The sequence below is a fragment of the Conexibacter stalactiti genome (assembly GCF_033542075.1).
In the GTDB taxonomy this organism is placed as follows: Bacteria; Actinomycetota; Thermoleophilia; order Solirubrobacterales; family Solirubrobacteraceae; genus Conexibacter; species Conexibacter stalactiti.
In genome coordinates, this window is sequence record NZ_JAWSTH010000012.1 from 1 (window position 1) to 89877 (window position 89877).

At 72.9% G+C, this 89877-nt stretch carries 76 protein-coding genes and 3 pseudogenes; 23 read left to right on the plus strand and 56 right to left on the minus strand.

Features of this window, described 5'->3' with window-relative positions; genetic code table 11:
- Both R7226_RS06945 and R7226_RS06950 read left to right on the plus strand, forming a co-directional pair.
- Positions 1-568: hypothetical protein (locus R7226_RS06945; protein WP_318596320.1), on the plus strand; the 568-nt coding region annotated here is incomplete at its 5' end.
- Complete coding sequence (locus R7226_RS06950) at positions 565-4080, plus strand: Ig-like domain repeat protein (RefSeq protein WP_318596321.1); 3516 nt, start codon at positions 565-567, stop codon at positions 4078-4080. The genes R7226_RS06945 and R7226_RS06950, both read left to right, overlap by 4 nt.
- Before the next feature lie 15 nt (positions 4081-4095).
- On the opposite strand, the gene R7226_RS06955 is transcribed toward R7226_RS06950, so the two are convergent.
- The 10 genes from R7226_RS06955 to R7226_RS07000 are packed head-to-tail and all read right to left on the minus strand — an operon-like array spanning position 4096 to position 15088.
- A complete protein-coding gene (locus R7226_RS06955; protein ID WP_318596322.1) occupies positions 4096-5238 on the minus strand; it encodes an aminomethyltransferase family protein in 1143 nt (380 codons plus the stop codon).
- A gap of 6 nt (positions 5239-5244) precedes the next feature.
- On the minus strand, positions 5245-6168 hold the full coding sequence (gene folD / locus R7226_RS06960) for a bifunctional methylenetetrahydrofolate dehydrogenase/methenyltetrahydrofolate cyclohydrolase FolD (protein WP_318596323.1): 924 nt from the start codon (positions 6166-6168) through the stop codon (positions 5245-5247).
- A gap of 2 nt (positions 6169-6170) precedes the next feature.
- Positions 6171-7070: a formyltetrahydrofolate deformylase gene (purU, locus tag R7226_RS06965; RefSeq protein ID WP_318596324.1), complete on the minus strand. Its 900-nt coding sequence runs from the start codon at positions 7068-7070 to the stop codon at positions 6171-6173.
- 31 nt (positions 7071-7101) lie between these two features.
- Entirely contained in the window at positions 7102-8286 is a 1185-nt protein-coding gene (locus R7226_RS06970) for an FAD-dependent oxidoreductase (protein WP_318596325.1), read from the minus strand.
- 19 nt (positions 8287-8305) lie between these two features.
- The gene (locus tag R7226_RS06975) at positions 8306-8992 is read right to left on the minus strand and encodes a hypothetical protein (protein ID WP_318596326.1); all 687 of its coding nucleotides are present in this window, start codon (positions 8990-8992) and stop codon (positions 8306-8308) included.
- Positions 8989-11868: an FAD-dependent oxidoreductase gene (locus R7226_RS06980; protein ID WP_318596327.1), complete on the minus strand. Its 2880-nt coding sequence runs from the start codon at positions 11866-11868 to the stop codon at positions 8989-8991. Before R7226_RS06980 ends, R7226_RS06975 begins: the two co-directional genes overlap by 4 nt.
- The gene (locus R7226_RS06985; RefSeq protein WP_318596328.1) at positions 11865-12155 is read right to left on the minus strand and encodes a sarcosine oxidase subunit delta; all 291 of its coding nucleotides are present in this window, start codon (positions 12153-12155) and stop codon (positions 11865-11867) included. The genes R7226_RS06980 and R7226_RS06985 overlap by 4 nt, the downstream gene beginning before the upstream one ends.
- Positions 12156-12180: 25 nt before the next feature.
- Complete coding sequence (locus R7226_RS06990; protein WP_318596329.1) at positions 12181-13488, minus strand: FMN-binding glutamate synthase family protein; 1308 nt, start codon at positions 13486-13488, stop codon at positions 12181-12183.
- Positions 13485-14180 (minus strand): GltB/FmdC/FwdC-like GXGXG domain-containing protein, encoded by a 696-nt coding sequence (locus R7226_RS06995; RefSeq protein WP_318596330.1) that lies wholly within the window; start codon positions 14178-14180, stop codon positions 13485-13487. The genes R7226_RS06990 and R7226_RS06995 overlap by 4 nt, the downstream gene beginning before the upstream one ends.
- On the minus strand, positions 14177-15088 hold the full coding sequence (locus tag R7226_RS07000) for a class II glutamine amidotransferase (RefSeq protein WP_318596331.1): 912 nt from the start codon (positions 15086-15088) through the stop codon (positions 14177-14179). Before R7226_RS07000 ends, R7226_RS06995 begins: the two co-directional genes overlap by 4 nt.
- A gap of 146 nt (positions 15089-15234) precedes the next feature.
- On the opposite strand from R7226_RS07000, the gene glnT reads away from it, so the two are divergent.
- From glnT to R7226_RS07020, 4 genes are read left to right on the plus strand one after another with little or no spacing between them, the layout of a single operon-like run.
- Positions 15235-16653 (plus strand): type III glutamate--ammonia ligase, encoded by a 1419-nt coding sequence (glnT, locus tag R7226_RS07005; protein ID WP_318596332.1) that lies wholly within the window; start codon positions 15235-15237, stop codon positions 16651-16653.
- Between the two features lie 12 nt (positions 16654-16665).
- Positions 16666-17178 (plus strand): dimethylamine monooxygenase subunit DmmA family protein, encoded by a 513-nt coding sequence (locus R7226_RS07010; RefSeq protein ID WP_318596333.1) that lies wholly within the window; start codon positions 16666-16668, stop codon positions 17176-17178.
- Complete coding sequence (locus R7226_RS07015) at positions 17175-18128, plus strand: PDR/VanB family oxidoreductase (protein WP_318596334.1); 954 nt, start codon at positions 17175-17177, stop codon at positions 18126-18128. The genes R7226_RS07010 and R7226_RS07015 overlap by 4 nt, the downstream gene beginning before the upstream one ends.
- A complete protein-coding gene (locus tag R7226_RS07020; RefSeq protein ID WP_318596335.1) occupies positions 18125-19108 on the plus strand; it encodes a heme-dependent oxidative N-demethylase family protein in 984 nt (327 codons plus the stop codon). The genes R7226_RS07015 and R7226_RS07020 overlap by 4 nt, the downstream gene beginning before the upstream one ends.
- Here the strand turns inward: R7226_RS07020 and R7226_RS07025 are convergent.
- The 18 genes from R7226_RS07025 to R7226_RS07110 all read right to left on the minus strand — a co-directional run bounded on the left by R7226_RS07025 (position 19068) and on the right by R7226_RS07110 (position 40926).
- Positions 19068-20762 (minus strand): GAF domain-containing protein, encoded by a 1695-nt coding sequence (locus R7226_RS07025; protein WP_318596336.1) that lies wholly within the window; start codon positions 20760-20762, stop codon positions 19068-19070. The two genes, R7226_RS07020 and R7226_RS07025, sit on opposite strands and share 41 nt — an antisense overlap.
- A 60-nt stretch (positions 20763-20822) precedes the next feature.
- Positions 20823-21980: an ABC transporter ATP-binding protein gene (locus tag R7226_RS07030; RefSeq protein WP_318596337.1), complete on the minus strand. Its 1158-nt coding sequence runs from the start codon at positions 21978-21980 to the stop codon at positions 20823-20825.
- A 12-nt stretch (positions 21981-21992) separates the two neighbouring features.
- Positions 21993-22904: a carbohydrate ABC transporter permease gene (locus R7226_RS07035; RefSeq protein WP_318596338.1), complete on the minus strand. Its 912-nt coding sequence runs from the start codon at positions 22902-22904 to the stop codon at positions 21993-21995.
- Positions 22905-23747 (minus strand): carbohydrate ABC transporter permease, encoded by an 843-nt coding sequence (locus R7226_RS07040; RefSeq protein WP_318596339.1) that lies wholly within the window; start codon positions 23745-23747, stop codon positions 22905-22907.
- Positions 23748-23860: 113 nt separating this feature from the next.
- Positions 23861-25213 (minus strand): ABC transporter substrate-binding protein, encoded by a 1353-nt coding sequence (locus tag R7226_RS07045; protein WP_318596340.1) that lies wholly within the window; start codon positions 25211-25213, stop codon positions 23861-23863.
- Positions 25214-25241: 28 nt separating this feature from the next.
- Positions 25242-27329 (minus strand): alpha-amylase family protein, encoded by a 2088-nt coding sequence (locus R7226_RS07050; RefSeq protein WP_318596341.1) that lies wholly within the window; start codon positions 27327-27329, stop codon positions 25242-25244.
- Between the two features lie 24 nt (positions 27330-27353).
- Positions 27354-28265, minus strand: a complete 912-nt coding sequence (locus tag R7226_RS07055) for an amidohydrolase family protein (RefSeq protein ID WP_318596342.1) — start codon at positions 28263-28265, stop codon at positions 27354-27356.
- A 13-nt stretch (positions 28266-28278) separates the two neighbouring features.
- Positions 28279-29427 (minus strand): SDR family oxidoreductase, encoded by a 1149-nt coding sequence (locus R7226_RS07060; protein WP_318596343.1) that lies wholly within the window; start codon positions 29425-29427, stop codon positions 28279-28281.
- Positions 29428-29475: 48 nt separating this feature from the next.
- Entirely contained in the window at positions 29476-30828 is a 1353-nt protein-coding gene (locus R7226_RS07065) for an ABC transporter substrate-binding protein (protein ID WP_318596344.1), read from the minus strand.
- A 26-nt stretch (positions 30829-30854) separates the two neighbouring features.
- Positions 30855-31586 carry an SDR family NAD(P)-dependent oxidoreductase gene (locus R7226_RS07070; RefSeq protein ID WP_318596345.1) on the minus strand — a complete coding sequence of 244 codons (732 nt, stop codon included), beginning with the start codon at positions 31584-31586 and terminating at the stop codon, positions 30855-30857.
- A 13-nt stretch (positions 31587-31599) separates the two neighbouring features.
- Positions 31600-32382: an SDR family NAD(P)-dependent oxidoreductase gene (locus R7226_RS07075; protein ID WP_318596346.1), complete on the minus strand. Its 783-nt coding sequence runs from the start codon at positions 32380-32382 to the stop codon at positions 31600-31602.
- On the minus strand, positions 32379-33350 hold the full coding sequence (locus tag R7226_RS07080; protein WP_318596347.1) for an alpha-ketoacid dehydrogenase subunit beta: 972 nt from the start codon (positions 33348-33350) through the stop codon (positions 32379-32381). Before R7226_RS07080 ends, R7226_RS07075 begins: the two co-directional genes overlap by 4 nt.
- A complete protein-coding gene (locus R7226_RS07085) occupies positions 33347-34369 on the minus strand; it encodes a thiamine pyrophosphate-dependent dehydrogenase E1 component subunit alpha (protein WP_318596348.1) in 1023 nt (340 codons plus the stop codon). Before R7226_RS07085 ends, R7226_RS07080 begins: the two co-directional genes overlap by 4 nt.
- A gap of 11 nt (positions 34370-34380) precedes the next feature.
- The gene (locus tag R7226_RS07090) at positions 34381-36303 is read right to left on the minus strand and encodes a right-handed parallel beta-helix repeat-containing protein (protein ID WP_318596349.1); all 1923 of its coding nucleotides are present in this window, start codon (positions 36301-36303) and stop codon (positions 34381-34383) included.
- 133 nt (positions 36304-36436) lie between these two features.
- The gene (locus R7226_RS07095) at positions 36437-36883 is read right to left on the minus strand and encodes a nitroreductase family deazaflavin-dependent oxidoreductase (protein ID WP_318596350.1); all 447 of its coding nucleotides are present in this window, start codon (positions 36881-36883) and stop codon (positions 36437-36439) included.
- Between the two features lie 37 nt (positions 36884-36920).
- A complete protein-coding gene (locus R7226_RS07100; RefSeq protein WP_318596351.1) occupies positions 36921-37775 on the minus strand; it encodes a sugar phosphate isomerase/epimerase family protein in 855 nt (284 codons plus the stop codon).
- Positions 37776-37798: 23 nt separating this feature from the next.
- On the minus strand, positions 37799-39166 hold the full coding sequence (locus R7226_RS07105) for an ABC transporter substrate-binding protein (RefSeq protein WP_318596352.1): 1368 nt from the start codon (positions 39164-39166) through the stop codon (positions 37799-37801).
- Positions 39167-39174: 8 nt separating this feature from the next.
- Positions 39175-40926, minus strand: coding sequence for an alpha-amylase family protein (locus R7226_RS07110; protein WP_318596353.1), 1752 nt, complete (start codon positions 40924-40926; stop codon positions 39175-39177).
- 56 nt (positions 40927-40982) lie between these two features.
- Between R7226_RS07110 and R7226_RS07115 the strand changes: the two genes are divergently transcribed.
- Complete coding sequence (locus tag R7226_RS07115; RefSeq protein ID WP_318596354.1) at positions 40983-41471, plus strand: VOC family protein; 489 nt, start codon at positions 40983-40985, stop codon at positions 41469-41471.
- A 4-nt stretch (positions 41472-41475) separates the two neighbouring features.
- Here R7226_RS07115 and R7226_RS07120 read toward each other — a convergent pair whose 3' ends face one another.
- On the minus strand, positions 41476-43587 hold the full coding sequence (locus R7226_RS07120; protein WP_318596355.1) for an alpha-amylase family protein: 2112 nt from the start codon (positions 43585-43587) through the stop codon (positions 41476-41478).
- Positions 43588-43723: 136 nt separating this feature from the next.
- On the opposite strand from R7226_RS07120, the gene R7226_RS07125 reads away from it, so the two are divergent.
- The 4 genes from R7226_RS07125 (at position 43724) to R7226_RS07140 (ending at position 47724) form a co-directional block, all read left to right on the plus strand.
- Positions 43724-45715 (plus strand): alpha-ketoacid dehydrogenase subunit alpha/beta, encoded by a 1992-nt coding sequence (locus tag R7226_RS07125; protein ID WP_318596356.1) that lies wholly within the window; start codon positions 43724-43726, stop codon positions 45713-45715.
- A gap of 79 nt (positions 45716-45794) precedes the next feature.
- Positions 45795-46586, plus strand: a complete 792-nt coding sequence (locus R7226_RS07130; RefSeq protein ID WP_318596357.1) for an IclR family transcriptional regulator — start codon at positions 45795-45797, stop codon at positions 46584-46586.
- Between the two features lie 13 nt (positions 46587-46599).
- A complete protein-coding gene (locus tag R7226_RS07135; RefSeq protein ID WP_318596358.1) occupies positions 46600-46878 on the plus strand; it encodes a muconolactone Delta-isomerase in 279 nt (92 codons plus the stop codon).
- Positions 46879-46974: 96 nt separating this feature from the next.
- Positions 46975-47724 (plus strand): IclR family transcriptional regulator, encoded by a 750-nt coding sequence (locus R7226_RS07140; protein WP_318596395.1) that lies wholly within the window; start codon positions 46975-46977, stop codon positions 47722-47724.
- Here the strand turns inward: R7226_RS07140 and R7226_RS07145 are convergent.
- From R7226_RS07145 to R7226_RS07180, 8 genes are read right to left on the minus strand one after another with little or no spacing between them, the layout of a single operon-like run.
- Positions 47719-48195 carry a VOC family protein gene (locus tag R7226_RS07145; protein ID WP_318596359.1) on the minus strand — a complete coding sequence of 159 codons (477 nt, stop codon included), beginning with the start codon at positions 48193-48195 and terminating at the stop codon, positions 47719-47721. The two genes, R7226_RS07140 and R7226_RS07145, sit on opposite strands and share 6 nt — an antisense overlap.
- Positions 48192-48506 (minus strand): L-rhamnose mutarotase, encoded by a 315-nt coding sequence (locus tag R7226_RS07150; protein ID WP_318596360.1) that lies wholly within the window; start codon positions 48504-48506, stop codon positions 48192-48194. The genes R7226_RS07145 and R7226_RS07150 overlap by 4 nt, the downstream gene beginning before the upstream one ends.
- The gene (locus tag R7226_RS07155) at positions 48507-49565 is read right to left on the minus strand and encodes a Gfo/Idh/MocA family protein (protein WP_318596361.1); all 1059 of its coding nucleotides are present in this window, start codon (positions 49563-49565) and stop codon (positions 48507-48509) included.
- On the minus strand, positions 49562-50464 hold the full coding sequence (locus R7226_RS07160) for an amidohydrolase family protein (RefSeq protein ID WP_318596362.1): 903 nt from the start codon (positions 50462-50464) through the stop codon (positions 49562-49564). The genes R7226_RS07155 and R7226_RS07160 overlap by 4 nt, the downstream gene beginning before the upstream one ends.
- Entirely contained in the window at positions 50464-51255 is a 792-nt protein-coding gene (locus R7226_RS07165) for an SDR family NAD(P)-dependent oxidoreductase (protein ID WP_318596363.1), read from the minus strand. Before R7226_RS07165 ends, R7226_RS07160 begins: the two co-directional genes overlap by 1 nt.
- Complete coding sequence (locus R7226_RS07170) at positions 51256-52278, minus strand: ABC transporter permease (protein WP_318596364.1); 1023 nt, start codon at positions 52276-52278, stop codon at positions 51256-51258.
- Complete coding sequence (locus R7226_RS07175) at positions 52275-53042, minus strand: ATP-binding cassette domain-containing protein (RefSeq protein ID WP_318596365.1); 768 nt, start codon at positions 53040-53042, stop codon at positions 52275-52277. Before R7226_RS07175 ends, R7226_RS07170 begins: the two co-directional genes overlap by 4 nt.
- A complete protein-coding gene (locus tag R7226_RS07180; RefSeq protein WP_318596366.1) occupies positions 53039-54178 on the minus strand; it encodes a sugar ABC transporter substrate-binding protein in 1140 nt (379 codons plus the stop codon). Before R7226_RS07180 ends, R7226_RS07175 begins: the two co-directional genes overlap by 4 nt.
- 133 nt (positions 54179-54311) lie before the next feature.
- On the opposite strand from R7226_RS07180, the gene R7226_RS07185 reads away from it, so the two are divergent.
- The gene (locus tag R7226_RS07185) at positions 54312-55475 is read left to right on the plus strand and encodes a dihydrolipoamide acetyltransferase family protein (protein WP_318596367.1); all 1164 of its coding nucleotides are present in this window, start codon (positions 54312-54314) and stop codon (positions 55473-55475) included.
- Between the two features lie 35 nt (positions 55476-55510).
- Here the strand turns inward: R7226_RS07185 and R7226_RS07190 are convergent, their stop codons facing one another.
- Entirely contained in the window at positions 55511-56005 is a 495-nt protein-coding gene (locus tag R7226_RS07190) for a MarR family winged helix-turn-helix transcriptional regulator (protein ID WP_318596368.1), read from the minus strand.
- A 95-nt stretch (positions 56006-56100) separates the two neighbouring features.
- Here R7226_RS07190 and R7226_RS07195 point away from each other — a divergent pair, with 95 nt between their 5' ends.
- Positions 56101-56586 (plus strand): SRPBCC family protein, encoded by a 486-nt coding sequence (locus R7226_RS07195; protein WP_318596369.1) that lies wholly within the window; start codon positions 56101-56103, stop codon positions 56584-56586.
- A gap of 7 nt (positions 56587-56593) precedes the next feature.
- On the opposite strand, the gene R7226_RS07200 is transcribed toward R7226_RS07195, so the two are convergent.
- The 3 genes from R7226_RS07200 to R7226_RS07210 all read right to left on the minus strand — a co-directional run bounded on the left by R7226_RS07200 (position 56594) and on the right by R7226_RS07210 (position 61648).
- Positions 56594-59680: a hypothetical protein gene (locus R7226_RS07200; protein ID WP_318596370.1), complete on the minus strand. Its 3087-nt coding sequence runs from the start codon at positions 59678-59680 to the stop codon at positions 56594-56596.
- Positions 59681-59842: 162 nt separating this feature from the next.
- On the minus strand, positions 59843-60976 hold the full coding sequence (locus tag R7226_RS07205) for a hypothetical protein (protein ID WP_318596371.1): 1134 nt from the start codon (positions 60974-60976) through the stop codon (positions 59843-59845).
- A 135-nt stretch (positions 60977-61111) separates the two neighbouring features.
- Positions 61112-61648, minus strand: a complete 537-nt coding sequence (locus R7226_RS07210) for a TetR/AcrR family transcriptional regulator (protein WP_318596372.1) — start codon at positions 61646-61648, stop codon at positions 61112-61114.
- 81 nt (positions 61649-61729) lie between these two features.
- On the opposite strand from R7226_RS07210, the gene R7226_RS07215 reads away from it, so the two are divergent.
- Positions 61730-62956 (plus strand): MFS transporter, encoded by a 1227-nt coding sequence (locus R7226_RS07215; protein ID WP_318596373.1) that lies wholly within the window; start codon positions 61730-61732, stop codon positions 62954-62956.
- 109 nt (positions 62957-63065) lie between these two features.
- Positions 63066-64913, plus strand: coding sequence for an alkaline phosphatase (locus R7226_RS07220; protein WP_318596374.1), 1848 nt, complete (start codon positions 63066-63068; stop codon positions 64911-64913).
- Positions 64914-64975: 62 nt separating this feature from the next.
- Here R7226_RS07220 and R7226_RS07225 read toward each other — a convergent pair whose 3' ends face one another.
- The gene (locus tag R7226_RS07225; protein ID WP_318596375.1) at positions 64976-67174 is read right to left on the minus strand and encodes an HYR domain-containing protein; all 2199 of its coding nucleotides are present in this window, start codon (positions 67172-67174) and stop codon (positions 64976-64978) included.
- A 295-nt stretch (positions 67175-67469) separates the two neighbouring features.
- On the opposite strand from R7226_RS07225, the pseudogene R7226_RS07230 reads away from it, so the two are divergent.
- From R7226_RS07230 to R7226_RS07235, 3 genes and pseudogenes are all read left to right on the plus strand, one after another.
- Positions 67470-67751 (plus strand): annotated as a pseudogene (locus tag R7226_RS07230) (Rieske 2Fe-2S domain-containing protein); the annotation flags it as partial.
- A pseudogene (locus R7226_RS31700) lies at positions 67733-67819 on the plus strand (hypothetical protein); the annotation flags it as partial. The pseudogenes R7226_RS07230 and R7226_RS31700, both read left to right, overlap by 19 nt.
- Before the next feature lie 69 nt (positions 67820-67888).
- The gene (locus tag R7226_RS07235; protein ID WP_318596377.1) at positions 67889-68638 is read left to right on the plus strand and encodes an SRPBCC family protein; all 750 of its coding nucleotides are present in this window, start codon (positions 67889-67891) and stop codon (positions 68636-68638) included.
- Here R7226_RS07235 and R7226_RS07240 read toward each other — a convergent pair.
- The 3 genes from R7226_RS07240 to R7226_RS07250 all read right to left on the minus strand — a co-directional run bounded on the left by R7226_RS07240 (position 68635) and on the right by R7226_RS07250 (position 72647).
- Positions 68635-69339 carry a FadR/GntR family transcriptional regulator gene (locus R7226_RS07240; protein ID WP_318596378.1) on the minus strand — a complete coding sequence of 235 codons (705 nt, stop codon included), beginning with the start codon at positions 69337-69339 and terminating at the stop codon, positions 68635-68637. The two genes, R7226_RS07235 and R7226_RS07240, sit on opposite strands and share 4 nt — an antisense overlap.
- Before the next feature lie 90 nt (positions 69340-69429).
- Positions 69430-71499 (minus strand): FG-GAP-like repeat-containing protein, encoded by a 2070-nt coding sequence (locus R7226_RS07245; RefSeq protein WP_318596379.1) that lies wholly within the window; start codon positions 71497-71499, stop codon positions 69430-69432.
- 5 nt (positions 71500-71504) lie between these two features.
- Positions 71505-72647 carry a hypothetical protein gene (locus R7226_RS07250; protein WP_318596380.1) on the minus strand — a complete coding sequence of 381 codons (1143 nt, stop codon included), beginning with the start codon at positions 72645-72647 and terminating at the stop codon, positions 71505-71507.
- A 428-nt stretch (positions 72648-73075) separates the two neighbouring features.
- Between R7226_RS07250 and R7226_RS07255 the strand changes: the two genes are divergently transcribed.
- The gene (locus tag R7226_RS07255; RefSeq protein ID WP_318596381.1) at positions 73076-74767 is read left to right on the plus strand and encodes an ATP-binding protein; all 1692 of its coding nucleotides are present in this window, start codon (positions 73076-73078) and stop codon (positions 74765-74767) included.
- Entirely contained in the window at positions 74755-75402 is a 648-nt protein-coding gene (locus tag R7226_RS07260) for a response regulator transcription factor (protein WP_318596382.1), read from the plus strand. The genes R7226_RS07255 and R7226_RS07260 overlap by 13 nt, the downstream gene beginning before the upstream one ends.
- Here the strand turns inward: R7226_RS07260 and R7226_RS07265 are convergent.
- The 3 genes and pseudogenes from R7226_RS07265 to R7226_RS07275 all read right to left on the minus strand — a co-directional run bounded on the left by R7226_RS07265 (position 75387) and on the right by R7226_RS07275 (position 77743).
- The gene (locus tag R7226_RS07265; RefSeq protein WP_327019412.1) at positions 75387-76319 is read right to left on the minus strand and encodes an NAD(P)/FAD-dependent oxidoreductase; all 933 of its coding nucleotides are present in this window, start codon (positions 76317-76319) and stop codon (positions 75387-75389) included. The genes R7226_RS07260 and R7226_RS07265 overlap by 16 nt on opposite strands.
- A pseudogene (locus R7226_RS07270) lies at positions 76297-77067 on the minus strand (FAD-dependent oxidoreductase); the annotation flags it as partial. The gene R7226_RS07265 and the pseudogene R7226_RS07270, both read right to left, overlap by 23 nt.
- 70 nt (positions 77068-77137) lie before the next feature.
- Positions 77138-77743: a TetR/AcrR family transcriptional regulator gene (locus R7226_RS07275; protein WP_318596384.1), complete on the minus strand. Its 606-nt coding sequence runs from the start codon at positions 77741-77743 to the stop codon at positions 77138-77140.
- Between the two features lie 100 nt (positions 77744-77843).
- Between R7226_RS07275 and R7226_RS07280 the strand changes: the two genes are divergently transcribed.
- Together R7226_RS07280 and R7226_RS07285 are read left to right on the plus strand one after the other, a co-directional pair.
- Positions 77844-78656 (plus strand): MBL fold metallo-hydrolase, encoded by an 813-nt coding sequence (locus R7226_RS07280; protein ID WP_318596385.1) that lies wholly within the window; start codon positions 77844-77846, stop codon positions 78654-78656.
- A 62-nt stretch (positions 78657-78718) separates the two neighbouring features.
- Positions 78719-79852, plus strand: a complete 1134-nt coding sequence (locus R7226_RS07285; protein WP_318596386.1) for an NAD(P)/FAD-dependent oxidoreductase — start codon at positions 78719-78721, stop codon at positions 79850-79852.
- A gap of 37 nt (positions 79853-79889) precedes the next feature.
- Here R7226_RS07285 and R7226_RS07290 read toward each other — a convergent pair whose 3' ends face one another.
- Complete coding sequence (locus R7226_RS07290; RefSeq protein WP_318596387.1) at positions 79890-80447, minus strand: pentapeptide repeat-containing protein; 558 nt, start codon at positions 80445-80447, stop codon at positions 79890-79892.
- Between the two features lie 121 nt (positions 80448-80568).
- Between R7226_RS07290 and R7226_RS07295 the strand changes: the two genes are divergently transcribed.
- Positions 80569-81504, plus strand: a complete 936-nt coding sequence (locus R7226_RS07295; RefSeq protein ID WP_318596388.1) for a DNA polymerase domain-containing protein — start codon at positions 80569-80571, stop codon at positions 81502-81504.
- On the opposite strand, the gene R7226_RS07300 is transcribed toward R7226_RS07295, so the two are convergent.
- The 7 genes from R7226_RS07300 to R7226_RS31705 form a co-directional block, all read right to left on the minus strand.
- Complete coding sequence (locus R7226_RS07300) at positions 81501-81884, minus strand: hypothetical protein (RefSeq protein ID WP_318596389.1); 384 nt, start codon at positions 81882-81884, stop codon at positions 81501-81503. The two genes, R7226_RS07295 and R7226_RS07300, sit on opposite strands and share 4 nt — an antisense overlap.
- 125 nt (positions 81885-82009) lie before the next feature.
- A complete protein-coding gene (locus tag R7226_RS07305; protein ID WP_318596390.1) occupies positions 82010-85231 on the minus strand; it encodes a lamin tail domain-containing protein in 3222 nt (1073 codons plus the stop codon).
- 163 nt (positions 85232-85394) lie between these two features.
- On the minus strand, positions 85395-85724 hold the full coding sequence (locus R7226_RS07310; protein WP_318596391.1) for a hypothetical protein: 330 nt from the start codon (positions 85722-85724) through the stop codon (positions 85395-85397).
- Positions 85725-85925: 201 nt separating this feature from the next.
- Positions 85926-86135, minus strand: coding sequence for a hypothetical protein (locus tag R7226_RS07315; RefSeq protein ID WP_318596392.1), 210 nt, complete (start codon positions 86133-86135; stop codon positions 85926-85928).
- A gap of 11 nt (positions 86136-86146) precedes the next feature.
- A complete protein-coding gene (locus tag R7226_RS07320; protein WP_318596393.1) occupies positions 86147-87166 on the minus strand; it encodes a hypothetical protein in 1020 nt (339 codons plus the stop codon).
- A 73-nt stretch (positions 87167-87239) separates the two neighbouring features.
- On the minus strand, positions 87240-89642 hold the full coding sequence (locus R7226_RS07325) for an alpha-amylase family glycosyl hydrolase (RefSeq protein WP_318596394.1): 2403 nt from the start codon (positions 89640-89642) through the stop codon (positions 87240-87242).
- Positions 89643-89714: 72 nt separating this feature from the next.
- Positions 89715-89877 (minus strand): PfkB family carbohydrate kinase (locus R7226_RS31705; protein WP_404827790.1); only part of this gene is annotated, 163 nt, incomplete at its 5' end.

Below are 89877 nucleotides of genomic sequence, written 5' to 3' on the forward strand. Positions count from 1 at the left end.
CGCCCGGCTGCTCGGCGCCCCGGGCGCGCGCGGCTGGCGCGCTGCCGGCGTCGTGCTCGGGGCCGAGCGCTACACCGTCGCCGCCGGCGAGCAGCGCGCGGTGCGCGTCCAGCTCACGCGCGCGGCCGAGCGCGTGCTGGCCGCTCAGGGCAGCCTCCGGCTGACGGCGACGGCGGTCCCCGCGAACGCCGCCGAGGCGACCGTCGCGCGGCCGCTGCGGCTGCTGGCGCGCCGCGCGCCCGCGCTGTCGCTCAGCGGCGCCGCGATCACCGCGGGCCGCGACGGCTCGCTCGCGGTCCAGGTCCGCTGCCCGGCCTGGGCGCGCTGCGCGGGCCGACTGACGCTGGGAAGCGCCGGCGCCCGCCCGGTCGCCTCAGCGCCCATCTCCGTCAGCGGCGGCGCCGCTCGCGCGGTTCGCCTCCGACTCGGCGCCACGGCCCGGCGCGCGCTGGCGAGAGCCGGGCGGCAGCGGCTGCGCCTGCAGGCGACGGTCGAGATCCCGGCCGGACGGCCGACGACCACGCGGCGAACCGTCACGGTCGTCGCCCCCGCGAGGAGCACCCGATGAGCACCCTGCGCCGCTCGCGCTCCCGCGCGCTCCCCGTGACCGGCGCGCTCAGCGCGCTCGCCGCGCTCGCCGCCGCGCTGCCCGGCACCGCCGCGGCCGCGGGCATCTGCCCGGATCCGCCGCCCGCGAGCCAGACCTCGCAGATCTTCGGCTACACCGGCTTCACGCAGCAGTTCGCGATCCCCGCGTTCGTCGACAGAGTGCGCTTCACCGTGCGCGGCGGCCATGGCGGCAGCTCGACCGGCAAGACCGGCGCCGGCGGCCGTCCCGGCATCGCCACCGGCGTCGTGCCGGTCGCGGGCGGCAGCTGTCTCAGCGTCGTCGTCGGCGGCTACGACGGCGGCCTCGGCTACGGATCCGGCGGCGCCCAGGGCAAGGGCGGCCCGTTCGCGTTCGACGGCAACCGCGGCGGCGGCGGCAGCGCCTTCGGGCCCGACGGCGGCGCGCCGCTCGTCGTGGCCGGCGGTGGCGGCGGCGCGGGCGGCAACGGCCTGCGCTGGGAGAACCAGAGCGACGGGCTGCCGGGCGGCGCGGGCGGTGACGGCGCCGGCGGGCGCGGGGCCGGCTCGCCGCAGGGCAGCGCCGGGTCGCAGCCGCCGGCCGCACAGTCCAGAAAGTCGGAAGGCAACGTGTTCGGGCTGCCCCAGCGCGGCAGCGGCACCAACGGCGGCGACTCCGACCGCTACGGCCCGTTCGACTGCGGCCTCAACTCCGGTGGCGGCGGCGGCGGTGGCGGCGGCATGCTCGGCGGCGGCGCCGGCAGCCGCTTCGACCCGACCGAGGACAGAATCGACCCCAGCTGGCAGAACCCCGACTTCCCCGTCACACCCGACTTCGCGCGCCGCGCGGGCGCTGTCCGCGCCCGCGCGGGCGGGATCGTGCTGGCCGCCGTGCCCGGCTGCGCCGACCTCACCTACGGCTTCGGCGGCGGCGGCGGGGCCGGCGGCGACTCGTTCGCCGACCCGGCCGTCGTCGACCCGGCCTTCACCGTCGACCAGGGGACCTGCCCGGCCGACGGCGGCCAGTTCCCCGCCTGCCAGGGCGCGGTCGAGCTGGACTGGTCGATCGACGTCAAGGCGGTCTCCGCGGCCGGCGGCAGCGTCCAGGAGACGACGATCGGCTCCCGCTACCCGGGCCTGCTGCAGGCGCGCGTGATCGCGGCCAACGACGCGCCGATCCCCGGCCTGGCCGTCACCTTCACGCTGCCGGCCAGTGGCGCGAGCGCGACCTTCGACGACGGCGGCACGAACCCGCGCACCGTCACGGTGACGACCGACGCCGCCGGCGTCGCGACCGCGCCGCCGCTGATCGCGGGAACGATCGCGGGAGCGTTCTCCGCGATCGCGACGGTCGACGGCGTCGCCCAGCCGGCACGCTACGCGCTCACCAACGATCCGGCCGTCACGGCGACCTCGCTCTCGACCGTCCCGGGCAACCCGTCGGTGACGGGCGAGCAAATCCGCTTCCTCGCGCAGGTCGCGCAATCGCCGTCGACCGCGCCGACACCCGCCGGGACCATCGTCTTCGAGATCGACGGGCAGAGCGTCGGGCAATCGGTGCCGCTCGACGCCGACGGCGCCGCGCTGTCCACGCCGGTCCGGCTCGCCGAAGGCGTGACCGTCACCGCGCGCTACCTCTCCAACGGCCAGTTCGTCGGCAGCAGCGGGACGACGACGCAGCGCGTCATCCGCGCCGGAACCGCGATCGACGTCAGCTCCTCGGCGAACCCGTCGGAGGACGACGACCCGGTCACCTTCACCGCCGACGTGAATGCGCTCGCCCCGGGCGCCGGGACGCCGACAGGTTCGGTCACCTTCGCCGTAAACGGGACGCCGCTCGGCGGGCCGGTCGAGCTGACCGACGGGTCGGCGAGATCGAACGCGATCGCGCTGCCCTCCGGCACCCACGACGTCACCGCCACCTACGACGGCTCGCCGCGCTACGCGCCGGCCACCGCGGACGCGGTGCAGTCGGTCGGCGCGACCGCGACGGCGACGGAGCTGACGGCCGACCCGCGCAGCCCCGTGGTCGGGCAGGCCTCGCTGATCACCGTGACCGTGAAGCCGCCGTCGGCGAGCCCGGCCGCCGTCCCGACCGGAGGAGTGGACGTCCTCGTCGACGGCATCGTCGCGTGCGACGGCGTCACGCTCGTCGCCGCCCAGGCCACGTGCGCGGTGACGGCGCCCGAGCTGCCCGGCGCCCATCAGATCACCGCCCGCTACGAACCGGGCAGCCTCGACTTCTCGGCCTCGCGCGGGGCGCTCGCCCAGCTCGTCGGCCAGGGCCGCACCACCGTGACGCTCGAGGCGACGCCCGATCCCTCCGTCTTCGGCGAGCCGGTGCGGCTGCACGCGCAGGTCGCCGCGGCCGGCGCCGCGACCGGGAATCCGACCGGCGCCGTCACGTTCACGGTCGACGGCGCCCCGGTCGGCCAGCCGGTGCCGCTGCGCGACGGCCGTGCCGACTCGGTCGCGATCCCCGCGCTCGCCGCCGGACCCCACGTGCTGCTCGCCAGCTACGGCGGCGACGCCAGCTTCTTCGCGAACGCGGCCGGCGCGACGCAGGGCGTCGACCCGGCGGCGACGCTCGGCACGATCCGCAGCTCGGATCCCGGGGCCGCGCTCGGCAGAGCGCCGCGCTTCACGATGCAGCTCGGGATCGCGCCGCCCGCGCTCGGCACGCCGGGCGGGAACGTCCAGTTCAGCGTCAACGGCCGCCCGTACGGGCCGCCCGTCGCCGTCGCCGCGGGCGCGACCGCCGTCTCCGCACCGGTGACCGGGCTGCGCGCCGGCGCCCACCTGGTGCGCGCCTCGTACCTCGGCATCCCCGGCTTCACGCGCGTCGACGCCCAGCTGACCCAGTGGATCGCGGCCCCGGGCTCGCCGTCCGCGCCCGCGAGGGGGTCCGCGACCCCGCTCCCGCCCGTCCTGACGCCGCGGCAGGTCGCGGCCGCCGAGCGCTCGCCGCTGCTGTGCACGCGGTCGCTGGCGATCACCGCCGTCTCGGTCAGCGGCAAGCGGGTGCGCCTGCGCGGCGTCGCCGCCGCCGACCTCGCCGGCACGCGCATCGCGATCGTGCGCGCAGGGCGCGAGGTCGCCCGCCCGACCGTGAACGCGACGGGCGGCTGGTCGGTCGTCGTCGCCCGCCCGCGGGGCCTGAAGGCCACCGACGTCGCCTACGTCGCGACCGCCGGCAGCACCCGCTCGGAGCCGGTCTCGCTGTCCCAGCCGCTGCGGATCGTCCGGGTTCGCGACCGCGGCCGCGGCAAGGTCCGCATCGAGGCGACGGTGAGCGGGGCGAAGAGCGTGAGGACGGCGACCGTCGAGCGTCGCATCGCCTGCGGCCTGATGCGGCAGGTCGCCCGTCCGCGCGTCGGCGCCGCCGCGCGCGCCGGCGGCCCGCGCCGCATCGCGGTGACCGTCACGCGCCCCCGCAAGGGCGCGGGCACCGCCATGCTGCGCATCCGCGTCGGCGCCGAGCTCGTCTCGCTGCCGGTCCTGCTCGCCCCCTGACCGCCCGCCCGGCGATCACCCTCTCGCCGTGCGCTTCTGCTTCTCCGGGTCGTCGAACGGGAGCGCATGGGTGACGGCGGCGGCTGTCAGGCTGCCGCGGACCTCGACGGCTCTGCCGGGCACGGCGAAGGGAACGTCGACGCGGGCGAGCGCCATCGAGCGACCCGTCAGCCGCGAGTGCATCGCGCAGGTGACGATGCCGACCTGGCGGTCGTCCGCCCACAGCGTGTCACCCTCGGCCGCGGCGAACGCGCGATCGCCGTCGCCGTCGAGCAGGACCCCGTAGATCTTGAAGCGCTCCCGCCCGCGCAGCCGCTCGTGCTCGCCCTGGCCGCGGAAGCCCTGCTTCCCGGGCGAGACGGTGAAGTCGAGGCCCAGCTCCCACAGCGTGTCGCCGGCCGCGTCCGCGGCGAACGGATACATCTGCGAGTTGTCGTAGGGATAGAACAACAGGTAGCTCTCCACCCGCAGCCAATCGAGCGTCGTGAACGCACACGGCACGATCCCGAGGTCGGCGCCCTGTTCCAGGATCGTGTCCCAGATCGCCGGCGCGTCCCGCGCCTTGCAGAAGATCTCGTAGCCGCGCTCGCCCGTGTAACCGGTGCGCGAGATCATCACCGGCCGTCCGAACAATCTGGTCTGCATGTGGTGGAAGTACGGCAGCTCGCGGATCCCGTCGACGTGGCGCGCGAGGAAGTCGACAGCCGACGGCCCCTGCAGCGAGAGGTCGTGGAGGTCGTCGTCGAACAGCACGGCGACGCTGCGCCCGACCGCCGAGCGCGTCAGCAGCTCGTGGCCGGCGCCGGCGCCATGGACGACGAAGAAGGCGTTGGGGCCGGTGCGGTAGACGATGCAGTCGTCGGCGAACGTGCCGCGCTCGTCGAGCATCGTCGCGTAGACGCACTTGCCCGGGTGCAGCTTCGAGACGTCGCGCGTGACCGCCTCCTGCAGCAGGCTCTCCGCGTGCGGGCCGACGTAGTGGACCTTCTTCAGGCCCGAGACGTCCATCAGCCCCGCTCGCGTGCGGATCGCCTCGTGCGCGTCGGCCAAGCTGGAGCCGTAGGTCCAAGCCGTCCCCATCCCGTTCCAGTCCTCCAGCGCGGACCCGAGCGCGACATGTCGCGAGGCCAGCGCCGAGATGCGCCACGAATTGGTCACGTGAGCTCACCGATCCTTGTCTGTCGTAGAGGGAAGCGCTGCGACGGTGTTGGCCAGCAGCAGCGCGATCGTCATCGGGCCGACCCCGCCGGGCACCGGCGTGATCGCGGCGGCGACGGTGGCGACGGCGTCGAAGTCGACGTCGCCGACGAGGCCGTCGTCGGTGCGTGTGATCCCGACGTCGACGACGACCGCGCCCGGTCTGACGTGCTCGACACCGATCAGCCGCGGGATCCCGCACGCGGCGACGAGGATGTCGGCGCCGCGGCAGACCGCCGGCAGGTCGGCGGTGTGCCGATGGCAGATCGTGACGGTCGCGTCACGCCGCAGCAGCAGGCCGGCGAGCGGTCGTCCGACGAGGTCCGAGCGGCCGACGACGACCGCGTGGCGGCCGGCGATCGGCACGCCGCACCGATCCAGCAGCTCGATGATGCCCGCCGGGGTGCACGGCCGCAGTCCGTCCCGCTGGCGCCACAGCTGGCCGGCATTCGCGGTCGTGAGGCCGTCGACGTCCTTGCCCACGTCGATCAGGTCGATGAACTCCGACGCCTCGAGCTGGGACGGGAGCGGCAGCTGCAGCAGGATCCCGCTGACGGCGTCGTCGGCGTTGAGCGAGCCGATCAGCTCGGCCAGCCGCTCGCCTTCGACGTCGCCCGGGAGGCGGTGGTCGAGCGAGCGGATCCCGACCGCCTCGCAGGCGCGGTGCTTGGCGGCGACGTAGACGTGCGAGGCGGGGTCCTCACCGACGAGGATCGTCGCAAGCGCCGGTGCCTCCCGCCCCCGTGCGCGCAGCGCGGCGACCGCGGCGGCGGTCTCTTCGCGCAGCGTGGCCGCGACCGCTCTGCCGTCGAGCAGGACCGCCCGCGCGCGCGGCGACTCGGCGCCGGCGCCGCTCCTCCCCGGTACGCCGTAGACGTTCGTGAAGCCCATGCTCAGAATACGACCGTCGTGTTGCCGTGCACGAGCACGCGGTCCTCGCAATGCCACTGGACGGCGCGCGCGAAGACCGCCCGCTCGACGTCGGCGCCGAGTCGCGTCAGCGCCGGCGCATCGTCGCGGTGGCTGACGCGCACGACGTCCTGCTCGATGATCGGACCGGCGTCGAGCTGCTCGGTCACGTAGTGGGCGGTCGCGCCGACGAGCTTGACGCCGCGCTCCTTCGCGCGCTCGTACGGGCCGGCGCCCTCGAAGGCCGGCAGGAACGAATGGTGGATGTTGATCACCGGCGTCCCGAGCCGTTGCAGGAAGTCGCCCGAGAGGATCTGCATGTAGCGCGCCAGCACGACGAGGTCCGCCCTGTCGGCGAGCAGCTCCAGCAGCGCCGCCTCCGCCGCGGGCTTCTCCCCTCTTCTGACGGGCACGTGGTGAAACGGCAGCCCGAAGCTCTCGACGTCGGCGCGCAGGTCGGCGTGGTTGGACGCGACCAGCACGAGGTCGGCGTCGAGCGTGCCGCGGCGCCAGCGCCACAGCAGCTCCATCAACGCGTGGTCGTGTCTGGAGACGAGCACCGCGACGCGCTTTCTGCGCTCGGCGTCCCACATCCGCCAGCGCATCTCGAAGCGGTCAGCGACGGCGAGGCCGAAGCGCTCGGCGAGCTGGTCGCGGGCGCTGAGCGCGAGCGTGAACTCGATCCGCACGAAGAACGTGCCGTCGCGCGGGTCGGTCGAGTACTGCGAGGAGCTGACGATGTTCGCGCCGGCATCGGCGAGGAAGCGCGAGACGGCGGCGACGATGCCCGGCCTGTCGGGGCACGAGCAGACGAGGCGGGTGAGCTGCACTGCCGGGGCCTCCTCGGCGCGGTCCGGCGCGGTCTGGAGCGTGGGAGAGGTCATCATCCTGAGGTCGGTCGGGAGGTGGTCGGCGTCAGTGGCTGACGGCTGCGGCGGCGAGCTCGGAGACCAATCTGTCCTCGTAGAAGCGCTCGAGCGTGAACGGGGCGATCAGCTCCGGGGTCCTGCCGGTCGCGACCAGCTCCGCCAAGGTCTTGCCGACGATCGGCGCGGCCTTGAAGCCGTAGGTGCCCCAGCCCGCGGAGACGTGGAAGTTCTCGACCGCGGTCGTGCCGAGGATCGGGCTGTAGTCGGGCGAGAGGTCGCAGAGCCCGGCCCAGGCACGCAGCAGCCGCGCCCGTTCCAGCTGCGGGAACAGCTCCAGCGTGTGCCGCGAGAGGTCCTGCAGGAAGTTGAGCGTGCCGTTCATCCGATACGTCGTCCACGGCTCGATCTCCGAGCCCATCACGAACTCGCCGCGATCGGACTGCGAGATGTAGACGTGCATCTGCGAGGAGACGACGACGACATCGAGGAACGGCTTGACCGGCTCAGTCACGCACGCCTGCAGGATGTGCGTGGTGATCGGCAGCGGCACCCCGGCCATGTCGTTGACGATCGACGACCAGCCGGCCGTGCAATTGAGCACCACGCCGGCCTTCACGCGGCCTCTGCTCGTCCGCACCGCCGAGATGCGGCCGCCCTCCATCTCGAAGCCCGTCACCTCCGTGCCGGGGTGGATCTCCGCCCCGCCCTCGTCGGCGCCGCGCGCGTAGCCCCACACGACCGCGTCATGACGGATGATCCCGCCCGGCGGGTGGTACAGCGCGCCCATGATCGGATAGGTCGTCTCCGGCCCGACGTACATCGCCGGCGCCAGCTCCTGCACCTCCTCCGGCGTGATCAATCGCGAGTCGATCCCCTGCAGCCGATTGACCTCGGCGCGGTTGGCCATCACGAACATCGCGCGATCGGAATGCGCGAGCGTCATGTGCCCGATCTGCGAGAACAGCAGGTTGAAATTCAGATCCTGAGCGAGCCCCTCGTACAACTTCACGCTCGCGTCATAGAAGCGCGCGCCCTCCGGCGTCTTGTAGTTCGAGCGCAAGATCGTCGTGTTGCGCCCCGCCGCCCCGCCACCGATATAGCCCTTGTCGAGCACCGCGACGTTCGTGATGCCGTGCTGCTTGAGGTAGTAGGCGGTCGCCAGCCCATGCGCGCCCGCGCCGACGATCACGACGTCGTAGCTGTCTCTGAGCCGCGACGGCGGACGCCACATACGACGCTTGCGAAACAGATCACGCATGCGAACCGACCTCCTTCGGAGCGTTGATCGGAGGCAGTGCGTCCTCGCTCACGGCAGCACCGCCGAGCCGCGCGCCGGCGTCTGCGACGACCTCCCACGCGTAGCTCGCGTAGGCCGCGCCGAACAGCAGCAGGTAGCGCTCCTCGGCCTCGCGGACGACGATCCCCGGCATTCGCGCGACCGATCCCGGCCGCAGCGCCGCGACCGGCGCGTGCGCGGGCCGCAGGTCGAGCGCGCAGAAGCGCGCGATCGTCTCACGCGCGAGCGGGCCGGCGAGCGTGATGGCGGCGAACTGCGCCGTGACGTCGAGCACGCGAGCGGCGCTCTGGCCAGCAGTCCCGTCGGCGCCATCCACCAGCGCGGCCAGCGCGCCGGTCGCGCCCGCCGCGCCCAACAGCAGCGCACGCGTCGGCGTCAGCGGGCACCACCAGCCGGCGTCGCCGCGCGCGGCGACGCCGGCGGCCGCTTGCTCGAAGCCGAGCGCGGCCCGCAGACCGGCCAGCTCGTCGGCCGGCGCTTGCAGTTCGAGCTTGCCGAGCAGTGAGCTGTCGGCCCAGCCGACGGTGTCGCGGCAGGCGGCAGGCGAGCTGCCCGCCGCGGCCGTCTCCGCCGCCAGCGGGCTGCGCGGCAGAGGTGCGGTGGCGCCGTGGTCGGCGCGCAGGAAGGCAAGGGTGCTCATGAGCGCAGGACCGCTCCTTCGGGGTCGTAGAACGGCTTCGTCGTGACCACGGCGTCGAACGACGTGCCGGCGTCGGAGATCGTCAGACGCGCGCCGTCGTGCGCGAGCTCGTGCGGAACCCACGCCATGCCGATCGTCTGTTCCAGCTTGGGCGAGCGGCGCGCGCTCGTCACCTGGCCCGCGGGCATGCCGCCGACGGTCACGACCGCGCCCTCGTGCGGGATGCGCCCGCCCGGGACGCTGAAGCCGACGAGCGCGTGCGCGGGATCGCGCTCGGCCGCGTGCTCCAGTGCCCAGCGACCGATGAAGTCCTGCGGCTTGTCGAGCTTGACCGTCCAGTCCATCCCGGCGCCGTACGGCGTCGACTCGGAGTCGGTGTCCTGCCCGATCAGCACGTGCAGCTTCTGCAGCCGCAGGATCCGCTGCGGCTCCAGCCCGAACGGCCGCAGGCCGTGCGCGGCGCCGGCCTCGAACAGCGCGTCCCAGACGCGCTGCGCTTGCGGAGCGGCGCAGTGGATCTCGTAGCCGACCTCGCCGACGAAACCGATCCGCAGCAGCAGGCACGGCACGCCCGCGACCTCCGCGTGCTTCGCCTCGAGGTATTCGAACGCGGCGTTGGAGCAGTCCAGCGGGGTCACCGCCGCCAGCACGTCGCGCGCCTTCGGCCCGGCGAGGTTGATCGCGGCGGTTCCCTGCGTCACATCGGTCAGCCGTGCGTCGAGGCCCCAGTCGGTCAGCCACCACGAGAACCAGCGCTCGACCGCTGCCGCACCGGCCGAGGTCGTCGTGACGTAGAAGGTCTCGTCGTCGAGCCGGCAGACGGTCCCGTCGTCGGTGATCCGCCCCATCTCCGACAGCAGCACGCCGTAGCGGATGCGACCGGGTCTGAGCGTGCTCATGCGGTTGGGGTAGAGCCGGTCCAGCAGCTCGCCGGCGTCGGGGCCGCGCAGCAGCAGCTTGCCGAGCGTCGAGACGTCGATCGCGCCGGCGGTCTCCTGCACCGCGAGCGCCTCCGCCTCCGGATCGCCGTAGTCGTAGGCGCGGCGCCAGTCCCCGGCCCAGCGCACTGTCGCGCCCAGCTCGCGGTGCCGGGCGTGCAGAGCGGAGCGCTTCGCCGCTTCGATCGGCCGCCCCGCAAGCGCGCCGAGCGGAACGGTCGACCACGGCGGGCGGGCCGTCGTGAGGCCGACGTCGGCGAGCGATCTGCCGGTGTGGTCGGCCAGCACACGGACCGACGGCAGCTGCGAGTAGCGCCCCTGCGTCGGCCCCATCGTGACGGTCGTGTAGCGCTTCGCCAACTCGATCACGTCGAAGCCCTCGTCCGCCGCCCGGCGCACGTCCTTGACGGTCACGTCCTCGTCGAGGTCGACGAACGCCTTGCCACCTCCACGGCCATCGTGAGCGCAGGCGGGGACCGGTGCCTGCGGGGCGGCCGGCTCGCAGGCGTCCAGCAGCGCGCGCGCCTCCTGCAGCTCGCGTCGCGCCTTCTGGCCGCCGAGGCCGAGCGCGACGGCGGCGCTCGCGCCGGCCGCCGTGCCGGCCAGCTCCGCCGCGCCGGCGGGGTGTCCCGCGACGGCGCCGGCGGCATGCACGCCCGGCGGCAGCGCGCCGGGCAGGAAACGTCCGGTGGCGGCATCGTGATGCGAGCGCGCGCCGGCCTGCAGCAGCAGCGAGCTGGCGGGCACCAGGCCGCCGCTGACCGCCAGCAGGTCGCAGTGCAGCTCGCGCGCGCTTCCGGGCAGCGCGCGCCCGGCGCCGTCGATCCGCGCCAGCACGACGCGCTCGACGGCGCTGTTGCCTCGCGCTCGCACGACGGTCGTCGCCGGCAGCAGCTCGACGCCCGCCGCGACGAGACGCTCGGCGGCGGGTCGAGCGGCCGCGTCGGGACGCAGGTCCGCGACGGCCGCGATCCGGATGCCGGCGGCGTGCAGGCCGAGCGCGGCCTCCAGTCCCTCGTCGCCGACCGTCGCGACGACCGCCGTCGTCCCCGGCGCGACGCCGTAGAGCGCGGCCATCCGGCGCGCGCCGCCGGCGAGCATGATCCCCGGCAGGTCGTTGTCGAGGAAGACGAGCGGCTGCTCCAGCGCGCCGGTCGCGCTGACGAACTGCCGCGCGCGCACCTGGTGCAGCGTGTCGCCCTGCCAGATCGGCACGAGCCCGTCGAAGTAGCCGAGCGCGGGAGCGCCCGCGAGGATCTCGACACCGGCGGCGCGCGCCTCGTCCGCACGGGCGCGGACGTGCTCGTGCCGACCCTCTGCCAGCAGCGCGCCACCGGGCTCGACGTCCTCGTCGCACAGCACGACGTCGGCGCCCATCCGCGCCGCGCGCAGCGCGGCGGACAGCCCGGCGAGGCCGCCGCCGATCACGAGCACGTCGCAGTGGCGGCGGCGATACTCGGTCTCCCACAGCCGCTCGTGCTGTCTGGCGGGCAGGCGGCCGAGGCCCGCTGCCTTGCGCAGCACGCGCTCGTACACGGGCCACATCCGCCGCGGGCGGATGAAGGTCTTGTAGTAGAAGCCGACCGGCGTGAACGGGCCGCCGAACTTGTCGGTCGCGCGCATCACGTCGAAGTCGAGCGACGGCCACGCATTCTGGTGCTCGACCCGCAGACCGGGCACGACCAGACGCGCCGCAGCGCGCACACCGGGCTCGTCGCCGACCTGCACGAGCGCGGTTCCGCTGCCGGCCGCGCCGCCCAGCTCGCCGCGCGGGCGGTGGTACTTGAAGCTGCGCGCCATCACCTTGCGCCCGGAAGCGAGCAGCGCGGAGGCGATCGTGTCGCCCTCGAACGCGTCGACCTGCTTGCCGTCGAAGCTGAACGAGATCGGCTTGGAGCGGTCGATCCGCTCGGCGGGCTGCGGTCTCAGACGGGTCATGCGCGCACCGGCTCTCTGGTCGCGGCGGGCGCCTCGTCGGGCCGCGCGGTCCACTTCACGTCGTTGGTGCGTGTGTCGCGTTCGGCGAGGAACCACTGTCCGCAGCCGGAGCGGTGGACCCACCACTCGCGCTGCACGCCGGCGACGTTGCGGCGGAAGTACGCGGACGCAGCCAATGCACGCAGCGACTCGGGGCGCGACGCCGGGCGCGGCGAGACCTCGCCGCCGAAGCCGAAGTCGGCCACCTCGCGCACGCCGCAGTTCGGGCAGGTCAACAGGAAAGACATCAGCTCGCTCGTCAGATCGGGGGTGTCAGCGGCCGTCGCGGCCGGGGATCCAGCTCGTGCCGGCAAGCGGCACGCGCGCCATCGCGGAGGCCTCGATCGTCAGCGCGACGAGGTCCTCCGGTTCGAGGTTGTGGACGTGCGACTTGCCGCACGCGCGCGCCAGCGTCTGCGTCTCCAGCACCAGCGTGCGCAGGTAGTTCGCCAGCCGCCGGCCGCCCAGCTCGGGGTCCAGACGGGCCGCCAGCGCCGGGTCCTGCGTCAGGATCCCGGCCGGGTCCAGCCCCTCGTGCCAGTCGTCGTAGTAACCGGCGGCAGAGCCGAGCTGGGCGTACTCCGCATCCAGCTCCGGCGCGTTGTCGCCGAGCGCGACCAGCGCGGCGGTCCCGACCGCGACGGCGTCGGCGCCGAGCGCCAGCGCCTTCGCGACATCGGCGCCCGAACGGATCCCGCCGGAGACGACGAGCTGGACCTCGCGGTGCATCCCCAGCTCCTGCAACGCCTCGACGGCCTGCGGGATCGCGGCCAGGAGCGGGATCCCGACATGCTCGATGAAGACGTCCTGCGTCGCCGCCGTGCCGCCCTGCATCCCGTCGAGCACGACCACGTCAGCGCCGGCCTTGACCGCCAACGCGACGTCGTAATACGTGCGCGACGCGCCGACCTTGACGAAGATCGGCTTCTCCCAACCGGTGATCTCGCGCAGCTCCTCGATCTTGATCTCGAGATCGTCAGGACCCGTCCAATCGGGATGACGGCAGGCGCTGCGCTGATCGATCCCGCGCGGCAGGTCACGCATCTGCGCGACGCGATCGGAGATCTTCTGCCCCATCAACATCCCGCCACCGCCCGGCTTGGCGCCCTGCCCGATCACGACCTCGATCGCGTCCGCACGGCGCAGGTCATCGGGGTTCATCCCGTAGCGCGACGGCAACAGCTGATAGACGAGCAAGTCGGAATGGCCCCGCTCCTCCGCCGTCATGCCGCCATCACCGGTCGTCGTGCTCGTCCCCATCGCCGAGGCGCCGCGGCCAAGCGACTCCTTCGCCTGCGCCGAGAGCGCACCGAAGCTCATCCCCGCGATCGTGACCGGGATCTTCAGCTCCAGCGGCCGCTTCGCGAAGCGCGTGCCGAGCGTCACGTCGGTCGCGCAGCGCTCGCGGTAGCCCTCCAGCGGATAGCGCGAGACGCTGGCGCCGAGCAGCAGCAGGTCGTCGAAGTGCGGGACCCTGCGCTTGGCGCCGCCGCCGCGGATGTCGTAGATCCCCGTCCGCGCGGCACGCTGGATCTCAGCGATCGCAGCACGGTCGAACGTCGCCGATTCGCGCAGGCTCATCGGTAGCTCCCCGCGTCGTCGGGCTTGAACGTGTACAGCTCGCGCGCCGTCCCATAGCGACGGAACTCCTCCGCGTCGGCGTCGTCGACCTCGGCCGCCGCGAGCAGCTCGCGCAGCTCCGCGAGGTGCTCCTCGCGCAGCTCCTTCTCGACGCAGTCGGCGCCAAGCGAGGCGACCGAGCCGCGCACATACAACCTCGCCTCATACAACGAGTCACCAAGCGCATCGCCGGCATCACCACAGACCACCAACCGGCCCCGCTGCGCCATGAACGCGCCCATGTGACCGACCGACCCCCGCACCACCACATCGGCGCCCTTCAGCGAGATCGCGCAGCGCGCCGACGCATTTCCGCGCACGACGAGCAGGCCGCCGTGGGCGCTCGCCGCCGCCGACTGGCTCACGTCGCCGTCGACCAGCACGCGGCCGGACATCATGTTCTCGGCGACGCCGGTGCCGGCGCTGCCGCGCACGCGCACGGTCGCGCGCTGGTTCATGCCGGCGCAGTAGTAGCCGACGTGACCGTCGAGCTCGACCTCCAGCTCGGCGTCGAGCCCGACGGCGACGTTGTGGCGCCCGCCGGGATTGAGGACCCGCCACTGCGACGGCCCGTCCTGCGCCTGCAAGCGCTCGTTGAGCGCGCGCAGAGGCTCGGCGGCGAGGTCGAACGTCGTGAGCGCCATCGTGCTCATGCGACCAGCTCCTTGCCCCACGAGTAGACGCGGCCCGGCTCGGGCTCCCACACGGTCGCGTCCTCGGCGCCCGGCAGCAGCGCCAGCGCGCGGTACTCGGATGCCATCGCGACCCAGTCGTCGGTCTCGGCCATCACCGCCGGCTTGCAGGCGATCGGGTCGCGCAGCACCGCGAAGCCGTCGACCGTACCGACCGCGAACGTGTAGAAGCCGTCGAGGTCGTCGAGGCAGCCCTCCAGCGCCTGCTCCAGCGTCGCGCCCTCGCGCATCCGCCAGCTGAGGTAGCCCGCGGCGACCTCCGAGTCGTTCTCGGTCTGGAACGCGATCCCCTCGCGCCGCAGCACGCGGCGCAGGCGGTTGTGGTTGGAGAGCGAGCCGTTGTGCACGAGACAGAGGTCGGCGCCGGTCGAGAACGGGTGTGAGCCCTCGGTCGTGACGCGGCTCTCGGTCGCCATCCGCGTGTGGCCGAGCGCGTGGCTGCCGCGCAGCTCGTCGAGCGCGAAGCGGCGCGCGAACTCGGCCGGCGCGACCGCCTCCTTGATGATCTCGATCGCGCTGCCCGCGCTCATCGTGCGCAGCGACGGGAAGGCCGCGGCGGCCCAGCGCTGCAGCTCTCCGGCCTCCGCCGAGACCGTGACGCAGGCGTGCCGCGGGCCGGCGAGTCGCGTCCGCGCGCTGCCGAACCGGGCCGCGAGCGTTGCCTCGACGCCGTCCCAGTCGACCGTCTCCTCGCCCGGTGCGTGCAGCGAGAGCTTCGCGAAGCCGGCGTCGACCGGGTCACGGTAGATCGCGACGCCCGCGCTGTCGGGGCCGCGACTGCCCATCTCGACGAGCATCCGCGAGAGGTGGGCGCCGAGCTGTTCGCCGACGCCGGGGGCCTTGCTGTAGAGACCGACGATTCCACACATGTCGAGGGTCAATCTAGGTTTGCCCCGGCCCCGCTCCCATGGCCGAGGCGGCCAGAGTTCGACCGCCCGATGTGGCTGATCTGCACCTTCCCCGGCAGCGAGGCGTCGCGTTTGATGGACGCACCATCCCAAGGAGCCGAACGACTGTGCCGACCACCAACGCGTTGCCCTCGCCGACGACGAACGGCCACCTCCCGGCCGGGCCGTTGCCGCGCACCCGCGAGGAGGTGACCGCCTACGTGCGCGAGCGCGGCGTCGAGTTCGTCTTCGCGCAGTTCGTCGACATGCACGGCAAGCCGAACGCCAAGCTCGTGCCCGCCCACCATCTCGACGGCCTGTTCGACGACGGCGCCGGATTCGCCGGCGCGGCGGCCGGCGACATCGGGCAGACGCCCAACGATCCGGATCTCGAGGCGATGCCCGACGCGTCGAGCTTCACGCCGCTGCCGTGGCGCCCGGAGATCGCGCGGATGGCGTGCGACGTGCACGTGCTCGGCGAGCCGTGGGGCTACTGCCCGCGCACGATCCTCAGACGGCAGCTGGCGCGCGCGGCCGCGCTCGGCTACGAGTTCAAGATCGGCGCGGAGCTGGAGTACTTCCTCGTGCGCCGCAGAGCCGACGGCGGGATCGAGCCGGCCGACGCGCTCGACACGTTGGAGCAGCCCTGTTACGACATGCGCGCGCTGACGCGCAACCTCGACTTCGTCGGCGACGTCGCGCGCCACATCGACGCGCTCGGCTGGGACAACTACGCGACCGACCACGAGGACGCCAACGGCCAGTTCGAGCAGAACTTCGGCTTCGCCGACGCGCTCACGACCTGCGACCGCGCGATCTTCTTCCGCTACATGGTCGAGTCGATCGCGCAGGAGCGCGGCCTGATCGCGACCTTCATGCCGAAGCCGTTCGCGCACCTGACCGGCAACGGCTGCCACTTCCACATGAGCCTGTGGAAGGACGGCGTCAACGTCTTCGAGGCGCCGCTCGACGAGGATCCCAACGGCCTCGGCCTCTCCCCCACCGCCTACCGCTTCCTCGGCGGCCTGAAGGCGCACGCGAAGGCGTATATCGGCCTGACCGCGCCGACCGTGACGTCGTACAAGCGGCTCGTCGTCGGCTCGCGCAGCGGCTCGGCGTGGGCACCAGTCCACATCAGCTACGGCGCCAACAACCGCACGCAGATGCTGCGGATCCCCGGTCCCGGGCGCATCGAGGACCGCACCGTCGACGGCTCCTGCAACCCGTACCTGGCGGCGACTGCGCTGCTCGCGGCCGGCCTCGACGGGATCGAGAACGAGCTCGACCCCGGCGCGCCGACCGGCTCGCTGAACCTGCACGAGCTGTCCGAGCAGGAGCGTGTCGCGCGCGGGATCGACGTGCTGCCCGCCAACCTGCTCGACGCGACGCGCGAGCTGGAGCGCGACGACGTGCTGCGCGCCGCGCTCGGCAGCAACGCGAAGGGTGACTACCTCGACTACTTCGTCGGCGTCAAGCGGGCGGAGTGGACGCGCGCGCAGGAGCAGATCACGCAGTGGGAGCTCGACCGCTACCTGCAGCTCTACTGAGGCGTCGCGATGGTGAGCGAGCGACACACGAGCGTTCCGCGCTGGGCCGAGCTGCCCCGCGTCGATCCGGGGGCGCGGAGGATCGCGATCGTCTCGATCGGTGACACCGGTCGAGACGTCGCGCGGGGCTGGGCGGATGCGACGCGGCAGGCGCGAACGCCGCTGTGGAGTGCGCATGGCGAGACCGCTGACGCGCGCGTCGTCGAGGCGCTGCGCGAGCAGCTGCGGCACGCGACGGTCGGCTGGCGGCTGATGCTGGCCGGACCCGAGCTCGATCTGCTGCGCCTGCGCGCCGAGGCGGTCGCCGCCGGCGCGCTCGGCGAGGAGGTGCGCCAGCACGTGACCAGCGCGACACGGCGGCGCGTCTGGTGCACCCATTGCCGCACGATCGCCGAGCACGCGACCGCGGTCGGTGACGAGGTCGGCTGCACCGGCTGCGGTCGCACGCTGCTCGTCTACCACCACGTCTCGCGCCGGCTCGGCGCCTACATGGGCTTCATGGCCGACGCCGAGGAGCCGCGATGAGCGACGTCCGCGACGAGCGCCTGGTCCTGCGCGTCGAGCGGATCGAGCGGCTGACGCCTGCCGTTCGCGCGATCCGGCTCGTCGATCCGCGCGGCCACGCGCTGCCGAGCTTCACGCCGGGCAGCCACGTCGTCGTCGAGTGCGGCGGACGGCGCAACGCCTACTCGCTGACCGGCCCCACCGACGCGCCCGACCACTACGCCATCTCCGTCCGCCTCGACGTCGAGGGCGCCGGCGGCTCGCGCTGGCTGCACGAGCGGCTCGGCGACGGCGACCAGCTGGTCGTCTCGCCGCCGCGCAGCGCCTTCGCGCCCGCGCGCTCGGCGCGCAAGCACCTGTTCGTCGCGGGCGGCATCGGGATCACGCCGATCCTCTCGCACGTGCGCGCGGCCCGCCGTTGGGGCGACCCCTTCACGCTGCTCTACGCCCACCGCCGCGACGCCGCCACGCACGTGCCCGAGCTGGAGCGGCTGTGCGGCGACCGCCTGTCCCGCTTCCGCCGCGGCGCCGACCTCGGCGAGCGACTCACGCAGGAGCTGACGGCGCAGCCGCTCGGCACCCACCTCTACGTCTGCGGACCGGGCGCGATGAGTGAGACGGTGCTCGCCGCCGCGCGCGCCGCCGGCTGGCCCGAGGGGCGGCTGCACAGCGAGCGCTTCTCGGCCGACGAGCTGAGCCCCGGCCGGCCGTTCACCGCCGTGCTCGCGCGCAGCGGAACGCGCTTGCGCGTGCCGTCGGGGGTGACGTTGCTGGAGGCGCTGGAGGCGGTCGGCGCCCCGGTCTCCAGCCTCTGCCGCCAGGGCGTCTGCGGCGAGTGCCGGGTCGGCGTGCGCGCCGGTCGGCCCGAGCATCGCGACCTCTACCTCAGTGGCCCCGAGCGGCTCGCGGGCGACAGCGTCATGTGCTGCGTCTCGCGCGCCGAAGACGACGAACTGGAGCTGGACCTGTGACCCAAACGACGACGCTGCCCGACCGGGTGCGCGGCTTCCCGTTCCCGTTCGCGGCCGACACGTACCGCTACAGCACGAACATCGAGCCGGCCCGCGCCGTGCGCACGACGGAGGCCGGCGGCTGGGGCGCGACGATCGTCGACGTCGACGGCGACTACCGCGACGAGCTGGCCGAGCGTGCGCGGATCCTCGCGCGCGACCCGACCCGCTGCATCGTGCTGCCGCACATGCGCGTCGCCGCCTGGGACACGCTGCTGCTGGGCCTGCAGGAGCTGGCACTGGCGCGGCCCGGGCAGATGCGGCTGCGGCGCGAGCGCAACGGCGCCTGGCACTGGGTCAACGAGCTGGCGGAGGTCGAGCAGCGCTTCGTCTTCGGGGACGACGACACGCTCCCGTGCGAGCCGCTGCGCTTCGTCGGCGACCAGCTGCAGGAGGATCTCGTGCTGCTCGACCAGCGTGAGCAGCAGCTGTTCGCCGATGCCGGCCTCGTCACGTTCGCGGCGGACTGGTCGCTCGGCTTCGACGTCGGCATGAGCTTTCTGGAAGTGCACGGTCCCGTCCCGCGCATCCACGTCGAGGGGATCATCCCGCGCGCGCAGCAGTTCCTGCTGCGGCTGCAGCTCGGCCACCCGTACCGCCGCACGAACTGGACGATGACGGTCGACCGGCGGCTCGACACCGCGACCGAGACATATCCCGAGTGGGGTCCCGACCGCTCGCAGGTGGTGCTCGGCGACGACGTCGGCGCGCGCCTGCACCTGCGCGTCGAGGTGCAGCATCTCGTGCGCCTGGCGGAGTCCGGCGCGGTCCTGTTCGTGATCCGCTCCTACCTGCTGTCGCTGCGCGAGCTGGCGCTGGTCGAGCCGTGGCGGCGGCGCACCGCCGAGGTGCTCGACGAGCTGCCGCAGGACCTCGTCGACTACAAGGGGATCACGCGCTTCAGGAGCGCGGCGGTCGACTGGCTGCGCGCGGCCGCGTGAGCTCTCCGGCGGCGCCGCCCGCCGCCATCCCGGCGCGCAGGCGCGTGAGCTTGACGGCCAGCTCGAGCGCGAGCAGGTCGGCGCCGGGGAGCGTCAGGCCGGTCAGCAGCTCGATCCGCTCCAGCCGGCGGCGCAGTGTGTTCGGGTGCACCGTCAGCGCCCGCGCCGTCTCCGTGACGCTGCGGCTGCTGGCGAGATACTGCTCCAGCGTCGCGACCAGCTCGCTGCCGCGCCGGCGATCGTAGGCGGCGATCGTGCCGACCGCCTCGACGTACCGATCGGTGGGGCCGTCGGCGGCCGCCAGGTGCACGAGGTAGCGGTACGCGCCGAGCTGCGCGTAGGCACGCGCGCCACCCTCATGCAGGAGCGCGGCGGCGACGCACGCCGCGTCTCCCGCCTCCTGCAGGCTCCCGCCGCCGGCGGTCGCCGAGCGGTGCACGTCACTGCGGCCGATCGCCACCGCATGCGCCGTGCCCAGCCGGGCGAGCGCCGCGTCGAGCGCGGCCAGCTCGCCGCTGGCGCCGCCAGCCGGAAGCGGCAGCAGCGCGCGGACGCGCTCGCCGTCGGCATGGCAGAGCGCGCCGGGGATCTGACGACGCAGACCTGCCTCGCAGCGCTCCGCCTGCTGCTGCCACGAGCTGCGCGGCCGTGCCGTCGGCACGACCTGCACGACCACGTAGGAGCGGTCCAGCCCGCAGCGCGCCCGCAGCGCGAGCGACTCCGCCTCCGCGACGCGGCCATGCTCGAACGCGGCGAACAGGTCGCGCACCACGTTCTCCTCGGTCAGCCGCTCGATCAGCTCGGCGGTCCTGAGCGCCAACGCGAGCTGGTTGCCGACCGCGCGCAGCAGCTCCTCGGCATCCGGCTCGAAGCCGTGCTCGGCGGTCGCGACGAGCACACCGAGCTGCTCCTCCCCCGCCGTCACCGGGACGCTCAGGACCTGCGCCGCCGCCTCGGCGGCGGCGAGCGCGGGCCCACGGCGGCCGTCATGGGACTCGTGCAGCCGCACCTCGCTGCAGCGCAGCAGTTCGCGGACGCCCGCCTCGGCGATCTCATGCAGCTCCTCGCGGCAGCGCGCGCCCGCGATTCGCTCGCTCAGCGTGGTCAGCAGTGTCAGGGCCGCGACGCGCCGACGCGCGTCGGCGTACAGCTGCGCGTTCTCGATCACGCCGGCGACCAGCGGCGCGGCGTGCTCCAGCAGCCCGATCGTCGCCTCGTCGAACTCGCGCGGCGCGATCGTGTGCAACACGATCACGCCGAGCACCGTCCCGCCGCGCGATGGGATCGGGATCGCCGCCATCGACTGGAAGCGCTCCTCCTCCAGCTCGCGCACGTAGTGGTTGCGCGGATCGGCGAGCGCGCCATCGCGCACGAAGACCGAGCGGTTGCTGCGCACCGCCCACCCGCTGATCCCCTCCTCGACGCCGAACTCGACGCTGCCGACGACATGCGAGTAGACGGCCGAGGCCGCCTGCAGCCGCAGGCGCTCACCGTCACGCAGGTAGACGAAGCAGGCGTGCGACCGGGTCGCTCTCGACAACACGTCGACGATCCCGTCGAGCACGCGATCGAGGTCGGGCGAGGACGCGATCACGCCGATCACGTCGTAGAGCGTCTTGCGCCCCAGCTGCACCGACCGCCCGAGCACGGTCATCGCGCGGCCGGCGGTCTCGTGCGCGGCGGGGCGAGGACGCTCATCGCGCGTCGCCCGCGCTCAGGCCGCCGGAGACGCGGCGTGCAGCGGCGCCGCGACCGCCTCGCCGGTGCCCGCGTCGAAGACGTGCAGCGCGGATGCGGATGCGTGAAACGCGACGCGGTCGCCGGGCGCCGGCAGTCGCCCGCCGCCCTCCGAGCGCGCGGCGAACGTCTCGCCGATGCCGTCGTCCTCACCCGCCACGTCGACGGCGGCGGCGGCGTGGCGGAAGTAGACGATCGTCTCGGCGCCCAGCTCCTCGACGACCTCGACCTCTCCCCGCAGGGTCAGCGCCTCGCCCGGCGCCGGCTCGGCGCCGAGCCGCCAGTCCTCCGGCCGGATCCCGACGAGCACCTCGCGCGTCTGTCCCGGCCAGCGCCCGCCGACGTCGACCCCGGCGCCGTCCTCCTGCCCGGTGACCCGCAGCCGTCCGTCCTCCAGCGCCCCGCGCATCACGTTCATCGGCGGCGAGCCGATGAAGCGCGCGACGAACGCGTTCGCCGGGTTGCGATACAGCTCCTGCGGCGCGCCGACCTGCTGCACGATGCCGTTGCGCATCACCGCCACGCGCGAGCCGAGCGTCATCGCCTCGGTCTGGTCGTGCGTCACGTACAGCGTCGTCGTGCCGAGCCGGCGGTGCATGCGCGCGAGCTCGCCGCGCATCTGCGTGCGCAGCTTCGCGTCGAGGTTCGACAGCGGCTCGTCCATCAGGAACGCCGCCGGCTGACGGACGATCGCCCGCCCCATCGCGACGCGCTGGCGCTGACCGCCCGACAGCTGGTTCGGCCGCCGTCTCAGCAGCTCGCCGAGCCCCAGCAGCTGCGCGGCCGCTCTGACGCCCTCGGCGACCTCCTTCTTCGCCACTCTGCGCATCCGCAGCGGGAACGCCATGTTGTCGTAGACGGTCATGTGCGGGAACAGCGCGTAGTTCTGGAAGATCATCGCGACGTCGCGGTCGCCGGGCTCGACGTCGTTGATGACGCGGTCGCCGAGCACGATCTCGCCTTCGCTGATCTCTTCGAGCCCGGCGAGCATCCGCAGCGCCGTCGTCTTCCCGCAGCCGGAGGGCCCGACGAGGATGAGGAACTCACCGTCGGGAATGTCGAGCCGCAGGTCGTCGACGGCCAGGGTGCCGTCCTTGTAGCGCTTGGTCACACCATCGAAGCGAATGCTCGCCATCGTCCTTCTCCTTTATTCGCGCGTCGTGCTGCGCGAGAACTGATTCGCGATCCGGCTCTGGAACGCGGCGTAGAGCACCATCGTCGGCAGCGCGCTCAGCAGCAGCGCCGCCGAGACCGTCGGCCAGTCGGTCGAGTAGCGGCCGCGGAACTCGGTCAGCCCGAGCGGCAGCGTGCGGCCGGCCGCGCTGTCGAGCAGCACGACGGCGAGGAACAGCTCGTTCCACAGCACGATGAACGTGATCACCGCGATCAACGTGATCGGCGAGCGCGCCAGCGGGACCATGATGCGCCAGAAGACGCCGAACTCGCTGCAGCCGTCGAGCCGCGCCGCCTCGCGCAGCTCCTCCGGGATCGCGCGGAAGAACGCCCGCGTCAGCAGCACGGCGAAGCCCATCATCAGGACCGAGTAGACGCAGATCAGGCGCAGCGCGCCGTTCTCGACGCCGACCTCCTTGACTGTCAGCAGCAGCGGGATCGCGAGGATCGAGATCGGGACCAGCTCGCTGAAGAGGAAGACGAACAGGATCACGAAGCCGCCCCGCCCCCACAGCCGCGCCAGCGCGTAGCCGGCCAGCACGGAGGTGAACGTCACCAGCGGCACGGCGGCGCCGACGACGATGACGCTGTTGAGCACATAGCGCAGCACGTCGTCGTTGCCGAGCACCGCCGCGAAGTTGTCGAAGTTGAGCGACTGCGGCAGGCTCATCGGGTGCTGCGTGTACTCCGCCTTCGTCTTCATCGCGACGGTCAGCATCCACAGCACGGGATAGAGCGAGGCGGCGCTCGCGACGATCAGGATCGCGTAGCGCGCCGTCTCGCGCAGCCATCTGCGCCCGGCGCGGCTGGTCTGCGCGACGGCCGGGAGCGGGCGTGGCGCCTGCTGCGCCGGCGGGCGCGCGAGCGTCTGCTGTTCAGTAGTCACTTAATACTCGACTCGTCGTCGTGAGCCGATGAGCAGCGTCGTGCCGACCAGCACGATCGTCATCAGCATCGTTATCACCGTGATCGCACAGGCACGGCCGAAGTTCAGCCCCGCGAAGCCCTCCAGGTACGCGCGCAGGCCGAGCACCTCGGTCGAGTGGACCGGCCCGCCGCGGGTCATGATGAACGCGAGGCTGGTGAAGAAGACGAACGAGCCGGTGATCACCAGCGCGGCCGACACCGTCAGGCTGTCGCGCAGCAGCGGGAAGACGACGTGGCGGAAGATCTTCCACACCGACGGCGTCTCCAGTCGCGCCGCCTCCTTCAGCTCCGTCGGGATCGCCGACAGCGCCGACAGCTGGATCACCACGTGCAGGCCGAGGATGCTCCAGACCGAGACGAGGATCAACGCCCACAGCGCCGCGTTCTTGTCCCCCAGCCACGTCACCTCGCCGATCCCGAAGACGCCGAGGAACTCGTTCGCGACGCCGCCGGCCGGGTTGAAGATCTCCGCCCACAGCAGCGCCGTCGCCGCCAGCGGGATCACGACCGGCAGGAACAGGATCCAGCGGAACAGCGGCAGCAGCCGCCCTCTGCCCGACAGGCAGACCGCCAGCAGCAGCGCCAGCGGCAGGATGCAGATCAGGCAGGCGCCGACGACGATCAGCGTCACCTTCACGTTCGTGAAGAAGACGGGATCGTCGACGAACAGCTGCTTGTAGTTCTCGAAGCCGACGAATCTTCTCGGCTCCAGCCCGTTCCAGCGGAAGAAGCTCAGCGCGATGCCGAAGACGACCGCCGCCACGTAGAAGACGAGGAACAGCGCCATCGCCGGCGTGACCATCGCCACTTTGATGATCGATGCTGAGCGGGGCCGCCACCGCGACCGCCGCATCCGCACCACACCGCTTGCGTTCGACATCTCAGACATTGCGCCGCTCGCAGATCCTCTGCCGCTCAGCCGAGCTCGGGGAAGTTCGGCCGCTCTCGCTCGCTCGTCTCGGCCATCGCCTTCGCCCACTCCTCGGGCGTCAGCTCACCGGACGTGAGCGCCACGACGCTGCCGTTGTACTCGCCTCTCAGCGTCGAGGGCAGGATCGTGTCGCTGACCGGCGCGATCTCTCTGGCGGAGCTGAAGACCTCCGACAGGCTTCTCTGCAGCGCGCTGCCCTGCGGTCTCGGATCGGCCGCGACGCTGAGCTGGCTGTTGGTGTTGGCGTAGTCGTCGACGACGTCCCCGAACGAGTCGAGGAACGCGGCGACCAGCGCCGGGTTCTTCTCCGCCGCCTTCGCCGATGCGGCGAGGCCATTGACGCCGCCGAGGATGCCCTCGAGTCGCTCGGTCGAGTGCGTCGCGCCGGGCGCGTCGGGCAGCGGGAAGACGGCCGTTCTGAATCTCGCTCCGGAGCTCTCGACCTGGTCGGCGAACCACGAGCCGGTGAAGGTCATCGCCGCCTTGCCCTGGGCGAACAGGTTCGTCATCTGCGAGTAGTTCATCCCGGTGAAGCCCTTCGGGAAGCATCTCGCGTCGATCAGCGCCTTCATCTGCTCGGCGCCGCTGACGAAGTTGTCGTCGGTCCAGCTGACGTCGTCGGTGCCGTAGGCGGCGTCGCGCGTCGTGCCCGCGCCGCCGAGCTGGTAGAGCAGCGCGTCCTGCAGCTGGCCGGTGGTGAATTGATCCTGGCCGGCGTTGCCCATCGCCAGCGGCGTGACACCCGCCGCGCTCAGTCTGCCGCAGGCGGCGAGCAGCTCGTCCCACGTTCTCGGGACGCTGACGCCGTGCTCGGCGAGCAGGTCCTCGTTGGCCCAGCCGAGGATGATGTAGGAGTAGATCGGGACGCCGTTGAGGTGCCCGGCTCTGTCCTTGAACGGCTCCAGCGTCGACGGGTTGTAGGCGTCGACGTCGACGATCTCCTCCAGCGCCGCGATTCTGCCGGCACGGATGTACTTGTCGAGGTCCTCGCCGGCGTTGGGGATGAAGACGTCGGGCTCGTCACCGGAGGAGAAGGCCGCGAGCGTCTTGGTCCAGTAGTCCTCGGTCGAGTAGCGCGTGACGTCGACCTTCGCGTCCGGGTATCTCTGCTCGAAGTCGGCGACGAATCTGTCCCACCATCTGCCCTCGTTGCCCTCGGGCAGGAAGTTGTAGAAGGTGAGCGTCCCGCTGACGTCGCTGCTCGCCGACGTCGTCGCGGCGGACGTCTTGCCGTCGTCGTCGGACGAGCCGCTGCCGCACGCCGCGACCGCTCCCATCGTCAGGACCAGCCCGGCTGCGGCGACGACCTGCCGCCAGTTCTTCGTACCTCGTGCCATGGGGCGCTTTCTCCTCGGAAGAAGTGGGTTACTGCCGTGGTGCTTCAAAGACGACGGTCGCGGCGATCGGCACGCGCGCCACGCGGGCGTACCACCGGCCCGCCTCGTAGCTGAGCGCGAGCGCCGCATCGGTGCGTGCGTCGTAGACACGCTCGATCGGTCCGTCGATCGCCAGCGCGATGCCGACGTCGTGCAGCGGGATCGGATCCTCGACGTACTCGATGCCGCCTCTGCCCCGCCGCAACGGCGAGTAGTTGACGACATGCACGATCCAGCGCTCACCCCGCTGCGCGGTGGCGGCCTGGTGCGTAACCGTCACCTCGGCGCTCTGCGGCGCCGAGACCTGCACCAGCTGCTGTGGCAGCAGCCGCGCGACCATGCGGCGAAACAGCTCCCGGTAGATCCAGTAGCTGTGATCGAAGTAGCTCGCGCCGATCGGGAAGCAGAACGCCCCAAGTCCTCCTGCCTGCACGATCGTCGCGAACCGCGTGCGGTCCTGCGGGGGCGCCGACTGCCACCCCTCCTGCCAACGCTGGAAGCGCGCCTCCCCCAAGCGCCCCAGCACGACGACGTCGTCCGCCGCCGCGACCTCCCAGCGGTCTGCCTCGCCGTAGAGCGCGAAGTCGTAGTCGGCGTAGCGCGGCAGCTCGGTCGCGAAGTCGCCGTCGAGCCGGGTGAATGCCGGCTGGAACGGCGAAGCGCCGCGGTAGGCGCCGCGCAGCGCCGCCGGCCACAGCTCGTCGGTCCCGCTCGCGCGCAGCGCGCGGTGCGACGCGATCACCGCCCCGCCGTCAGCCAGGTACGCCGTCAGCCGTGCGGCGAGCGCCTCGTCGACCTCGAGCGAGTCCGGCAGCACGACGAGCCGGTAGCGCTCGAACGCCTGCGCGACGTCGACCACGTCGAACTGCAGCTGGCACTCCGCCATCAGCTTCGCGAGCCCGCCGATCGCGGCCGCGTGCGCGGCCGGGAACTCCGTGCCCCCGAGGTCGGCGAGATGCGCCAGCGGCGGACCGTCGACGACGATCGCCGCCTCGGTCGCCGGCACGGCGCCCTCCAGCCACGGCTCCAGCCGCTCGATCTCCGCGTACGCCTCGCCGATCGTCGCGTAGGTCGCCGCGTCGAGGCCGGCCGTCGGCAGCGGCTGATCGCCGATGTCGCAGCGAACCGCCTGCCCGACGATGCCGGCCAGCTCGGTGCGCAGCTGCGTCGGATGCTTGAGCCCGCCGTAGTCGCCCCACGCCGTGTGGAAGCGGCCGCTCATCCCGTAGACGGAGCGGCCCAGCGTGCGCGCGTAGCGCGCATGCAGCGGGAAGTAGCCGTAGCCCCAGCCGCCCGTCGGCAGCGCCTCGATGTCGATGTTGTCGACGGCGTCGAGGCGGTCGCCGACGCCGAGCACGGCGAGCGTGTTGTACTCGACCTGCAACGCCGGATCGATGCCGCGCACGTGGGCGGCGAGCCGCCGCAGCAGTGACGCGTGCAGCTCGCTCTTGTGCTGGCGCTGGACCGCCTCGTCGAGCGGGTCGAGGCCCGCGTCGCGCAGCTGCTCGAGGCAGCGCCAGCAGAAGCACTCGCCCGCGATCGGATAGACCATGTCGAACCAGACGCCGTCGACCTCGGCGTGCCGCAGCAGCTCGCTCGTCTGCGCCATCGCGCGCTCGGCGACGGCGGGGTGCGACATGCACAGCGCCGACCACATCGGCGACTCGCCGAGCTGCGGCAGGTAGCTGGTGCGGTCGCGCTTGAACGCGAGCCACTCCGGATGACGCTCGGCGGCGTACTCGTCCCAGCCGATCGACAGGTACGCGTACGCCTTGATGCCCGCCGCGCGAGCGGCCGCGGCCTGACGGCCGACGAGGTTCGGCGCGACCAGGCCCGGATGCACCGGGCCGGCCTCGCTCGGGAAGAACGCGTAGCCGTAGGTGTTCTTCGCGCACAGCACGACGGCATCGACGTGCGCGGCTTGCAGCGTCGCCGCGAAGGCGTCGGGATCGAACCGCGCGCCGACCTCGCCAACTGCCGCGTCCATCTGGAAGTCGAGGTGGATCTTGCGCCACGGGCGCGCCGGAAGCGCGCGCTGGCGTTCGTCGATCCAGACCTCTCTCGCACCGGTTGACACGGGGTGAATGTATCTCACTGTGATCTATCTATCAAGTTGTGATGTATGCGGATCGATCCGATACGCCCGCAGAGCGGTCTCGGAGAAGAGCGCGGAGCGCTCGGCGGGACTGGCCTCGCCGGCGATCTGCTCGTATGCGGACCACAGGCCGTCGTAGGAGGCGCAGCTGCGATCGACCGGGAAGTTGCTGCCGAACATGCAGCGGTCCGCGCCGAAGATCTCGATCGCCTCGCGTACGCGAGGCGCGACCGTCTCGACGGTCCACGTGGGCGAGACGAACGCCATCGCGGAGAGCTTCAGGACCGACCGCGGCACAACCGCGGCGAAGCGGCGGAGGCCATCGCGCCAGACCTGCAGGTCGGCCCCCTCCTCCGCCGGCGGCAGGCCGGTGTGGTCGACGACGACCCGCAGGTCGGGCACCGCCGCGCAGACGTCGGCCGCCTGCGCCAGCTGGTGCGGCCAGGCGAGCAGGTCGAACGACAGGTCATGCGCGGGCAGCCGTGCCAGGCCGGCAGCCCACGCCGGGTCCGCCAACATGTTCTCGCGCGGGACGTCGGCGCGCGTGGAGGCCGGGTCGAACCAGACCTCCTGCCGGATCCCGCGCACGATCTGATGCGCGCAGTGGCGCTCCAACAGACGGTCGAGGCCGGCGGCCCGCAGGTCGGCGTAGGCGACGTGCACCAGCGGCGGCAGCGCCGGCCCCAGCGCATCCGCGAGGCCGGCGATCCACTCCGTCTCCAGCACCGGATCGAGCGCGTGATCGACCTCGGCCTGCACGTGCACCAGCGCGGCCGGCTCGCGGTCGGCGACCTCCGCGAGCAGGTCGCCGGGGAGGTAGTCGGAGGCCAGCTCGGGGAAGTCCGCGAGCCATGGATAGTGGAACCGCTCCAGGTCCCAGAAGTGCAGGTGCGTGTCGACGAACGGGAGGGCGGTCATCGTCCAGCGCTCCCTAGGAGGCGAACTCGTGCGCCGCGGTGCCCTCGGCGCTCGTCGCCAGCAGGCCGCCGTCGACGGGCAGGTCCGCGCCGGTGACGAACGAGGCGGCGTCGGACGCCAGGAACGCGATCGCCTCCGCGACCTCCTCGGGCTCGGCGCAGCGCTGCAGCAGGCAGTAGGAGCCCCACACCTTCTCCCAGCGCTCGCGGTCGCCGCCGGCGCCGCGGTCGAGCACGTCGGTCCAGATGAACCCGGGGCTGACGCTGTTGACGCGCACCCCGCGCGGGGCGAGGTCGAGCGCCTGGCAGCGCGTCAGCTCCAGCACCCCGCCCTTGCTCGCGTTGTAGGTCCAGCGGTTCGCCTGCGCGACGTGGCCGGAGATGCTGGCGACGTTGACGACCGCCGGATGGGCGGAGCGGCCCAGCGCGTCGGCGGCCAGCGCGACCAGCTGCGCCGGCGCGAGCAGGTTGACGTCGAGCGTGCGGCGCCACTGCTCCTCGGTCGCGTCGAGCCCGCCGAGCAGGAAGACCGCGGCGTTGTTGACGAGCACGTCGAGCGCGCCGTCGGGACCCGCGGCCGCGGCGATCATCTGCGCCTGAGCCGCCGTGTCGGTGATGTCCGCCACCAGCGGCGTGAAGCGCTCGCCGAGCGCGTCGCGCTGGCGCGCGAGCCCGTCGCCGTCGACGTCGACACCGGTGACGAAGGCGCCCTCCTCGACGAACCGCCGCGCGGTCGCCGCGCCGATGCCGCCGGCCGCGCCGGTCACGAGCACACGGCGCCCGGCGAACCGCGCCGCGGCGACGGGGTCGGCCAAGGAGGACGGGTCGTGATAGGTCGTCAGCGAGACGATCCGCTCGCCGTCGGTGCGCATCAGGTTCACGCCCGCGAGGCCGCGGCGGTTGCCGGCGCCGTCGCCGAAGACGGCGCTCCACTCGATCGCGGCCTCCTCGTCGGTTCCCATCACGCGCCCGAGCTCGACCTCCAGCCGCGGAAACGCCGCGGCGCTGGCGGCGTAGAAGCCGCGGATCTGCTCGTGGCCGCGCAGGTTGACGCCGGGCCCGACCCAGGTCGCGTCGGGGCTGAAGAACTCGACGATCCGATCAGGATCGCGCGACTCCTCAGCCTGCCAGTAGACGCGCGCGATCTCTTCGATCGTGCTCATGCTCTCTCCTCGTTTCGATGGGACGTGGTGCGTGGTGATGCGATGCGGCTAGGGGAAGTTCGGGCGCTCGCGCTCGACGATCTCTGCCATCGCGTCCCCGAACTGCTGCGGTGAGAGGTCACCGGCGCTGAGCGCCTGGACCTGCTGCAGGTAGGGATCGCGCAACATGCCGGGGACGGTGATGTCGGTCACCGGGCCCAGCTCGCCGACCGACGTCAGCAGGCGCGTCAGTCTCGCCTGCAGGCCGCCGCCCTTCGGCTGCGGATCGGCCGCGACGCTGAGCTGGTCGGTCGCGTTGGCGTACGCGTCGGCCTCGGCGCCGAACTCGTTCAGGAACGCGGCGACGAGCGCCGGGTTGGCCGCCGTCGCCTTCGTCGTCGCGGCGAGCGCCGAGACGCCGCCGACGATGCCCTCGGCGGACGCGGTCGAGCGCGTCGCGCCGGGCCCGTCGGGCATCGGCGTGACCTCGACCGCGAAGTCGCCGGCCTCGCTCGCGATCTGCGGGGCGAACCAGGTGCCGGTGAAGGTCAGCCCGGCTCTGCCTCTGAGGAACAGCGCCGATGCCTGCGTGTAGTTCATGCCGGTGAAGCCCTTCGGGAAGCAGTCGGCGTCGACCAGCTCCGCGAAGCGGCTCGCGCCTTCGACGATCGGCTCGTCGGACCAGCTCGCGCCCCCGGTGCCGTAGGTCGCGTCGGCGACGGCCTTCGCGCCCCCGTACTGGTAGATGAGCGTGTCGACCCAGTGGCCGGCGGTCCACTGGTCCTGGCCGCCGTCGCCGAACGCGATCGGCACGACGCCGGCGGCGCCGAGGACGCTGCAGACGCCCAGCAGCTCGTCCCAGGTTCTCGGCGGTCTGAGGCCGTGCTCGGCGAGCAGGTCGACGTTGTCCCACATCGCGAGCACGTACCAGTAGTCCGGCACGCCGTAGAGCGCGCCGTCCGGCGCCGTCAGCGGCTCGAGGCTGGCCGGGGCGTAGTCGCCCCTGTCGACGAGGTCGTTCAGCGCCGCGATCTTGCCGGTGCGGACGAACTTGTCGAGGTACTCGCCGGTGTCGGTGTGGAACAGGTCCGGCTCGTCACCGGAGGTGAACGCCGCCAGCACCTTCGTGAAGTACTCCTCCGTCGAGTAGGTCGTGAGGTCGACCTCGGCGCCCGGGTGTCTGCGCTCGAAGCGCTCGACGAATCTCTCCCACCAGGCGCGCTCGGCCGGCGCGGTCGGGGCGAACCAGTACGTCAGCTTGCCCGTGACCTTCTCACCGTCAGCGACCGTCGCGGTCCGCCCGGCGGTGCCGGAGGTGGACGACGAGCCGTCGTCGCCGCAGGCGCCGAACGCCGCGACGAGGCCGGACAACGCCACGGCGAGCACCGCGCGACGACCGCGGCTGACAGCAGAGATCTCCATCTTGGCGTCCTTTCTCGAGCTTCGGGTCATCCCATCGCCAGCCCGCCGTTGACGTCCACCAGCGCGCCGTGCACGAAGCCGGCCCGCTCGGAGGCGAGCATCGCGACGACGTCCGCGACCTCCTCCGGGCGGCCGTTGCGGCGCAGCGGCGTGCCGCCCGCCAGCTGCGCCTTCGCGGCGTCGCCCATCACGCCCGTCATCGGCGTGTCGATCACGCCCGGGGCGACGCAGTTCACGGTGATCCCGTGCGGGCCCGCGGCGTGCGCGAGCGAGCGGGTCAGCCCGACGACGCCCGCCTTGGAGGCGACGTAGGCGGGGCCGGCGAGCCGTCCGCCGTTGCGGGCCGCGATCGAGGCGAGCGTGATCACGCGGCCCCAGCCGCGCGGGCGCATCGCGGCGATCGCGGCCTGCGCGCAGAGGAACGTGCCGCGCAGGTTCACGGCCATCACCTGATCCCATCTGTCCGCGTCGACGTCGTCGAGCGCGCCGGTCTCGTAGATCCCGGCGCAGGCGACGAGCACGTCGAGCCGGCCGAAGCGCTCCAGCGCCGCGTCGACCACCCGGCGCCCGCCGTCGGCGCTCGCCACGTCCGCCTCGACGGCGAGCCATCCCTCGGGCAGCTGGCCCGCGGGCGCTGGACGCAGGTCGGCCGCGACGATCTCGCAGCCCTCCTGCGCCAGCGCCCGCGCGCATGCCGCCCCGATCCCGCTCGTGGCGCCGGTGATCGCGGCGACGCGTCCCGACAGTCCAAGGTCCATTCGATCCCTCCGGTCAGGCGGACGCGAGCTGGCCGAGCCAGCCGCCGTCGATCGTGTAGGCGCCGCCGACGATCGCCGTCGCGGCGTCGCTGAGCAGGTAGAGCACGAGGTCGGCGACCTCCGCCGGCTCGATCAGGCGCCCGAGCGGATGCCGGCGCCCGGCCTCGGCGAGCATCGCGCCGGGGTCCTCCGGCGCGTGCTCGCGCGCGACCGCCTCCAGCATCGGCGTGCGCATCGAGCCGGGCAGCACGCAGTTCACGCGCACGCCCTCGCCGACGTGGTCGAGCGCCATCGTGCGCGACAGCGCGACGACGGCCGCCTTCGACGCGGCGTACGCGGCCCCGCCGGGATCGGCCGCGTGCGCGTAGACGGACGCGACGTTGACGATCGCCCCGCCGCCGCGCGCCCGCATCGCCGGCACGGCGTGCTTGGCGAGCAGGAAGCAGCTCTTCACGTTGGTGTCGAAGACGAGGTCCCAGTCGCTCTCGGGCAGCTCAGGAGCGGCGCCCAGCCGCAGCACGGCGGCGGCGTGCGCGAGCAGGTCGATTCCGCCGTGGGCGGCGACGACCTCCTCGACGGCGCGCTTGACCGCGGCGCCGTCGCTGACGTCGGCGACGATCGCCGTCGCGCGTCCTCCGGCCGCCTCGACCTGCGCCACCGTCTCCGCGAGCGCCTCCGCATCGCGCCCGACGACGCCGACCGCGGCGCCCCCGGCGGCAAGCGCGACCGCGATCGTGCGCCCGACGCCGCTGGAGCCGCCGGTCACGAGCGCGACCTTGCCGCCGAAGCGGGTCATCGCCGCTCCAGGATCTCGGCCGCGATCCGCTCCGCGCCGGGCAGGAAGGCATCCTCCAACGGCGGGCTGTACGGGACGGGGCCGTCGGGCGTCGCGATCCGCCAGGCGTCGTCGAGGTCGCCGAGCGCGTGCTCGACGACGCGGGCGATCGTCTCGCCGGCCCAGCCGCCGGTCAGCGGGCCCTCCTCGACGACGACGAGACGGCTCGTCTTCGTCACCGAGGCGACGATCGTCTCGACGTCGAGCGGGCGGATCGTGCGCAGGTCGATCACCTCCGCCTCGACGCCCTGCGCCGCCAGCGTCTCCGCCGCCGCGAGGCTGTCGTGGACGCCCTTCATCACGCTGACGATCGTCACGTCGGAGCCCGCGCGCACGACCGCGGCGCGACCGAGCGGCAGCAGCGCGCCGCCGCCCGCCGGCAGCGCCGGCCCTCTCGTCGAGTAGAGCCGCTTGTGCTCGAAGAAGACGACGGGGTTGTCGTCCTGGATCGCCGCGCGCATCAGCCCGTAGGCGTCCGCCGGCGTCGACGGCGCGACGAGCTTGACGCCCGGGATGCCGTGCAGCCATGAGACCGGCATCTGCGAGTGGATCGCGCCGAAGCGGCCGCCGGCGCCGACGACGCAGCGGATCACGAGCGGGCAGCCGTGCTCCCCGTCGAGGAAGAGGAACTTCGCCGCCTGGTTGACGAGGCTGTCCATCGCCAGCGGCAGGAAGTCGCCGAACATGATCTCCAGCACCGGCCGCATCCCGCAGACCGCGGCGCCATAGGCGGCGCCGGCCATCGCCAGCTCGGAGATCGGCGTGTCGAAGACGCGCCCGTCGCCGTATCTGTCGTGCAGGCCCGGCGTGACCGCGAAGACGCCGCCGGCGACGGCGACGTCCTCGCCGAACACGATCACGTTCTCGTCGCGGTCCAGCTCGGCGTCGAGCGCGTCGCGAATCGCGGTGCGGAACTCGAGCGCGCTCATCGCGCGGCTCCCGTGCTCGCGCTCGCGCGGTCGCCCAGCTGCTCGGCGAACTCGGGCGGCAGCGTAGCGGGGTCGGGCCACGGCGCTGCCAGGCCGCGCTCGCGCGCGGCCTCCAGCTCGTCGGCGACGGCGCTCTCGATCGCGTCCAGCGCGGCGGGCTCGACGCCCTCCCGCTCCAGCCGCGCCCGTGTCAGCACGAGCGGATCGCGCTCTCTCCACCGCTCCAGCTCCCCCGCCGGGCGATAGCGCGCGGGATCGCTGCGCGAGTGGCCGACGAAGCGATAGGTCTGCGCCTCCAGCAGCGTCGGCCCCTCCCCCGCCCGTGCCCGCTCGACCGCTCGTCCGGCCGCCTCGCGCACGCTCCAGACCTCCATCCCGTCGACCTGCTCGGCCGGCACGCCGAGCGAGACCGAGCGGCTGAGGATGTCGCCGCCGCTGACCGCCTCGGTCAGCGTGTACTCCATGTAGAGGTTGTTCTCGCAGACGAACAGGACCGGCAATCTGAAGACGTGCGCGAAGTTCAGGCACTCGAAGAAGTAGCCCTGGTTGGTCGCGCCGTCACCGAAGTACGCGACCGCGACGCCGCCCTGCCGGCGCACGGCCATCGCCGCTCCCGTCGCCGCCGCGATCGAGCCGCCGACGATCCCGTAGCTGCCCATGTAGCCGTGCCGCATCGAGGTCACGTTCATCGAGCCGGAGCGCCCGCCGTTGATCCCCGTCGCACGGCCGAGCATCTCGTCCAGCAGCTCGCTGGCGCCGACGCCCTGCGCCAGCGCGTGCCCGTGGCCGCGGTAGGTCCCGGCGACCCGATCGCGCTCGTCGAGCGCGCTCGACACGCCGACCGCGACTGCCTCCTGACCGCTGTACAGGTGCGTCGTCCCGTACACCTCGCCCTTCAGGAAGAGCGACTGGATCAACTCCTCGAAGCGGCGGATCCGCGTCATCTCGCCGTACAGGCCCAGGAACAGCTCCCGCTCCTCCTGTCTCCAGCCGGCGTTCGCCGTGCGCGTCGCTGTCATCGCGGGACCTCTCATCTGCGCAGCAGGTGTCGGTAGCCGAACTGCAGGCCGGCGCCGCGGACGATCCGGCGGCACTCCCAGTTCGCCTGGCAGGCCTGCTCGAAGGTCGCTCTCGGCAGCAGCGTGTTGTCGCGCACCTCGACGCTCTCGGGCTCGCCGCAGCCCCAGTTGGGCACGTCGTCGTCCCAGAAGTTGTCGGCGATCAGGGTGTTGCGGATCTGCGGCAGCGCGCAGCCGCCGAACGCCGCGCCGTTGCGGTAGGAGACGTTGCCGAGCACTCTCGTCCAGTTGCCGGACTCGTCGGTGTAGAGCCCGATCGGGCCGACCGGGTCGCTGTCGTGGACGACGTTGCCGCGCACCAGCGCGGCGTCGGCCCACGACGTGCCCTGCGCGCCCGAGGTGTAGATCGCGCCGCCGTCGTGGAGCGTTCTGGTGACGTCGAAGACGAGGTTGTCGAGCACGCGCGCACCACGCGTGATCAGGTCGGCCGGCGTGCCCGCCTGGTCGTCGGCGACGCCGGTGAAGACGATGCCGGAGTACGGCACGTGGTCGACCTGGTTGTGCGACACCGTCGTGTCCTGAGCGCGCACGACGTTGATGCCGGGCGAGCCGTGGTACTCGACGCCGATGTCGTGCACCCAGTTGTTGTCGATCACGTTGCCGCGATTGGTCCCGCTCGTCTCGGGGTTGAGGACGCCGAGCACGATCCCGCCGCCGGAGACGTCGCTGAAGACGTTGCCGCGCACGACGTTGTGGGAGCTGTTGCGCGACAGCTCCAGCGCGACGGCGCCGAGCTGCGTGAAGCGGTTGCCTTCCAGCTCGATCCGCTGCGCGCCGTGGAAGGCGACGTTGCCCGGAACGGTCTTCGCCTCTCTGCTGATCCCGAACAGCTCGTCCGGCGGGTCGCCGTTCTCGTAGACGTTCGCGAAGATCTGCGGGAAGCCGGTCGGCGCGTTCGGCGCCAGCCACGTCGCGTGCGACAGCGTCAGGCCCTTGAAGGCGACGTCGTGCAGCGGTGCGCTCGCCGTGCCCTCACCGGAGATCAGCGTCTGCAGCACCGGCGCGATGACGCGCGCCGAGCTCATCTCCTCGCCGCTGCGCGGCAGGTACGAGAGGACGTGATGGCCCGCGACCGAGCGGTCGAGCGAGAAGCTGCCCGGCTCGCTCAGGAAGCTCGCGCTGTTCTCGACCGCGGTCGGGTCGATCAGCTCGAAGACGTAGCCGCCCCATTCGCCCGAGTAGAGCTTCTTCGCCCAGCGGTAGCAGGGCTGCTCCATCGTGATCGTCGAGGAGGTCGCGTCGCCCGTGATGCTCTCGACCTGGCAGCGCGCCTCCGACCACGGGTAGGCGCCCTGGTAGACCAGCTCGACGTCCTGCGGGTCGGCCCACGCCTGCGGCGCGACGCTGTCGGTCACGTAGCCGGTCGTCGTCGCGGTCAGTCTGCCCGGGAGGCCGCCGCCGAGCGCGGCGCGCGTGGCGCGACGGCCCTCGACGTACAGCTGGCGCGTGTCGAGGTCGCCGACGTCGGCCTGCCAGATCGGGCTGCCCGCGCTCGCGCGCTGCCAGCCGGAGATGCGGCGGCCGCCGCTGACGACGACCGGCTCCTGCCAGCGGCTGCCGTATCCGTGCGCCTGATAGACGACGTCGTGGCCGTTCTGGCCCGAGTCGCCCGCCGTCGCCGACAGCTCCAGCGGCGCGCTCAGCGTGTGCGTGCCGCGCCGCAGGTTGACGACGACGTCGGTTCTCATCGCGGCCGTCAGCGTGCGCACCTGCTGCTGCGCGCGCTGCAGCGTCGCGAACGGCTGCTGCTTGGTGCCGGGCCAGGCGTCGCTGCCGGCCGGGGAGACGTAGAGCTGCCGCGGCTGCGGCGTGGTCGCCTCGGCGCTCGCGCATGTCGCGGCCAGCAGGCCGATCGTGACGATCGCCCCGGCCATGGCACGGCAAGACCGCCGGCGCTGGCCGGCAGGAAGCCCGTTCACGTGAATCTCCTCTCGAACCCCGACCGCGAGCGCGTGCTCGCGGTCACCTGTCACAGCTCGATAACTGTATCGCTATCTGATAATCACGTCAAGGTGTGACACGCTCGATCGCGACAACGGGGATCTCCCGGCCGGCCTTCTCCTGGTAGTCCGCGTAGTAGGGGAACAGCTCGACCATCAGCCTCCACAGCGGCTCGCGCTCCTCGCCCACGACGGTGCGCGCGCGGGCCGCGAAGCGGTCGCCTCTGACCTGGACGTGGATCTCCGGATTCGCGTCGAGGTTGAGGTACCACGCCGGGTGCGTACCGGAGCCCGCGAAGGAGCCGATCAGCAGGTACGTGTCGCCCGAGCGGCCGAAGATCAGCGGCGTGCTGCGCGGCTCGCCCGATCTACGGCCCGTGGTCGTCAGGATCAGCGTCGGCCAGCTGTCGATCCAGTAGCCGTCCTCACCGTCGGTCGCGAGATAGCGCGCGACGTGCTCGGCAGCCGACTCGCGGATCTTCGCCTTCGCTCTGGGGGTGGGTCGTCTGCTCATGCAAGCGCTCCTTCGATCGTCGACTGCGACGAGTGGATCACGGCGCGTCCCGCTCCAGGACGGCCGGCAGGTAGGGAAAGACGTCGGGGCTCAAGCGTGCCCAGGCGGGGTGACGGTCCAGCCGCCGCTCCAGCTCGCGCACGCTCTCCAGCGACCGTCTGAGCTTCGCGTGGACGTCGCCGCCGACGGTGTAGCCGAGCAGGTGCAGCGGTCCCTCGTAGCCGGCGTCGCGCAACCCGCCGAGCACCGCGAAGGTGTCCAGCTCGCCCTCGTCGAGCAGGTGATGGGCCGGCACGGCGCCCGCCACGCGCGTCGCGCCGGAGAGGTTCGCCGAGGCGAGGTGCGGTGCCGCTGCGGCGAGCGTCGCGGTCAGGTCGCGGCCATCGGTCGCGTACCAGTGGTAGGCGGAGAAGGTCACCCGCAGCAGCGGATGCGCGAGTCGCTCGCAGAGGCGGACCGCGTCCTCGGTCCGCTCCATCCACCACGACTCGTGCGGATAGAGGGACAGCTCGATCGAGCGCTCCTCGGCCGCGGCGAGCAGCCTCTCCAGCACGGGCAGCACGCGCTCGTCGCCGCGCGGATCCGACGGCGCGACCCCCTCCCCGCCGGAGAGGATCGCCAGCTCCAGCCGGCGCGAGCCGTCCAGCTCGTCGCGCAGCAGCCGCTCGATGCGGCGCAGGTGCGCCGCGTCGCCCAGCTCCTCGACGTAGGTGAAGACCGACGTGACGTCGATCCCGAAGCGCTCGCGCACGCCGCCGAGCCGCGGCACCGTCGCCCACGCCGGTTCGCTCCACAGCATCACGAGCATGCCGTCGTAGCCGAGCTGCTGCAGCATCTCGCAGCGGACGTCGAACTCGTACGTGCCGAGCGAGTGGTAGAACCACAGATCCATCGCCGAGACCCGGTATCGCATGGTCACTCCGCCGGCTTCGGCAGGTTCGGGCGCTCGGTCTCCGACGCATCCTCCATCGCCTGCGCGAACTCCTCGGGCGACAGCTCGCCGGCCGTCAGCGCCTGGACGTTCTGGTAGTAGTCGTCCAGCACCGCCGCGGGCAGCGTCACGTCCGGGACGGCCGCCAGCTCGCCGACGGTGTTGAGCATTCTCGTCAGCTGCGCCTGCAGCGGCCCGCCCGTCGGATTCGGCTCGACCGCGACGCTGAGACGCGCGTTCGCGTTCGCGAAGTCGTCGACCGCCGCGCCGGCCTCGTCGAGGAACGCCTTCACGAGCGCCGGGTTGTCGTCGACCGCCTTCGTCGTCGCCGCGAGCCCGAAGACGCCGCCGACGATGCCGTCGAGCGCCTCGGTCGAGTTGACGGCATCCGGTCCGTCCGGCAGCGGCGCGGTGCCGATCGCGAATCTCTCGCCGCTGCTCTCGTACTCCGACGTCAGCCACGCGCCGGTGAAGATCATCGCGGCCTTCTGCTGCAGGAACTGCGCCGACATCTGCGCGTAGTTCATGCCGGTGAAGCCCTTCGGGAAGCAGTCGGCGTCGATCAGCTGCCGCAGCCGCGCGGCCGCGTCGACGAACGCCGGATCGGTCCAGCTCGCGCCGTCGGTGCCGTGGGTCGCGTTCGCCGCGATGCCCGCGCCGCCGTACTGGTAGAGCAGCGTGCCGAGCAGGTGCGCGGCCGTCCACTGGTCCTGTCCGCCGTCGCCGAGCGCGATCGGGGTGACGCCCTCCGAGCTGAGCGTGCCGCAGGCGGTGAGCAGCTCGTCCCACGTCCGCGGTGACGCGACGCCGTGCTCGGCGAGCACGTCCTCGTTCTCCCACAGCAGCAGGATGTACCAGGCGAGCGGAATGCCATGGATCTCGCCGCCGGGGCCGGTCAGCGGCTTCACCGCGGCCGGCTTGAAGTGACTGAGGTCGACCATGTCGTTGAGCGGCGCGACCTTGCCGGTGCGAACGAACTTGTCGAGCTCCTCGCCGGCGTCGGCGACGAACACGCCCGGCTCGTCACCCGAGGAGAACGCCGCCAGCAGCTTGGTGAAGTACTCCTCCGTCGAGTAGGTCGTGAACTCGACCCTGGCCCCGGGGTATCTGCGCTCGAATCTCTTGATCAGCCTGTTCCACCACGCTCTCTCGCTCGTGGCGGTGAGGCTGGACCAGAACGTCAACGTGCCCTCGACCGGCTCGCTCGTCTGGGTCGTGGTGCTCGCCGACGTCTGTCCCGTCGCTGCCCCGGATCCCTCTCCGTCGCTGCCGCAGCCGGCCAGCAGCAGCGCGACGAGCACGATCGATGCGGCGGTCAACAGCCGCCGTCCTGCGACGAACCAATTCAGCATGACCTCTCCTATGCCTGGAAGACGACCGCCGCGGCGATCGCGAAGGGTCCGACGGTGGTGCGCCAGCGGCCGGCGGCGCGATCGAGCGCCAGCCGTTCGCCGGTACGTGCTTCGTAGACCTCGATGACCGGCTGCTCGATCGCGAGCGCGACCTCGACGTCGTGCAGCGGGATCGGATCCTCGACGTACTCGATCCCGCCTCTGCCCCGCCGCATCGGCGAGTAGTTGACGATGTGGACGATCCAGCGCTCGCCGCGCGCGGGCGTCGCGACCTGGTGTGTCACCGTGACCTCGGCGCTGCGCGGCGCGGACGTGCGCACGAGCGGCGCGGGCAGCAGCCTCGCCACCAGCCGCTCGAACCGCTCGCGGTCGGCCCAGTGCGAGCGCTCGAAGTAGGCGCCGGCGAACTCCGGCTGGAGCACCGCGCCGCCGCCGTCGCGGTAGCTCGCCAGCCGCGCGGCGAGCGCGTCGTCGAGTTCCAGCGAGTCCGGCAGCACGACGAGCCGGTAGCGCTCGAACGGCTGCGTCGTGTCGACGACGTCGAACTGCAGCTGGCACTCGGTCATCAGCTTCGTCAGCCCGCCCAGGGCGGGCGCGTGCGCGGCCATCACGGTGCCGTCCTCGCCGAGCGACGCCAGCCGCGCGCCGCGCGGCCCGTCGACGACGATCGCCGCCTCGGTCGCCGGCACCGCGCCCTCAAGCCACGGCTCCAGCCGCTCGATCTCCGCGTACGCCTCGCCGATCGTCGCGTACGTCGCCGCGTCGAGCGCCGCGCCGGGCAGCGGCTGGTCGCCGACGTCGCAGCGCAGCCCCTGCGCGACGATGCCGGCCAGCTCGGTGCGCAGCTGGATCGGATGCTTGAGCCCGCCGTAGTCGCCCCACGCCGTGTGGAAGCGACCGCTCATCCCGTACACCGAACGACCGAACGTGCGCGCGTAACGGGCGTGCAGCGGGAAGTAACCGTAGCCCCAGCCACCGGTCGGCAGCGCCTCGATGTCGATGTTGTCGAGGTACTCGACACGCTCGTCGAGCCCGAGGCAGACCTGGCCGTTGTACTCCGCGCGCGCGTCCGGGCGGATCGCTCTGATGTGGCCGGCCAGGCGTCGCAGCAGCTCGCTGTGGAGCCGGTGCTTGTGGGCGCGCTGGACGTCGCGGTCGAGCGGATCGAGACCCGCGTCGCCCAGCTCGGCGAGGCAGCGCGGGCAGTAGCACTCGCCGCCGGCCGGGAAGACCATGTCGAACCAGATGCCGTCGACCGGATAGCGCTCGAGCACCTCGCTGACGTGCGTCAGCGCGACGTCGAGCAACCCGGGCTGCGCGATGCAGAGCGGGGTCCAGAAGCGCTGCTCGTCGAAGCGCGGCAGGTGGGTCGTGCGATCGCGTCTCCACACGAGCCACTCCGGGTGGCGCTCCGCGAGCAGCTCGTCCCACGCGTAGGAGTAGTACGCGTGGACCTCGATCCCGGCGGCGCGGCAGGCGGCGACCTGCTTGCCGAGCAGGTCGGGCTCGACCAGCCCGGGATGCACCGGACCCGACGGGCTCGGATAGAAGCAGTACCCCTGCGTGTTCTTCGCGAAGACGACGATCGCGTCCACGCGCGCCTCCACGAGCGTCGCGGCGAAGGCGCCGGGATCGAACGCCGCGCCCACCGCCCCGACCGCCGCGTCGACCTGGAAGTCGAGATGGACCTTGCGCCACGGGCGCCGCGGCAGCGCGCGCAGCCGCTCGTCGACCCAGATTGCGGGCACGTCTCTCACCATGGCACGACCATATCTCTATCTGATAGCTCTGTCAAAATACGATAGATATACCGGCCATGATCGCCGACGTCTTCCACTTCTCCTTCACGGTCTCCGACCTGGAGCGCTCGATCCGCTGGTACACCGAGGTCCTCGGACTCGAGCTGGTCCTGCGCCAACGGCAGGACAACGACTACACGCGCACGCTCGTCGGCATCCCCGACGCGGTGCTGGAGATCGCGCAGCTGCGGATCCCCGGCGCCCCGCCGCGCCACTCGACGCACATGCTCGAGCTGGTCCAGTACCTGCGGCCGGCGGGCGACACCGTCGAGCTGCGCACGACGACCGTCGGCGTCGCCCACCTCGCGCTGATGGTCGACGACGTCCACGCGCGCCACGCGCGCATGCGCGCGCAGGGCGTCGTCTTCCGCAACCCGCCGGTCGCGATCGCCGAGGGCGCCAACGCCGGCGGCTTCTCCTGCTACTTCACCGACCCCGACGGCATCACGCTGGAGCTGCTGCAGCCGTCGCCGGCGCGCCTGGCGGCGCTCGGCCTCGCCGGCTGAGCGCTCACCGTGCCGCCTCGAAGACGATCGTCGCGGCCACCGGCACGGCGTCGACCGTCACCTGCCAGCGGTCGTCGCGCCGCTCGCAGGCCAGCGCCACCCCCGTGCGCGCCTCGGTCACGCGCGCGATCGGCGCGTCGATCGCGAGCGCGACCCGCACGTCGCGCAGCGGGATCGGATCCTCGACGAACTCGAGCGCGAGGCTGCGCCGCAGCGGCGAGTAGTTGACGACGTGCACGATCCAGCGCTCACCATGCTCGGACGTCGCGAGCTGGTGCGTGACCGTCACCTCCGCGCTCTGCGGCGCGCTCGTGCGCACGAGCGGGCGCGGCAGCAGCCGCTCGACGACGCGCGCGAACAGCTCGCGGTAGATCCAGTAGCCGTGGTCGTGGTAGCTGGCGCCGAGCGGGAAGGCGAACGCGGCGAGCCCGCCGGCCTGCACGACCGCGGCGTACGGCTCGTCGTCGTCGGCCGTGCCCGGCTCGCGGTCCAGGCGCGGCTCCTCCATCCGCGCGTGGACGACGGCGTCGGCGCCGGACGGCAGGCGCCAGCGGTCGGCGCCGTCGTAGAGCGCGAAGCCGTGGTCGGCGTAGGCCGACGCGTCCCCCAGCAGCTCGGGCGAGATCCGCAGCAGCGCCGGCTTCTCGGCCGCCGCCCACGCGAACGGCGGCGCGCACGGCGACGGCCCGGCGTAGAGCCCGCGCAGCGCCCGCGGCCACAGCTCCTGCTCCCCCGGCACGCGCAGCGACCGCTGCGCGGCGATCACGGTGCCGCCGCCGGCCAGATACGCCTCCAGGCGGGCGGCGAGCGCGGCGTCCACGTCGATCCCGTCCGGCACGACGACGAGCCCGTAGCGATCGAGGTCGGCCGGACCGTCGACGACGTCGAACTGCAGCTGGCGCTCGATCAGCAGCTTCGCCATCCCGCTGACGCTGGGGCCCAGCTCGGTCGGCAGGAAGTCCTCGCCGTCCTCCAGGAACGCGAGCGCGTGCTTCGACAGCTGCCCCAGCGGCGGCGCGTCGACGAGGATCGCCGCCTCCGTCACCGGCACCGCGCCGTCGAGGTACGGCTCGATCCGCTCGATCTCCTCGTACGCCGCGCCGATCGTGGCGTAGACGACCGGGTCCAGCCGCGCCGTGTGCGGCAGCTGGTCGCCGATGTCGCAGCGCAGCCCCTGCGCGACGATCCCCGCCAGCTCGGTGCGCAGCTGCACGGGGTGCTTGAGGCCGCCGGGATCGCCCCACGACTTGAAGAACTTGCCCGTCATCCCGTACACGGGGACGCCGAACGTGCGCGCATAGCGCGCGTGGACGGGGAAGTAGAGATAGCCCCACCCACCGGTCGGCAGCGCCTCGATGTCGATGTTCGCGAGGTACGGTGCGCGCTCGCGCAGGCCGGTCACCGCCTGCGTGTTGTAGTCGACCTGCGCGTCGGGGCGAAGGCCGCGGACGTGCTCGGTCACCGCGCGCACGAACGCGATGCAGCGATCGTGCTGGAAGCGCCGCTGCGCCGCGCGGTCGAGCGGGTCCAGCCCGGCCGCGCGCATGTCGTCGAGGCAGCGATGGCAGTAGCACTCGGCGGCCATCGAGAAGGTCTCGTCGATCCAGATCCCGTCGACGGGATAGCGCTCCAGCAGCTCTGTCGTACGGCGCAGCAGCAGCTCCATCAGCCCCGGATGGCCGATGCAGAGGGCGCTGAAGAGCGGCGGCTCGCCGAGCGGCGGCAGGTACGTCGTGCGATCGCGTCTCCAGACCAGCCACTCCGGGTGGCCGGCGGCCAGCAGCTCGTCCCACGCGAACGACTGATAGGCGTACACCTTGATGCCGGCGGCGCGGCAGGCCTCGACCTGCCGGCCGAGCAGATCGGGCTCGACGAGGCCGGGGTGCGCGGGGCTGACCTCGCTCGGGTAGTAGCAGTAGCCCTGCGTGTCCTTCGCGAAGACGACGATCGCATCGACGTGCGCGCGCTGGAGCGTCGCGACGAACTCGTCCGCGTCGAAGGCGGAGCCGATCCCGCGGATGCCGGCGCCGTTCTGGAAGTCGAGGTGGATCTTGCGCCACGGGCGCGGTGGCAGCTCACGCTGCGTCGGGTCGATCCACAGTCGTCGGTCGTCCATCTGCGTCGCTCCTTCGTTGGCGGCGCTCACCTGCGCAGCTCACTCAATTGGTGATGACTCTATCTCAATATGATAACTTCAGCAGATCCTGACAGTCGGTGCGCGTCGTCGCGCCGAGCACGACGACGGAGGACCCGTGCCCCCCATCGAGTTCCGCGCCCACGACGCGTACCGGCAGATGGCCGAGATCCGTGCCTTCGAGGAGCGCTGCCTCGCACTCGGCTCCGAGGGCCTGATCGCCGGATCGGTCCACGTCTGCGCCGGTCAGGAGGCGATCCCCGTCGGCGCGATGGCCGCACTGACGGAACGCGACCGGGTGATCTCGACCTATCGCGGCCACGGCTGGGCGCTCGCCTGCGGCGTCCCGCTCGATCAGCTGCTCGGCGAGGTCTGCCAGCGCGCCGGCGGCGTCAACGGCGGCCGCGGCGGCTCCGCGCACCTGACCGCGCCGGCTCATCGCCACTTCGGCGAGAACTCGATCGTCGGGGCGGGCGTCCCGATCGCCGCCGGCCTCGCGCTCGCCGCGACGGCGCGCGAGGAGGGTCGCGTCGTGCTCGTCTCCGTCGGCGACGGCGCGATGAACCAGGGCGCGACGACGGAGGGCATCCTCTTCGCGCTCGCGCGCAGGCTCCCGCTCGTCATCGTCTGCGAGAACAACGGCTGGGCCGAGATGACGCGCGGCGACGCGCTGCTGACCGGCTCGCTGGCCGAGCGCGTCGCGGGCTTCGGCGTCGCGTCGAGCGAGGTCGACGGCTGCGACCCCGAGGCGGTGCAGGCGGCGGTCGCCGCCGCCGCGGAGCGCGCGCGCTCCGGCGCGGGGCCGGTCTTCCTCGAATGCAAGACGGTGCGGCTGCTCGGTCACTACAACCGCGACATCGAGCACTACCGCTCGAAGGCCGATCGCGAACAGGCCGCGGCGGCCGAGCCGCTCGGGCGCCTGCGCGGCGTGCTGATCGAGTCCGGGACGGCGACCGCCGAGCAGCTCGACCAGATCGACGCCGAGGCGCTCGCCGCGGTCGACGCCGCGACCGTCGCGGTCCGTGCGATGCCGGAGCCCGATCCAGCCGACGCCGCGACGCACCTCTTCGCGCCGCAGCGGCCGGCGGGCGCGAGCGACGACACGCGCGCCGGCGAGCAGCCGGAGGTCGAGCTGACCTACCAGAAGGCGGTCAACGGAGCGCTCAGAACCGAGCTCGCGACCCGCCCCGAGGTCGTCCTCTACGGCGAGGACGTCGGCGTCGGCGGCGGCATCTTCGGCGTCTCGCGCAACCTCCAGGAGGAGTTCGGCGCCGAGCGCGTCTTCGACGTGCTGATCGCCGAGAGCGCGATCCTCGGCTCGGCCGTCGGCGCCGCGATGGCCGGGCTCAAGCCGATCGTCGAGATCATGTGGGGCGACTTCCTGCTCGTCGCGCTCGACCAGCTCGTCAACCAGGCGGCAAACGTCCGCTACGTCAGCCGCGGCGAGCTGACCGCGCCGCTGGTCGTGCGCACGCAGCAAGGCGTCACGCCCGGCTCCTGCGCGCAGCACTCGCAGAGCCTCGAAGCGCTGCTGGCGCACGTGCCCGGGCTGAAGGTCGGGCTGCCGGCGACGCCGCAGGACGCGGCGGCGATGCTGCGCGCGGCGGTCGCCGACCCCGATCCGTGCATCCTCTTCGAGGCCCGCTCGCTCTATCAGACGAAGGGGCTCGTGCGCCCGGACGCGCCGGTCGAGGCGGCCGCCGGCGCCCGCCTGCGGCGTGATGGCGCCGACCTCGCGATCGTGACCTGGGGCACGATGGTCGCGCCGGCGCTGGAGGCCGCCGAGCAGCTCGCGGCGCAGGGTCTGAGCGCCGCCGTGCTCGACCTGCGCTGGCTGGCACCGCTCGACATGGAGGCGATCGCGGCGGTCGTCGCGGCCACCTCGGGCCGCGTGCTCGTGCTGCACGAGGCGAACGTGACCGGCGGCTTCGGAGCGGAGGTCGCGGCACGGATCCACGAGGCGCACTTCGACCTGCTCGACGCGCCCGTCGCCCGGCTCGGCGCACCCGACACGCGGATTCCCTCGGCGCCCGCGCTGCAGCGGGCGCTGATCCCCGACGTCGATGCGATCGTCAGACGCTGCAACGAGCTGGCCGGCGCGATCGCGTGACCGGATCCGCGCCGCGGCGCGCCCCGCTGCCGCGGCGCATCTCCGCTGCCGTCCGGGCGGGCGAAGTATCGTTTCCTTCATGCCGAACGAGCAAGCCCTCCCGGTCGAAGAGCCCGCGACGCAGAGACCTCGCGTCCAGTCGGCCGCGCGCGCGATCGGGATCCTGCTCGCGATCGCGCAGAGCGAGAGCGGCCTCAGCACACGTGAGATCAGCGAACGCGTGGGGATCGGCCGACAGGCGACCTACCACCTGCTGCACACGCTGCAGGCGACCGGGATGCTCACCCGCGACGACCGCAACCGCTACCTGCTCGGCCTGCGCGTCGGCACGCTCGCCGAGGCGTTCTCGCGCCAGCTCGCACCGTCGGAGCACCTCGCGCCGCTCGTGCGAGCGCTCGCGCAGGAGACCGGCGAGACGGCGTACGCCTCCGGCTGGTGGCACGGCGAGATCATGACGTTGAGCTTCTCGCGTGGGACCAACCCGGTGCAGGCGGCCGAGGTGCCGCAGGGCTACGTCGGCGACGCGCACGCGCGCGCGTCTGGAAAGCTGCTGCTCGCGACCGCGACGGCGACCGTGCGCGACGAGTACCTCGCCGCCCATCCGCTCAGAAGACTGACGCCGAACACGATCAGCTCCCGCCGCAGACTGGACACCGAGTTCGCGGCGATCCGCGAGCGCGGCTACTCGGTCGACGACGAGGAGTTCGCGCCCGGCCTGTTGTGCATGGCGGTCCCGTTCGACGGCGGCTACTCGCCGTTCGTCGTCGCCGTCTCCGGGCCGCGCGAGCGGATGCTCGAACGGCGCGACACCTATCTCGATGCGCTGCGTCGCATCACCGAGCCCGGCGCCAACAGCCGCGGCGCGGCCTGACCGCTCGCGCGCGATGGAGTTCCTCGTCGACGTGCGCGTCGCGCTGCCCGCGGAGATGGAGGCGCAACAGCGCGCGGCGCTGCTCGCCGCCGAGCTGCAACGCGGGCGCGAGCTTGTCGCCGCCGGTCACATCAGCGGCATCTGGCGGATCCCGGGCGCGCTGCGCAACGTCGCGATCTGGCAGGCGCGCGATGCGACGGAGCTGCACGAGCTGATCGCGTCGCTGCCGTTGTTCCCGTGGATCGCCGCCGACGTGACCGCGTTGGCGACGCATCCCCTGAACGCGGACTGAAGGCCTCCGCAACCCACACGCTGACCTATCGCCACCTGATAGGTTTGCCGTGTGGTGTTAATCGATGATCAGCCTCACGACGCCGCGCGCCCGCGTGTGCAGTCGGCGGCGCGAGCGATGCGCATCCTGCTCGCGATCTCACAGAGCGACAACGGCCTCACGACGCGCGAGATCAGCGAGGCGCTGCAGCTCGGGCGTCAGGCCGTCTACCACCTGCTGCACACGCTCGTCAGCACCGGGATGCTGACGCGCGACGATCGCAACCGCTACTACCTCGGCCTGCGCGTCGGGACGCTCGCGGCGGGGTTCGAGCGACAGCTGGCGCCGTCGGAGCACCTCGCGCCGCTCGTGCGCGCGCTCGCGCTCGAGACCGGCGAGACGGCGTACGCGGCCGGCTGGTGGTCCGGCGAGATCATGACGCTCGCGGTCGCGCGCGGCACCAGCCCGGTGCAGGCCGCCGAAGTGCCGCAGGGCTACGTCGGCGACGCGCACGCGCGCGCGTCGGGGAAGCTGCTGCTGGCGTTCGCCGCCGACGCGACGCGCGACGCCTATCTCGACTCCCATCCGCTCAGAGCAGTTCAGCCGAACGCGGTCACCAGCCGCCCGGCGCTGGAGCGCGAGCTGGACGCGATCCGCGCGCGCGGCCACGCGGTCGACGACGAGGAGTTCGCGCCCGGCCTCTGCTGCATGGCGGTCCCCTTCGACGGCGGCCGCTCGCCGTTCGTGCTGGCGCTGTCGGCTCCGAGCGAGCGGTTCGGGCGCGAGCGCGAGCGCTACCTCGCGACGATGCGGCGGCTCGTCGACCTCGACGCGACGCCCGACCGCCTCGCCGTCAGCGCGTCATGACGCGACGGCTCTGGCCGCGGTCCCGGCCGCAGGCGCCTGCATCAGCTGGATCGTGATCCCGTCGGGGTCGCGCACGTAGGCGCCGAGCCCGCCGGCGTTCGGACCCGTCGGGATCCGCACCGGCGTGGGCGTGCGCAGCGTCGCGAAGTCGCGCAGGCGGTCCAGCTCCGCGCCCAGGTCGTCGACGGTCAGGCAGAGGTGGCCGTTGCCGATCCGGAACGTCTCCATGTCGACGGTCGCGCCCGCGGGCTGGACGTAGCGCACCAGCTCCAGCCGCGCGTCGCCCGGCAGCGCGAAGTACGCCCAGTCGATCACGCAGCCCGGGTAGCCGATCATCTCGGCCGAGTAGCCGGCGTCCCAGCCCTTCCGCACCGCCAGCGGCTCGCTCTGCAGGAAGCGCGTGTACCAGGCGACCGCGCGGTCGATGTCGGCGACGGTGAAGCCGACGTGGTCGAAGCGCACGTGCGTCACAGCGACCAGACCTCCTCGAGGCGCTCGGGCCAGCCCGACTGCGGATCGGCGCCGGGGTATTCGAGCAGGTCCGCGAACGCCGCCTCCCAGCGCGTCGCGACCGGATCGCTGCCGTACTCGCGGACCAGCCGCTCGTAGTCCTCGACCGCCATGTGGCTGAAGACGACCTCGTCCCACAGGTAGATCACGTAGGTCGTGATCCCGGCCGCGCGCATCATCGCCTCCAGCTCCGGCCACACGGTCGCGTGACGGCGCAGGTACTCCTCGCGCTGTCCGGGGCGCACGCGCCAGACGTGTCCGACGTGCTGCATCTATGCCTCCTCGACCGCGACCGCGCGGTCCTCGGCTGCTGAGCGGTACATCGCGGCGACGAGCGCCGCCGTGTCGAGCCCGACCTCGGGCGGCGAGCCGTTGCCCGCGCGCCCCAGCGCCGCCTCGACGAGGTTGACTGCCGGCGCCCGCTCGGGATAGCGCTGCGCCGTCGTCGGCACCGCGAGCCGCTCGACGCCGGCGGCGGTGTGGATCGCGGCCGCCCCCTCGTAGACGTCGAAGGTGACGTGCCCGTCGCGCCCGAAGATCTCGCAGCGGACCAGCTCGTCGTGCCCGGGCGTCAGCCCGCCGGTCGAGCTGAGCGTGCCGATCGCGCCTCCGCCGAAGCGGATCGCGACCGCGTCGGCGAGGTCGACCGGCAGCTCGAACGAGCTGGTGAACGCGGTGACGCGCTCCGGCGTCAGGCCCGACAGCCAGAGCATCAGCGCGATCGCGTGCGACGCCTGCGACTGCCCCTGCCCGCCGCCCGCGACCGCGGCGTCCTGGTAGGTGCGCGGGTCCGGCGCGTTGACGGCGTAGTCGAAGACGCCGTCGCCATAGCGCTCCGGGTGACCGGCGTACAGCTCGCGCACGATCGAGGCGTAGAGGCACGAGACGTGCTCGACCGCCCCGATCCGCCCGGCCGCGATCTGCTCGCGCAGCGCGATCGCCTGCGGGTTGTAGTGCAGCGGATAGCCGATCAGCAGCTGCACGCCGTGCCGGCGCGCCAGCTCGATCAGCTCGCGACCGTGCGCCGGCTCGATCACCATCGGCTTCTCCAGCAGCACGTGCACGCCCGCTTCGAGCAGCCGCTTCGTGACCGGGTGGTGGAGCGCGTTCGGCACGGCGACGACGGCTGCGTCCAACTCGACGGCGGCGAGCAGCTCCTCAGCCGTCGCGAAGCGCGCCGCGACGTCGAAGCGGTCGCCCGCCGCGGTCAGCTTCGCGGGGTCGCGCTCGGCGAGCGCGACGACCTCGACGTCCGGGTGCTCCCGCAGTGCCGGCAGGTGGGCGAACGTCGCCCACCAGCCGCAGCCGACGACGCCGACGCGCACGCTCACGCGGCCGCGGGGTCGCCGAGCCGGAAGATCCGCTCGGCGTTGCCGGAGAACATCGCGACCTGCTCGGCCTCCGTGAAGTCGGAGACCAGCTCGGCGTAGGCGTCGAGCACGTCGCCGTAGGAGCTGTAGATGCGGTCGAGCGACCAGTTCGTGCCGAAGAAGCTGCGCTCGGTCCCGAACGCGTCGATGCACTCGCTCACCCACGGGCGGATCGACTCGACCGTCCAGCTGTGGTCCGACATCCCGAGCCCGGAGATCTTGACGACGACGTTGGGCGCCTTGGCAAGCTCGCGCATGCCGGCGCTCCACGCGTCGAAGTCGGCCAGCGCCGGGTCGCGCGGATTGCCGCCGAAGCCGGGGTAGGCGGCATGGTCGATGCACAGCGTCACGCCCGGGAACTCCTCCGCGAGCCGGCGCGCGTCGGGCATCTGCTCGACGAACGGATCGTCGCAGCAGACGAGGCCGTCGAGCAGCGCGTAGCCGCGGCGCCACGCGTCGCTGCTGAGGTAGTCGTCGTCGCGCAGGTCGCGGACGCCGCGGAAGTTCGGGAACGCGCGATGGCGCGCGAGCTGCTCGGCCGCGTCGGGCTGCGCGAGGTCGACGTAGGCGACGATCCCCTGCGGCAGCCCGAGCCGGTCGGCGAACGCCTGCAGCCAGCGGGTCTCCTCGACCGGGTCCGGCGAGCCGATCGCGGCCTGCACGTGGACGACCTTCGCGACGTTCTGGAAGCGCGTCTCGGCGACGAAGTCGTCGGCCCAGTAGCGCTGCGCGCGCATCGCGCCGTCCGGGCCGACGACGGGGTCGATCGGGGCATCCGGGGCGATCCAGTCGTAGCGCAGCCTCGGATGCGTCATGTCGTGGAAGTGGACGTGGGTATCCACGAACGGCAGCCGCGCCATCAGCCGATCCCGGGCACCGCGCCGAGGTGCGCGCCGCCGTCGACGTCGAGCGCGATCCCCGTCAGGAAGCTCGCCTCGTCGGAGATCAGGAACAGCGCCGAGGCGGCGACGTCGGCCTCGGTCGCGTTGCGCCCGACCGGGTTCGTCAGCGCCGCGGCGCCGATCACCTCATCGGCCGTGCGCTCGCCGCGCGCGACCTTGCGCGCCAGCACCTCCTGCCCCATCCCGGTCGTCGGGCAGCCGACCGGGCAGACGCAGTTGACCGTCACGCCCTCGCCGGCGAACTCCGCCGCGAGTGACTCGGTCAGCCCGATCAAGCCGAACTTCGAGGCCGTGTACGGCAGCTGCAGCGGGTAGCCGCGCCGGCCGCCGTCGGAGCCGATCGTCACCATCCGGCCGCGACCGCTGGCGCGCAGGTCGGGCATCGCCGCGCGCGCCGTCGTGAACGCGCCCTTCAGGTTGACGTCGAGCACACGGTCCCAGTCCGCCTCGCTGATCCCGTCGAGCGGGCCCATGTGGAAGACGCCGGCCGACACGACGACCGTGTCGAGCCCGCCGAACGCCGCGCGGCAGCGCTCGACGGCGTCGTGCATCTGAGCGAGCGAGCGGACGTCGGCGGCGATGCCGATCGCCGTCTCCCCCAGCTCGGCGACAGCCACGTCGATCCGCTGCGGATCGACGTCGACGACGGCGACTGCCGCCCCGCCGTCGCGCAGTCCGCGGGCGATCTCGAGCCCGAAGCCCGACGCCCCGCCCGTCACGAGCGCCTTGCGTCCTTCTGCCAGTCCCATCTAGACCTCATCCCTTCGCGTCGTGCGCAGCTCGCTCAGCGAGACGGCGAGCAGCAGCACCACGCCTTTGACGACCTGTTGCCAGTACGACTCGACCCCCGCGAGGATCAGGCCGTTGTTGAGGACCGCGAGCACGGTCAGCCCGAGGAACGTCCCGAACAGCCGCCCGCGGCCTCCGTTGAGACTCGTGCCGCCGAGGATCACGGCCGTGATCACGTCCAGCTCGATGCCGATGTTCGCGGCCGGCTCCGCCTGCCCGGTGCGCGCGACCGTGACGCAGCCGGCGACCGCCGCCAGCAGCCCGGCGAGGCCGTAGAAGGCCAGGCGCCAACGGTGCACGGCGACGCCGGCGAGCCGCGCGCCACGGGCGTTGGAGCCGATCGCGTACGCGTAGCGGCCGAAGCGCGTGCGCGGCAGCACGAAGCCGACCGCGAGGAACAGCGCCAGCAGCAGCACGACGACGAGCGGCACGCCGGCGATCTCGTTCGTGCCGATGTCGAGGAACAGCCTGTCGGAGACGACCTCGGCCTCGCCGCCGCTGATCACGAACGCGACTCCGCGCACGATCGCCAGCGTGGCGAGCGTCGTGATCAGCGGATTGATGCGCAGGTAGGAGGTGACGGCGCCGTTGAGCAGGCCGACGCAGGCGCCGAGCACGATCGCGCCGGCGAGCGCCAGCGGCGTCGCCACGCCGGAGGTCACGAGGTAGGCGGCGAGCATCCCCGCCGCCGCCATCACCGAGCCGACCGAGAGGTCGAAGCCGCCGGCGATGATCACGATCGTCTGGCCGATCGCGCCGATCCCGACGATCGTCATCGCGCGGCCGATGTTGGAGAAGTTCTCGCCGTCGAAGAAGTACGGCGACAGCGCGGAGAAGACGATCAGCTCCGCGACCAGCGCGACGAGCAGCGCCGTGCCGACGACGCCGACGCGCTCGTTGACGATCCGCAGCGCGGTCGCCGGCCAGCCGCGCGCGCTCGTGCTCGCGCGCGTGGGAAGGCGCTCCTGCGACGTGTGGCTCATGCGACCGCCGCCAGCGTCTCGCCGGTCAGCGCCACCTGCATCTCCGCCATCAGCCCCGCGACGTCGCGGCCGCGCGGCGCGATCGAGGCCGCGATCCTTCCATCGCGCAGCGCGAGGATGCGGCTGCAGACCTCGATCAGGTCGGTGAAGCGGTGGCTGATCAGCAGGACCGCGACGTCCTGCTGCTCCAGCTTGCGCACGACCTGCAGCAGCATGTGGATCTTCGCGTTGGAGAGCGCCGCCGTCGGCTCGTCCATCAGCAGCAGCCGCGGCGAGAACTCCAGCGCGCGTGCGACGGCGACGAGCTGCCGCTGCCCGCCCGACATCGAGCCGACCGGCTGGTCGAGCGGGATCTCGGCGCCGAGCTGCTCGAAGCGCGCGGCCGCCTCGCTGCGCATCCGCCCGCGGTCGAGCCAGCGCGCGCCGCCGATGCGGCGGCGCGGCTCGCGCCCGAGGAAGACGTTCGCGGCGGCGTCGAGGTCGTCGCACAGCGCGAGGTCCTGGTAGATCATCTCGATGCCGGCGGAGCGCGCCTCCAACGGCGAGGAGAAGCGGACCTCCTCCCCGGCCAGCTCGATGCTTCCGCCCGAGGGCGCGTAGACGCCGGAGAGGACCTTCACGAGCGTCGACTTGCCGGCGCCGTTGTCGCCGATCAACCCGACCGCCTCGCCCGCCGCGATCGAGCAGTCGATGCCGCGCAGGACCTCGGTGCGGCCGAAGCGCTTGGTGACTCCGTGCAGGCGCAGCAGCGGCGTGGAGCTCATGGGTACGTCTCCGCGATCGTGTCGTGCGTGAGCAGCTCGTGCGCGACGTGCACCTCTTCGGGCACGTCTCTGCCGGCAGCGGCGTCGAGCGCGATCGCGACGAGGTACTCGGCGTAGCGCTCGGGGAAGAACGCGACGCAGCCGAGCGAGTGGTTCTCCTCCGGCGGCGCCTGCTTGGCGACCTCGACGCCGACCTTGTCGCAGGTCATGCCGACGGCCTGCGCGTCGCGGCCGCTCTGCGCGAACGCCTTCGCGATGCCACTCGCGCGCTCGTCGTCGAGCGAGGCGCCGAGCACGTGCTTGGCCTGCGGGTTCGCGGTCAGCCAGTCGGTCGTGACGGTCAGCGCCTGGTCGCCGGTCGCCGCCGACATCCGCTGGCGCTGGATGCGGTCCGACGGCAGCGTGCCGCAGACCTCCTGCACGCCGTCGGCGAAGCCGGCGATGCGCTGGTCGGCCGCCTCGCCCTCCTCCTTGTTCTCGCCGAGGAAGACCCAGACGTCGTCGCAGTTCCACTGCTCTCTGGCGTACTCACCGGCGGCTCTGCCGCCGATCTGCCCGGAGGTGTAGTTGTCGGCGCCGAAGAAGATCGAGTTCGGCTGCCAGACGTCGATCGACGCGGTCGGGATGCGCGCCTCGTCGAAGATCCGCATCACGGCGTCCGACGCACCGGACTGCCAGTTGCCCGCGATCGCGAAGTCCGGTTGCTGGCGCGACAGCAGCTCGGCGCACTCGACCGCTCTGTCGGCCTTGAAGGCGGTGTCGCAGTAGAGCAGTCTGAGCCCGAGTTGCTGCGCGTAGCGCTCGACGCCCTCGCGGATCGGGATCGAGAACGGGTTCGTCGCCCACGGATCCATGTAGGCCAGCGTGAAGGGACCGTCGGGTCTCGTCAGCCGCGGCTCGAACGACGACGCGTCGCCGGGCACGACGTCGTATCTCCCGGCCTGCGCGTCATAGCGCCACAGTCTGCGCTGCGCCGGCGGCAGGTCGCCTCTGATGCCCGCCGTGCGTCTGGCGGCGAACGGCTCGCCGGAGTCCCCCGAGGTGCTGCTGCCCGAGTCCGCGGCGGTGCCCCCACAACCAGCCGCGAACAGCGTTGCGACCGCGCCGATGGCAGCGATCGTTGAACGGATGAACACCGTCTCTCCTCGTTCAGGGGACCGATCGCGCTGCGGGTGCGTCGAGCCCCGCAACACGGTGGCGAACCTATCGCCATTTGCACACCATGTCAATATGTTGCGATTCCGTCACCGCAATGAAGAGGTCCGCCGCATGCCCGAGATCGTCATGCCCCGCCTGTCCGACTCGATGGAGGAGGGCACGATCATCAGATGGCTGAAGGCCGACGGCGACGAGGTCGCGAAGGGCGAGGAGCTGGTCGAGATCGAGACCGACAAGGCGAACATGACGCATGAGGCCGAGGCGGCAGGAGCGCTGACGATCGTCGTGCCCGACGGCGAGACCCGCCCGATCGGCGAGCTGATCGCCTACATCGGCGAGGTGGTTGCCAGCACCGCCGCGCCGGCGCCGGCCGGCGGGCGCATCAAGGCGTCGCCGGTCGCGCGACGGATCGCGCAAGAGCTCGGCATCGACCTCGCGCGCGTGAGCGGCAGCGGCCCGGGCGGGCGAATCGTCAAGGGCGACGTCGAGCGACATGGCCCGAACGCCGCTCCCGCTCCCGCACCCGCCGTGGCGGCCTCGCCCGCCACCGCCGCGGCCGCGCCCGGCGACAACGCCAGCGGCAAGGGCGAGGTCACGACCGTCGAGCTGTCGCGGTTGCAGCAGACGGTCGCGCGGCGGATGGCGGACGCGAAGGCGACCGTCCCCGACTTCGCCGTCTCGACCGACGTCGACATGGCGGCCGCCGTCGCGCTGCGCGCGCAGCTGAAGGCGCTGTCGACCGAGGCGGCGCCGGCTCCGTCGTTCAACGACATGGTCGTGAAGGCCAGCGCGATCGCGCTGCGCGAGCATCCGCGCGCGAACGGCTCCTACAGAGGCGGCACCTTCGAGCTGTACGGGCGCGTCAACGTCGGCATCGCCGTCGCGGCCGCGGACGCGCTGATCGTCCCGACCGTGTTCGACGCCGACCGCAAGCCGCTCGGACAGATCGCGCTGGACGCGCGCGCGCTCGCGGGCCGCGTCCGCGCCGGCGAGATCACGCCGCCGGAGCTGTCCGGCGGCACCTTCACGATCTCCAACCTCGGCATGTTCGGCGCCACCGACTTCACCGCGATCGTGAACGGCGGCCAGGCCGCGATCCTCGCGGTCGGCGCGCTGCGCGAGGAGCCCGTCGTCGCCGACGGCGCCGTGGTCGCGGGGAAGCGCATGCGGCTGACGCTCTGCAGCGATCACCGGATCCTCAACGGAGCCGACGCCGCGCAGTTCCTCGCCCGCATCCGCGCGCTGCTCGAGGCTCCGCTCGCGCTGCTGATGTAGCGGCGCGGGCAGCGGCCGGGAACGCGCGGGGACGATCATGGCGCTGGCGCTCGCGCCGCGGAGCCGGCCGCGTCCCCGTCGGCCTCGCCGCCAAGATCGTCGAGACGGCCGCTGAGCCCGCGGAGCGTCGCGACGGCGCCTTGCAGCGACCGCAGCGTCGACGCGGCAGCCGTGCGGTTCGCCCACTGCACCTGCTGCTCTTCCGCGTACGCGAGCGCCGCGCGCCCCGCCTCGGTGATCGCGACCAGCTTCGCCCGGCGGTGACGGGGGTTGGCCTGGAACACGACCAGGCCATCCCTCGCGAGCGCCTCGGCCGTCTCGCGCACGCTCTGCCGCGCGAGCCCCATCGTTCGCGCTATCTCGGACACCCCTCTGGGACCGTGATCGACCACCCCCAGCACCTGCCACCGCGCGCTCGTCAGCCCCACCGGGCGCACCAGCTCGTCCCCCGCCGCGATGAGCAGGCCATTCAGCCGGAACACCTCGACGAGCAACTCCGAAAAGGCCCGGCCCCGGGCATCGTGCTCCACCGTCGCCGAGTATCGGCGAGTTGACAGGGGCCTGTCAACTCACGTGGTCGGAGAAACGGCGCGGGCCTGCGCGGCACGGGGCTATGCTCGCGCGCATGCGCCGCCCTTGGTTCGCCTGCCAGCCGGTCGACGAGAGCTTCTTCGACCGCGCGCCGGTCGTCCTCAGAGCCTCGTTCGAGATTCCGCGATCAGCCGAGGAGGCGTGGGCCGAGCTGATCGCCGACAACCCGCTCGCGTGGTGCTCGGTCATCGACGGGATCCGCTGGACCTCGCCGCGCCCGTTCGGCGTCGGCACGACCCGCACCGTCACCTCGCTGCGCGGAGCCAACGTGCTCGACGAGCACTTCTTCCGCTGGGAGGAGGGGCGGCGCAAGTCGTTCTACGCCGTGCGCAGCAGCGGCCCACTGTTCCGCCGCTTCGCCGAGGACTACCTGCTCGAGCCGGCCACCGAGACCTCATCGCGCCTGACCTGGACGATCGCCTTCGAGCCCCAGCCGCTCGCCCGCCTCGCGACGCCGATCAACCGCCGCATCCTCAGCTCGCTGTTCCGCGACACGCGCAAGCACTACGCAGCGCAGTAGCGCCCGGCTACTCCGCGAAGCCGCAGCTGTCGATCGATCCGCTGTGGTCGAAGACCTCGGGCGTGTCGCGCAGCGTCGCGAACGGGTCCATGCCGAGGCCGGCGACGTCCCACGTGTCGCCGGTCGGCGTGAACATGCGGTCGACGACCTTCTGCGACGGGTGCGTCCAGCCGCCGTGGAGCATCAGGAAGACGCGCCAGCGCCGCTGGCCGTTCTCGATCGCGTCGAAGCCAGCCGCGTACGAGCTTCTCGGAGCGCCGTCGAACGGTCTGCCGGCGGCGCAGGAGAAGAACAGCGGCGGGTTGTCCGGATCGACCGTCGTGCCGAGGTTCCAGGAGGGATAGGCGCGCGTCACGAGCTTGCCGTAGATCGTGCGGCCCATCGCGCGCAGCGACGCGTCGGTCAGTCTGTCGATCTCCGCGGGCGTCGCCGCGTACTCCTCGAAGCCCGCCTTGCAGCCGCCGGGCACGCCGGCGCGGCATCTCGCCCAGCGCCCGACCTCCTCCAGCTTCTGCGGGTCGCTGACGATCACGTCGCCGATCGGCGTGAATGCCGCCGTCGCCGCCTGCGCCTTCATCATGAGGTGGTTGGCGAGGTCGGTCGCCGCGACCGTCTCGTCGAGCGAGGGACCGCCGTCGGCGGCGCGCTGGACGCCGGTGCTGGCGAGCCAGAAGAGCGCCGAGGTGGTCGAGAGCGCACCGGTGACGTTCTCGGCCAGCTTCTCGCCCTCCAGGACGCCCTCCTCGACGCCGTCCTCGACCAGTCGGCCGGCGCCCGGCACCAGCAGGTCGATCATCGAGGCGACGAAGCCGAGCGCGTCGACGACGAACGGCGAGTTCGCGTCGGTCGCGGCCAGCTCGCCGTCCAGCTCGTTGCCGAGCGTGAGCGCCTGGCCCCAGATCGCGCCGCCCTGCGCGGACTCCGGCGTCGAGAGCGCGGTCAGGTAGCCGCGCACGTGCGCGACCCAGCCCAGCTCTCTCACGAGCTGCTTCTGCGCGGCGGCGAAGTCGGCCGCCGCCGGCGCGCAGGCGAGGCTGGTCCCGTCGACCGGCTCGAGGTCGTCGAGGTCGAGGTTTCTGACGTCGTTCTGCAGCGACGTCGCGGCCGCCTCGGTCGTCAGGTCCGAGTAGATCGCGCGGATGTTGGTCCCCTGGGCGAGCGCGGCGCCGATGCACTGGATCGCCGCGCCCGGGCCGCTGCTCGCGTCGGGGTATCTCCACGCGGTGCTCGTCGGCCGCACCATCATCTGGTTGATCCGCTCGGCCGGCGGTCCGACGCTGCTGACGTTCGTCGGGCGCAGCTGCGAGGCGCGGTCGGGCACGAGCGCGCCGCGCAGCCGCGCCTCCTCAGCTCTGCCGGCGGCGTCATGGCTCTTGGCCTCGCCGGCGCCGGGCCAGCCGACGACGGTGTACTCCGCTCTCGTGCTCGTCGCGCTGGTGAGGAAGCCGTGGCGGGTGCCGCCGATCGCGGCGACCGTGTCGACGATGCGCGCGAACGGCTTCTCGGCGTCGTCGCCGGGCAGCAGCGCTCTCGGCGTCATCCCGGCGCCGCGCAGCGTCGAGAGCGCGATGATGCTGCCGTTCGCTCTCGCGCTGTCGAGGAAGTCGGCGAGGCTCTTCGTCGCCGCGAGCGTCGCCGGGCCGCCGCCGTCGATCGTGGCGAAGGTCTGGTTGCGGAACGCGAGCGTGACGGGGTCCCAGGCGGTGACGAAGTAGCCGCCGCGGTCGCGCGGGACCGTCTCGCTCGCCGCTCTGTCGCCGAATCTGTGCCCGATCGTGCACGTGCTGTCAGTGCAGCTGGTGACGCGCGTGTCGAAGGTCGGCCGCGCGCCCGGGATGAAGTGGAACTGGAAGTGCTGGTCGTGGATCAGGAAGCCGCTCATGCTGCCGTCGAAGCGGCCGGCGATGTCGGCCTCGCCCGACGTCATGCCCGGCACGCCGATGTACGAGGTCGGGCCGACGATCGGCGGCCGGTCGCCGCCGCCGCTGGGGCGGCCGAAGAAGCCCGTTCGGCCGAGCAGCGCGTCGTAGCTGGCGGGGGTCGTGTCAGCACCGGGGCGCCCGAGCGTGCGGGCGATCACGAGCGCGCCCGGCTCGCCGTTGCCCGGCGCCTGGCGCATGATCTCGTCGTTCGGGTCGACGAACATCGGCTCGTACGTGCTGCCGGGGGCGTCGGGCGAGCGGCAGTATCTCCACGCGTTGCCCGCGAGGCAGTACCCGTAGGTGCGGTTGTAGAGCGGCGTCAGCGTCTTGCGATCGAACGCGGCGACCTGCCACATCGCGGCGAAGCTGTCGCTGAAGTAGGCGCCCTGGCCGTTCACGAACCCGAGGTACGCCATCCGGTACTCGCTGCCGCCGACGCTGAGGCCGGGCTGGGCGGCGCCGGTCGAGGAACTCGACGGTGGCAGCTGCGTGTCGACCGGGACGAGCGGGTCGGCCGGGATCGCGCTGTACTCGACCGTGTCGGAGATCGCGCTCGCGCCGCTGCCGGCCGTCATCCGCAGCGTGTAGGTGCCGACTCTGTCGGGCTTCAGCAGCGGTCTCAGCGTCGCGGCCGCGGCGACCGCTCTGACGCGGCTGCCGCGCGGCTTGCCGACGACCGTCCAGCGCACGTCGAGCGCCCGCTTGCGTCTGCTGCCGGGCGGCTGGTGGAGGTGGCCGCCGAGGTGCGCGGGCGTGCCGGCGGTGACGGAGCGGTCGCGGCCGGCGCCGACCAGCGGCGCGCTGCGCGTGACCGTGAAGCGGACGGTCGCGGTGCGCGTCTCGTAGCCCCTGCGGGCGCGCACCCTCAGCACGTTTCTGCCATGGCGCAGCCCGTGACTGTTGGCGATCCACAGCGTCCGCCGGCCGCGTCTGGCGAGCGGGAAGTCCCTGCCGATCTGGCGGCCGTTGAGCGTGACGCGCAGGTCGCCGTGCTCGTGTCCGGCGCGCACGACGAGCTTCACTCTGTGGGCGGTGACGACCTGCCCCGGCTTCGGCGAGATGACGGGCGACGCGCTTCTCGGCGCCGCGGCGACCGTCGCGGGGGCCGTGGCGACGAAGAGGGTCGCGAGCGCGCCCGCGGCTGCTGCCAAGTTCCAGCTGTCGAACCTCATCGCGCCTGCCTCCGTGCCACCCGTTGCCTGGCTCCTGACAGTAGACGAGGGCAGGGTGCGATGACATGGACTCAGGTCCACGGTGGGGGCGCGCGGTCACGATCAGCGCCGAACGGTGGAGCCCCCGCCGGGTGCGGGGGCTCCGTCGTCTGCGGCCTGCGCTCAGCGCGTCAGCGTCGCTCTCGCCGAGGCGCTGTGGGCGCCTGATTCGGCGAGGACTCTGACCGCGATGCCTCTGCCTCTCGCGAGCGCTCTCTTGAGCTGTCTGGCGGTCGCTCTGTCAGGTGTGAGCCGCACCAGCAGCGCGCCCTCGGGGCCGATCTCCCCGTTCGCCTCGACCAGCACCTGCGATGACAGGCCGAGCGCTCTGCGCTGTCTTCTCGTCACCTCGACCGTGATCGCGACCGGGTCGGTTGGCGCCCCTGTGATCAGCGCGACGCCGTTGGGCGGCGCGAAGCGCCGGGCGGCGAGCGTCAGCTGGATCGGGCGTGTGAAGAACGCCTGGTAGGCGACATCCGCGGCTCTCTGCGTCTCTCTGGCGACGGCCAGCGCGGCTCTGGCGGCGGCGAGCGCTCTGTCGGAGGTCTCCTTCTCTCTTCTCAGCGACGCCTCCGATCTCTTCAGCGTCGCCTCCGACGTCTTCAGCGTCGCGATCTGCGCCTCCAACGGCGCGACCGCGCCGGCGACCAGCGCGTTCGCGACCGGGGACGACGTGTCCGCTGCGTAGTATCTGCCTGCGATCCCCTCGCAGGCCGCTCTGAAGTCCGTCACCGTCGCGAGGTCGACTCTGACCGCTCTTCTCACGACCGCGATCCATCTCGCCGGGTCGTCGCCGAGCCCCGCCGCGGCCTTCTGCCACGGCACGTAGGCGTAGGACGGATCGTTCGCCGCGTTCGTCTGCCACGCGAGGATCGTCGCGCTGTCGCTCAGCGCCGGCACGCCCGCGCAGGTCGCGTGGGCCTGCAGGTCCGTCTGCGCCGCCGGGTAGGCGAGCTTCTGCTCCGCCGTCATCGGCGCGCGGTACTCGCTCGGCAGCGCCGAGTAGTCGAGCACGCCATCGCCGATGGCGCCGTTGTTCTCGGCGAACCCGAGCGCGTAGCCGTCGAGCGAGAGCCCGTAGCGCGTCTGCGTGTTGGTGAGCGCGGCGCCCGCGGGATCCGTCAGAAACGTGACCCCGGGGTTCCCGGTCTTGACGACGGCGGACGTGACGCTCGGAACGGCGGATGCGCTCGTCGGCAGCGCGAGCGCGAGGACGGCGAGGGCGCCGACGGCGCGGATGGACCTGGTCGGTCTCAATCGATTTCTCCTGGCACGGATAGAGGAACGCGGATGCGCGAATCGGCGCAGAGCCCCAGCGTCCGCACCGATCCTCTCGAATCTATATCAAACCGATCGCCTTTATGGGAAATATGCGCATCGGCCCGCAGAGCGCTACGGACCGGAAATCCCCTGCTGCAGGAGCACCTCCGCCACAGCGCGCGCATCGGCGGCCACCGCGCGCGGATCGCCGAGCGCGGCGCTCGTCATCGCGCCGTTGATCAACAGCGCGAGCTGGTCGGCGAGGCGCGGCGACCCACCGGCTTCGGCGACCCGCTCCGCGAGCAGGTCCCGCCACGCGCGCTTGTGCCGTCGCACGACGCCGGCGACGCGCGGTGCGGACTCGCCCAGTTCGCCGAAGGCGTTGAGATAGGCACAGCCGCGGTAGCCGGGCGCGACGAACCACTCCCCCAGCAGATCGAACAGCGCGAGGATCTGCTGCGCCGGCGCGGCGGCGGCGCCCGAGCGGGACGACAACTCGGCAAGGACCCCTTGCTCGCGCGCGATCAGCGCCGCCTCGACGAGCGCCTCCTTCGACGGGTACAGCCCATAGATCCGCTTCAGCGAGACGCCTGCCGCTTCGCGCAGCGCGTCCATTCCCACGGCCTGGACGCCGCGCTCGTAGAACAGCCGCGATGCCGCGTCGAGCACCAGCTCGCGTGCTTCAGAGTCAGAGAGAACCATCGTTCTCTAGTCTAACGAGCCATGAAAGAACGATCGTTCTCAAGCGCCGTGCCACTGAGCGCATCACCCCTTCCCCGCTCGCTCGCGCTCCTCTTCGCCGTCGCTGCGGGGCTGGCCGTCGGCAACGCCTACGCCGCCCAGCCGCTGCTCGACGCGATCGCCGCCGCCTTCTCGCTCTCCCCGGGCGCAGCCGGCGCCGTCGTCACGGCGACGCAGGTCGGGCTGACGCTCGGGCTCCTGCTGATCGTGCCGCTCGGCGACCTGCTGCGCCGGCGCCGGCTGGTCCCGCTCCAGCTGCTCGCCGGCGCCAGTGCGCTGCTGCTCGTCGCGACCGCGAGATCCGCGCCGCTGCTGCTGGGAGCGATGGCGCTCGTCGGAGCGTCGTCGGTCGTCGCGCAGGTGCTCGTCGCGTACGCCGCGGCGCTTGCCGGCGAGCGTGACCGCGGCCGCGCCGTCGGCCTCGTCACGAGCGGCATCATCAGCGGGATCCTGCTGTCGCGCGCGGTCGCGGGCGCGGTCGCGGAACTGGCCGGCTGGCGCGCCGTCTACCTCGCGTCGGCGGCGGCGACGCTGGTGCTCGCGACCGTCCTGGCGCGCCGGCTGCCGCGCGAGCAGCCGGAGGAGCGGGCGCGCGAGCAGCCGGACGGTCGAGCGCGCCCGGCGGGCCGCGCCTACCTCCCACTCGTCGCCTCGACCGTGACGCTCGTCGCGCGGATGCCGCTGCTGCGCGTCCGGGGCGCCCTCGCGCTGCTGACCTTCGCCGCCTTCAGCACGCTCTGGAGCGCGCTCGTACTGCCGCTCAGCGCCCCGCCGCACGACCTCTCGCACGCCGCCATCGGGCTGTTCGGACTGGCCGGCGCCGCCGGGGCGCTGGCGGCAGCGCGCGCCGGCCGGCTCGCCGACCGCGGGCACGGCGAGGCGACGACCGGCGCGGCGCTCGCGCTGCTGCTGCTGTCGTGGCCGCTGATCGCCCTGCTGGACCGCTCGCTGCTGGCGCTGGCGCTCGGCGTCGTGCTGCTCGACCTCGCCGTGCAGGCGATCCACGTCTCCAACCAGACGCTGCTGCTCGCCGCGGCCGGCGCCGCACGCAGCCGCGTCACCGCCGCGTACATGGTCTTCTACTCGCTCGGCAGCGCCGCCGGCGCGCTCGCCGCCACCACCGTCTATGCCGCCGCGGGCTGGACCGGCGTCTGCCTCCAGGGCGCCGCGCTGACCACCGCCGCCCTGCTGCTGTGGTGGCTGACGCGGCCTCAGCCCGGCCGTTCGGCGTCCTAATTCACTCGTCACACAAAAGTCACGCCCACGACACGACTCAGTGACGGCTGGCCACACGTCGACGCATAACGTCGTCCGGCTTCTACAGACACCTCACCACTGGATTTTGATGAATCGACCCACCCGTGCCCTGGCGCTCGCCGCCGCCGTCGCGCTCGCCGGCGGCGCAACCGCGACCGCGCTCACGTTCGACGGCAGAGAGGACCGCTCGGCCGCGGTCGCCTCGGCGATCGACCCGAGCACGCCCAAGAACGTGATCCTGCTGATCGGCGACGGCATGGGCGAGTCGGAGATCACCGCGGCGCGCAACTACATCGGTGCGACGACCGCGCGGCTGCACATGGACACGATCCCCTTCCGCGGCGTCGCGACGACCTACGCGGTCAACGACGCCGCCGCCACGCGGCCGAACTTCGTGACCGACTCCGCCGGTGGCGGCAGCCAGTGGGCGACGGGCAAGAAGACGCTCGCGAGCCGCATCTCGCAGGCGCCGACCGACGACCCCGCCGTCGCCGGCACCAACGTCGGCTACGACACGGCGCTCGAGATCGCCAAGAGACTCGGCAAGCGCACCGGCAACGTCACCACCTCGGAGGTCACCGACGCGACGCCCGCCGCGATGTCGGCGCACATCAGCGAGCGCGACTGCAAGGGCCCCGAGTCGACCCGCACGCTCTGCCCGACCGAGACGAAGGCGGCCGGCGGGCTCGGCTCGATCGCCGAGCAGCAGATCGACCTGCGCATGGACGTCCTGCTCGGCGGCGGCGGCAAGGACTTCAGACAGACGCTCGACAACTCGACCAGAACCGTCTTCGACTACGCCGCCGAGAGAGGCTTCCGGCGCGTCGCGAACAAGGACGAGCTGGCCGCGATCACGTCGCTGGCCGGCGGCCCCGTCCTCGGCGTCTTCGACGACGGCATCTTCGAGCAGCAGTACAACGACGATCGCGCCAAGCGGCTCGGCGAGATCCAGACGATCAGATGCGACGAGACGCACGGCAGAACGCTCGAACCGCACATGCCGCAGCTGTCGGAGATGACGCAGAAGGCGATCGACCTGCTGGAGAGCCCCAACGGCTTCTTCCTCCAGGTCGAGGGCGCCTCGATCGACAAGCAGGCGCACACCGCGGCCGGCTGCGGCCAGATCGGCGAGCTGATCGCGTTCGACGAGGCGATCGGCGTCGCGCTCAGATATCAGCAGGCGCACCCCGACACGCTCGTCGTCGTCGCGGCCGACCACGCTCACGCCGGCCTGATCGTCAGCCCGACCAACGACACCACCTCCGGCCCGCCCGGCTACAGCCAGATCATCGAGACCCGCGACGGCACGCCGATGATGCTCACCTACGGCACGGCCGGCGGCGTCGTCCTGCCCGAGAAGGCGAAGACCCAGCAGCACACCGGCTCGGCGATCCCGGTGATGGCGGTCGGCCCCCAGGCGGCCAACGTCTCCGGCGCGCACGACCTGACCGACCTCTTCCCGCTGGTCTCCTTCCAGCGGACGCCGTCGAAGCTCGAGCAGCCCGACACCGTGACCGTCACCCAGACGACGACCGTTCCCGGCCCGACCGTCACCGTGACCGGGCCGACGACCACCGTCCCCGGCGCGACGACCACCGTTCCCGGGCCGGAGAGAATCGTCGAGCGGCCCGGCCAGGCGCTCGCGCCGAAGCTCGTCACGGGCGTCGCCGCGCCGCCGCGCGCGCGGGCGGCCGAGCTGCGCGCCGGCCTGCCGCTGACGCTGGTGGCGACCCGCGACGGCCAGGCCCGCGTCGAGCTGACCGCCGGCAACCGCACGCTCACGCGCAAGACCGTCACCGTGCGGGCTGACCGCGCGACGACGACGCGCCTCGCCGCCCGGCCGGGTGACGACGTGCGCAGAGTGCGCGTGCGCGTGACGCTGAGCGCCGACCAGCAGCGCGCGCAGGCGTCGGCGAGCGTCCTGATCGAGCGCTGAGCGAACGGGCCGCGAGCGTCGCACACGACGCTCGCGGCGTGGACCGTGCGCAGGTCGAGCGCCTAAGGGCGCCCGACCCCGACGCTCTTGACGAGCGGCTTCGCGCTCGCGCCCTTGGCGCTCGCCCGGACCGTCACGCGGTAGCGGCCCGCCGCCAGCCGTGCCGGCAGACCGAGCCGCACGGTGCCCGCGCGGCGCGCCTCCGCCGACGCTCTCACGACGGTTCTGCAGACGACGCGGCCGCGTCTCGCGGCACCGCAGCGCGCCAGCTCGACCCGCAGTCTCGCGGCTGCCGACACGTGCACCGTCAGCGTCCGGTTGCGCACCGCGAGCGCGGACAGGCGCAGCAGGCCCGCCGACGGGGAACCGTCCTCGTCACCGGGCCGGCCGCCTCTCTGCGCGTCGTCGCCGGGCGGGGCGGTTCTCTGCGAGGTGCCGCCAGGCGGAACGGATCTCGACGGGACGTCGCCGGGCGGAACGGATCTCGGCGGATCCTGCCCGGGCGGATCCGTTCTCGGCGGGTCCTCGCCCGGCGGATCCTCTCTCGCGGACCCGGCCCGGACGGTCACATCGAACGTCCCCTCGGTCACGTTGCCGGCCTGGTCGATCGCGTTGCAGCGAACGGTCGAGGTGCCGACCGGGAAGAACGCTCCGGGCGCCGGCGCGCAGATGACGGGAACCACCGTCGCGTAGTCGTCGGAGGAGCCGAAGCTGTACTGCACGTTCGTGCCGCTGTGGGTGGGCGCGTCGACCGTGATCGCGGCCGGCAGCGACACTCTCGGCGGCACCGCGTCGAGCAGGAAGTCGATCGCCTCGACCTCGCCGACATTGCCGAAGGAGTCCGCGGCGGCGGCGTAGACCCGGTGCGCGCCGGTCGCGGTGGCGAGCGCATTGCCCGGGCACGGCCCGGCCGGCAAGTCCGCGAACGACGTGGGCGCCGTCGCGGGATCGAGCGCGCAGCGCATCTCGGCGACGCCCGCGCCCGTCGACCCGTCGTCGGCCACGACCGAGAAGGAGACCGGATCGACATGCCAGCCATCGCGTCCGCCCGGCGCTCCCGGCACGGTCGTCACGGTCGTCCGCGGGCCGAGCACGTCGCCGCGGTGATGCACGAGCGCGGTCGTGCCTCCCGCGAACAGGTCACGCCCTCCACCGGCGACGTGGATCCGCCATCCGTCCCCGACGTCGTCCGCTGCGGGGACGACCGCCGCCGCCTCGCCGATCGTCATCCACCACGGGTCGGGTCGCAGGAAGATCGCGGCGACGGGGCCGCCGCCCGCGACGCTTGCGCCCGTCGCCGCGATCGTGCCGCCGTCCGGTGAGGCGGCGACCTGTTCACCGAGGCGCTCGACCGGCGAGCCGGCCGTCAGGATGGCAGTCGGCGAGGGGCGGGTCGACGTCCAGTCGTCGAAGCGGTAGATCGCCAGCGCGCTCCTGGCGACGCCGCCGTCAGCGCCCACGACGACCGTTCTGCCGTCGCCCGAGATCGCGACGTCGCTGCCGAAGCCCGGAAGGGGATCGCCGAGCTGCATCAGCTGGTAGCGGTACGGCTGGCTCTGGTAGCTCCACCCGATCGCGGGCCGCGGCACCATCATCACGTCGCTGTCGCCGAGCTCGCTGTGGGTCGGATCATCGGGCGTGTGACTTGTCACCAGCAGACCGCCGTTGCGCGAGAGCGCGACCTCCGCCGTCGGCATCCCGTCTATGTAGGTCCCCGAGCGGAAGTAGTTGAAGTCGCGGTCCCGGTTGTAGACGAGGATCCGATCGCGTCCCGCGCTGCCGACCGCGAGCGTCGACCCGTCGCCCGACAGCGCGAAGTCCCCATAGCCGATGTCGGCCACCCGCCAGCCGGTGTAGCTGCCGGTCGCCCAACCGCCGGCCGGACGTTCGAAGACCATCGCCGCGCCCATGTAGTACGACGTGGTCGCCGCGATCCGGTCGCCATTGTCGGTGATCGCAACGCGGACACCGATCAGCTCGCCGCTTCTCGCGTTGGTCGCCTGCACCACCGCCGGCGCCGCCGGCGTCCCGCCCCAACCGCCAGCGGGACGGACGTAGACCAGCAGTCTGCCGGTCTCGGGATCGCCGACGACGACTGTCGACCCATCGGCGGAGGCCGCCGACACGACGCCGGACGGCACCGAGCCGTCGGCGGGAAAGCCCGGCGTCGCTGCGGCCGCAACGGCCGCGGCGGTTCCGACCACGGCAAACGCGATCAGGTTCGCCAGCGTCACGCTCACCGTCGCGATCCAACTCTTCATGCAGCCGCCCCTTGTCGTGCCACACGCCCAGTGCGAGCGGCCGCGCGCCAAGATAGCGAAGCGGGACGTTCGGAGCGCCCACTGGCGCGGCGGCGGCTCTGGCGGGCCGATGAGCCGGTGGCCGCGCGGGCGGCTGCGCCCGGCCGCGCGAATTGCTGACGCGCTTCTCGGCCGTCCGCGCGGCATCCGCGACGGCGGCGCTTGATTGAGTGCCCTGAGATCGACGTTCGATTGCGGGCGGCGCGGCGAGCGGCTTGGATGCGCGGCCCGGCAGTCGACCCGCAGGAGCCCGCCCATGGCCGCCAGTCCGATTCCGCTGCACGAGCTGGAGCTGTCGCTCGCCGACCCGCTCCAGCCGCTCTTCTTCCCGCCGGAGGCGTACAGCTCGCCCGCGTTCCACGCCTTCGAGCAGGAGGCCATCTGGCGGCGCGAGTGGGTGCTGGCCGGGCGGCTGGAGGAGATCCCCTCGCCGGGCGACTACTTCTCGATCGAGGTCGCCGGCGAGCCGCTGCTGGTCGTGCGCGGCGACGACGGCGAGGTGACCGCGATGTCGGCCGTCTGCCGGCACCGCGGGATGCTCGTCGCCGAGGGTCGGGGCGCTGCGAGCACGCCTTCGTCTGCCCCTACCACAGCTGGGCGTACGGTCGCTCGGGCAGGCTGCTCGGCGCGCCGCAGGCCGCCGAGCTGACGCGTCAGGGGATCGCGCTGCCGCAGGTGCGGACCGAGCTGTGGCACGGGTTCGTGTTCGTCAACCTCGACGCCGACGCGCCGCCGCTGGCGCCGCGCCTGGCGCCGCTGGAGCCGATCGTCGCGCCGTACCGGTTGGAGGAGCTGCGCGGCGAGTTCCTCGCCGACCCCGACTACCGCTTCGAGCACGACTACGCGTGGAACTGGAAGGTCTACGCGGAAGGTCAGAACGAGTGCTACCACTGCGACAAGCTGCACGGCGACACGCCGCTGATGACGCAGACCGACTGCAACTCGATCGACTTCGGCGTGATGGAGCCCGAGCACGGCGTCTTCCACTTCACGCTGCGCAACCGCGACATCGACGTCACGCTCAACCACCTCGGCAGAGCGATCTTCCCCGCGATCCCGACGCTGAGCGAGCAGCAGCGCTGGATCACCCACACGATCACGATCGCCCCGGGCGTGCTGCTCGTGCTGATGCCCGACAGCGTGATCGCGCTCGGCTACGTGCCGACCGGGCCGACCTTGATGCGCGTCAAGCGCCACCGTCTCTACCCGCGGCAGACGCTGGCACGGCCCGACTTCGCCGAGCGCCACCGCGAGGAGTCGCTCGCGGCGCGCGCATTCGTCGCGCAGGACGACTACGCCTTCGAGCGCGTGCAGCGCGGGCTCGGCTCGCGCTTCGCCCCGCGCGGGCCGATCGCCAGCCGCGAGCGGGTGCTCGTCGGCGTCAACCAGTGGCTGCTGGAGCGGTATCGGGCGGAGATGACCTAAAGCGCCGGACGCTGCGGGGACCACGGGCCGTGCGCGTCGGCGAAGACCGGCGCGACCGCTTCCAGGTGACGCCGCATCCGCAGCTGCGCGAGCGCGCCGTCGCCGGCGACGAGCGCCTCGACGATCCCGCGGTGGGCGGCGCCGTGCGCGACCGCCTCGCGCGGCGGGACGGCGGCGTCGCCGCGGTCGGCGGTGAGGTCGGCGAGCACGCGCGCGAACAGCCGCATCGCGGGATTGCCGGACAGCTCGGCGATCAGCAGGTGGAGGTCGTGCGGCGCGGTCGCGAGCGTCTCGCCGTAGCCGCGCCGCCGCTCGCTCGCGACGCAGGCGCGCAGGCGCGCGACGGCCGTCTCGTCGACCCGCGCGGCGGCGGCCGCGATCGCCGCCAGCTCGAGCGTCACGCGCAGCTCGAACAGCTGGCGCCGCGTCGCGCCGGCGTGGCGCAGATAGAGCGCGATCGACTGCGCGACGGCGTCGAACTCCGGCGCGCTCACCACCAGGCCGCCGCCCGGCCCGCGCCGCATCCGCGCGATCCCGTGATGCTCGACGATCCGCACCGCCTCGCGCAGCACCGCGCGCGAGACGCCCATCCGCTCGATCAGCTCGCGCTCGGAGCCCAGCACCTCCCCGACCGGCCAGTCGCGCGCGACGATCTCGTCCTCCAGCTGCCGCGCGACCGAAGCCGCCAGCGATCTGCTCATCGCAACCGTCCCGGGCTGTGAATGCTCACTGTCTGCTGAATACAGCGCACACTCTACTCGGGGTGTTGGCGGCGCCGCGCACGCCGCGCGTCAGCCGGAGCGACGGGCGGCTCTGACGGCGACGCGCGCGCGGACCGTGCGCGCGCCGATCGCTCTCGCGACGAGCGTGACGCTGTAGCCGCGACCGGCACGGGCGCCGCGCGCCAGCGCGATCGTCAGCGTGCGGCGCGTGCTGCGGCCCGGCGCGAGTCTGCCGAGCCGCAGGCAGCGACCGGCCGTGAGCTGGCGGGCGCTGGCACGCGGGCAGAGCGTCACGCCCGTGGCCGCGCGGCCGCCGCTGTTGCGGACCGTCACGGTCAGCCGCGCTCTGCGGCCGGGTGCGAGCGCGAGCCGCGCCGGCTTGAGCGACAGCGTCAGCGCCGCGGCACGGGGCGTGCCTCTGCCGCCGCCTCCCCCGCCTGCGCCGCCACCGCCCGTGCCACCGCCTGCGCCGCCACCGCCACCGCCACCGCCATCGCCCGCGCCGCCACCACCGCCACCGCCGGTGCCTCCAGTGCCGCCACCATCCCCGCCCGTGCCGCCACCTCTGCCGTCGCCACCGCCACCAGCCGGGCTCGTCGCGGTCCCGGCCAGCGCGACCGCCGTGACGGCGGCGCCGGGCGCGTCGGAGGCGATCTGGAGCGCGGCGCCGCGCGCGCCGGCCGCCTGCGGAGCGAACGTCACCGTCACGTCGCAGCTCTGCCCGGCCGGGATCGGACGGTCGAGGCAGCCGCTGGCGGCGAAGTCACCGGCGTCGGTGCCGGCGACCGTCAGCCCGCTCAGCCGCAGGCCGTGATCGCCGGGGTTGGAGATCCGCACGGTCGCGTTGGCGGACGCGCCGCCGACCTCACGCGAGCCGAGGTCGAGCGCGGCGGGTGCCTCGATCGCGGGCTCGCTCTGGTTCGTCATCACGTACAGCCGCGGCGTGCCGATGCCCGTCGCGAGCAGGTCGAGCCGCTGGTCGCCATCGAGGTCGGCGATCGCCGCTGCGTTGAGGTTCGAAGCGGCTGCGAGCGGCGCGGCCGCGGTCGTCAGGAACCGGCCGGCGCCGTCGCCGTACAGCGGCCAGACGCCGTGGTTCTCCCCGACCGGAAGGGCGGCGTCGAGGCGGCCGTCGCCGTCGAGGTCGCCGAGCGGCAGCGCGAACACGGCCATCTCGTTGGTCGCGGCCGGGCTCACGAACGACTCCTGCGGCGTGACGCGGAAGCTGCCGTCGCCGTTGCCGAGCAGCAGGCCGACCGTCGAGCGTCTGGCGTCACCGCCGCTCGGGATGATCGGCGCGGCGAGGTCGAGACGGCCGTCGCCGTCGACGTCGCCGGCCGTGAGCGCGAACGTCGCCGAGCCGATGTCGTACGGACTGCTCGCGACTCTCGTGAAGCCGCCCGCGCCGTCGCCGCGCAGGACCGTGACGACCCCGGGTCTGATGAAGAGGTGCCCGACCGCCGCGTCGAGCTTGCCGTCCCTGTCGAAGTCGGCGACCGCGAGTGCGGCGGGCACGGCGCCGTCGACCGGCGTGCCGGCGCTGAGCGGCGCCGCGAACGTTCCGTCGCCGGCGCCGGGCAGCACGATCAGCCGCGGACCGAGCCCCGTCTCCAGCACCGTGACGAGGTCGAGCTTGCCGTCGCCGGTGACCTCGGCGAGCGCCATGCTGCCCCAGGCGCCGGGCATCGGCACCGTCGTCGTCGGCGCGAAGCCGCCGTCGCCGTCGCCGAGCAGGACCGCGACCGACGAGCCGCCGTTGCGCGCCTGGAAGGCGACGACGTCGAGGTGGCCGTCGCGGTCGACGTCGGCGACCTTGAGCGGACCGGCGTCGCTGGCGCCGATCGTGCGCGGGCTGCCGGGCGCCTGCGCGTAGCTGCCGCTGCCCGGATCGCGCAGCAGGATCGAGAGATGGCCCGACTGCAGCGCGACGGCGACGTCGGTCCTGCCGTCCTCGTCGAAGTCACCGACGCCGAGCCCGCTCTCGGCGCCGTAGCCGGAGCCGGGCAGCGCGACGGAGGTCGTCGTGAAGGGGACCGCGGCCTGTGCCGGCGCGGCGGTGGTGAGCGCCAGCGCGACGAGCGCCAGCGCGGCGACAGCGCGCGGGCCAGCCGCAGAGCGCCGCGGAGGTGTGGTGAGCATCTTTCTCATCGCGCCACCAGCACGCGCAGGAAGCGCCGTTTCGGTGCGGACAGCCTGCCGCCGTCGCCGACCGCGCGGACGGTGATGCGATAGAGCGCCGGCTCGAGCCGCAGGTTGAGCGTGAGCCGGCGCGCACCCGCTGCGGCGCGCGCGTTCGTCGCGGCGGCGCGCGGCGCGCTGGACGCGGCGCGGGCGGCCGCTCCACCGCCGAGGTCGCGCCGCAGCGTCGTGACGGTGCGAAAGCGGCCGTCGAAGCGGCCTCTGCCGCCGGCCGCCGGGCAGCGCTCCCGCCCGCGCGTGCCGAGCGCCCGTTCGACGCGCACCTGCACGGGACCGGCGTGGGCCGCCGTCAGCTCGACCGCGCCGGCGACGCGACCGCCCGTCGCGGGGCGCGCGCAGCGCGCGCTGAGCGCGAGCCGCTCGATCGCCGTTCGCGCGGCCGGGGCGACCGGCGCGGCCGGGGGCGCCGCCGCTGTGGGCGGCGCCCCCGGATCGCCCCGAGGGAGGTCCGGCGCCGGCACGACGGCCGGCGGCGGCCCGGGCTCGGCGGGCGGCTGCTCAGGCGGCATCGAGGGAACCTGAGCGACCGTCACCACCGCCGCGTCGGCACAGCCGACCGGCGGCGCCGTGTTGTCGGAGTCGGCGATCGCGACCGTCCAGCGATAGGTGCCGGCCTGCTCCGGCACGAACGGGCCGGAGGCGTAGCTCCCGGCGCCTGCGGCCGTCAGCGCGACGTATCTGTGGAGGAGCGGTCTGAGCGCGCAGGTCGGATCGTCGGGGCCGTAGAGCTTGAACTCGACGCCGGTGTCGCCCCAGCCCTGGCAGCGGGTCTGCACCCCACCCGCGGCGAGGCAGGCGGACGCACCCGGCTCGCGCGCGGCGCCGTCGCCCGCGCCGCGGCCAGCGACCGCGCTCGCGCCGCCGTGCAAGCACCCCCACGCCCGCTTCAGCCCCGCGCACGCGTCGGGGTCTCTCACCGTCGCGAGCGCCTCGAGCGGCTCCCCGACCAGGGCCTCAGCCTCCGCCGCGACCGACAGCGCCCAGACGCGCGGCGTGACCTCGGCCTGCGCGCCGGCCGGCGGCGCGAGCGCGAGCGCGCCGGCGAGCGCGAGCGCGGCAGTCGTGAGCGCACGTCTGATCGATCTCATCGCAGCCGTCCCCTCCTTGGTCGTGGCACGATCCGCTACGACGCCTGTCCGCACAGGCGCCGAAAGCTCTCGGAATCGGTGACGAAGGCCGACTCCGGACAAGCAGCGGGTAGGCTCGTCGCGCGCGGGCGCGGTGAGGAACCGACCGGCTCGCCGTCGCGATGAACTGGTCTTCCAGCGTACGAACGAAGCACCGTCCGGGCAATGGACCGGCATCCCCGCGCGCTGGGGACCTAGGTCCCCACCCCGCGGCGGGCGAGCCCGCGGCGCCGAGCGCGCCGGCCGCGTCAGGCGCGACGGCCGCGGCAGACACGACGGCGGCGCCCGCCTCCCGCGACACGTCCGCGCCCCGCGCTTCGCGCGCCCCGCGCCGCCGCGCGCCCCGCCCCCAGCTCCCCGCGCTGCTGCTGCTGAGCGCGGCCTTCGTCGTGCTCGGAGCGGTCGAGGCCGCGCTGCTGCTGTCGCAGCCGGCGGCGCCGTGGCAGCTGGTCCTCTTCCCCGTCGCCGCCTGGAGCTGGTTCGCGGCCGGCGCCGTCGCGGCGCTGCGACGGCCCGGCAACCGCATGGGCGCGATCATGATCGCCGGCGCGCTCGCCTGGATCGTGGCCGGACTCGCGAACGCGCCGATCCCGGCGCTCGCGGCGGTCGGGCTGGTCGTCGCGCTGCTGCCGCTCGCGCTCGTCGCCCACCTGCTGCACGCCTTCCCGTCCGGGCGCCTGCGCGGCCGCGCGAGCGGCGCGATCGTCGCCGGCCTCTACGCGACCGCGCTGCTGCTGCACGCGCCGAGCTATCTCTTCCGCCCCGACGGCGCCGGCCAGCCGCTGACCGTCGCCGAGCGGCCCGACCTCGTGCAGCTCGGCCTGACCGTGCAGGACGCCGTCGGCGCCGGCCTGATGCTCGCGACCGCCGTGCTGCTCGCGCTGCGGCTGCGCGCCTCCACCCCGGCGCAGCGGCGCGTGCTGCTGCCGCTCGCGCTCTACGGGATCGTCGCGGTCGTGCTCGTGCCGCTGCTCAGTCATCTCGATCGAGCGCTGCTCGGCGGCGACCAGCTGACGCTGTTCACCGCGCAGGTGCTGCTGCTGAGCCTCGCGCCGGCCGCCTTCGCCGGCGCGATCCTGCGCGGCGGCTTCGCGCCGACCGCCGGCGTGCGCGAGCTGAGCGCGTGGATCGGCGCCGACGGCGGCGGGCGCGCGACGCTGCGCGACGCGCTCGCGGACGCGCTCGGGGACCCGTCGGTCGAGCTGGTCGTGTGGGCCGGCGAGCGCGACCGCTGGCTCGGACCGGACGGCAGCCCGGCCGTGCTGCCCGACCCGCGCAGCGGCCGCGGCGTCGTCGCGGTCGACGCCGACGGCCGCCGCGTCGGGGCGATCGTCTACGACGCCGCGCTGATCGCCGACGCCGCGCCGGTGCGCGAGGCGGCCGCCGTGATCGCGCTGGCGCTCGACCGCGAGCGGCTGACGGCGGAGCTGATCGCCAGCCGCGAGGGGCTGCGCCGCTCGCGCGCCCGCATCGCGGCGGCGGCCGACGACGAGCGGCGGCGGATCGCGCGCGACCTCCACGACGGCGTGCAGGGCCGGCTGGTGCTGCTGGCGATGCGCGCCGACGCGCTCGCGCACGGCGCCGGCGACGACGCCGCGCTGCGCAGCGACGCGGAGGTCCTGCGCGCGGAGCTGGACGGGGCGCTCGCCGCGCTGCGCGAGCTGGTGCAGGGCGTGCTGCCGGCGGCGCTGGTCGAGCGCGGCCTCGGTGCCGCCGCCGACGACCTCGCCGACCGCATTCCGCTGCCGACGCGCGTGCTGGCCGGAGACGAGCGCTTCCCGGTCGCGATCGAGAGCGCCGCCTGGTTCGTGATCGCCGAGGCGCTCGCGAACGCGGTCAAGCACGCGCGGGCGCGGTCGCTGGAGGTGCGCGTCGCGGCGACCGCCGACGGCCTGCGGGTCGAAGTGCGCGACGACGGCGCCGGCGGCGCGGCCGCGGTCACCGGGACGACCGCGGACGGCGGCGGCTCCGGCCTGCGCGGGCTGGCCGATCGCGTCGACGTCGTCGGCGGCCGCCTCGTCGTCGACAGCCCGCCCGGCGGCGGCACGCGGATCGTCGCGGAGTTCCCATGCGCGTCGTGATCGGCGAGGACGAGGCGCTGCTGCGCGAGGGGATGTCGCTGCTGCTGGAGCGGGCCGGCTTCGAGGTCGCGGCGACGGCCGGCGACGGCGAGGCGCTCGTGGCGGCGGCCCGGCGGGAGCGCCCGGAGCTGGTCGTGACCGACATCCGCATGCCGCCGACGCAGAGCGACGAGGGCCTGCGCGCGGCGATCGAGATCCGTGCCGCCCTGCCGGAGATCGCCGTCCTCGTGCTCTCCCAGCATGCCCAGCGGCGCTACGCGACTGAGCTGCTCGGTCAGCGCGCCGCCGGTGTCGGCTACCTGCTCAAGCAGCGGATCGCCGACAGCGACGCGTTCCTCGCCGATGTGCGCCGCGTCTGCGACGGCGGGACGGTGCTCGACCCGGAGCTGGTCGGCGTCCTGCTCGGCCGCGCCCGCCCCGACGACGACCCCTTCCACGACCTCACCGCGCGCCAGCGCGACGTGCTGGCGCTCATGGCCGAGGGCGCCTCCAACGCCGCGATCGCCGAGCGGCTCGTGATCACCGAGAAGGCGGTCGTCAAGCACGTCTCGCGCATCTACGACCAGCTCGACCTGGTCCCCGGCGCCGCCGAGCACCGCCGTGTGCTCGCCGTCGTGCGCTACCTGGCCCGCTGAGCGGCGGCTTGAGCGGTGCCGAGCAGGTTGTGGACGAGCTGCACCGCGATCGACCCTTCGCCGACGGCCGACGCCACGCGCTTCACCGATCCATGCCGCACGTCTCCTGCCGCGAGCACCCCGGGCATGCTCGTCTCCAGCGCGGAGGGCGGGCGCGCGAGCGGCCAGGCGCCGTGGTCCGGCAGCTCCTCGCCGGTGTAGAGGAACCCGTGGCGGTCACGCGCGATGTCGGCGGGCAGCCAGTCGGTGTGCGGGCGCGCTCCGATCAGCACGAAGAGCGCGTCGGCGGCGACCGTCTCCTCCTCGCCGTCGCCGTTGCGGAGCACGAGCTGCCGCAGGTGGCCGTCGCCGCTGCCGCCGACGACGGTCGTGCCGCTGCGCACGTCGATGCTCGGCGTCGCCGCGATCTCCTGCGTGAGGTAGTGCGACATCCCGGCGTCGAGCGACGCCCCGCGCACGACGAGGGTCACGCGACGCGCGTAGCGCGCGAGGTACAGCGCGGCCTGCCCCGCCGAGTTCCCGCCGCCCGCGACGAAGACGTCCGCTCCGCTGAGCGCGTGGGCCTCTGAGGCGGGGCCGCCGTAGAAGACGCCGGCGCCGGTCAGCGCTTCGAGCGCGGGAACGCCCAGGCGGAGGTAGCTGGCGCCGGTGGCGAGGATCACCACCGCGGCGCTGACCTGCTTGTCCTCCGTGAGCGAGAGCGTGAGCTGATCCCCGGCGCGACTGAGCGCAGTCACCCGGTGCATGAAGACGAAGCTCGCGCCGAAGGCGGAGGCCTGCTCGTGGGCCTGCTCGGCCAGCCGGTGCCCGCTCACCCCTCCCGGGAAGCCCAGGTAGTTGCGGATCAGAGCTGGACCTGGCCTGGCCGCCGATGCCGCGCTCGTCGAGGACGAGCGTGCGCAGCCCTTCGGAGGCACCGTAGACCGCCGCCGACAGGCCCGCAGGTCCCGCCCCCACGATCACGACGTCGAAGTCGCGCTCGTCGAAGTCGCTCGGAGCGCCGGCGGCCTCCGCGATCTCGGCGTTCGACGGGTCACTCAGCGCGCGCCCGCCCGGCAGCAGCATGACGGCGAGCTTCACGTCGGGCCCGGCCTGCTCCAGCAGCCTCCTCCCCTCGTCGGAGTCGGCGAGGCAGAAGTCGTGTGGAACCGCGCAGTGCTCGAAGGTCTCGCGCAGCTCGTACGCCCGCCCCGCCCACTCCTCGCCGACGATGCGGACCGTGTGCGGCACCCTGCGCCGCTCCGTCGCCCATTCGAGCAGGAACGTCGAGATGGCGTGGTGGAAGACCTCGTCCGGCCAGTCCGCCGGCAGTTGGACGTAGTAGTCGACCCGGCCCAGAGCGATCGCGTCGACGATCGTCTCGGCAGTCGCCCGGTCGGCCATCGCTCCCCGCTCGACCATCAAGCCGCGCTTCGCGTGCGGATGGAGCTGCCGCGCGCGTTCGAGCAGCCCTCCGCTGATCGCGTCCGGGAGCGACTTCGCCGCCAGGACCAAGGCGACGTCGTCCCCCGTATCCGCCAGCTCCGCCAGCGCGTCGAGCGCCTGCTCCGGATCGCTCTCGCTCTCGATCCGGTAGTCGACGCCGTAGCGCCCGGCGAGCTGAGCCCGGACCGCCTCGAGGGCGTCCGGGTCGCCGTCGATGACGAGGAGGACGGGGAGCGGCATCGCGAATCTGCCCTGACCCTAACGCCCCTTTCGCCGGATTTTGGTGAGTATCCGCGGCTTCGCCCCGACGCTACGCGGGAACCCCGATCGCGCGCCGCATCGCGCGGCTGGCACGCGCCGGCGCGTCGTCGTCGCCGAACAGCTGCAGCGCCTGGTTGAGCCCGATCGCGAGCGCGTTGCACTCGAACCAGACCTGCGCCGGGTCGGTCTCGGCGGGCAGCTGGCCGGCCTCCACCGCGGTTCGCACGTCACGCTCGATGACGGCCCGCCACAGGTTGAGCGCATCGATCACGCGCTCGCGCACCGGCCCGCTGCGGCCGTCGAACTCCATCGAGGCGGCGGTCAGGAAGCAGCCGCCGGGGAAGATGCCGCTGCGCAGGTGAGCGACCCACGCGTCACAGATCGCCAGCAGCCGCTCGAGGCCGGCGTCGCGCGCGGCGACCGGCTCCCACACGTCGCGCGTGAAGATCGCGATCGCCTCCTCCAGTGCCGCGAGCTGGAGCCGCTCCTTCGTGCCGAAGTGGCCGATCACGCCGGCCTTGCTCATCGACAGGTCGCCCGCGAGCCGGCCGATCGTCAGCCCTTCGAGCCCATCGGTGGAGGCAACCGCGACGGCGCGGGCGACGATCTCCTCACGCGTCTCGCGGGCGGCGGCGGCTGATCGGCGCGGGCTCATCCTCCGCACTATAGATTACGAACGATCGTTTGCTAAATGGCGCGATCGCCGCTCGACGACCGAGCGGACGAGCGCGCCGCGAACCGAGGAGCGAACCACGATGCGAATCCGCCGACTTGGCTGGGCTGGGCTGGAGCTGGAGGTCGACGGCGAGAGCGCCGTCGTCGACCTGTTCGAGGACGCGTCGGCGCTGGAGCCGTTCGTCGGCCCGCCGCACGGTCCCCTGCCCGCGCCGGCGGCGGCCGGCACCATCGCGACCGCGCTCGTCACCCACCTCCACAGCGACCACGCCGACCCCGCCGCGATCGCGGCCGCGCTGCGCCCCGAAGGCCTCCTGCTGCGCCCGGCACCGGCGCCCGCGGGCGGCCCGCTGGAGAACGGCGCGCTGGTGCTCGCCGAGCAGGGGATCGCCGAGCGCGAGATCTCGACACAGACGGTCGAGCCGTGGGAGTCGGTCACCCGCGGTCCGTTCACCTTCATCGCCGTCCCGGCCGTCGACGGCTTCGGCGACCCGCAGGTGTCGTGGGCGATCGAGGCCGGCGGCGTGCGGATCCTGCACGCCGGCGACACGATCTTCCACGGCTCGTGGTGGCTGACGAAGCTGCGGCTCGGCACCTTCGACGCCGTCTTCCTGCCGGTCAACGGCCCGCGCGTCAGCCTCCCCCACCGTCAGCCTCCGAGCCCGTTCGCGGCGGCGATGGATCCCCAGCAGGCGGCCGTCGCCGCGGCGATCCTCGGCGCCCGCCTCGCCGTCCCGATCCACTACGACACGCTCAATGGCCCGCCGCTCTACGAGCAGGTCGACGGGCCGGCCGCGAGCTTCCTCGCCGCCGCGCGCGAGGCGGGCGTGACCGCGCGGGTGCTGGAGACCGGCGAGACGCTCGAACTGGAGGCGGCCGCGACCCCCGCGTGAACGCCCGCCGCCATGGACCCAAGTCCACGTTCGGCCTGATCTACCGGCGTTAGGATCGGCCGATGACGACACGCGTGGTGGTTCTCGGGGCAGGGTTCGGCGGTCTGGAGTTGAGCACGACGCTCTCCGAGGCGCTCGGCGACGGGGTCGACGTGACCGTGATCGACAAGAGCGACGCGTTTGTCTTCGGCTACTCGAAGCTCGACGTGATGTTCGGCCGCTCGACGCCGGAGTCGGTCCGGCTGCCGTACAGCGAGGTCGCCAAGCCGGGCGTGCGCGTGCTGCGCGAGACGGTCACCGCGATCGACCCGGAGGCCCGCCGCGTGACGACCGACGCCGGCGTCCACGACGCCGACGTGCTCGTCGTCGCGCTCGGTGCCGACTACGACCTCGACGCGACGCCCGGCCTCGCCGAGGGCGGCAACGAGTTCTACTCCGTCGCCGGCGCCGAGCGGCTCGCGCAGGTGATCCCGACGATCACGCAGGGCCACATCGTGATCGGCGTCTGCGGCGCACCGTTCAAGTGCCCGCCGGCGCCGAGCGAGTGCGCGCTGCTGCTGCACGACGAGCTGGTCGCGCGCGACGTGCGCGACGCCTGCCAGATCTCGTTCGTGATGCCGCTGAGCACGCCCGTGCCGCCGTCGCCGGAGACCTCCGCCGCGCTGCTCGCCGCCTTCGCCGAGCGCGACATCGCCTTCATCGGCGGGCGCCGCATCGCCTCCGTCGACCCCGCGCGCAGCGTCGCCGTGCTCGACGACGACAGCGAGCTGGCGTTCGACCACCTCTTCGGCGTCCCCAAGCACCGCGCGGCGGAGGTCGTGATCGCCAGCGGCATGACGGAGAACGGCTACATCCCGGTCGACTCCGCGACGCTTCAGACGAGATACCCCGACGTGTACGCCGTCGGCGACGTCGCGACCGCCGGGGTGCCGAAGGCCGGCGTCTTCGCCGAGGGCGCGGCGCGCATCGTCGCGCAGACGATCATCGCGAGACTCGGCGCGGGCGAGGCGCCCGGCCGCCATCTCGGCCAGGGCACCTGCTACATCGAGTTCGGCGGCGGCCGCATCGGCAGCGTCGACATCGACTTCCTCTCCGGACCCGAGAGAACCGGCACCTTCAACACGCCGTCGGTCGCGCAGATGGAGCGCAAGCGGGAGTTCGGCAGCAGCCGCCGCGCGCGCTGGTTCGGCCTCTGAGCACCTGACGCGCCCGGCGACAGGGGACGAGGCCGCCCTACTCCTCTTCCCCTTCGACGATCATCGAGATCCCGATCGCGGCGGCGAGCTGGCCGGCGAAGCCGACGATGTCCGGCCACGGCATCGCGACGCCGCGCAGCCGCTCGACCGAGGTCACGCGGTCGAGCGTGCAGCCGCGGATCTCCGAGCGGGCGAATCTCGCGAAGGCGAAGTCGGCGCCGCTGAGGTCGCACTCCTCGAAGACGACCGACGACAGCTGCGCCTCGGTCAGCTCCAGGTCCTGCAGCAGGCAGCGGCGGAAGACGACGCGCTCCAGCCGGCTGTAGCGGAATGACGCGAGGTCGACGCGGCAGTCCTCGACGAGCACGTCGCGCAGCGTCGACTCGGCGAACTGGATGCCGGTCATGCGGCAGCCGCGCAGCACGACCCGCTCGAGCATCGTTCTGTAGCCGCGCAGGTTGGCGAGGTTGACCCGCTCCAGCACCGCGTCGGCGAGCCCTTCCTTCAGCGCCTCGTCGTCAAGCCCCTCCGGATCGATCTCCATCAACGGCGCGCGCGGTCTGCGCGGCGGGGCGGGCACATGGGCTCTTGGCATCTGACGGACTTTCCTCGTGCTGATCGACGACGTGCGCGCCACGATATTGCTCGCTCGGCGCACGCGGCGTAGTCTCGGCGCCGCCGATGAGTTTTCGCCCGCGGTGGCGTCCAAGTCTTCGATGACCGAGCTGACCAACCTCGACCAGCCCCTGTTCGATGGCGCCGAGGCGACCAAGGGCGACCTCGTCGACTATCTCGACGCGGTCGCCGAGCAGCTGCTGGGCGAGCTGCGCGACCGGCCGCTGTCGGTGATGCGGGCGCTGCGCGGCCGCCGGCCGTTCATGCAGAAGAACGTCCCCAGATACGCGCCGCCGTGGATCAAGACCGTCTCGATCTGGGCGGAGGCGTCGAGACGCGACGTGCACTACGCGCTCTGCGACGACCGCGAGACGTTGCGCTGGTTCGCCAACCAGCGCGCGATCGAGTACCACCCGACGCTCGTGCGGATCGAGCCCGACGGCCCGCGCCAGACGCACCTCGTGCTCGACCTCGACCCGCCCGCGGGCGCTCCCTTCGCCGTCGTGGCACGCACCGCGCAGCTGGTCCGCCAGGCGCTCACCGACGCCGGCCTCGAAGGCGCGCTGAAGACGAGCGGCGCCAAGGGCGTGCACGTCTTCGTGCCGCTCGCCGCGCCGACCAGCGGCGAGGCGATCGCCGCCGCCACGCGCGCGCTCGCCGCCCGTGCCGAGCGGCTCGACCCGGCGGTCGCGACGACCGCCTACGTCGTCGAGGAACGCGAGGGGAAGGTCTTCGTCGACGCGACCCGCGCCGGGGGCGCGACCGTCGTCGCCGCCTACAGCCCGCGGATCCGGCCGGGCGCGACCGTCTCCTTCCCGCTCGCCTGGGACGAGCTCGACCGCGTCGATCCGACCGCCTTCACGATCCACACGGTTCCGGCGCTGCTCGGCGACGGCAACCCGTGGGCGGAGACGATGCCGGCCGCGCAGGCGCTGCCAGACGCGCTCGTCGAGGAAGGGCGCGCGATCCCCGTCGCCCGCGTCGCGGCGATGCACGAGGGCAAGCGCCGCGCGCGAGCGAAGCGGGAGGCGGGTTAGACCACCTGCGTGTAGCGGTGCGAGACCGTCGCTCTGTCCTTCCTGCACGTCACGAGCGCGGTGAACTGCGGCGTGCTGCCGGTGCGCTGTTCCATGCAGGCGAAGCCTCTCACGCGTCTCACGCAGCGGCCGCTGGCGCCGTTCTTCAGCCGGCAGGCGTGGAACGCCTTCACGACCGCGATCCCGGTCGCGCATCTGGTGCCCTTCACCTTCACCGCGGAGACGGAGGTCGGCCCGAGTCTGTCGGCGACGGCTGAGACGTCGCAGGTGGTCGATCTGGCCGTCGCGGCGGCGGCCGGAGCGGCGAGGCCGGCGGAGAGCGCGGTCGCCGCGATCAGCGCGAGCACGCCCGCGAACGGGCGAAGGCGGGGAGTCGTCATGCCGCGGATCCTACGTCCCGGTGCGGCGACGAACCGCCGATCGAAGTGATGCGGCGGCCGCGCGCGTTCGGCTTCGGCTCGGTCGCGGCGGCCGCGCGCGGGGCGCGGCCGCCGCAGTCAGCGTCCTACCGCAGCCGCACCGGCAGCGCCAGGCCCGCGACGCGCAGCGTGTAGCGCGTGCCGCGCTGGAGGCGCTTGGTGGGGCGCAGCGCTCCGACGCGACCGCTCGCGTAGGTGCGGCCATTGCGCACGAGCCGCGCCTGCGCCGCTCTGCCGGCGCCTCTCGCGCTTCTGCCGCTTCTCACGTACGTGACCGAGCACGAGACCTTCTGCCGGCCTCTGGTCGACGTGATGCGGCAGGTGACGACCGCGTCGCGGCCGGCCGCGCCTCTGTCGCCCTTCGGCCCGGCGGGGCCGCGGTCGCCCGCGTCGCCCTTCGCGCCGGCGTCGCCCTTCGCGCCGGCGTCGCCCTTCGCGCCCGCATCGCCCTTCGAGCCCGCATCGCCCTTCGGGCCGACGGCGCCGTCAGCGCCGCCGGGTCCCGTCGGACCGGTCGGACCCGCGGGGCCGATCGGGCCGGCCGGCCCCTGCGCCCCGTCGTCGCCTCTCGGCAGGCCGCCGCTTCTGCCGGTCAGCGCGACGCTGCTCGCGCCCGCCTCGGTGTCGTCGGTCAGCACGAGCGTCGCGTTCGACGTCACGTTCGCGCGGCCGGGCGCGAAGCGCACCAGCACCTCGCAGCTCGCGCCGGGCTCCACCACGTCGTCGGTGCAGCTCTCGTCGGCGAGCAGGAAGTCGCCCTTCGAGAGCCCGTCGGCGTCTCTGATCCGCACGCGCGAGACGTTCAGCGGCGCGTCGCCGCTGTTGGTCACCGTCACCGTCTGCGCGCTGCCGATCGTGCCCTGCGCCTGCTCGGCGAAGGCCGGCACGTCGAAGGTCACGACCGGCGCCGGCGCCGCCTCGACCAGACCGGGCGAGCCGGTCTCGCCGCCGGCCAGGAAGGCGCCGTTGACGCCGGCTGCGCTGAGCGTCGAGATCGCCGGCAGCGGCACCGTCGTGCTGCCGATCCCGGCGGCATTGTCGAACGTGAAGCCGCTCGTCGAGGCGCCGAAGCTGACGCCGGTGACGCGATCGCCGGCGGCGTCGAAGACGACGACCGCGTCGCCGCCGTTGCCGAGGCCGATGCCGCCGCCCGTGTACGTCCCGATCGTGAAGCCGCTCGGCACGTCGGCGCCGAACCAGGCCGCCTTGAATCTGTCAGCCGTGGTCGCGTCGCCCTCGATGAAGACGGCTGACTGACCCGGCGCGAGGCTGCTGACGCCGGTCAGCGCGACAGATGCCGGGAAGTCGTTGGAGCTGTCGTCGATCTTCCAGCCGGTCAGGTCGACGGTCGTCTCGCCGGTGTTCGTCAGCTCGATCCAGTCCGCTCTGTACGTCGCGTTGCTGCTGCTCCACGGCGTCACCTCGGAGACGATCACCGACGGCGGCGGCGTCGCGATCCGCCCCGGCGAGCCGACCTGGCCCTCGGCGAGGAAGGCGCCGTTGACCCCGACGACGCTCAGCGTTGAGATCGCCGGCAGCGGCAGCGTCGTGCTGCCCGCGCCGGCCGCGTTGTCGAACGTGAAGCCGCTCGTCGAGGCGCCGAACCTGACGCCGGTCAGGCGCTCGCCGAGCGCGTCGAAGACGTTGACGGCGTCGCCGCTGGTGCTGAGGCCGATGCCGGCGCCGGAGTAGAAGCCGACCGCGAGGTCGCTCGGCGCGCCGGGGCCGAACCACGACAGCTTGAATCTGCTGACCGTCGTCGCGTCGCCTTCGAGGAAGACGGCCGACTGGCCCGGCGCGAGGCTGCTGACGCCGTTCAGCGCGACGGCGGAGCCGAAGGCGTTCGAGCTGTCGTCGATCTTCCAGCCGGTCAGGTCGACCGTCGTCTCGCCGGTGTTCGTCAGCTCGATCCAGTCGGCGCCGTAGGAGGCGTCGCCGCTGGCCCACGGCGTCACCTCGGAGACGATCACCGAGGCGGTCACCGGCGTCTCGTCGACGACGTCGGTGAGCGTGAGCGTGTACGGGTCGCTGGTCGCGTCCGGGGTCGCGCCGACGTTGGGATCGTCGACCACGACGCTGACCGTGTAGCTGCTCTTCGTCTCGAAGTCGAGCGTCGTGCCGGCCTTGACGTAGAGGCCGTTGCCGTCGACCTCGAACGCGGCCGCGTCGGGGCCCGTCACCGTCAGATGGTTGTTGCCCAGGCCGTCATCGGCGACGTCGACCGCGGCGACCTTGTAGCGCGTGGCGGTGCTGGTGTTCTCGGCGAGCGTCGTGACCGGGTTGGCGAGCGTCACCGCCGTCGGCGCCGCGTTGGGGACCGCCGAGGGCGCGAAGACCCACAGCTGCGGATGGGCGTTGTCGCCGCCGCCCTGCTCGTTGACGGTGTAGACCTTGCCGTCCTCGTCCATCGTGACGCCCTCGTGCGTCTGGTCGGGGATCGACAGCGGGTTGCCGGCGTCGGCGACGAGCGTCAGCCAGCTGGAGACGGTGCCGCTGCGGTCGACGTTGACGACTCTGCCCGACTCCTGGCTGATCATCAGCAGGTGGCTGGCGTCAGGACCGGTCAGCCCTCTCACGTTCGCGAGCGAGTAGACGTCGGAGAGGTCCGACAGACCGGGCAGCGCCGGGTCGAACAGGTCGGTCGAGCTCTCGGTCGTCGGCGAGCCGTTCGTGGCGGTGCCGGCGGGGAAGTCGATCCCCGTCTGGAAGATGCCGCGCGGGCTCTTCTCCTTGACGACGAGGAAGCCGCCGCTCTGCGGGTCGTTGGAGATGCCCTCGATCCCGATGTTGTCGATCGTCGTGCCGAGCTTCACCGTCTCGACGGCGGCGCGCGTGAGCGTCGTGTTCGGCACGTACGTGAAGCGGTTGACCTGGCGGTAGCGCTCCTCCGACAGCACGAATCTGCCGCCGCCGACGTACGCGATCCCCTCGGTGTCGTAGAACTCCGTCCCCTGCGCGCTGCCGCCCGCGGGGAGCGTCATCGAGTCGATCAGCTGGCCGGTCTTGCTGACCTGCACGACCGACGTGCCGCCGTCGCCGACGACGAACAGCGTGTCGGTGTCCCAGTTGTAGGTGACCCCCGATGCCTCCTGCGCGAGGATGCTGCCGGCCGGCGCCGGGCTGCGCGTCGGCTCCGGCAGGTCGAAGCGGCCGACGCGCACGTAGGTGGACAGGTCGACGCCGGTCAGCGGCGCCGCGGACGCGGCGGTGGCGGCGTACCCGCTGACGACGGTCGCGGCGGTGGCGACTCCCAGCACGAGGGTGCGGGCTGTGCGCCGGCGGGCGCGGCTCGAGGCTGCGGCGAGCATCGTTCTCCTGTTCGACGACGCCGGGCTCGATGGGTGCCGGCGGCCGGCAGGACGCTATGCAGCCGCCTCGCCGATGTTGTGAACGAGATGCGACGAAGTTGCGAACAAAATGCAACCGCGGCGTGGCCGCCGGTTCACGAGCGGGCGCGCGGGGAGCGCCGCTTCAGCGCCGCGACGGCGCGACGGAGCGAGCGGCCGCGAGGCTGGCCGCCCCCTCCTCGATGCAGCGCTCGGCCTCGCGCAGGCCGTCTCCGACCGGCCGCGAGCGCGCGGCCGTGCGCGGCGACGGCGACGGCGACGGCGACGGCAGCGCGGGCAGCGGCGAGGACCGCGACGGCGGTGGCACGGTCGTCGCCGCCGCGATCTCAGCCGGCGCGACGAGGACGGTCGCGTCCAAGGTCAGCAGGCGAATACCCAGCAAACGCGCGATCACCGACGCCTTCAGCGCCACGCCCTCCGAGAGTCGTCTCGTGCTCCCGGGGATCGAAAGCACCGCCAGCGTCGTCGGCGTAGTCGGCGACTGGGGCGGGTCGATCCTCCTCCGCGTCAGCTCCGACCTCACCACGCGCGCTGAGCTCGTCGAGCCGTCTCGAGACCTTCTGCGCCACCTTGACGATTTCCGCATAGCGTTCACGTCCCGCCTTGGTCCCCATGACGTAGCCGGCTCCGAACACCACCACCGTTGAGAGTTTCATCACGTCTGGCCTCTCGGCCGATGCCGCAGTGTCGAGACGAGCGCGCTGCCGAGCGTCAGGCCGACGAGACCGCCGACGGCCGCGGCGCCGGACTTGACCGCCTTCGGTGGATCGGCGACGCCCGACTTGACGCCCTTCGGCAGGCTCAGCGGGTCGACGACCGGTCTCACCATCTTTTCCCAGCGGCTCTTTCTGTGCAGGATCGACATTGCGCCTCCTCTCATGACCGCGTGCGTCTCGCGCGCGCGGCGCTTCTGATCGCCCGTACGAGCTCGGCCTTCGTCATGTTCGTCCGTCCCTCGATGTCGATCGAGGCGGCAAGCCCCATCAGCTCCGTCTTCGTGTGCGCCTCGAGATCGCCGTTGATCTCCTCGGTCTGGATCGTGCGCGCGGTGGCGCGTGCTCGCTCCGCCGTGTCCGCGCGCACCTGCTCGGCCGCGGCGACCCGCGAATCGGCCTGCCGCGCCTGCTGCTCGGCGTCGTCGACCAGCCGGTCGGCCTGCCGGCGCGCCTCTTCGGCGACCGCACGGGCGACCTGCGTCGCCTCGTCCGCCAAGTGGCGCGCCTCTCTGAGGCGATAGTTGGCCTCCGCCAGCAGCTCCTTCGCCTCTTCCTGGCGCTCCTCGGCCTCCTGGCGGGCCGACTGCGCCTCCTGCTCGGCCTCCGCCTGCACCCGCTTGACCTGCTCGTCGGCCTCGGCGCGGGCGGCCGCGCTCTCGCGCTGCACCGCCTCATCCGCCTGTCGTCTCGCCTCGGCGATCCGCTCGTCGGCGGACTGCTTCGTCGCTCTCTTGACCTCCGCCACGCGGGCGCGGCCATGATCGGCCACCTCGCGCGCGTGCTCGGACCGCTCCTTCGCCTCGCGGGCGGCCTCGATCGCGCGCTCCTCGGCCTCGTGCGCCCGCTCGGCAGCCGCCTGCGCGCGCTGCATCCGCGTCTCGATCGAGTCGCCGCCCACGGGAGCGGCGTCGACGACCGACGCCTTCACCTTGCGAGCGGTGTCGCGTGTGTCGGCCGCCGCGCCCTTCGCCGCGTTGCCCGCGGTCTCCGCCGGTTGCAGAGCGCGCGAGAGCAGCCACGCGGCGTTGTTCGGGAGATCGCGCAGGCCGGTACGCGTCTGCTCAGACAGCCAGTGCACCGGATGTGGTGTATTCATTCCACCCTCACCTCGTTCGACAGCGGCGATGACAGTCGGCGCGTGCGCCGGCTCGCCGTCACTGCGAACGTACCCCGCGTTCACGGTGAGAAGACGAGGCAGTCGAAGGTCGGCGCACAAGAGCGCGGCGAAAGTCGCCGCCGCGCTCGCCCAATGCTCAGGAATCGACCTCCAGCGCGTCGACCATCGTCCATGCCGCGGTCGTCGCGACCAGTCTGATCGTGTGCGTGCCGCTGCTGGCGAATCTGTGGCTGAAGAGCAGCTGGCCGTACGCCTCGGCGCCGCCGTTGTCCTCGCTGAAGACGCCTTGGGAGACGCCGTCGAGGAAGACCTCCACGCTGCCGGCGCCGGCCTCCTTCCACGTCCGCACGCGCACGGCGGAGCCGGTGAAGGTGTAGCTGCCCCAGGCGCCGATCGTGCTGCCGCCGTGCGCGGTGCCGCCGTGGGCCGGGCCGTCGGCGTAGGCGCTCCAGCCGCCGCCCCAGCTCCAGCCGGCGGCGCCGTCGTCGACCACGGTGGTCGTCGGGCCGCTGCCTCCGCCGCCCTGCAGCGCCGCCGACTGCAGCGTCACGTTGCCGTTGCTGGTGACGACCGAGTCGACCGTCCAGCTGACCGTCAGCGTCTGCCCCGCTCTCGCCGCTCTGTAGGAGAGCGCGAAGGTGCCGTTGGCGCTGCTGCCGCTGCCGGCGCTCAGCGAGGTGCTGGTGTAGCTGCTCACGCTGCCGTCGCTGAGCGTCGCGACCAGTCTCCCTCTCGCCTCCCACGCGCCGACGTGGACGAGCAGTCTGCGCGCGGTCGTGTCGGCCGGGACGGTGAATCTGAAGCCGTTGCCGGCCCCGGTCACGTAGATGCCGGTCGTCGAGGCGGTCGCGCTCGCGGTCGGCGTGCCGTCGCTCCAGGTGTAGCCGATCGCGTTGTTGGCGTAGCGCGTGATCGTTCCGCTGCCGACGGCCGTGCGGTCGCTGATCAGGCCGGCGCCGTTCTTGTGGTCGAAGCTCGTCGCGCTCGACGTGCCCCAGTGCGCCCAGTCGGCCGTCCCCGTCGCCGTCAGGTCGACCGTCCCGCCGCTCGCCGTCGTCAGCGAGCCGCAGAGGTTGGTCGAGCAGCTCGACGACGGCAGCGGGACGCCGTAGAAGGCGTAGCCCCACGCCGGCAGTCTCACCGTCACGCTGCCGCCGGAGATCGACGGGCCGGCGCCCGCCGCGAGCAGGTTGGTCGTGGTGCCGTCGCCGACGCCGCTGCCGGCGAGGTTCACCGTCACCGTGCGCGCGGCGTTCGTGTAGTTGAAGACGGCGAGCGCCTTCTGCGTCCCGCTGACCGAGGTGCGCACGAAGGCGTACGTCTTCGTGTCGTCGTCGGTCGCGACCTGCGTGCGGGCGCCCTGCGACTGCAGCGCCGGGTTGGCGACGACGGCGTCCGTGATCGCCTTGAAGCTCGCGCCCTCGCCGGCCCAGGTCGACGGCGAGCCGAAGCCGTCGCCCGGATCCCAGACCAGCAGCTGGTTGCCGCTCGCGGCGATCGTCGCCGCCTGCAGCAGATGCGTCGCCGCGTCGGAGGTCGTCGTGAAGTCGGGCGCGGAGAGCGCGGTGCCGCCCGCGGCGACGATCCCGTCGCGGGTCCAGAGGCCGTCGTCGATCGCCGACGGGTTCTGTCTCGCGATCGCCGTCGTCGCGATCTGGTTGCCCCAGAAGGCCTGGTCGGTCGTCGCGTCGAAGCCGTAGCCGATCGCGGTCGCGTCGCGCGGCGTCTCGGCCGCGGCCATGCGGCCCGGGTAGGCGTGGATCGTGTCGGTGATCGTGCTTCTGAGGCAGGAGGCGTCGCAGTCGACCATCTCGGTGATCGCGTCGACGATGAAGCCGTCGAGGCCGGTGTCGAGCCAGTGCTCGAGGACTCTTCTCGCCTCCGCGCGCCACTCGGCGGCGGCGAAGTCGCCGGTCGGCTGGTCGGCCCAGCCGCTGTAGTAGCTGATGTTCGTGCCGGCGTCGGGATCGGTCACCCAGCGCTTCGTGAGGCCGTTGACGCCGCAGAGGTCGCACGGCTTCGTGACCGTGCCGGCGCCGCTTCTCCAGCGGAAGAAGCGCGCGGGGCTGTTGGCCGGCTGGTTGGCGCGGATCGGGCCGTATCTTCTGACGTCGGCCTCCGCCTGCTTGAAGAGCGCCGAGCCAGTCCAGAAGTAGGCGATGTTGAACCAGGTCGTGACCGCGATCCCGCGCGCGTGCGCGGCTTCGAGGAAGTCGAGCCAGTCCTGGTCGGTCCCGATCGACGGCTCGACGCTGTAGAAGTCGGACGCCGAGAGGCCGTTGTAGATCGAGGTCGGACCGGCCTTCACCGGCCAGTCGAGGTTGAGGATCTTGTAGCCGTCGGCGGCGATCTGGTCGAGGTCGTCTCTGACCTCGTCGAGCGTCAGCCCGTAGAAGCGCGCGTTGATCGTCTTCTCGCCGGTCAGCTGCTGCCACCACTTGTCTCTCGTGAGGCCGCCGTCGGCGGCGGCGGTGCCCGTCACGAGGCCCGCCAGTGCGCACGTCAGCGCGCACGCCGACGCGAGGGCCGCAGCCCACATCCTGCGCATCGTCATCTCTCTCCTCTACGACCGTGTGTGAACGGTGAGAACTGCCGGTGCTGCTCCTGCTGCTCAGCCCGCGGCGAGCGCCTCGATCGCGGCGCGGTCGCCGAGCGCGCCGCGCGCTCCCGGCGCGGTCGTCGCATGGGCGCCCGCCGCCGCCGCGAGGCGCACCGCCGCGTGAAGCTCCTGGCCTGCCGCCAGCTCGGCGGCGAGCGCGCCGCGGAAGGCGTCG

What these genes read in the sequence shown, in the direction of transcription:
- R7226_RS07225 (WP_318596375.1), bottom strand. Translation starts at nt 67,174, where the DNA reads ATGAAGAGTTGGATCGCGACGGTGAGCGTGACGCTGGCGAACCTGATC.
- R7226_RS07000 (WP_318596331.1), bottom strand. Translation starts at nt 15,088, where the DNA reads ATGTGTGGAATCGTCGGTCTCTACAGCAAGGCCCCCGGCGTCGGCGAA.
- R7226_RS07090 (WP_318596349.1), bottom strand. Translation starts at nt 36,303, where the DNA reads ATGGCCGGGGCGATCGTCACGATCGGCCTGCTGGCCGCGACATGCGCG.
- R7226_RS06950 (WP_318596321.1), top strand. Translation starts at nt 565, where the DNA reads ATGAGCACCCTGCGCCGCTCGCGCTCCCGCGCGCTCCCCGTGACCGGC.
- R7226_RS07085 (WP_318596348.1), bottom strand. Translation starts at nt 34,369, where the DNA reads ATGACAGCGACGCGCACGGCGAACGCCGGCTGGAGACAGGAGGAGCGG.
- R7226_RS07160 (WP_318596362.1), bottom strand. Translation starts at nt 50,464, where the DNA reads ATGGCGCGGCTGCCGTTCGTGGATACCCACGTCCACTTCCACGACATG.
- R7226_RS07040 (WP_318596339.1), bottom strand. Translation starts at nt 23,747, where the DNA reads ATGGTCACGCCGGCGATGGCGCTGTTCCTCGTCTTCTACGTGGCGGCG.
- R7226_RS06985 (WP_318596328.1), bottom strand. Translation starts at nt 12,155, where the DNA reads ATGTCTTTCCTGTTGACCTGCCCGAACTGCGGCGTGCGCGAGGTGGCC.
- R7226_RS07325 (WP_318596394.1), bottom strand. Translation starts at nt 89,642, where the DNA reads ATGTGGGCTGCGGCCCTCGCGTCGGCGTGCGCGCTGACGTGCGCACTG.
- R7226_RS06995 (WP_318596330.1), bottom strand. Translation starts at nt 14,180, where the DNA reads ATGAGCACGATGGCGCTCACGACGTTCGACCTCGCCGCCGAGCCTCTG.
- R7226_RS07135 (WP_318596358.1), top strand. Translation starts at nt 46,600, where the DNA reads ATGGAGTTCCTCGTCGACGTGCGCGTCGCGCTGCCCGCGGAGATGGAG.
- R7226_RS07030 (WP_318596337.1), bottom strand. Translation starts at nt 21,980, where the DNA reads ATGGCGAGCATTCGCTTCGATGGTGTGACCAAGCGCTACAAGGACGGC.
- R7226_RS07280 (WP_318596385.1), top strand. Translation starts at nt 77,844, where the DNA reads ATGCGAATCCGCCGACTTGGCTGGGCTGGGCTGGAGCTGGAGGTCGAC.
- R7226_RS07245 (WP_318596379.1), bottom strand. Translation starts at nt 71,499, where the DNA reads ATGCTCACCACACCTCCGCGGCGCTCTGCGGCTGGCCCGCGCGCTGTC.
- R7226_RS06980 (WP_318596327.1), bottom strand. Translation starts at nt 11,868, where the DNA reads ATGACCCGTCTGAGACCGCAGCCCGCCGAGCGGATCGACCGCTCCAAG.
- R7226_RS07060 (WP_318596343.1), bottom strand. Translation starts at nt 29,427, where the DNA reads ATGAGCACGATCGAAGAGATCGCGCGCGTCTACTGGCAGGCTGAGGAG.
- R7226_RS07075 (WP_318596346.1), bottom strand. Translation starts at nt 32,382, where the DNA reads ATGACCCGCTTCGGCGGCAAGGTCGCGCTCGTGACCGGCGGCTCCAGC.
- R7226_RS07295 (WP_318596388.1), top strand. Translation starts at nt 80,569, where the DNA reads ATGACCGAGCTGACCAACCTCGACCAGCCCCTGTTCGATGGCGCCGAG.
- R7226_RS07305 (WP_318596390.1), bottom strand. Translation starts at nt 85,231, where the DNA reads ATGCTCGCCGCAGCCTCGAGCCGCGCCCGCCGGCGCACAGCCCGCACC.
- R7226_RS07110 (WP_318596353.1), bottom strand. Translation starts at nt 40,926, where the DNA reads ATGGTGAGAGACGTGCCCGCAATCTGGGTCGACGAGCGGCTGCGCGCG.
- R7226_RS07175 (WP_318596365.1), bottom strand. Translation starts at nt 53,042, where the DNA reads ATGAGCTCCACGCCGCTGCTGCGCCTGCACGGAGTCACCAAGCGCTTC.
- R7226_RS07065 (WP_318596344.1), bottom strand. Translation starts at nt 30,828, where the DNA reads ATGGAGATCTCTGCTGTCAGCCGCGGTCGTCGCGCGGTGCTCGCCGTG.
- R7226_RS07150 (WP_318596360.1), bottom strand. Translation starts at nt 48,506, where the DNA reads ATGCAGCACGTCGGACACGTCTGGCGCGTGCGCCCCGGACAGCGCGAG.
- R7226_RS07025 (WP_318596336.1), bottom strand. Translation starts at nt 20,762, where the DNA reads ATGACCGTGCTCGGGCGGTCGGTGCAGCTGGGGCGCAAGACGCTCTAC.
- R7226_RS07290 (WP_318596387.1), bottom strand. Translation starts at nt 80,447, where the DNA reads ATGCCAAGAGCCCATGTGCCCGCCCCGCCGCGCAGACCGCGCGCGCCG.
- R7226_RS07240 (WP_318596378.1), bottom strand. Translation starts at nt 69,339, where the DNA reads ATGAGCAGATCGCTGGCGGCTTCGGTCGCGCGGCAGCTGGAGGACGAG.
- R7226_RS07195 (WP_318596369.1), top strand. Translation starts at nt 56,101, where the DNA reads ATGCGCCGCCCTTGGTTCGCCTGCCAGCCGGTCGACGAGAGCTTCTTC.
- R7226_RS07100 (WP_318596351.1), bottom strand. Translation starts at nt 37,775, where the DNA reads ATGGATCTGTGGTTCTACCACTCGCTCGGCACGTACGAGTTCGACGTC.
- R7226_RS07300 (WP_318596389.1), bottom strand. Translation starts at nt 81,884, where the DNA reads ATGACGACTCCCCGCCTTCGCCCGTTCGCGGGCGTGCTCGCGCTGATC.
- R7226_RS07315 (WP_318596392.1), bottom strand. Translation starts at nt 86,135, where the DNA reads ATGTCGATCCTGCACAGAAAGAGCCGCTGGGAAAAGATGGTGAGACCG.
- R7226_RS07115 (WP_318596354.1), top strand. Translation starts at nt 40,983, where the DNA reads ATGATCGCCGACGTCTTCCACTTCTCCTTCACGGTCTCCGACCTGGAG.
- R7226_RS06990 (WP_318596329.1), bottom strand. Translation starts at nt 13,488, where the DNA reads ATGAGCCTGCGCGAATCGGCGACGTTCGACCGTGCTGCGATCGCTGAG.
- R7226_RS07105 (WP_318596352.1), bottom strand. Translation starts at nt 39,166, where the DNA reads ATGCTGAATTGGTTCGTCGCAGGACGGCGGCTGTTGACCGCCGCATCG.
- R7226_RS07130 (WP_318596357.1), top strand. Translation starts at nt 45,795, where the DNA reads ATGCCGAACGAGCAAGCCCTCCCGGTCGAAGAGCCCGCGACGCAGAGA.
- R7226_RS07165 (WP_318596363.1), bottom strand. Translation starts at nt 51,255, where the DNA reads ATGGGACTGGCAGAAGGACGCAAGGCGCTCGTGACGGGCGGGGCGTCG.
- R7226_RS07200 (WP_318596370.1), bottom strand. Translation starts at nt 59,680, where the DNA reads ATGAGGTTCGACAGCTGGAACTTGGCAGCAGCCGCGGGCGCGCTCGCG.
- R7226_RS07095 (WP_318596350.1), bottom strand. Translation starts at nt 36,883, where the DNA reads ATGAGCAGACGACCCACCCCCAGAGCGAAGGCGAAGATCCGCGAGTCG.
- R7226_RS07170 (WP_318596364.1), bottom strand. Translation starts at nt 52,278, where the DNA reads ATGAGCCACACGTCGCAGGAGCGCCTTCCCACGCGCGCGAGCACGAGC.
- R7226_RS07275 (WP_318596384.1), bottom strand. Translation starts at nt 77,743, where the DNA reads ATGAGCCCGCGCCGATCAGCCGCCGCCGCCCGCGAGACGCGTGAGGAG.
- purU (WP_318596324.1), bottom strand. Translation starts at nt 7,070, where the DNA reads ATGACCTCTCCCACGCTCCAGACCGCGCCGGACCGCGCCGAGGAGGCC.
- R7226_RS06975 (WP_318596326.1), bottom strand. Translation starts at nt 8,992, where the DNA reads ATGAGCACCCTTGCCTTCCTGCGCGCCGACCACGGCGCCACCGCACCT.
- R7226_RS06970 (WP_318596325.1), bottom strand. Translation starts at nt 8,286, where the DNA reads ATGTGGCGTCCGCCGTCGCGGCTCAGAGACAGCTACGACGTCGTGATC.
- R7226_RS07015 (WP_318596334.1), top strand. Translation starts at nt 17,175, where the DNA reads ATGAGCGACGTCCGCGACGAGCGCCTGGTCCTGCGCGTCGAGCGGATC.
- R7226_RS07260 (WP_318596382.1), top strand. Translation starts at nt 74,755, where the DNA reads ATGCGCGTCGTGATCGGCGAGGACGAGGCGCTGCTGCGCGAGGGGATG.
- R7226_RS07185 (WP_318596367.1), top strand. Translation starts at nt 54,312, where the DNA reads ATGCCCGAGATCGTCATGCCCCGCCTGTCCGACTCGATGGAGGAGGGC.
- R7226_RS07285 (WP_318596386.1), top strand. Translation starts at nt 78,719, where the DNA reads ATGACGACACGCGTGGTGGTTCTCGGGGCAGGGTTCGGCGGTCTGGAG.
- R7226_RS07070 (WP_318596345.1), bottom strand. Translation starts at nt 31,586, where the DNA reads ATGGACCTTGGACTGTCGGGACGCGTCGCCGCGATCACCGGCGCCACG.
- R7226_RS07045 (WP_318596340.1), bottom strand. Translation starts at nt 25,213, where the DNA reads ATGGCACGAGGTACGAAGAACTGGCGGCAGGTCGTCGCCGCAGCCGGG.
- folD (WP_318596323.1), bottom strand. Translation starts at nt 6,168, where the DNA reads ATGGGCTTCACGAACGTCTACGGCGTACCGGGGAGGAGCGGCGCCGGC.
- R7226_RS07080 (WP_318596347.1), bottom strand. Translation starts at nt 33,350, where the DNA reads ATGAGCGCGCTCGAGTTCCGCACCGCGATTCGCGACGCGCTCGACGCC.
- R7226_RS07250 (WP_318596380.1), bottom strand. Translation starts at nt 72,647, where the DNA reads ATGAGATCGATCAGACGTGCGCTCACGACTGCCGCGCTCGCGCTCGCC.
- R7226_RS07220 (WP_318596374.1), top strand. Translation starts at nt 63,066, where the DNA reads ATGAATCGACCCACCCGTGCCCTGGCGCTCGCCGCCGCCGTCGCGCTC.
- R7226_RS07120 (WP_318596355.1), bottom strand. Translation starts at nt 43,587, where the DNA reads ATGGACGACCGACGACTGTGGATCGACCCGACGCAGCGTGAGCTGCCA.
- R7226_RS07055 (WP_318596342.1), bottom strand. Translation starts at nt 28,265, where the DNA reads ATGACCGCCCTCCCGTTCGTCGACACGCACCTGCACTTCTGGGACCTG.